Annotated in this window: 78 protein-coding genes and 1 tRNA gene; 35 read left to right on the plus strand and 44 right to left on the minus strand. The window is 49.6% G+C overall.

What is annotated here, in order from left to right:
• Positions 1-30 precede the first annotated feature (30 nt).
• Genes HUU10_03235 through HUU10_03260 form a run of 6 tightly spaced genes read right to left on the minus strand, consistent with a single transcriptional unit; the run spans position 31 to position 8,581 of the window.
• Positions 31-1,056, minus strand: coding sequence for a glycosyltransferase family 2 protein (locus HUU10_03235; protein ID NUQ80602.1), 1,026 nt, complete (start codon positions 1,054-1,056; stop codon positions 31-33).
• A gap of 20 nt (positions 1,057-1,076) precedes the next feature.
• Positions 1,077-3,704, minus strand: a complete 2,628-nt coding sequence (locus HUU10_03240) for a DUF2723 domain-containing protein (protein NUQ80603.1) — start codon at positions 3,702-3,704, stop codon at positions 1,077-1,079.
• Between the two features lie 15 nt (positions 3,705-3,719).
• On the minus strand, positions 3,720-4,892 hold the full coding sequence (gene hemW, locus HUU10_03245; GenBank protein NUQ80604.1) for a radical SAM family heme chaperone HemW: 1,173 nt from the start codon (positions 4,890-4,892) through the stop codon (positions 3,720-3,722).
• On the minus strand, positions 4,873-5,712 hold the full coding sequence (gene lepB / locus HUU10_03250; GenBank protein ID NUQ80605.1) for a signal peptidase I: 840 nt from the start codon (positions 5,710-5,712) through the stop codon (positions 4,873-4,875). Before lepB ends, hemW begins: the two co-directional genes overlap by 20 nt.
• 26 nt (positions 5,713-5,738) lie before the next feature.
• Positions 5,739-7,538, minus strand: a complete 1,800-nt coding sequence (gene lepA, locus HUU10_03255; GenBank protein ID NUQ80606.1) for an elongation factor 4 — start codon at positions 7,536-7,538, stop codon at positions 5,739-5,741.
• Positions 7,539-7,588: 50 nt separating this feature from the next.
• Positions 7,589-8,581 carry a hypothetical protein gene (locus tag HUU10_03260; protein ID NUQ80607.1) on the minus strand — a complete coding sequence of 331 codons (993 nt, stop codon included), beginning with the start codon at positions 8,579-8,581 and terminating at the stop codon, positions 7,589-7,591.
• Between the two features lie 103 nt (positions 8,582-8,684).
• On the opposite strand from HUU10_03260, the gene smpB reads away from it, so the two are divergent.
• Both smpB and HUU10_03270 read left to right on the plus strand, forming a co-directional pair.
• Positions 8,685-9,152 (plus strand): SsrA-binding protein SmpB, encoded by a 468-nt coding sequence (gene smpB / locus HUU10_03265; GenBank protein NUQ80608.1) that lies wholly within the window; start codon positions 8,685-8,687, stop codon positions 9,150-9,152.
• Between the two features lie 2 nt (positions 9,153-9,154).
• Positions 9,155-10,363, plus strand: a complete 1,209-nt coding sequence (locus tag HUU10_03270) for a tyrosine--tRNA ligase (GenBank protein NUQ80609.1) — start codon at positions 9,155-9,157, stop codon at positions 10,361-10,363.
• Between the two features lie 17 nt (positions 10,364-10,380).
• On the opposite strand, the gene HUU10_03275 is transcribed toward HUU10_03270, so the two are convergent.
• On the minus strand, positions 10,381-11,421 hold the full coding sequence (locus tag HUU10_03275) for a Gfo/Idh/MocA family oxidoreductase (protein NUQ80610.1): 1,041 nt from the start codon (positions 11,419-11,421) through the stop codon (positions 10,381-10,383).
• Between the two features lie 207 nt (positions 11,422-11,628).
• Here HUU10_03275 and HUU10_03280 point away from each other — a divergent pair, with 207 nt between their 5' ends.
• Positions 11,629-12,363 (plus strand): hypothetical protein, encoded by a 735-nt coding sequence (locus HUU10_03280; GenBank protein ID NUQ80611.1) that lies wholly within the window; start codon positions 11,629-11,631, stop codon positions 12,361-12,363.
• Between the two features lie 11 nt (positions 12,364-12,374).
• Here HUU10_03280 and HUU10_03285 read toward each other — a convergent pair whose 3' ends face one another.
• From HUU10_03285 to uvrA, 4 genes are all read right to left on the minus strand, one after another.
• Entirely contained in the window at positions 12,375-13,907 is a 1,533-nt protein-coding gene (locus tag HUU10_03285) for a glutamine synthetase (GenBank protein NUQ80612.1), read from the minus strand.
• Positions 13,908-13,975: 68 nt separating this feature from the next.
• The gene (locus tag HUU10_03290; protein ID NUQ80613.1) at positions 13,976-16,390 is read right to left on the minus strand and encodes a sodium-translocating pyrophosphatase; all 2,415 of its coding nucleotides are present in this window, start codon (positions 16,388-16,390) and stop codon (positions 13,976-13,978) included.
• A 143-nt stretch (positions 16,391-16,533) separates the two neighbouring features.
• Complete coding sequence (locus HUU10_03295) at positions 16,534-17,166, minus strand: oxidoreductase (protein NUQ80614.1); 633 nt, start codon at positions 17,164-17,166, stop codon at positions 16,534-16,536.
• Positions 17,167-17,175: 9 nt separating this feature from the next.
• Entirely contained in the window at positions 17,176-19,992 is a 2,817-nt protein-coding gene (uvrA, locus tag HUU10_03300; protein ID NUQ80615.1) for an excinuclease ABC subunit UvrA, read from the minus strand.
• 163 nt (positions 19,993-20,155) lie between these two features.
• Between uvrA and rpsT the strand changes: the two genes are divergently transcribed.
• From rpsT to HUU10_03315, 3 genes are all read left to right on the plus strand, one after another.
• Positions 20,156-20,407 (plus strand): 30S ribosomal protein S20, encoded by a 252-nt coding sequence (rpsT, locus tag HUU10_03305; protein ID NUQ80616.1) that lies wholly within the window; start codon positions 20,156-20,158, stop codon positions 20,405-20,407.
• A 69-nt stretch (positions 20,408-20,476) separates the two neighbouring features.
• Positions 20,477-21,403, plus strand: coding sequence for an EamA family transporter (locus HUU10_03310; GenBank protein ID NUQ80617.1), 927 nt, complete (start codon positions 20,477-20,479; stop codon positions 21,401-21,403).
• 65 nt (positions 21,404-21,468) lie between these two features.
• Positions 21,469-22,950, plus strand: coding sequence for an FAD-dependent oxidoreductase (locus HUU10_03315; protein NUQ80618.1), 1,482 nt, complete (start codon positions 21,469-21,471; stop codon positions 22,948-22,950).
• A gap of 20 nt (positions 22,951-22,970) precedes the next feature.
• Here the strand turns inward: HUU10_03315 and HUU10_03320 are convergent, their stop codons facing one another.
• Positions 22,971-25,055 (minus strand): GAF domain-containing protein, encoded by a 2,085-nt coding sequence (locus HUU10_03320; protein NUQ80619.1) that lies wholly within the window; start codon positions 25,053-25,055, stop codon positions 22,971-22,973.
• Positions 25,056-25,166: 111 nt separating this feature from the next.
• On the opposite strand from HUU10_03320, the gene HUU10_03325 reads away from it, so the two are divergent.
• The 14 genes from HUU10_03325 to ettA all read left to right on the plus strand — a co-directional run bounded on the left by HUU10_03325 (position 25,167) and on the right by ettA (position 37,863).
• Positions 25,167-25,889, plus strand: a complete 723-nt coding sequence (locus tag HUU10_03325) for an SAM-dependent methyltransferase (protein NUQ80620.1) — start codon at positions 25,167-25,169, stop codon at positions 25,887-25,889.
• Positions 25,890-25,936: 47 nt separating this feature from the next.
• Positions 25,937-26,437: a flavin reductase gene (locus HUU10_03330; GenBank protein NUQ80621.1), complete on the plus strand. Its 501-nt coding sequence runs from the start codon at positions 25,937-25,939 to the stop codon at positions 26,435-26,437.
• A gap of 78 nt (positions 26,438-26,515) precedes the next feature.
• Positions 26,516-26,710 carry a CPXCG motif-containing cysteine-rich protein gene (locus HUU10_03335; protein NUQ80622.1) on the plus strand — a complete coding sequence of 65 codons (195 nt, stop codon included), beginning with the start codon at positions 26,516-26,518 and terminating at the stop codon, positions 26,708-26,710.
• Between the two features lie 67 nt (positions 26,711-26,777).
• Positions 26,778-27,590, plus strand: coding sequence for an HAD-IIA family hydrolase (locus HUU10_03340; protein ID NUQ80623.1), 813 nt, complete (start codon positions 26,778-26,780; stop codon positions 27,588-27,590).
• Between the two features lie 68 nt (positions 27,591-27,658).
• On the plus strand, positions 27,659-28,651 hold the full coding sequence (locus HUU10_03345) for an AAA family ATPase (protein ID NUQ80624.1): 993 nt from the start codon (positions 27,659-27,661) through the stop codon (positions 28,649-28,651).
• Positions 28,652-28,656: 5 nt separating this feature from the next.
• Positions 28,657-29,571, plus strand: coding sequence for a DUF58 domain-containing protein (locus HUU10_03350; GenBank protein NUQ80625.1), 915 nt, complete (start codon positions 28,657-28,659; stop codon positions 29,569-29,571).
• Positions 29,571-30,503: a hypothetical protein gene (locus HUU10_03355; protein NUQ80626.1), complete on the plus strand. Its 933-nt coding sequence runs from the start codon at positions 29,571-29,573 to the stop codon at positions 30,501-30,503. The genes HUU10_03350 and HUU10_03355 overlap by 1 nt, the downstream gene beginning before the upstream one ends.
• Entirely contained in the window at positions 30,500-31,516 is a 1,017-nt protein-coding gene (locus HUU10_03360; GenBank protein ID NUQ80627.1) for a VWA domain-containing protein, read from the plus strand. Before HUU10_03355 ends, HUU10_03360 begins: the two co-directional genes overlap by 4 nt.
• Positions 31,513-32,559, plus strand: a complete 1,047-nt coding sequence (locus tag HUU10_03365; GenBank protein NUQ80628.1) for a VWA domain-containing protein — start codon at positions 31,513-31,515, stop codon at positions 32,557-32,559. The genes HUU10_03360 and HUU10_03365 overlap by 4 nt, the downstream gene beginning before the upstream one ends.
• Positions 32,556-33,230, plus strand: a complete 675-nt coding sequence (locus tag HUU10_03370) for a tetratricopeptide repeat protein (protein ID NUQ80629.1) — start codon at positions 32,556-32,558, stop codon at positions 33,228-33,230. The genes HUU10_03365 and HUU10_03370 overlap by 4 nt, the downstream gene beginning before the upstream one ends.
• A gap of 1 nt (position 33,231) precedes the next feature.
• Positions 33,232-35,013 carry a protein BatD gene (locus tag HUU10_03375; GenBank protein NUQ80630.1) on the plus strand — a complete coding sequence of 594 codons (1,782 nt, stop codon included), beginning with the start codon at positions 33,232-33,234 and terminating at the stop codon, positions 35,011-35,013.
• Positions 34,970-35,773: a hypothetical protein gene (locus HUU10_03380; protein ID NUQ80631.1), complete on the plus strand. Its 804-nt coding sequence runs from the start codon at positions 34,970-34,972 to the stop codon at positions 35,771-35,773. The genes HUU10_03375 and HUU10_03380 overlap by 44 nt, the downstream gene beginning before the upstream one ends.
• Positions 35,774-35,870: 97 nt before the next feature.
• A tRNA-Leu gene (locus HUU10_03385) sits at positions 35,871-35,955 on the plus strand.
• A 237-nt stretch (positions 35,956-36,192) separates the two neighbouring features.
• A complete protein-coding gene (ettA, locus tag HUU10_03390) occupies positions 36,193-37,863 on the plus strand; it encodes an energy-dependent translational throttle protein EttA (protein ID NUQ80632.1) in 1,671 nt (556 codons plus the stop codon).
• 3 nt (positions 37,864-37,866) lie between these two features.
• On the opposite strand, the gene HUU10_03395 is transcribed toward ettA, so the two are convergent.
• On the minus strand, positions 37,867-42,360 hold the full coding sequence (locus HUU10_03395; protein ID NUQ80633.1) for a response regulator: 4,494 nt from the start codon (positions 42,358-42,360) through the stop codon (positions 37,867-37,869).
• 113 nt (positions 42,361-42,473) lie between these two features.
• Here HUU10_03395 and hutU point away from each other — a divergent pair, with 113 nt between their 5' ends.
• Both hutU and HUU10_03405 read left to right on the plus strand, forming a co-directional pair.
• Positions 42,474-44,120 (plus strand): urocanate hydratase, encoded by a 1,647-nt coding sequence (gene hutU, locus HUU10_03400; GenBank protein NUQ80634.1) that lies wholly within the window; start codon positions 42,474-42,476, stop codon positions 44,118-44,120.
• Between the two features lie 93 nt (positions 44,121-44,213).
• Positions 44,214-45,539, plus strand: coding sequence for an alpha-glucosidase C-terminal domain-containing protein (locus tag HUU10_03405; protein NUQ80635.1), 1,326 nt, complete (start codon positions 44,214-44,216; stop codon positions 45,537-45,539).
• A 54-nt stretch (positions 45,540-45,593) separates the two neighbouring features.
• Here HUU10_03405 and HUU10_03410 read toward each other — a convergent pair whose 3' ends face one another.
• Entirely contained in the window at positions 45,594-46,865 is a 1,272-nt protein-coding gene (locus HUU10_03410; GenBank protein NUQ80636.1) for an asparagine synthetase B, read from the minus strand.
• Positions 46,862-48,613, minus strand: coding sequence for a hypothetical protein (locus HUU10_03415; protein ID NUQ80637.1), 1,752 nt, complete (start codon positions 48,611-48,613; stop codon positions 46,862-46,864). The genes HUU10_03410 and HUU10_03415 overlap by 4 nt, the downstream gene beginning before the upstream one ends.
• 60 nt (positions 48,614-48,673) lie before the next feature.
• Between HUU10_03415 and HUU10_03420 the strand changes: the two genes are divergently transcribed.
• The 3 genes from HUU10_03420 to HUU10_03430 all read left to right on the plus strand — a co-directional run bounded on the left by HUU10_03420 (position 48,674) and on the right by HUU10_03430 (position 52,910).
• The gene (locus HUU10_03420) at positions 48,674-49,837 is read left to right on the plus strand and encodes a 1-deoxy-D-xylulose-5-phosphate reductoisomerase (protein NUQ80638.1); all 1,164 of its coding nucleotides are present in this window, start codon (positions 48,674-48,676) and stop codon (positions 49,835-49,837) included.
• Position 49,838: 1 nt separating this feature from the next.
• Positions 49,839-51,140, plus strand: coding sequence for an RIP metalloprotease RseP (rseP, locus tag HUU10_03425; GenBank protein NUQ80639.1), 1,302 nt, complete (start codon positions 49,839-49,841; stop codon positions 51,138-51,140).
• Positions 51,141-51,215: 75 nt separating this feature from the next.
• A complete protein-coding gene (locus HUU10_03430) occupies positions 51,216-52,910 on the plus strand; it encodes a hypothetical protein (protein ID NUQ80640.1) in 1,695 nt (564 codons plus the stop codon).
• On the opposite strand, the gene HUU10_03435 is transcribed toward HUU10_03430, so the two are convergent.
• The 3 genes from HUU10_03435 to HUU10_03445 all read right to left on the minus strand — a co-directional run bounded on the left by HUU10_03435 (position 52,897) and on the right by HUU10_03445 (position 58,600).
• On the minus strand, positions 52,897-54,726 hold the full coding sequence (locus HUU10_03435; protein NUQ80641.1) for a hypothetical protein: 1,830 nt from the start codon (positions 54,724-54,726) through the stop codon (positions 52,897-52,899). The two genes, HUU10_03430 and HUU10_03435, sit on opposite strands and share 14 nt — an antisense overlap.
• Positions 54,727-54,751: 25 nt before the next feature.
• Positions 54,752-56,350, minus strand: a complete 1,599-nt coding sequence (locus tag HUU10_03440) for a transporter (GenBank protein NUQ80642.1) — start codon at positions 56,348-56,350, stop codon at positions 54,752-54,754.
• Between the two features lie 117 nt (positions 56,351-56,467).
• Positions 56,468-58,600 (minus strand): S9 family peptidase, encoded by a 2,133-nt coding sequence (locus HUU10_03445; GenBank protein NUQ80643.1) that lies wholly within the window; start codon positions 58,598-58,600, stop codon positions 56,468-56,470.
• A gap of 75 nt (positions 58,601-58,675) precedes the next feature.
• On the opposite strand from HUU10_03445, the gene HUU10_03450 reads away from it, so the two are divergent.
• Complete coding sequence (locus HUU10_03450) at positions 58,676-59,074, plus strand: sulfurtransferase (GenBank protein ID NUQ80644.1); 399 nt, start codon at positions 58,676-58,678, stop codon at positions 59,072-59,074.
• Positions 59,071-59,862, plus strand: coding sequence for a sugar nucleotide-binding protein (locus HUU10_03455; GenBank protein NUQ80645.1), 792 nt, complete (start codon positions 59,071-59,073; stop codon positions 59,860-59,862). The genes HUU10_03450 and HUU10_03455 overlap by 4 nt, the downstream gene beginning before the upstream one ends.
• A gap of 76 nt (positions 59,863-59,938) precedes the next feature.
• On the opposite strand, the gene rpmA is transcribed toward HUU10_03455, so the two are convergent.
• From rpmA to HUU10_03510, 11 genes are all read right to left on the minus strand, one after another.
• Positions 59,939-60,202 (minus strand): 50S ribosomal protein L27, encoded by a 264-nt coding sequence (gene rpmA, locus HUU10_03460; GenBank protein NUQ80646.1) that lies wholly within the window; start codon positions 60,200-60,202, stop codon positions 59,939-59,941.
• Between the two features lie 19 nt (positions 60,203-60,221).
• Complete coding sequence (gene rplU, locus HUU10_03465) at positions 60,222-60,536, minus strand: 50S ribosomal protein L21 (protein NUQ80647.1); 315 nt, start codon at positions 60,534-60,536, stop codon at positions 60,222-60,224.
• Between the two features lie 121 nt (positions 60,537-60,657).
• Complete coding sequence (locus tag HUU10_03470) at positions 60,658-61,068, minus strand: hypothetical protein (protein ID NUQ80648.1); 411 nt, start codon at positions 61,066-61,068, stop codon at positions 60,658-60,660.
• Between the two features lie 2 nt (positions 61,069-61,070).
• Positions 61,071-61,712, minus strand: a complete 642-nt coding sequence (locus tag HUU10_03475; protein NUQ80649.1) for a hemolysin III family protein — start codon at positions 61,710-61,712, stop codon at positions 61,071-61,073.
• A 17-nt stretch (positions 61,713-61,729) separates the two neighbouring features.
• Positions 61,730-62,359 carry a 16S rRNA (cytosine(1402)-N(4))-methyltransferase gene (gene mraW, locus HUU10_03480; GenBank protein ID NUQ80650.1) on the minus strand — a complete coding sequence of 210 codons (630 nt, stop codon included), beginning with the start codon at positions 62,357-62,359 and terminating at the stop codon, positions 61,730-61,732.
• The gene (locus HUU10_03485; GenBank protein NUQ80651.1) at positions 62,331-63,107 is read right to left on the minus strand and encodes an SDR family oxidoreductase; all 777 of its coding nucleotides are present in this window, start codon (positions 63,105-63,107) and stop codon (positions 62,331-62,333) included. The genes mraW and HUU10_03485 overlap by 29 nt, the downstream gene beginning before the upstream one ends.
• 88 nt (positions 63,108-63,195) lie before the next feature.
• Positions 63,196-64,476 (minus strand): acetyl-CoA hydrolase/transferase family protein, encoded by a 1,281-nt coding sequence (locus HUU10_03490; GenBank protein ID NUQ80652.1) that lies wholly within the window; start codon positions 64,474-64,476, stop codon positions 63,196-63,198.
• Between the two features lie 139 nt (positions 64,477-64,615).
• Positions 64,616-66,163, minus strand: a complete 1,548-nt coding sequence (locus tag HUU10_03495) for a T9SS type A sorting domain-containing protein (GenBank protein ID NUQ80653.1) — start codon at positions 66,161-66,163, stop codon at positions 64,616-64,618.
• The gene (locus tag HUU10_03500; protein NUQ80654.1) at positions 66,117-66,881 is read right to left on the minus strand and encodes an alpha/beta hydrolase; all 765 of its coding nucleotides are present in this window, start codon (positions 66,879-66,881) and stop codon (positions 66,117-66,119) included. Before HUU10_03500 ends, HUU10_03495 begins: the two co-directional genes overlap by 47 nt.
• Positions 66,882-66,969: 88 nt before the next feature.
• Entirely contained in the window at positions 66,970-68,088 is a 1,119-nt protein-coding gene (locus HUU10_03505) for a helix-hairpin-helix domain-containing protein (GenBank protein ID NUQ80655.1), read from the minus strand.
• Positions 68,089-68,093: 5 nt separating this feature from the next.
• Complete coding sequence (locus tag HUU10_03510) at positions 68,094-68,678, minus strand: hypothetical protein (GenBank protein ID NUQ80656.1); 585 nt, start codon at positions 68,676-68,678, stop codon at positions 68,094-68,096.
• Positions 68,679-68,701: 23 nt separating this feature from the next.
• Between HUU10_03510 and HUU10_03515 the strand changes: the two genes are divergently transcribed.
• Together HUU10_03515 and HUU10_03520 are read left to right on the plus strand one after the other, a co-directional pair.
• Entirely contained in the window at positions 68,702-70,351 is a 1,650-nt protein-coding gene (locus HUU10_03515) for a M28 family peptidase (protein ID NUQ80657.1), read from the plus strand.
• Positions 70,348-71,178, plus strand: a complete 831-nt coding sequence (locus HUU10_03520; protein NUQ80658.1) for a phosphate ABC transporter substrate-binding protein — start codon at positions 70,348-70,350, stop codon at positions 71,176-71,178. Before HUU10_03515 ends, HUU10_03520 begins: the two co-directional genes overlap by 4 nt.
• Before the next feature lies 1 nt (position 71,179).
• On the opposite strand, the gene HUU10_03525 is transcribed toward HUU10_03520, so the two are convergent.
• From HUU10_03525 to mazG, 3 genes are read right to left on the minus strand one after another with little or no spacing between them, the layout of a single operon-like run.
• Positions 71,180-72,298 carry a glycosyltransferase gene (locus HUU10_03525; protein NUQ80659.1) on the minus strand — a complete coding sequence of 373 codons (1,119 nt, stop codon included), beginning with the start codon at positions 72,296-72,298 and terminating at the stop codon, positions 71,180-71,182.
• Positions 72,299-72,315: 17 nt separating this feature from the next.
• Positions 72,316-73,428 carry a glycosyltransferase family 9 protein gene (locus HUU10_03530; GenBank protein ID NUQ80660.1) on the minus strand — a complete coding sequence of 371 codons (1,113 nt, stop codon included), beginning with the start codon at positions 73,426-73,428 and terminating at the stop codon, positions 72,316-72,318.
• Positions 73,425-74,204: a nucleoside triphosphate pyrophosphohydrolase gene (gene mazG, locus HUU10_03535; protein NUQ80661.1), complete on the minus strand. Its 780-nt coding sequence runs from the start codon at positions 74,202-74,204 to the stop codon at positions 73,425-73,427. The genes HUU10_03530 and mazG overlap by 4 nt, the downstream gene beginning before the upstream one ends.
• A 27-nt stretch (positions 74,205-74,231) precedes the next feature.
• Here mazG and HUU10_03540 point away from each other — a divergent pair, with 27 nt between their 5' ends.
• From HUU10_03540 to HUU10_03555, 4 genes are all read left to right on the plus strand, one after another.
• On the plus strand, positions 74,232-75,470 hold the full coding sequence (locus tag HUU10_03540) for an aminopeptidase P N-terminal domain-containing protein (GenBank protein NUQ80662.1): 1,239 nt from the start codon (positions 74,232-74,234) through the stop codon (positions 75,468-75,470).
• A complete protein-coding gene (locus HUU10_03545) occupies positions 75,467-76,108 on the plus strand; it encodes an LON peptidase substrate-binding domain-containing protein (protein ID NUQ80663.1) in 642 nt (213 codons plus the stop codon). The genes HUU10_03540 and HUU10_03545 overlap by 4 nt, the downstream gene beginning before the upstream one ends.
• A complete protein-coding gene (locus tag HUU10_03550; protein NUQ80664.1) occupies positions 76,105-76,953 on the plus strand; it encodes an MBL fold metallo-hydrolase in 849 nt (282 codons plus the stop codon). Before HUU10_03545 ends, HUU10_03550 begins: the two co-directional genes overlap by 4 nt.
• Positions 76,954-77,284: 331 nt before the next feature.
• Positions 77,285-78,187 carry a rhodanese-related sulfurtransferase gene (locus tag HUU10_03555; protein ID NUQ80665.1) on the plus strand — a complete coding sequence of 301 codons (903 nt, stop codon included), beginning with the start codon at positions 77,285-77,287 and terminating at the stop codon, positions 78,185-78,187.
• 32 nt (positions 78,188-78,219) lie between these two features.
• Here the strand turns inward: HUU10_03555 and HUU10_03560 are convergent, their stop codons facing one another.
• From HUU10_03560 to HUU10_03590, 7 genes are all read right to left on the minus strand, one after another.
• Positions 78,220-78,858, minus strand: coding sequence for a hypothetical protein (locus tag HUU10_03560; protein ID NUQ80666.1), 639 nt, complete (start codon positions 78,856-78,858; stop codon positions 78,220-78,222).
• Between the two features lie 10 nt (positions 78,859-78,868).
• Complete coding sequence (locus HUU10_03565) at positions 78,869-85,684, minus strand: tandem-95 repeat protein (protein NUQ80667.1); 6,816 nt, start codon at positions 85,682-85,684, stop codon at positions 78,869-78,871.
• 60 nt (positions 85,685-85,744) lie between these two features.
• Complete coding sequence (locus HUU10_03570; protein NUQ80668.1) at positions 85,745-91,630, minus strand: T9SS type A sorting domain-containing protein; 5,886 nt, start codon at positions 91,628-91,630, stop codon at positions 85,745-85,747.
• 238 nt (positions 91,631-91,868) lie between these two features.
• Positions 91,869-94,310 carry a T9SS type A sorting domain-containing protein gene (locus HUU10_03575; GenBank protein NUQ80669.1) on the minus strand — a complete coding sequence of 814 codons (2,442 nt, stop codon included), beginning with the start codon at positions 94,308-94,310 and terminating at the stop codon, positions 91,869-91,871.
• Positions 94,311-94,449: 139 nt separating this feature from the next.
• Entirely contained in the window at positions 94,450-96,849 is a 2,400-nt protein-coding gene (locus HUU10_03580) for a T9SS type A sorting domain-containing protein (protein NUQ80670.1), read from the minus strand.
• A 196-nt stretch (positions 96,850-97,045) separates the two neighbouring features.
• A complete protein-coding gene (locus HUU10_03585) occupies positions 97,046-98,212 on the minus strand; it encodes a hybrid sensor histidine kinase/response regulator (protein ID NUQ80671.1) in 1,167 nt (388 codons plus the stop codon).
• Positions 98,202-100,361, minus strand: coding sequence for a PAS domain S-box protein (locus HUU10_03590; GenBank protein ID NUQ80672.1), 2,160 nt, complete (start codon positions 100,359-100,361; stop codon positions 98,202-98,204). Before HUU10_03590 ends, HUU10_03585 begins: the two co-directional genes overlap by 11 nt.
• A 294-nt stretch (positions 100,362-100,655) precedes the next feature.
• Here HUU10_03590 and gap point away from each other — a divergent pair, with 294 nt between their 5' ends.
• A complete protein-coding gene (gene gap, locus HUU10_03595; protein NUQ80673.1) occupies positions 100,656-101,726 on the plus strand; it encodes a type I glyceraldehyde-3-phosphate dehydrogenase in 1,071 nt (356 codons plus the stop codon).
• Positions 101,727-101,810: 84 nt separating this feature from the next.
• A complete protein-coding gene (locus tag HUU10_03600; GenBank protein ID NUQ80674.1) occupies positions 101,811-103,106 on the plus strand; it encodes an HlyC/CorC family transporter in 1,296 nt (431 codons plus the stop codon).
• Positions 103,107-103,498: 392 nt separating this feature from the next.
• On the opposite strand, the gene HUU10_03605 is transcribed toward HUU10_03600, so the two are convergent.
• From HUU10_03605 to HUU10_03625, 5 genes are all read right to left on the minus strand, one after another.
• A complete protein-coding gene (locus tag HUU10_03605) occupies positions 103,499-104,377 on the minus strand; it encodes a hypothetical protein (protein NUQ80675.1) in 879 nt (292 codons plus the stop codon).
• A gap of 370 nt (positions 104,378-104,747) precedes the next feature.
• Positions 104,748-105,284: a hypothetical protein gene (locus tag HUU10_03610; GenBank protein ID NUQ80676.1), complete on the minus strand. Its 537-nt coding sequence runs from the start codon at positions 105,282-105,284 to the stop codon at positions 104,748-104,750.
• A 164-nt stretch (positions 105,285-105,448) separates the two neighbouring features.
• Positions 105,449-106,318 (minus strand): RHS repeat-associated core domain-containing protein, encoded by an 870-nt coding sequence (locus HUU10_03615; protein NUQ80677.1) that lies wholly within the window; start codon positions 106,316-106,318, stop codon positions 105,449-105,451.
• A 114-nt stretch (positions 106,319-106,432) separates the two neighbouring features.
• Positions 106,433-106,918: a hypothetical protein gene (locus HUU10_03620; GenBank protein ID NUQ80678.1), complete on the minus strand. Its 486-nt coding sequence runs from the start codon at positions 106,916-106,918 to the stop codon at positions 106,433-106,435.
• A gap of 7 nt (positions 106,919-106,925) precedes the next feature.
• On the minus strand, positions 106,926-107,459 hold a 534-nt coding region (locus HUU10_03625; protein NUQ80679.1), incomplete at its 5' end, for a hypothetical protein.

The raw sequence follows: 107,459 nt of genomic DNA on the forward strand, positions 1-107,459 counted from the left end.
CTGCCTGCAAATATACTTCCGAATCACCGATTAAAAAACCTTACCTGCCTGCAACGCCCGCCGGACCACCACCGGAACGGGGTCCATTTGCTTAAAAACACGCCGGAAACCCTTCCAGCGGATGGTAGACTGGTTTTGCCTTCGCAAATCTGCCAGAACCTTCCGGTTGGTCCATAACCATTTCCATGCACGCAGAATGATCTTAAACCCTTCCCAACCCTGCTTTTTCGAATAGGACAGACCCGCCAGCAGGTCGAGCAGGATGCGGAACGGGGAAATCATGACCAGATAAGGAACAGGTGTATTCTTTATGACCATCAGCCAGTTATTCCGGTGATTCAGATACATTTTGCGCGGATGTCCCAGGGCGAGTGTCTGCCCACCAAGGTGCCAGACCACACTGGCCGGAACTGATATCACCTGACCACCGGCCGACAAAAGCCTCCAGCAGAGATCGATTTCCTCCATGTGGGCAAAAAATGCGGGGACAAAAAAGTTAAGCTGCACTGCTTCCTGCCGACGAATTACCATGGCAGTTCCGCTTGACCAGAAAAGACGCTGGGAATGGTCATACTGACCTTCATCCTTTTCTATGGAATCCATCACCCTTCCCCAGGCAAAAGGGTAACCCAGCCAGTCAAGCCGTCCGCCGGCTGCCCCGGCATAGTCAAACACCGACCTTCCGGCACGATGGGCTTGCAGTGAAAGGATTTTTGGCTGAAGGCAGGTGGCATCGGGATTATGGGAAATGGCTGTTTCAAGCTGAATCAACCACTCAGGATCGACCATGGTGTCGTTGTTCAGAAACACCAGCCAGTCACCCTTGGCAAAGGCAGCACCGGCTGTACAACCGCCAGCATACCCCAGGTTTTCACCGGGTTCGTGAATCAAGACCCGGGGGAACTTCGTACGGACGACAGACACCGAGTCATCTGCGGACCCATTATCTACCAGAATCACTTCGAACTGTCCGGATGCCCTGTAAAGGGAATCCAGACAATCCGTCAGAATGTCTATTCCGCTGAAATGGGGAATAATAATCGAAAAAAAAGCCATTCAGTACGTTTGGGTACCAATCAGGGTACCGGCGGAAGCCCGGCTTTGGTCCGATAGTCATTCATCCGGCTCTTCAGGGATGGCTGATTCGGGTACATCTGAAGCATTTGCTCAACGACCGTGGCGGCCTCACTCCAGCGTTCCTGTCCCGTATAGAGTCTTTCTAACAGAATGAGGTTGACCGGATCGGTTCCCATCGGATCACTGATTTTCTCGCGGAGAAGCTTTTCAGCCATCTGGTTGTACTCCTCAGCAATGGTCTCATGCTCGGGTCGTGTGCTCAGGACCTCTGCAGCATTGATCAGGCCGCGTGCATCTTCAAAGGGAACGTTGGTCTCACTCATTTTCTCGCGCATGGCCAGTGTAAGCTCGACGGCCGAATTGGTATCGCCTGCATCCATGTAATAGAAGGCCAGTCTCTGGAACAGGTTGCGGTAGTTCTGCACCACTTTCCTGATGTTGTCATCATATCTGACATTTTCCATATCCAGATTGGTAAACGCGTAGTTTTCCAACAGGTTCTTCTTCATTTTCTCTGCGTAAATGCGATCGAACGGATTTCCGCCTTTAGAGGGTACCACGCGGTAAACCATCCCTTCAAGTTGAAGGTAATTGTCCAGACCGATCCGATTGTCTTCGGGGACGGTGATGGCAAAATAGATGGGTCGTTCCCATTCATTGGCTTGAATGATGTCAAAAATCATAAAATCCTGTACCCTGATGAGGGGAATTCCCCGGTAACTCATGGTTGGATTGATTTTAAAACGCATCAGGGAATCAACAGCAAGACCTGGCTGGGATCCCAGATCGCTGGCTTTAACCCGACTGGAATCGACAGGAATCACCACTTCACGGCCCTCTTCAAACCAACGCATGGGCTGGATTTCCACGATGTCAGCATCGCGGTGACGGGAAGGCAGCTTCACCTTTTTGGCTCCCCTTGGTTCTTCATTCTTCAGCTGAAGGATATACCAATGGGTATTGAGCAGCGACAGATTCACCACACGGACATCGGTGCGGTATCGTTCCACTTCCTGCTGGTACCACAGCGGGAAGGTATCATTGTCTCCATTGGTAAAAATGATGGCATCTTTCTCCAATCCACCAAGGATGTTCCGTGCATAGTCACGCGGAACATACCAATGACTGCGGTCATTCACCGGGTAGTTGATGGCCAGCATCCGGCCGGGAACAAAAATCAAAACCAATCCGACCAGAACCGGGACTCCGATTTTCTGTAATTTTTCGGAGTTGAGCAGTTCTTTCCGGATGGTTTCTATAAACCCGAGAATACCGATTCCAATCCAGATGGCATAGGCAAAAAAGGCACCTGCATAGGAGTAATCCCGCTCCCGCGGCTGGGGTTGCGTCTGGTTAAGGTAGAGTATAATGGCATAACCGGTCACAAAGAATAAGGCAAGAATGGCCAGTGCCCGGTGCCTGTCCTCTTTAAAGTGATACCAGATTCCGATCATTCCGAATATGAAGGGGAGCGCCCAGAACTTGGTCCAGTCAACGCCGGAATCCTGAATATCACTTTCACGTCCAATAAAATTCCAGCCCAGGTAACGGTTAAACATGTGATGCACCTGGTAATTCCAGAAGTAATCCCAGTCACTATCGTACATGTTGTAGTATCGCTGGTGTACCGGATCGGAGCTCCAGCGACGTTCTAAAAAGGGACTGTCACCATACTGTTCACGGTTTAGATAGGACAGCATCTGTTCCGGTGTGGAAGGGTCATTTTCATTGATGGGGGGATGTGCATTCGACCGGATGTAAATCATGGCATAAGACGCATACCCCATAATGATCAGAAGCACAGACAGTAATGCAAGGTTGGCAATTTTATACCGGTTCACATGGGTCCAGTAAATACCAAAAATGAGGGCGCCCAGCGAGATGATCTTAATCAGGATATTCACTTCGAGTAATTTGGGGACTCCTTTAATGATTCCCGGGTAAATACTCAGAAAAACCAAAACTGAAATACCCACCATCTTTGCAAATCCGGAATAGCTGAAGGTGAATTTTCTGAAGTAGATAATTACAGCCACCATGAAAATGGTCAGCATGTTCAGCAGGTGAATACCGATGGCCAGTCCGATCATGTAGGCAATAATTAACAGGTAACGCTCATTATGCCCTTCATCACTGTGGTCAGCCCATTCAAGAACAAGCCAGACCACGATGGCCGTAAAGAACATGGAAAGGGCATACACTTCCGCTTCAACTGCATTGAACCAGAACGATTCACTGGCCGAGAACACCAGAGCCCCGCCGAGTGCCGATCCGTAACTGACGACTTTATCGACCCAGGACCATGAATCGGGATTGGGTTTCATATACAGGATCAGCCGTACAATAATCAGGTAGGTGAGCATAATGGTCAGGGAAGATGAAATCACACTCATGTAATTCATCCGTAAACCAATATCCTCTACGAATGGAATGGAGGTAAATAAACGACCCAGCAACAGAAAGATGGGAGATCCGGGGGGGTGCGGGACGCCGAGCGTATAGGATGTTGCAATAAATTCACCGCAATCCCAAAAGGAGACTGTGGGGCTGACCGTCAGGCCATAAAGAATGGTTGCATAAATTAAAACCAGAACAGCAAGAGTCCGGTTAATCATCTGATGAGTCATGAGTATTCCGTTGAATTAATGCTTTGTGGGTACCATCAAATCTGTTGCCAGTGAGTCACCGAAGCGCAACCCGGCCGGGGTTGCAGACAAGTCGGGTTCAAACCAGTTAATATAGCCATCTTTTTGAAGTCGATCGAATTTTTGCCTCAAAACCGACTGTTCTGAAGGGTTCAGATTCTGCCAGACCGGTAACAACGAACAGCCTTCGGTGGTTCTGACCGCCAGCATGAGTCTTTCATTCAATTCCGTTTCCGGACTGATGGTTTCCTTTTCTGCCGCCGGGAGCGTGCCTGTTTCAATCTTTTCACAATACTGGCTCAGGTTTCTGACATTTTTATACCTGAAACCGGACCAGAATCCCCATGCAGACGGACCGAATGCAAGCCATGGCTGATAGCTCCAGTAAGTGCGGTTGTGCACCGATTCGTGTCCGGACTTTGCAAAATTGCTGACTTCATAATGACCAAAACCGGCCGATCCCAATTCACTGATCGTCAGGTCATACATGTCGGCACAGTCATCCTCTTCTGCCACCCGAATGGAACCCTGCCTGACCATGTGGTATAAGGGTGTTTTCTCCTCTACAATCAGATTGTAGGCAGAGACATGCTGAATGGGAAGCGCGATGACCTGAGAAAGGTTTTTTTTCCATTTTTCAGTATCCTGTCCGGGTAAACCGAAGATGAGGTCGACTGATATGGATGAAAAGCCCACCCTTGCTGCATCTTCAACCGTCCGGATGGCCGTTTTGGCTGAATGGATCCGGCTGAGGGTTTTCAGATCCTGGTCATCGAACGATTGAACTCCCAGTGAAAGCCGGTTGATTCCCACCGAACGAAAATCCCTGAGTTTTCCCGGATCGAGTGTGCCCGGATTTGCCTCCAGGGTCACTTCACATCCGGCAGCAGGCGGCCGGTGGGCAAACAGCTTTTCAAGAAACCTGCCTATCTGGTCAGGGTCGGTCAGTGAGGGGGTCCCCCCTCCGAAGAAAACCGAGGTGAGGGGGCCTTGAGGAATCTCACTTTGTGATGAAAACCAAAGGTCGGTTTCTGCCAGCAGTGCGCTGTAAAACCGTGAAGCCTGCTCCGTATTGGTCAGGCTGAAAAAGTCACAATAAATGCATTTGGTATCGCAGAAAGGCAGATGGAAGTAAGCCCCGAAACGACCACTATTCAATCGGTCGCCCAATCCGGCTCCAGCGGATGCTCATCACAAGATCGATTGGATTGGCAAAACTGATGTTCGGATCCCAGCTCCAGTATGTAAAAAGGGGCTTTCCCCTGACGTGTGAAAAAGGTACAAACCCCCAGTAACGTGAGTCGGCCGAATTGTTCCGGTTGTCCCCCATCATGAAAAAGTAATCCTGCGTAAACGTGTAGTCTTCAATCACTTTTCCGTTCAGCCGGACAGTGTTGCCACTCAGCTGTGGCTTCATTCCGGTTTCGTAGATAATACAATCCTGGTAAAGGTGAAATGTTTCAGCATTCAGGGGAATCACATCTCCCTCTTTCGGAACATACAACGGTCCGTAATTGTCTGGATTCCAGGGACGCCGGTTCGGGAAGGTATCTCCAAAGTAACGGATACCTGCCAGCAGGGTGTCACCAGAGAACTGAGCTTTGGGTGGATTTTCAAAGGCCACCCCATTGACAAAAACCTGTTTATTGATGATCTGAATGGTATCTCCGCCAACGGCAATACAACGCTTGATATAGTCGAGCGAATTGTCCTTCGGATACATAAAAACCACAATATCACCCTGGACCGGTTTCCGCAATCCGGGCACACGCCAGTCGGTAAAGGGAATTTTGGCCCCGTAGATAAAATTGTTCACAAATAAAAAGTCACCGGCAAGCTGGGTTCCTTCCATCGACTCGGTGGGAATGCGGTAAGCCTGAAAGAAAAAGATCCTGATCAGACCTGCCACCACCACCGCAAAGATGATTGCATCTAGCCATTCTGCCAGTTTCGAATTATACTTTTTCTTCTCTTTTTTTCGTCCGAACATGAATCAGTTCCTGTAATCAGATTCCATTATTTATCATCCATTGCAAGAACGGCCAGGAAGGCCTCCTGAGGGATTTCCACCGATCCGACCTGTTTCATCCGTTTCTTTCCCTCTTTCTGCTTTTCAAGCAGTTTACGTTTCCGGGAAATATCACCGCCATAACACTTGGCCAGTACGTTTTTTCGCATGGCCTTAATGGTTTCACGGGCAATAATCTTTGCCCCGATGGCTGCCTGAACCGCAATTTCGAACATTTGACGAGGGATGAGGTCTTTTAGTTTCCCGGTCAGCTTTCTGCCCCAGTCATATGCCTTATCCTTATGCACCATCATCGACAGTGCATCCACGACTTCTCCGTTCAGCATCACATCCAGTTTGACCACCTCAGAGTGCCGGTATCCGTGAATTTCGTAGTCAAAAGAAGCATATCCGCGACTGATTGATTTCAGGCGATCATAGAAATCGAAAATCACTTCACCCAAAGGCAGGTAGAAGGTCATATCCACCCGGCTGGATCCAATGTAGGCCGTGTTCAGCCATTCACCGCGACGGTCGATACAAAGCTGCATGATGGCACCGATGTACTCTTCAGGGGTAATGATCTGGGCCTTGATGAATGGTTCTTCAATGTGGTCGATTCTGGCAACTCCCGGTAAATGGGCCGGGTTATCAATTTTCAGGACTTCACCATCGATGGTATAAACCAGATATTCCACGTTGGGTACAGTGGTGATGATATCCATGTCATACTCGCGGGTAAGCCGTTCCTGGATGATTTCCATATGAAGCAGCCCCAGAAAACCGCAACGGAAACCAAATCCGAGTGCAGCAGAGGTATCTGGTTCGAAAAACAGCGAGGCATCATTGAGACTAAGCTTATCCAGCGAGGCCCTCAAATCTTCGAAATCATCAGAGTTAGTAGGATAAACACCGGCAAAGACCATCGGTTTCACGTCTTTGTAACCAGCCACGGCTTCGGTTGCCGGACGTTCAGCATTGGTCAGGGTATCCCCGACTTTTGTATCCTTTACATCCTTCAGATTTCCGATCACATAACCAACTTCTCCTGCCCGCAGAATCTCGGTTGGCTGCCGGCGCAAACCCAGAACGCCGATTTCATCGGCAAAATAGGTTTTGCCAGTGGCGAAGGATTTAATCTTGTCGCCCCGGCGGAGAGTCCCTTCAAAAACGCGGATGTAAGAAACAGCTCCGCGGAAAGCGTCAAAAGTTGAGTCAAAGACCAAAGCCTTCAACGGTCTTTCACTGTGATCGGCAGGAGCCGGAACCTTATCGATGATTTGTTCAAGAATTTCCTCAATTCCGATACCTTCTTTGGCAGAGGCGGGAACGATATCCTCCTCTTTACAGCCAATCAGGCCGATCACTTCGGCTTTGGCGGCAGGAATATCGGCGGCCGGCAGATCGATTTTGTTGATAACCGGTACAATTTCCAGCCCGGCATCAATGGCAAGGTACAGGTTTGAAATGGTCTGAGCCTCAACTCCCTGTGAGGCATCGACGATCAGGATGGCCCCTTCACAGGCAGCAAGGGAACGGGAGACTTCATAGGTAAAATCCACGTGTCCGGGCGTATCGATCAGGTTGAGGGTGTATTCCTTCTGGTGCTTTTTGGACCAGTATTTCATCTGGATGGCGTGAGCCTTGATGGTGATTCCCTTTTCGCGTTCCAGATCCATGTCATCGAGCAGCTGTGCTTTCATTTCCCGCTGCGAAACCGCGCCGGTAAATTCGAGAAGACGGTCGGCGAGCGTGGATTTTCCATGATCGATATGGGCGACAATACAGAAATTACGGATAGTAGACATAGGTATTTTTTAAAGGGCACAAAGATATGAAACGGTGCAGGTAAACCCTATCAGGAACGCAGACGGGTCACCGGCCGTTCCATCGGATAGGAAATCATCTGACGAAGAACGCGTAACCGGACACCCCAGGCATCCAGATCGCAGACCATCCGCTGACGACTGACCGTATCGAGCGGAATCTGTCGCCGGCGGCCCTGAATGACCTGGTACTGACGCAGACAGTGAACCATCACACCGGGAAAATAGGCCAGAAGGGCCATTGTTCGTTTCTGCCGGGAAGTGGGTACTTTCACAGCTTTAACGGAAGAAACCATGGAACGAACCTGCCTGATCATCAGACCTTCAAGAGAGGCCACATCCGGCTGATGAGTGGCCATGGTCCTGAGTCCGGCATGATAGTCATCATACAGATCCAGAATATCATCCATGAGCTGGCTTGCGGCCGCCATGGACCGGAACACCCCGGCTTCTTCTTCTGTCAGGGGATCAGAAAGAAGAGACCGCGCACTCAGCAGGGTATGATAAGCTTTATCAACCGAGATCTGGTTAATTTCCAGTACCGATAACTGCCGGTTTCCCTGGGCCCTGGAGAGTTTTTCAGACCGCCAGAAATCAACAACTGCCGACCGGAAAGCGTCGGAATGATCCACCTTTTTCAGCAGATCCGACATGAGAAGCACGACCAGTTTTTCGGATACATCGGTCGGGGTCTGACTGACCGGCTGTCCCATCAGAAGGGACAGGATGGATTCATCAGACCGGGTTGTGTCATCAAACCAACTGTCGGCAATGGCGACCACCGTGCTGAACCAGGCCAGCTGTTGGATCTGGTTTTTTTTCAACGGTCTTCCGCGCAGCACAGCCACCCAGTCTGCTGCCAGGCAAGCCAGCAGAAAGTAATGTTTCAACCGAAGCTTCCATCCGGGAGCAACGGCCATTAATTCATCGGTCAGCGCCCTGATCTGCGGATTCTCTTTCAGGGCAGCTGCATAAACGCGACGGTAAACCGACACCCGCCAGCCCATCCAAAGGACCTCTTTCATTGTCTGAACTTGAACCATAACGGTAAAAATCGCTAGAAATCTGCCAGTTTCCAACCGACCGGTCATTTCAGGCCGGGCTGCAGCCGGTGTATCTTTGCAGGCTATGACCGAAAAAAAAGCCCCTCCCATTGTTGATAACCGGAGGGCCCGGCACGAGTATTCAATCATTGAAACCTTTGAAGCCGGGATCGTTTTACAGGGAACCGAAGTGAAGTCTCTGCGCGCAGGCAGAGCCAACCTGAGTGATGCCTATGCCAGAATTCTCAGTGGCGAGGTGTTTATTCTCGGTATGCACATTTCACCCTATGAGCAGGGCTCATACAACAATCATGATCCGCTCCGAAACCGGAAACTGCTGCTGAACTCGAGAGAAATCATGAAACTGAGATCGAGAATTGAGCGCGAAGGATATACCCTGGTCCCGCTGAAAGTCTATTTTAATGAACGCGGACGGGTCAAGGTTGACCTGGCAGTCTGCAAAGGGAAACAATTACACGACAAACGCGAATCCATCCGTGAACGGGAATCCAAACGTGAACTGGACCGGATGAAGAAACATAAAACAGGTTGAAAATGACATTTCCTCCAATCAATGAACAAATGGATCTGATCCGACGGGGAGTCTCCGAAATCATTCCGGAAGAGGAACTGGTCCGGAAACTGGAACGATCGCTGGCAACCGGGAAACCGATCACCGTCAAACTCGGGTGTGACCCTTCCCGCCCCGATCTGCACATTGGTCATGCGGTGATTCTCAGAAAAATGCGGCAGTTTCAGGATCTGGGACATCAGGCCATCCTGATCATCGGCGATTTTACCGGCATGATCGGCGACCCGACCGGAAAATCTAAAACCCGCCCCCCGCTGACGCTTGAGGAAACACGGGAAAACGGACGGTCCTACACCGAGCAGGCTACCCGCGTTCTGGATCCGAAACGGCTTTCCATTGTGCACAACAGCGACTGGTTGGGTAAGCTGTCCTTTGAGGAGGTGGTCAAGCTGGCCGCACGGTTTACTGTTTCACAAATGCTTGAACGCGATGACTTTCATCGTCGGTTTAACAACGAGCAGCCCATTTCTCTTCATGAATTTCTTTATCCGCTGGCCCAGGCCCAGGATTCCGTAGCCATCCGGTCGGATATTGAATTGGGAGGAACTGATCAGAAATTCAATCTGCTTATCGGACGGGAACTGATGCGGACCCTTTCAATGGAACCCCAGTGTATTCTCACCATGCCCATCCTGGAAGGGACGGATGGTGTGGAAAAAATGTCGAAATCGCTGAATAATTACATCGGCATCAGCGAAGATCCGTTCGATATGTACGGTAAAACACTGTCGATCCCCGATGCATCCATTTACAATTGGTTTGTACTCTGCACCAACTACCCCACCGACCAGCTGGCCAGCCTGAAAAAGCAAATTGCAGAGGATCCGCGCAATACCAAGCGTTTGCTGGCCAGGGAAATTGTATCCGTTTACCACCATCGGGAAGCGGCCGCTCAGGCTGAGGAAAAATTCGACACCCTCTTCATCAGAAAGGATATTCCCGACGACATTCCCGTTGTAACAGTGCAGTATGAATCGGGTGTCCTTCCGTTGTCAACGGTGGTCACCGATCAGAAAATGGCCGACTCAAAGGGTGAGTTTAAACGACTGGTGGCCGGCGGAGCTGTGTCGGTTAACGGAGAGAAAGTGGAAGATCCCGGCTATCTGATCAGACAGGGCGGTGAAAAAATCATCCGGGTCGGAAAGCGGAAATTTATCAGACTGACCGATTAACCGGATCGGATTAACCCTTACAACTTAAAGGTTTTCCAGACCCCATCCCGGGCCGATTCCAACGCCAGGTCGGTCAGATAGACCTGCAGGTGGCCATCGGCAAAGGTAGCAGCAGACCCGGGACCGTTGCCCTCGATCCAGCCAAGGAAATCCTGGAAAACCTCGAACTGACCATGGGTGTTATACCTGGAGTCTTCCAGTTCGATCACTTCGTCTTCATCATTGTAATTTTTAAACGTGAGCTGATCAGGATTTCGTTCTTCCCACCGGATTCCCCGTCGGGTACATGATATTTCGAGCCACATGTCGCTACCCACGTGTCCCGGCGCCGTCTGGCAGAAAGTAAAAACGCCATGAGCGCCTGAATCGAACCGGATGAGCAAAACGCCATAATCTTCATTCTCAATTTTCACCCACTCACCGTTGGGTTTTTTACGCTCAGGAATCAACGTCTGGCGTTCATAAAACAACGCAGCCGGTTTCAACCCGGTTACAAACAAGCTGGTATCGACTGCGTGTGAACCGATATCTGAAAGCGCACGGGACACCTCGCCGTTTGCCGGATCAACCCGCCAGTTCCAGGTTTGGGGAAACAACAACCAGTCCTGCAAATAATTTCCGCGTATCATCAGCACATCGCCCAGTTCCCCTGATTCCAGAATCTTTTTCATTTCACGAAGAGCGGGAAAACCGCGCCGGTTATAATTAATCACGTTTGGAACCGGTTTTTTCTCCAGTGCCGCAATCATCGCGGCGGTTTCCTGAACATTCCGACCCAATGGCTTTTCTGAATAGATGGGTTTGCCCAACTTCAGGCATTCCATGTTCACATCATAATGCAGATAATTAGGGGTGTTATTGATTACGATGTCAATTTCAGGAGAATGAACCAGATCCATCCAGTTTTGAAAGGGCTTCGAATCATACAACTCGGCGTACACATTGGAGGAATGCTGAGAGGACCCCGACACACCAGCCAGCTGATTTCCAGATCTGGTGATGATCTCGATATATCGTTGCCCGATTATACCCATTCCGATTAACCCAATACGGTACATAATTCCCCCTTTGTTCAGAAAATTAATTTACATGGATAATCAGATTATAGCAACCAGTCCATCCGGACAGGTAAAAAACCACTGTGGCCGGTAACTGACAGATTGGTGACAGTGGTTAATAACCACAAATTATACTCTAATCTGATTTTAACAGTACCATTTACCGTTTCATTGTATTTTATTATTGTCAATCTGAAGGAGGAAGCCATGATTACCGATGTGGAAAAATGGTACGAACAACGGATTCCCGACTATCGTGAGGTCATGACCCCGCTGAAACTCAGAAATCCCGAGATTTTTAAAAACATCATTCCCTGCCTGCCCCATATCGACCCGGCCTATCTTGAACCCGGGGTGATCAGGGTGCTGCATATCGGATTAAATTCCTATCTGAGTAAACGCGAATACCCGGCCGAATTTGTTCACTATGAGTTCATGGAACATGAAGACTGGTGGAAGGAGCACATCAACGAAAAAATCTGGATGCAGCACCATCATATGAATGAGGTACAGGCACAGGTACTGCATCACTTCCCCACAGCCGCAGAATACCGGACCAACCTGATTAAGATTTACATGGGTCAGGCCATCGGAAACAAAGACCACATCATTTCAGGACATGTGAAGGATTTATCGCGCCGGCTCACCGAAGAGGAATTACAGATGCTGGAATCCAGGAACCTGTTTCCCCATCTGATCTTCTGCTATAAACCCCTGGCGTGGGATGCCATCAGAGGATATTTCCAGCTTTTCCATCCGTATCAGACACGGGAAATTGAAAAGGGACAGATTCTGCTCACCGGAACGTTGGAAAACAAGACAGTGGTGATTCAACTGCACCGTGAGCACTCGATTTTTGGATTCAGCGATCACACCAATATCGGTCAGGTTCTCTCACACCACATGCATGATATAGAGGAGCACCTGGGCATCACCATCTGACCGGATCGGTTTCAGTGCAGATGTATATCCTTGTGAAGCGTCCGGCGGGTTTCCGTTAACCGGGCCTCCGGGGCCAATCCTGCAAGGAACCGCGCCAGATTGGCATCATTTTCCTGTTCAAGCTGCCTGATCAGGTAGTCGGTCAGCGAGAGCGGGAATACCCCGTTTGCCTCATACAAATGACGTTTCCGGGAAAATATTTTTGCCGACTCTATGCAGTGCCGCGGAAGCGGAGTCAGTTTTTCCCACACCTCCCGGTTTTCAAAAATGTTGCCTCTCACATATAATTTAGCGGCCTTCTCTTCAGATTCGGAATCCTCTGCACCGGATGTGCAGGCCAGAGCAATGCCAGCCAGCAGCAGGTAAACATAGGCACTGCCATCACCGGTTCTTAATTCAACGGTCTGCCGGCCTTCCGGATCGGTAAAGGAGACGTCCTGGGACGGATTGATTTTCCGGGATAGATCACCGGTATCTGACCAGCCCAACGGAACCCGCACCATGGCGCTCCGGTTCAGATCGCTCCAGCAGACACGGGTCGGGGCCTCCTGATCGGGAACCAGCCGCAGATATGAAGAAGCCACCGTATTGCCAACTGCGGTAATGGAATCGGCATACTCACAAAGACCTGCCACGAGTTGACGGGCCTCACGCGACAATTTTCCCGTGGAATCCAGCATGATGTTTTTTCCGTTCCGCATGCGGGCGATGTGAACATGAAGCCCGGAACCAGCCACCCCTTCCTCGAGCTTGGGAGTAAAAGTAGCCAGCATGCCATATTTGTAGGCAATGTTTCTGATCATCCATTTAGAAAGTGCCAGATAATCGCCCATATCGGCGATTGGAGCAGGAAGAAACTCAATCTCGACCTGCTCGGCCATTTTTCCGTTCAACTCAGGGTTCAGACTGACCAGTTTGTCGATGGTCCCGACTTCGTAATGACCATACTTCACCGATCCGGTGATGGAAGCAATACAGGACAGCATTTCGTTCAGTACATCGCCCGATTTGGCGTAAGGTGCAGATGAATGATATCCACGCTGCTGAACCTGAGGGTACAAAGCAGAATCGTGATCCCACAACAGATAAAATTCCAGTTCGCCCAGAGCATATAAATCATCTCCGGTCACCTGTTTAAAGCGCGATGCAGCATTGAACAGAACGGTGTCATGGGCGAAGGAAAGGCGATTCCCGTCCCTATCAAGAAACCGGCAGATAAAGTCCAGACTTTGGTCATCGAACGGATTGAAAAAGGCTGTCCGGTAATCGGGAATAATATAAAGGTCAGAGACTCCCGTATCGACAAGTCCTTTAAACAAAGAGGAGCCATCCACCCGTTCGCCTGTTGCCAGGATCCGTTCGGTCTGCAACCGGTTCTGTACCGGTATTTTCAGTTCTTTCAGCTTTCCGTCCAGTGCAGTGTAATGCAAGGTCAGACGTTCGATCTGACGGGTCTCAAGCACGGTCAGAATATCTGCTCTGGTCAGTTCATTGGGCATTTTACCGGTAATGAGAGATACCGGATTGGTCAATGCGAAGGACATTGAAGGTCTCCATGGTTATACATATAAAAAACCCGGGCTGGTCAGGCCCGGGTAACTGAGTTTTTAAATCAGGATTCAATACGCATGGCGTAGAAGGAACGCCACACGAATATTACCGAGATGGCAAAGAAAACAGCAGCAAGTATGGTTGTAAGTGTGCTGCCTCCATCTGCATTCATGCTCACTGCCAGTTCAACAGCGAGCAATCCGAACAAGGTTGTGAATTTTATAATCGGATTCATGGCCACAGAAGAGGTGTCCTTAAACGGGTCACCTACTGTATCACCGACAACGGTTGCTGCATGAAGAGCGGTTCCTTTTTCATGCAGTTCAGTTTCCACAATTTTCTTGGCGTTATCCCAGGCCCCGCCGGCATCGGCCATAAAAATGGCCTGGAACAACCCAAACAGGGCAATGGATATGAGGTACCCAATAAAGAAATAGGGTTCAATGAAGGCAAAGGCCAATGTACTGAATAAAACCACTAGGAAAATGTTAAACATACCCTTCTGTGCGTAGATGGTACAGATTTCGACCACCTTTTTGCTATCGGCGACCGAGGCTTTTTCGGTGCTTTCCAGATTCATATTCCGCTTGATAAACTCAACAGCCCGATAGGCACCGGTTGATACTGCCTGGGTGGCAGCCCCGGTGAACCAGTAAATCACAGCACCACCTGCGATCAGTCCCAGCAGGAAAGGCGCGTGAAGCACCGATAGGTTGGCCAGATTTTCGGAAAGTCCGTTGGTCAGCAGCACAATGATCGTGAAAATCATGGTGGTGGCCCCAACCACAGCGGTACCAATCAGCACGGGTTTGGCAGTGGCTTTAAAAGTGTTACCGCAACCATCATTTTCTTCGAGGTACATTTTAGATTTTTCGAAGTCGACCGTGTAACCGAAATCCTTTTTCAGTTCCTCCCTGATTCCCGGTTTTGATTCAATCATGGATAATTCGAAAATAGACTGGGCATTATCGGTAACCGGACCATAGGAGTCGACTGCAATGGTAACAGGACCCATACCAAGGAAACCGAAGGCCACCAGGCCAAAGGCAAAAACGGCCGGAGCGATCATCAGTTGGGAAAAGCCAAATCCACTAACGAAATAGGCAATTCCCATCAGCGAGATTATGGCCAGACCCAACCAGTAGGCAGAGAAGTTACCAGCCACAAAACCAGAAAGAATATCCAGTGAGGCCCCGCCTTCTTTGGCAGCCTTGACCACTTCTTTCACGTGTCCGGAATGGGTGGAAGTAAACACCTTTACCAATTCAGGAATCAGAGCGCCGGCAATGGTTCCGCAGGTAATCACGGCAGAAAGTTTCCACCACAGGGATCCATCTCCGAGATCCGGGATCAGGATTGCAGAAACCACAAAGGTCATCACGATGGACAGAATGGACGTCAGCCAGACCAGGGTAGTCAGTGGAATTTCAAAGTTGATCTTATCTTTTCCGCGATAAACCAGATTGGTGTACCAATGATTAATTCCCCAGGACAATGCAGAGGTCACGACCATCAGAACACGCATACTGAACAACCAGACCAGTAATTGAACCTGATTCACTGAATCGGGAACAGCCAGCATTATGAAAGTAATCAGTGCCACACCGGTTACCCCATAGGTTTCGAATCCATCGGCTGTTGGTCCGACCGAATCACCCGCATTGTCACCCGTGCAATCCGCAATCACACCCGGGTTCCGGGCATCATCTTCCTTGGCATTGAAGACAATTTTCATCAGGTCTGAACCGATATCGGCAATTTTGGTAAAGATGCCACCTGCGATACGAAGCGCAGCGGCTGCCAGAGATTCACCAATCGCAAATCCGATAAAACAAGGACCAGCATACTCATTGGGAATAAAAAGCAGAATTCCCAGCATAATCAGAAGTTCCACACTGATGAGCATCATACCAATACTCATCCCTGCTTTCAGCGGAATGTTGAAGACTGGCAGCGGTTCGCCCTTAAGTGAAGCAAAGGCTGTGCGTGAATTGGCATAGGTGTTCACCCTGATTCCAAACCAGGCCACTCCATAACTTCCGGCAATCCCAACCAGAGTAAAGGCCAGAATAATCAGAACGCGTTCAACAGGGAATTCCTGCAGGTAACCGAAGTAATAAATGATGACAATGGCAATAAATGCTTCGAGAATCAGAATAAACCGTCCCTGAGTAATCAGATAGGTTTTGCAGGTTTCATAAATCAGTTCGGAAACCTCGCGCATCGATTCATGAACGGGTGCATTTTTCAATTGGCGGAAAATGATAAATCCAAAGACATAGCCACCCAAACAGATCAGGATTCCCCATGCCAGAAGAGTCCAGCCATCCATCCCGAGAAATTGGACAGAGCTCAGATCTGGAATGACCAGATTGGCTTCTCCACCCCCCGGATTTGCCATGGCAACAAAAGGGATAAAAAGACCGGTAAGAGTGAAAAAGAGAAAAGAGACCAGTTTCTTGAAGTCAGGATGCATGGTGGTTTCCTTTTTTAAAGTTTACCCGGCACCGATACCGGGTCGACTTTCAAGTTACAGGATTTCACCGGTCCGGGTGATTAGGATTGAATTAAACTTTTAGCGAAGACCCGAAAAATAACAAAACGACCTGATTGGCTGGTTTACTTTCTGACTTTAAATTTTTGAATATCTGCTGATTCCAGGATGGTTACTTTTTCAGAAACCTGCAGTACCGATTTGACCATTGCACGGGCGACTGTGGAGGCAGGGACGGTTCGCCATTTATCTGGAAGGAGATTCATAACAGGCATAGCCATCATCTCACCGAGACGGAATTCGTTCCGGTCACCCGAGAGCAGAGATGGTCGCAGAATGATCAGGGAAGGAAATTCAAGGTCAATCAGTGCGGATTCCATCTCACCTTTTACCTGATTGTAAAACACCCGGGAGTTTTTGTCTGCACCAATGGAACTGATGACTGCAAAACTTTTCACACCAGATTCGCGTGCAGCCTTGGCCATCCGGACAACCAGATCAAAATCCACGGCCCGGAACGCTTCACGGGAACCGGCCTTTCTGATTGTGGTACCCAAACAGCAAAAACCGCAATCAAACTGGACAGGTCCGAAGGTGGTCTCATCAAATGTGCTGATGCGGTAATCAACCGACGGAACCGGGGCAACCGGATTATGTCGGACGGGTGCGAAAATGTGAGAAAATCCCCGGTGAGTAGTCATTTCAAGTGCAACAGCCTGACCAACCAGGCCGGTACTGCCAAACAACAAGGCTTTCATAATCCCCTTTCAGAGAAACCGGGGTTCACGGTTCAGATATTTCCCCAGAAATCGTCCGGTATGACTTTCAGGATGAGTGGCCACAGTTTCAGGAGTTCCTGCAATGACCAGGTTGCCACCTTCGTCTCCGCCCTCGGGACCCAGATCGATAATCCAGTCGGCACATTTAATGACTTCCAGATTATGTTCAATAACCACCAGACCATGGCCGCGGTCAATCAGTCGCTGAAAACAGTCAATCAGCTTTCTGATGTCGTCAAAATGAAGGCCTGTGGTCGGTTCATCAAAGAAAAACAAGGTGTATTCCTGTTTTTCATCGGCCAGATGGGAGGCCAGTTTCAATCGCTGTGCTTCACCGCCCGACAAGGTGGTGGCACTTTGTCCGAGTCGCAGATAACCCAGTCCCACATCATCCAGTACCTGAAGACGGTTTTTAATCTTTCGGTATTTTCCAAAGAAACGAATGGCTTCTGAAACCGTCAGTTTAAGGATATCCGAGATGGATTTCCCGCCAAGTTTCACTTCGAGCACTTCCTTTTTAAACCGGCTGCCGCCACAGGCTTCACAAACCAGCTGTATATCGGCCAGAAACTGCATTTCGATGGTCACCACGCCATCGCCCTGGCAGGCTTCGCACCGACCGCCAGGTACGTTGAAGCTGAACGTTCCCGGTGTGTAATTTCTCAATTCTGATTGCGGCAATCCGGCAAAGAGCTGACGGATGTCATCATAAATTTTCAGGTACGTAACGGGATTGGAACGTGGTGTTTTTCCAATCGGAGACTGATCCACCATTTCGACATGCCGGATCAGTTCTGACCCGGTCATGGTCTGGAACCGACCCACCTTTTCATTGTATCCGCCGCGTTCTTTTTTGAGGGCCGCATAGATCACCGAATGAACCAGTGTCGATTTACCCGAGCCGCTCACCCCGGTCACACACACAAAATTGTGAAGCGGAATTTCAACGGTCAGACGTTTCAGATTGTGGTGCATGGCACCTTTCACCACCAGTTTCTCTGCAGAAGCGGGACGCCGGTTTGCCGGAAGCGGAATCGATTTTTTGCCCGACAGGTAATCACCGGTCAGGGTGCCCTGGGCTACCATCAGATCACTGAGCGGACCGGAAAACACCACTTCACCACCGAGTTCTCCTGCCTGAGGTCCCATGTCGACCACATAATCGGCAGCCAGAATGATATCCGGATCATGTTCAACAACAAGAACGGTGTTGCCCAATGATTGCAAAGCCCTCAGAATCCTGATCAGACGTTCACTGTCTCTCTGATGCAGGCCGATGGAGGGCTCATCGAGCACATATAAGGACCCCACCAATGAGCTGCCCAGACTGGTTGCCAGATTGATCCGCTGACTTTCCCCGCCGGAAAGGGTATTGCTCAGTCGGTTCAAAGTGAGATAATGAAGTCCGACATCATTCAGATACCTGAGCCGTTTTCGCAATTCGAACAGGATGGTTTTGGCAATTTCCTGTTCATGGTCCGGAAGCACCAGGTCATGAATCCAGCGGTTGCCATCGCGGATGGTAAATCGGCAGATGTCATCAATCGTTTTTCCATCCACACGGATATTCAATGCATCGGGGCGGATCCGGCTGCCGTTGCACGTGGGACAGGTTGTGTATCCCCGGTACCGTGCAAGCATAACGCGATAGTGAATTTTATAGGTCTTTTCCTTCAGTTCCTCAAAGAAACCATCAATACCAAGAAAACCTTTACCGCCTTTTCTGATTTTTTGCCGGTGACTTTCTTCCAGCATGAACCACGGCACATTCACCGGAATCTGTTCGGACCGGCAAAAGGACAACATCAGAGTCTGATAGTGAGCATGAACCGGTGTTGAAAATGGATGAATCGCTCCGTCGGACAGTGTCCGGGTGGTATCGGGAATCACCAGATCCATGTCAATTCCCATGGTGTTTCCGAATCCCTGACAGGTGGGACAGGCACCAAAAGGGTTATTAAAACTGAACAACTGAGGTTCAGGAACAGGATACATGATCCTGCAATGAGCACAATCGAAGGCATCGGAAAAATGGTGCCAGTCACCGTTTCCCGTCAGGACGGAACATCTTCCCATCCCTTCCCGGAAGGCTGTTTCGGCTGAATCGGAAAGACGGTTATCGGCCAGAATCCCGGGCGAGGCTTTCAACCGGTCCACCAGCACGTAAACATCTTCTTTCTTAGCTCTGACCTTCGGCTGTTCCTCCAGGTCGACCACTTCTTCCTTCACCAGCAACCGGGTAAAGCCACGGTCCTTCAGAACAGCCAGTTCTGCATCCAGAGTCTTACCCTTATGACCATGAAGCGGAAATACAATCCGGATGGGAGTTCCTGCCTTCAGTCCGGCGACCAGTTGTTGCACATCCCGTGCGGAATGGCGGCTGACTTCCCTGCCGCAGGATGAGCAGAACGTATGTCCGATGCGGGCAAACAGCAGTCGCAGATAGTCATAAATCTCGGTGGTTGTCCCTACCGTGGAGCGTGGGTTCCTGGTGTTGGTTTTCTGCTGAATGGCCATGGCGGGCGAAATACCCTGGATGAAATCCACATCGGGTTTTTCCATCCGGGACAAAAATTGTCTTGCATAGGCACTCAGGCTTTCCACATAGCGTCGGTGCCCTTCTGCATAAATGGTATCAAAGGCCAGGGAGGACTTTCCGGAACCGGAAACCCCTGTGATCACAATAAACCGGTTACGTGGTAACTCAAGGCTTACATTTTTTAAGTTATGGACCCGGGCACCACGGATTAAAATGGAAGATTTCCTGGTCTGAGGGGACGTCGGTTTTTTTGCCGTTGTTTTCATGGTTCGAAACGGTGAAGATACCGAGTAAAGCTGGTTTTTTGAAATAAATCTCACCAGCCCGGATCGGTTCATTCCCAGTTCTGTTAATTTTTACCCGGTTCCGGCATTGCGTTCTTTAAACCCATCCTCTATATTTGCACCTCTTTTATTTCAAGGAAATCGTATGCCCAGTCACAAATCTGCCAAAAAGCGGATGCGCCAGAGTGCAAAACGGAATGAAGCCAATCGCGCTGCACTTGGTAAAATGCGGACTCTTATCAAAAAAGTGTTAAGTACCAAAGAGAAGCCAGAAGCAGAATCGTTGTTGAGTGATACTTACTCTGTCATTGACAAGGCCAGCAAAAACGGCCTGATTCACCACAACAATGCTGCACGTAAGAAAGCCAGCATTGCCGGCTATATTAAAAGCCTCTGAGCCCTTTTCCCTTTTCCATTTACCCGACGGGTTGTCGGGTAAATGGTCTTCCTCCTACCTGCTGATCTAATGTTCCGGGCTTCTGGTTCATCCGTCCGGGGACTGATCTTTGTTTTACTCGCCGCCTTTTTCTGGGGGATCTCAGGAACGGCTGCCCAGTTTCTCTTCAGCCATCAGATTGAAGTCATGCAGGTTGTCCAGACCCGGTCCAGCTTTGCTTTTGTTCTTTTTGCAGCCTCCATCCTTCTTTTCAGACGGGAAAGCCTCCGGGTCACCCCGCCACGACTTGGTTTGCTTGCCCTGGCCGGTATCATTGGTATTGGCTTTTCCAACTACACTTACTATGCCACCATCTCGGTCTCAACCGTATCCACCGCCATTATTCTTCAATACACTGCCCCTGTGCTGGTGATGGTTTATGGTATCCTGACCCGAACCGAATCGGCAGGATTGACCAAATGGCTGGCACTCAGCATCAGCCTTTCCGGCTGTCTGCTTGCGGTGGGAACCGGTGGTGCCGACCTCTTCTCTGCAGGACCTGCTGCCATCGCCATCGGTACGGCCTCGGCCTTTTGCTTTGCATTCATGAGCATCATCGGAAGACGGCTGAATGCTGACCCCACGTCTGATCTGTGGGGGAATCTGGTTTATACCATCGGATTCGCTGCTCTTTTCTGGGCGGTTTTTCAGCCTCCCTGGCAATGGTCAGACTGGAATCTGGATACAACAGCCTGGCTGATGCTGATCGGGTTCAGCCTGATTTCTGTTCTGCTTCCCTATCTCTTTTTCTACCTCGGACTTACCTTTCTGCCTCCCACAACCGTGCTGATTATTTCTACTGCCGAACCCGTAACGGCTATGATCAGTTCCTGGCTGATTCTTGGTGAATCCATGTCTGCATTTCAGATTACCGGTGCCAGTCTGGTTCTGCTGGCCATTCTGATCCTTGGATTGGATTACCGGCGTCGCCCCCCTTCTCAAGCAAGCCAGACCTGACTCTTTTTCATCCGATCGGGGACCAAAACGGAACAGGACCACTACGATCTGACGTTTCATCAGTCATGAAATCAACTCCCCATCAGGACATTGTAATTATTGGAAGCGGCATCGGCGGACTGACCGCCGGAGCACTGCTGGCACGATCGGGCAGACGGGTGCTGATTCTCGAAAAAAATCACCTTCCCGGTGGCTGTTGCTCCACCTTCACCAGACAGGAATTCCGGTTCGAAGCCGGTGCCACCACCCTGATGGGATTTGATCAGTTCCAGCCGCTGGGTCGCCTGGAGCGGGAAATCGGTCTTCAACTGGATAAAATCCGGCTGACGCCCCCCATGACGGTCTGGCTGGATGATCAACCCATCGTCCGCCACGAAAACCTGACCGACTGGATCTCAGAGGCCAGCTCGGTATTCGGCCCTGAAGGTCAGGATGCTTTCTGGCAGCTTTGTTACCAGGTGGCTCAGGATGCCTGGGAAATCTCTTACTCGATGCCCTACTTTCCCCCGGGGAACCTTCATGACTGGCTGATGCTCTCAAAACCTGACAACTGGAGGTTTCTGAAGTCTTTCCCCTGGGTCATGAGATCCACCGCACAGGTTATCAGAAATCTGGGACTGGCAGACAATGAGAAGTTCATGCGGTTTATCAATCAGCAAATGCTCATTGCCTCACAAGCCTATTCGGCGGATACCCAGTTTCTGGTCGGTGCCCCGGTTCTGACTTACACCAATTCCCCAAATTACTACCTTTCAGGCGGTCTCATTCAGTTACCCGATCAGCTGATATCCATCATCCGTGAAAATGGAGGTGCCATTCACTACCGTAAAGAGGTCAGCAAGGTGAAACGAACCACTTCCGGCTTTGAACTGACCTGCACGGACGGATCGCTTTACCAGACCAGGAAACTGATTTCTAATACCACCATCTGGAACATGCAGGACCTGATGAAAGGAACGCAAACGGACTATTTCAAAGATCTGAGTGATCGTTTTTCATTCGGATGGGGAGCCTTTATTCTTAATCTGGGAATCAGAGATCGTTTTCCGGTACTGGATTCACTCCATCACCAACTCATTTTCAAGACACCGCTTCCCTGGCTGGAAAGCACCTCGGTTTTTCTTTCTGCCAGTCATCCTGCCGATGAATCAAGGGCCCCGGACGGGTACCGGGCTATCAGCATATCAACTCATGATCCGCATCCCGAGGTGTGGTTTTCGCTCAACCCTGCAGAGTATCAACGGCGCAAAACCGATATCATTTCAGCCATCAGGGACAGACTCAGCCAGGTACTGCCACTCGGTCCGGATGACATCCGGGTGGAGTTCTCGAGTACTGCAAAAACTTTTGAAGAATGGATCGGGAGAAAATACGGACGGGTTGGAGGCATTCCGGCAGCCGGTCTGAAAACCATTTTCAGAATGGCCAGCCCCAGAACACCCGATGATCATTTGTATCTGGTTGGTGACACCACATTTCCCGGCCAGGGAATTTCAGCCGTGGCACAAAGCGGAATCAACACTTTTCTGAGGGTCATCTCGGACTGAGAAGCCCTACCCGTTCCTGATCAGGAAGCGGGCTTTTCTTCAATGACCGAATACACCTTTGCTTCGACAAACAGGTTGAAAAGCGTTTCATCCACTTTTTTCGCCTTGACTTCATAACCCAGAATATCCAACGCTTTCTCAACCGGAACCGCCCGTTTATAAGGACGGTCATTGGCGGTCAGCGCATCAAAAATATCCGAGATGGTCATGATTTTTGACTGAATGGGGATCTGGTCAGAAACCGCCTTTTGCGGATAACCGGAGCCATCGAGTTTTTCATGGTGCATGTAGGCAATCTTCGGAACATGCCTCAGATCATTGGTCCACGGTATCTGTTTAAGGAAATTAAACGTGTGGGTCACGTGGCTTTCAATTTCAAGTCGCTCATCTTCTCCTAAAGAGCCCTTTTTGATGGACAGTCGTCTGACTTCATGTTCGGTCAGGAAGGGAAGCTCACCCACACCTTCCACATCGAGGCGCCGTGTTTTGATTTCCTGTAGCAGATCGAAACCAGCCGATTCCAGTACGGTGGGTTCATTTGTTTTTATAATGAACTCGAGGTAATCATCCAGTTCCTTCAGACGCGAGGCGGCTTCGGCATCAACCTGCTGAATCAGCGGTAACGCCTTGTCCCTCGACTGGTCGAGCAAATACCGGACCTTCTGTTCACAATAAGCCAGTTTCATGGATTGACGGAGTATGAGGTACCGGCTTTTCAGTAACTCCAGCTCTCCTTCATATAATTTCTTTGCTTTGACCAGAACGGGTTCCCTGACACCAATTTTCCCGAAATCGTGCAACAGGGAGGCATATTTGATTTCCTGAAGATCTTTCCAGTTAAACTGGATACCGCTGAACAGCGATGTTTTTGCTTTATTCACGGCTTCAGCAATACCAACCGACAACGTTGCCACCCGCTCGGAGTGACCCGAAGTGGTTGGATCCCGGGCCTCGATGGCAGTCACGCTGGCTTTAATGAATCCTTCGAACAGAATTTTGATAGATTCATACAAGCTCCGGTTTTCATAAGCCACAGCAGCCTGAGAGGCAAATGACAGAGTCAGTTCTTCATCCTTTTGCGTAAAGGGAATGACCTGATCGGTGATATTTTGTTCACTGTCCAGTTTGACTGCCTTGTCCCGCTTCTTATTGATCAGCTGAATAACACCGATCGTTTGTTTCTCGCGGTTAAGCATCGGGACCACCAGCATCGATTTGGTCCGGTACTTGATGAAATCATCGAAGCTTTTGTTAAAGTGGTATGGAGTGCCTTCCGGAATAAAATACACATCCTCCAGGTTCAGAATGTTGCCGGTCAGGGCGGTGTATCCCGACAAGCTCTTGTCGGAGATTTCCATTGTGAACTCTTTGAAGGGAATCGACTTGGTATAATTATAGGTATGCTTAAAGCATAAAACCTTATTTTTCAGATAGTTATGTTTATCATATTCCACATCCGGCTTATCCTGAAGGATGTAGAGTGACCCTGAATCGCAACCGGTGATGTCAATGGAAATGGTCAGAATCAGATCGAGGAGCTTGTGAATATCGGTTTCAGAGGACAAGGCAATCCCGATATCATTCAATTTCTTGAGCGCAGAAGCCTGCGCATCCAGATCGTCGTGCAGTTTTCTGATTTCGATCCGGTTAATCACTTCGGTCTGGACTTTACGGAGGGATAAAATCAGGCTGGCCGGTGTAACGGGATCCTCGATGATATCGACCACTGCTTTTGCCGAAATCAGTTTCTCAAGACCAAACTGGTCGTGCAATTCAGCAGCATTTCCGACAGCGATCACCGACACTTTATCGAGCATGGAAGGAGAAATTCTGGCCCGGACCGTTTCAAGGACGGATAAATCGACCAGAATGACCGAGGAGAACAACTGGCTGATCGTGGCATCATCCGATACAGTGTTGATTTTTCTGAAATCCAGTTTTTTAATCTGTGTGACGGAGAGGTCCTGACCAAAAGCGGCTTGCAACTTTGCGAGTAACGACTCATCAAGCCCAACTCCATCAAAAAGGTGAAGATGTGGCTTGAACCCATTGTGGAACCCCGTGGTGGAACCGGCTTTTTTAGCTGGTGCCAAGGTGTTTTTCATGAACGTTACTCCGTTTTTTACCGATGGGAATGGTAGTGAAAAAATTGTTTAGATTCAATTTACACAGTTTTTTTCATTAAAATTGTGACCTGGCTTATTGGAAATTAAAAAATGGAAACCGCTCTCTATCTGCTCCCAAACCGCCTGTCGGAAAGCGGGCAATCTCCGTGGCTCGACCACCAGGGACTCCGTGAACTGGTCACCGGCCTGGACGGACTGTTTATAGAGTCTGAACGGGGTGCCGGTCGGTTTTTGCATGCATTGGGCGTGTCGCGTCATATCAGGAACTACCCGGTCTGGTTCCTGCCTGATCTTTTAAAACCAGATCGGCTGCAACAGGCGATTGCCTCGGTAAAACAAGGCGAACGATGGGGCGTGGTGTCCGATGCCGGGTATCCGGGAGTGGCTGACCCCGGCGCAGAAATTGTCAGAATGGCGCATATTCAGAGTTGGAAAGTGGTTCCCTTTCCGGGTCCATCTTCTATCATTCTGTCACTGGCTGCCACCGGATTAAATGGTCAGCGATTTCTCTTTCAGGGATACCTGACCCGCAAGAGCACGGACCGGATTCCGGTCTTGCAGGCACTGGAACGCGAATCGGCTGCAAGAAACCTGACCCAGATTTTTATCGAAGCTCCTCATCGGAACCAGGATATGCTGTCCGACTGCCTCAGAGGCTTGCAGCCAGAGACCTGGCTGGGCATTGCAACCGATCTGACCGGACAGAACGAATCGATCCGGAGCAGGCAGATCCATGACTGGAAAAAGGCCCAATGGAAAGCAGATGACAGTCTTCCTGCGATTTTCCTGATACAGGCACGGCCGGAATCATAATCCGCCGCCGTTTGTTATGATGCCTGTTCATCAATAAAGACAACTACATGCCACATCCACACGAGACACCCACCCTGGCTGACCTGAAGGAATCGGTCTACTCACTTTCCTACGGAGTCTATCTGATCACCGTGGGCAACGGACCCATCCGATCGGGAATGACCGTCGTTTGGGCGTGCCAGCTTTCCAAAGATCCGATCCGCATCGGAATCGGAATCACCCCCGATTCTGTCACGGCCGGGCAACTAACCGCTGTCAGACAATTCTGCATTCAGGTTCTCACGGCCGGACAGGAACCGATTGCCTACCGGTTCGGGTCCTCTTCCCTTTCTCAGGATGAAAAATTCGGCACGGACCAATGGGAGGTCACCCCTGCCGGTCATCCTCTCCTGCCTGGCACCCTCGCCTGGATGGATGCCGAGGTGGAAACCATCACCGACCTGGGTACACATCTCTGGGTGACCGCCAGTGTGGTGAATGGAAAAAAGCGCAATGGATCCCCCCTGATTTATCACAATGGACAGATTAAGACCTTTCCGGGTCTCTAATCTTCTTCTAATCTGATTTAATTGAATATAGGCAGGGTAACTCCTAAATTTCTTTCGGGAAACGACCGGGAGGTTGCCATGTTCGAAGAATCACTAACCTACGTTTGCCAGTTTTGCGGCAGTGTCAATAACATTGACATCGACGAGCTGGATGCCTACCATCAGGAGTTTTATGAAGGTTGCGAAATTTGCGACCACATGAACCTGATCATCATCGACAAAGATGACTATACAAAAACGTATCACCTGGCAGTTTATGGTGATTACGACTGAAAAGAACCTCATTTAACACCCCCTCTTCTTTTCAGTTTAGTCCCCCCGGTTTTATCTTTACTTTTCTATGCCAAAACTTTCCTGGATTGCCGATATCCGTCATTTCATTTTTGATCTGGATGGAACCCTGATTCTTGGGAATCAGGTTCTTCCCTTCGCCCGGGAATGTCTGACAAGAATCCGTCAGACCGGCCGTCAGTTTACCATCGTCACCAATAATTCCTCCCGGTCCATCGACAATTATTACCGGTTCCTGAATCACCTCGGGTTTCCGGTGCAGCCGGGTGAAATACACACCTCGGGTAAGGCCACCGCCCATTACCTGAGCCAGGTAAAACCAGAAGCATCGGTTTATCTGATGGGGACACGGGCGCTGGTTGAAGATTTCAGCCAGTTTGGAATCGTCTGTGTGAATGAACTGGATGCCGAACCCATTGATTTTGTGGTACTGGCTTTTGATCAGGAACTGTCTTACCGGCGTATTGTGGAAGCCAGTCAGCTGATCCGGCAGGGAATACCGTTCATCGCCACCCATGCCGATATCAACATTCCGACCGACCGGGGTTTGCTGCCCGATTGCGGTGCCATGATCTCCCTGTTCGAAACCGCCACCGGGGTCAGTCCCAAGGTGATCGGAAAACCCAATCCCGAAATGATCAGGCCAATCCTTCAGGAGTATCAGCTGAACCCCGATCAGGTGGTGATCATCGGCGACCGGCTATACACCGATATCGAGATGGGCACCCGCAGCGGAATCAGAACCATCTGGGTGCAAACCGGCGATACCAAGCCAAGTCAGAATCCGAAAGTGACAGGTACTCCCACCGTTACCCTTCCGAATCTGGGTCCGTTGTGGAATCAGCTCAGCCAGATTGGTTAATCCGGAACCCAAGACCTGCATCATCGTCAGATACGAAGCCTAATTAAACCAGAAAACGGACAAAGAGTATGAGTGTAGACATCGCTGCATTGAATGAGCAGATACGAATCGAATCGGCCTTTATCGATCAGGTTCACCGGGAGTTTCAGAAAGTCATTGTGGGGCAATCCTACATGATCGACCGGCTGATGATTGGTTTGCTCTGCAACGGACACATCCTGCTGGAAGGAGTTCCCGGTCTGGCGAAAACCCTCACAGTCTCGACACTGGCAAAAATTATTGACGCCCGGTTTCACCGGATTCAGTTTACTCCCGATCTGTTACCAGCCGATCTGACCGGAACCCTGATGTATAATCAGAAGGAATCGACCTTTTTTGTAAGGAAGGGACCGGTCTTTGCAAACATCATCCTGGCTGATGAAATCAACCGGTCACCGGCAAAGGTTCAGTCAGCCTTGCTGGAGGCCATGCAGGAAAAGCAGGTTACCATTGGCGAGGAAACCTTCAGGCTGGAAGAACCCTTTCTGGTTCTTGCCACACAGAATCCGGTTGAGCAGGAAGGAACCTATCCACTTCCCGAGGCACAGGTGGATCGTTTCATGCTGAAAATTCTGGTCGGTTATCCGAGCCGGGAGGAAGAATTGACGATCATGCGTCAGAATGCAGTCACCACCTCCCGGCCAGAGGTTCAGACCATAATCAAGCCGGCACAGGTAATGAAGGCACGACAGGTTATCAACCAGATTTACATGGATGAACGGATCGAGAAGTACATCATTGACATCATTTTTGCGTCGAGGAATCCGGAAATAGTCGGCCTGAAATCCCTGAAACCTCTGATTCAGTATGGCGCTTCACCCCGTGCCAGCATTTACCTGAATCTGGCGGCGCGGGCGCATGCATTTCTCAAACATCGCGGGTATGTAACCCCCGAGGATATTAAGGCGGTTGCATGGGATGTTCTCAGGCACCGGATCATTCTTTCCTATGAAGCCGAGGCTGAGGAAAAGACCGCTGATAACATCATAACCGACCTTCTTTCTAAAATTGAAGTACCCTGATTTTCATGGTTGCTGACCATCAGAATTCCGGTCCGGCCGGCACCGGTGTTCCGCCCGCCGTTTATAAAAAGATACGGCAGCTCGAAATACGCACCCGCGGCATCGTTACGAACCTGTTCGCCGGGGAGTACCGGTCGAACTTCAAAGGCTCCGGAATGGAATTTTCCGAGGTCCGGGAATATCAGTTCGGTGATGACATCAGGAGTATTGACTGGAATGTGAGTGCCCGCCAGGGAAAACCCTTTATCAAGGTTTTTCAGGAGGAGCGCGAACAGACCCTTATGCTGATGATTGATGCCTCGGGGTCCTTGTGGTTCGGATCGAAATATCCCATCAAGTATGATTATGCCATTGAACTGTCGGCAGTGCTGGCTTTTTCGGCCATTAAAAACAATGACAAAGTCGGCCTTTGCATTTTTTCAGACCGGATCGAACGTCTGATACCACCAAGGAAAGGCCGCACGCACGTGCTGCGGGTCCTCAGAGAACTGTTTGCTCATCAGCCTTCTGAACGCCCGACCAATCTGGCTATGGCCATTGATTATGTGAACCGCCTGCTCAGACGCCGGAGCATCGTTTTCCTGATTTCTGATCTGGAAGCTACCGGATTTGATAAATCGATACGGATTCTCAACAGTAAACATGACCTGATCACCCTTTTACTGCGTGACATGGGTGAACTTGTTCCTCCACCGATCGGACTCACTCATCTGCGGGATCCTGAAACTGGTACCACTCAACTGGTGGATCTCAGTTCCGAAAAAGTCCGGGACCGGATCAGAGAACATTATATCAGGCAACATGCAGATACCCGTGACCTTCTGAAAAAACTGCAGGTGGATAGTGTCGAATTGTTCACCAACCAGGATTATGTGGATAAACTGATGACCTTTTTCAGAAAAAGAGGAAAACGCTACTGATGACCCGCTGGATTGTTTTTCTCGGTTTGTGGATGCCTGTTTCAGCGTTAGCCCAACATCCGGCCGACTGGAAGGTGGTTTTCCTTCCGCCCGATTCCATGATGATCGGAGATACCCTGTCCCTGTCGGTTGAACGCACACTCTCCCCTGGTTACCAGTGGAGTTTCAAACCAGACAGTGCCCGGATGAAGAACTGGGAACTGCTTCCTCCCGAGGTCCGGACCGATTCGGCGGGATGGTACAGCTGGAGGCAGCAGCTGGTGTTCTGGGGAATCAAACCAGATACACTGACCCGATTAAAATTCACCCTGAAAAAGGACACCGATTCGGTATGGTTTGAACTGCCAACCACCCTCATTTTCCCTGATCTGATCACCACACCAGCTGATACCACTCCGCGACCCGAGAAGGATATTTATCTGACTTACCGTCCATGGTGGCACTGGGCACTGATGATTCTGGCCGGTCTGATCCTGGTTGGATTGATCACTGGTGCCATCATCTGGTACAAAAACCGGAAAAAGGCACCAGCAGAATCCTTGCTGCAACCCGTAGCTATTCCAGATCCCTATCAGCAGTTTCTTGAAGGAATGGCTGCGCTTAAGTCACGCGGTCCGGAATGGATGACCGACATCAAGGGTTTTTATACCGATCTCATTGACCTGCTCAAATCCTATCTCGAGTCAGTAACCGGGAAGCCAGTCAGAGAAATGACCAGTGATGAACTGCTGAACTGGCTGTCAGGTGAACCGGATCTGCAGGGAAAACTGCCCGACATGCTTCTGCTGCTGGGAAGGGCTGATCTGATCAAGTTCGCCAGACAATCGGCTGCGAATGAGCAGATGCTGGCCGATTTTGATGCAGTCGGAAATTCGGCTTCACTCATTGAAACATCCAGAACATCCGGTGAAACGGGAGGACCTGTTTCGTGAACCTGCAATTCGAAAATCCGGTCTGGTTCTGGCTGCTGCTTTTTCTTCCCGCCTGGATCACGGTTCACTTATTCTACCTGAGGAACCGTCGGCCCGCCCTGATTTACGGTTCTCTGGCTCCTGTAAAAAGCCAGCGGAGAACCCTGTGGGTCTGGATCGCACACAGTCTTCCATGGCTGGTGATGGTGGCCTTCGTTTTACTGGTAACCGCTCTGGCCAGACCGCAGTTGGTAAACACTGAGCGAGTGATCAGCTCGGAGGGAGTCGACATTGTTCTGACTCTGGATATTTCGGGGTCCATGCGTGCCACCGATCTGAACCCGAACCGGCTGGCGGCTGCACGTGAAGTGGCGCGGGACTTTGTTGCCGGTCGCGAAGCAGACCGGATCGGGCTGGTGGTCTTTGCCGGTGAGGCCTACACCCAGGTGCCGCTGACCCTTGACTACCAAATGCTTAAGGATATGATCAGAACCACCACATTTGATGATCAGAATCCCGGAACCGCCATTGGAATGGCCCTTGCCGCCAGCATAAACCGTTTACGCGATTCGGAAGCCAAAACCAGAATCATCATTCTTCTGACCGACGGACGGAACAATCAGGGATCGATTGACCCCATTACCGCAGCCGACCTGGCACTGAGTCTGGGAATCCGTGTTTACACGGTTGGAGTCGGTCGGCTGGGTCAGGCCGAGATTCCGGTCACCGACCAGTTCGGGAGGACGGTAATGGTGCGGCAGGAAGTGGATGTTGATGATGAAACCCTTACAAAAGTAGCCACCCTGACCGGAGGCAAGTATTACCGTGCAACAGACAATACGTCGCTCCGGAACATTTATACAGAAATCGGTCAGCTGGAAAAAACCAGAATTGAAGTAAAGACCTTTAATCAGTACGAGGATGTGTACTGGTGGTTTATGATTCCTGCACTTGCCTTGCTGTTTCTCGAATGGGTGCTGATCAATACCCGCCTCAGACAGGTAACCATCGTAAAAAAATGGAGAACCGGATGAAATTTGCCTGGCCGGACTACGCACTCCTTTTTCCGATTTTGCTGATTGCCGGGGTCCTCGTATGGATCTATCAGCGATATCAGAACCGGCAATTACTGAACTATTTTTCCACCTCGAATCTCGAAAAGCTGGCAGACAGACCCTCGCACCATTTACCGGTTCTGACCTTAATCCTCTGGTCTTTCATGTGGATTTTCCTGGTGGTAAGTCTGATGGGGCCTCTGCTTGGTGAACGGATACGGGAAGTGAAATCGAAGGGAACCGACATCATCATTGCCCTTGATGTCTCCAATTCCATGCTTGCGCAGGATATACAGCCCAGCCGGCTGGAAAAAACCAAACTGGAAATCAGAAATTTCGTCAGTCAGCTGAAAGGCGATCGGGTCGGATTAATTGTTTTCGAAAACGATGCCTTCCTTCAATGTCCGCTGACCACCGATTACTCAGCCATATACATGTACCTGGATGCCATCACCACCGGCTACCTTCCCAATCCGGGCACCAACCTGGCCGGACCGGTTTATCAATCCGCAGAAGCCTTTAAGCGAACACTTTCCATTGGGGAAACAGCCGAAGACAAGGAACGAACCCGCATTCTGGTGGTTTTATCGGATGGAGAGGACCACGAAGGAGGCCTGAACGAAGCCATTGCCTTCGCGAAGGAAGAACGGATCCGTGTTTACACAGTTGGGGTGGGTACTGCTGCTGGCGGTCCGATTCCGGTAACCGACCGGTTTGGAAAAGTCACCGATTTCAGGCGTGACCGGTCGGGCAATGTGGTCACCACACAGCTTAAGGAACAGAATATGGCAGAACTCGCCAGTGGAACCGGCGGAGAGTATTTCAGAATCGGGTCGGCCTTCTCTGATTTTTATAAACTGAGCGATGTGGTCAGTTCCCTGAAAAAGGAGGATTACAAAGCTGAGGAAGTGCTCGATCTGGATAATAAATTCCAGTATCCGCTTGCGGCCGGATTGGTTTTATTCATGTGCCTGACCGGCTTAACTCTTTTCACCACCCGTAAAAAGGAACCCCTGTCATGATCTGGTTGATTCTGGCGTTTCTTTCCCTGGATATCGGGAATCTTCAGAAGGCCGATCTTCTTTATAAGAAGGGCCAATATGCAGAGGCACTTCAACTGTATCAGAACGAGCAAAAGGAAAGACCGGATGACCCTCTGCTTGCATTCAACATTGGTAATACCCTGATGAAACTTGGCAGGCAGGATGAAGCGGTCCGCCAGTATCAGTTATCTGAATCCCTCACAAGATCGGCCCCGGTGGCCGGCAAGTCGGCCTATAACCGGGCGCTTGCCAATATGAAGCAACAGGAAATGGAAAAAGCACTGCTGGACGCACGCCAGGCTGTGAAATTAAATCCGGCCGATCCTGATGCCCGTGCCAATGCCGAGGTGATTTCCCGTCTGATTGACCTCAGGCAGCAACAACAGAAACAGCAACAGAACAAAGACGATAAAAAAGACCAGAACAAACAGGATCAGCAAAAACAGGAACAACAAAAGCAGGACCAGCAGAAAAACGATCAGAAGAAACAAGATCAGCAAAAGCCAGATCAGCAGCAGCAACAAGCCACCATGCCAAAAGAGCAGGCTCAGCGTTTACTGGATGCTTTGAAAAAAAATGAACAGGAAGCACTTCTGAAAAAGAAAGAAATGCAAACCCGTCAGCGACGGAAAACCGACAAGGACTGGTAACATGCGATTGATTCTGTTTCTTCTTGTCAGCAGTCTGTTCACCGGTCTCCGTGCACAGGAAATTGAGCTGGCCATTTCAACCGATCGGACCACCTACCGGGTGAATGATATTGTCACGGTAACGCTGGAAGTGGCCACATCGGGGAATGTCAACCTTCCGGAACCCACTCTTTCTCCTGTACAAGGGCTTAAAAGACTTCCCGGTCAATCTTCGAGCGGACAAAGCATTTCCATTGTCAACGGGTCCTATCGGGTGAGTACCACGCAAACCCACACCTACCTTGCTACCGAAACCGGAACTTTGAAAGTGGGACCAGCCACCGTTGTGTTCAAAGGAAAGACCGTTCAGAGTAACCTTCTGACACTAAAAATCGTGGCAGCCGATGCGAAGCTGGGCTCTGAAACCGGACAGGAACAGGATGAACTGGTTTTTATAAAAGCAACCGCAAATAAGACCAATCCGGTGGTGGGTGAACCCGTTTACATCAAATACCGGTTGTATTTCAGGACGCGCATCAACAATCCGCGTCAGGTTCAGGATTTTACCATTTCAGGGGCCCTTACCGATGATGTGAATACTGGTGTTCCCAACCAGCGGCCACAGAATGAAGTGGTGGGAGGCATCACATACAGCGCTGTAAACATCAGGGAATTGGTCATATACCCGCAGCAACCGGGACTGCTCGAAATCAAACCACTGGTTTTGACAGTTCAGGCAGCCAGACCGCGGAAAAATAACCGTTCCAGTGTTTTTGATGACTTTCTGATGGATCCGTTTCAGGAGTACACTCAGATCTCGGTTAGCAGCAACTCCCTCAAGCTGACGGTCAGACCAACAGGTCCGCTTCCCGCTGATTATACCGGGTTTGTCGGGGATATAACCGGCAAGCGGACGGTTTCCCGGCAAACAGCTGAAGTGAATCAGCCAGTCTCGGTATTCATGACCTTTGAGGGAACCGGAAATTTCAAAAACTTCTTACCCCCAAAATTGTCGTTCGGATCCCAGGTTGAAGCCTACCCTCCCAAAGAAACCACCAAAATGAATGCAGGTGTTCGCGGCGGAACCGGGACCTGGTCCATCGAATACATTATCATTCCCCGATATTCTGGAGATATCAACCTGCCGGCTGTCAGCTGGTCCTGGTGGGATTCCGGTTCAGATAAGGTGAAAACACAGACTTTTCCAGCCATCACCATTCCGGTTACCGGGGGAGCAGCTGCCAACGGTCTGCCAACGGGAGAGAGCATCGATTTCAGAACCATTGGGAAAGACATTTCCTTCATCAGAACCGAGTCAGACTGGTCAGAAGCATCCGGATTCAGAAAATCCCCGCATCAGTGGGCCATTCCAGCTTTTCTGATGATGTGGGCAATATTCGGGATGGCCTTTGTCTGGTTACGACGGTCCGACCGACTGCGTGCTGACTACAAATCATTTGCCCATCGTCATGCCGAGAAATTTGCCAGAAAAAGCCTGGAAAAAGCACGGAAACTGGCAGAAACCACCGATACCCGTGAAGTACTTGGTGAAATTCACCGGGTGATCAGTCAATTCATTGCCCATAAGCTGAAAATCGGCGAGACAGCCTGGACTGCGAGTGAGGTCATCCAATTGTTATCCAGTCAGAACATGCCACCTGAACAGCTTTCGCGTGTTTCTGCCTATCTTCACAAGCTGAACGAGTACCGGTTCGCACCCGTTCAGGCCATCACAGAATCGAAAGAGGAATTAATCAAACATGCAGAAATTATTCTTGCTGATCTGTCTGCTTTCTGGTCTTAATCTGCAGACAGCTTCGGCTCAGTCAGCAGCACCGGACAGCATGTTTCTCTGGGGAAACCAGGATTATTCTGCCGGCAGATACAGCGAAGCTGTGAACCGGTATCTGAGTTTACTGAATGAAGGATTTGAATCATCAGCCATGTATCTAAATCTGGGCAATTCCTGGTTCCGGTTGCAGCAATATGGTCTGGCAAGATGGGCCTATGAAAAAGCAGCACAATCCGACCCGTGGTCTGCCGATATTCAACAAAACCTTAACCTCGTCCGTCTGATTCAAACTGACAAAATCACCAAACTGCCTCAGGTCACTCTTCGCGATCAGGCCTTGTCTGCCTTGTCTTTTTTCAGATACCCGATGGTTGCCATTCCGGTCATTCTGCTATCAATTCTCGCACTCATTTTATTTTTTCTGCGTTTTCATCAACGATGGAGCGGTTGGAAACAGAACGCGGTTCTGGTTCTTGTCTGGGTGACCATTTTTATTCAGCTGGCCGCAACCAGTTATCTCTATCTCGAAAACCTCGAAGACCATGGTTTTATCACGGCTGCACAATCTGATATCAAATCGGAACCCAATACACGCTCTGCCACCCTGTTTCAATTGCACCATATCACCCGTGTCTTTATGATTTCCCGCTTTGGTGAATGGGTTCATATTCGTCTGGAAAATGGCAATACCGGCTGGATTCCCCTGAAAGAGGTGGCTTTTCTTTCAGATACTCTGCCCCCACAGGTTGCAATAAACGAGGGTTCGGAATAACTTTGCAGTCCGTTTGAGGTTCTGATGCGGATAATGCCGTATTGGTTCACTCAAAAACAACTTGATTTTTACAAAGGAATCCGTTTCCTGAGTAAATGCCGGGGTGGTGAAACTGGTAGACGCGCTGGACTCAAAATCCAGTGGGCTCAAAACCCGTGTCGGTTCGAGTCCGACCCTCGGCACAACCATTAAGCGACTGTTGAAGAAGTCGGACGAGAAGTTTACCCCGATAGGAACGTATCGGGGAGTCCGACCCTCGGCACAATCAGTCTGAGCTGGGACTGGTGAAAGTTTCACCGTTTCAACAAATGATCATCCGGATCGGATCCAACCCGATCGGAGTGGTAATCCCCTTTTGAAGTAAAGTCCATCTCTGATGGGCTTTTTTATTTTAATCTATCTGAATAGCGGAGACACACATGGCAGGTAATGAAATTATTTTTTCGATGATCGGTGTCAGTAAGGTTTACAAACCAAACCGGACGGTCCTGAAAGATATTTACCTTTCCTTTTTTTACGGAGCAAAAATCGGCGTTCTCGGACTCAACGGCGCTGGAAAAAGTTCACTTCTTAAGGTAATTGCGGGTGAGGATCATGATTATCTTGGTCAGATCACCCGTCAGAAGGGAGTGACCTTCGGACTGCTGCATCAGGATCCGGTACTGGACCCATCAAAAACCGTCAGAGAAATCGTTGAAGAAGGCGCGAAGGAAACCATTCAGCTGCTTCGGGATTACAATTCCATCAGCGAACAATTTGCCGATCCGGATGCAGACTATGAGAAGCTGATGGATAAGCAGGCAGCTCTGCAGGAAAAAATTGATGCCATGAATGCCTGGGACATTGATGCCCGCCTTGAAATGGCCATGGATGCTTTACGGTGTCCACCGGGAGATACCCCGATCAATGTGCTCTCGGGTGGGGAACGCCGCCGTGTGGCGCTTTGCCGGCTGTTGCTTCAGAAACCCGATGTGCTTTTGCTGGATGAGCCAACGAACCATCTTGATGCTGAATCGGTCAGCTGGCTGGAGCATCATCTCGGTACCTATGAAGGAACCGTCATTGCGGTAACACACGACCGGTATTTCCTCGATAACGTCGCCGGCTGGATTCTGGAACTGGACCGTGGTGAAGGAATTCCCTTTCAGGGCAATTACTCCTCCTGGCTGGAACAGAAACAAAAACGTCTTGAACAGGAAGAGCGGCAGGAAAGCAAACGCTCCAAGGCACTTGCCATGGAATTGGAGTGGATCCGGATGAATCCTAAGGGCCGTCATGCAAAATCCAAAGCCCGTATCTCTGCCTATGAAAAAATGCTTGAGGAACAAACCGAGAAACGCAGCGAAGATATTGATATCTACATTCCACCCGGACCGCGTCTTGGTGATGTGGTGATTGAATCGAAATCAGTTGCAAAAGCCTACGGTGACAATCTTCTCTACGATGACATGACGTTTGCCCTTCCGCCGGGAGGCATTGTCGGGGTCATCGGTCCGAACGGTGCTGGAAAAACCACCTTGTTCAGAATGATTACCGGGCAGGAAAAACCCGACACAGGAACCATCAGGATCGGTGACACTGTCAAACTGGCCTATGTTGATCAATCGCGTCCGCTCGATGGGGAAAAAACCATCTGGGAAGAAATTTCAGGGGGAGATGATACCATCCTTCTCGGAAAACGGGAAGTCAATTCACGTGCTTATGTGGCACGATTCAATTTCTCGGGAAGTGATCAGCAGAAAAAGGTAAAGGAACTATCAGGTGGAGAGAAAAACCGTGTCCACCTGGCCAAGGTACTGCGTCAGGGAGCCAATGTTCTGCTGTTGGATGAACCCACCAATGACCTGGATGTGAATACGTTGCGGGCATTGGAAGAAGCCCTGCAGAATTTTGCCGGTTGTGCAGTGGTTATTTCACACGACCGCTGGTTCCTGGACCGGATTGCCACGCATATTCTGGCCTTTGAAGGAGACAGCACGGTGGTTTACTTCGATGGAAATTACACAGAATATGAAGAAAACAGGAAGAAACGGCTGGGTATTGATGCTGAGCAGCCTCATCGGATCAAGTATAAAAAACTGACCCGCTAAGTTTTAACCCCGGGGCAATTCGACGATAAATGTTGAACCTGCCCCGGGAATACTTTCCAAAGACAGAGTTCCGTGATGCAAGTCGGTAAATTCCTTTACGATGGAAAGACCGAGTCCTGTTGAGAGCTCTCCTCCAGTTGGCTGAGCCGACAAGCGCTGATACCGCTGATACAGCCGCTGCTGATCTTCCTGCGTAAATCCCGGCCCTTCATCCTCAACCTCCACCCGGATACCCTCGGGTTTCTCATAGGCCCGTACTGAAATGGTTTTTCCGGCAGGAGAGTATTTGACTGCATTTGAAACCAGGTTATCAAAAATGTTCCTGATTTTGTCCTCATCACCTTTGATGGTGAATTTTTCGGGAAGATGGTTATCGAACTGAATTCGCTGATTTTTCCGATGAGACAATGGTTCATTCTGAATAACCACGGTATTCAGAACCGCATTCATATCCACTGGTTTCAGGTTCAGTGAAAGCGAGGCCAGATCAATGTAGGACGAATCAAGCAATTCCCTGATAGATCCCACCATCCGTGCAGCCGATTTGTGGATTTTCTGTAGCCTGGGCGCAATATCCGAATCGGTTGGAAGCTGACTTTCAATCAGTTCAACATATCCGATGATGCTGTTCAGCGGATTTCTGAGATCATGAGCTGCAATACTCAGCAGTTTTGATTTCAGACTATCTGCCTTTTTCATGGCATCCACCATGGATTCCAGTTCGCGGTTCATCCGCTTTAACTGGCTTTCCTGCTGACGCAGCTGAATCAGGTTTTTCACACGAGCCAATAATTCCTTTGTATAGAATGGCTTGTACATGTAATCATCGGCACCGATTTCGAGACCTTCGGCCTTCATTTCTCCAGATGCCTTTGCCGTCAGTAAAATAATAGGCACATGGCTAAGCAGATCGTTTGAACGGACCCGTCTGCAGAATTCATAGCCATCCATCACCGGCATCATGATGTCCGTCAGAATTAACGTGGGAATCTGTTCTTCGGCAGCTTCCAGGGCTTCCTTTCCGTTTTCTGCTTCGATGATATCGTATTTATCCTCGAGAATGGCTCTGATATATGTCCGGATGTCTTTGTTATCATCAACCACGAGTACGACAGGCTTTTCACCCGATTCATCGCGGTCGAAATTGATATCATCCAGATTGATTCCGGTGCTGAACTCGGCCAGTTCCGATTTGGCCCGCTCGATAAAGCCATGGATCGGGTCGGCAGAATCCTGAGCGATTTCCTCATCGGACCATGTATCCCGTGAGATCGGTATTCTGAAATAAAATGTACTTCCCTTTCCGGGTTGGCTTTCTACGGTGATGATGCCTTTATGCAGGGCCACCAGATCGCGCGCCAGCGAAAGACCGATACCGGTTCCCTCCTGAAGGGATGAGTCAAGATGGTCTCCATGGAAAAACCGGTCAAAAATGAAAGGTAGCTCTTCCTCCTTAAATCCCCGTCCTGAATCGGTTATGCGGAACTCGAAGGCGGTCAGATCCGAGTTCACTTCTGTTTCAATCCGGATCGATCCCCCATCCGGGGTGAATTTGATTGCATTGGTAACCAGGTTAAAAATGATCTTTTCAACCTTATCAACATCGAACCAGCAGAAGGCCGAGCCTGTGTTTGAATCGGTGATGTATTGAATCCGGCGTTCTGCACACAATTGACCAAAAAGTTGGGTGATTTCCCGGTTTACCGTTACGATATCCTGGCGGCTGACCCTAAGCTGACTCTGCCCGGCATCAACCTTCGAAATTTCGAGCAGCTGATTAATCAGCCTCAGCAACCGTCTTGAATTACGGAGAGCGATGGTGAGTTGGTTTTTCAGTTTGGGTGTGACCTTGCCAAATGAACCTTCGATGGCGTTTTCCAAGGGTCCGATGGTCAGAGTCAGCGGTGTTCTGAATTCATGGGAAATATTGGCAAAAAAACGTGATTTGATGCGGTCCGCTTCAATCAGCTTCTGCTCATGGTTTTTAATGGTTTCCATGGCCTGTTCGGCAATAATCCGCTGACTTTCTGCTTCATTTCTTGCCTTCTCGGTATCTTCGAGCGCTTTTTCCGTCCGTTCCTTTTCGGCGACCAGTGTCAGGGTACGCTCATTAACCAGATGCTGTAATTCCTGTTGCCGTTCACGCATTCGCTGAAACCGTCGTTTCTGCATGACCAGCGACACCATAAAGAATCCAAAGCCAATCACCAGAAAACCAATGATCTGGATGTACCAGGTCGAATACCAATGCGGCGTGATGACAAACCGGTACTCGGCTGGCTCACTCCAGAAATGACCCGATTTGATGGCTCGGACCTGAAAGATAAAGTTGCCGGAAGGAAGCGAGGGGTAATAAATGATTTTCTGACTGGAGGGGGTTGTCCAGTTTTCCTGATGACCGACCAGACGACATTGAAACTGAATGTATTCGGCCGGGTAAGTAACCGCATAGAATCCGGCGGTAAAGGAACTTTCTTCCAATACTGAGACCGAATCGGATCGTCCCAGTTCCACCGGCTGATCGTTAAAACTGATGGTGCTGAACTTGGGAAGCGGGGTAATCCGGACTGGCTGAACCCGTTTTTGCCAATAGCCAAGTCCTTTAGCTGTTCCTGTCCAGATTCGTCCCTCGGGGTCCACGGTCATGGCATGGTGCGTGATGGTGGTATTTGACAAACCATCCTGCTTCCCGAAAAAGGCTGCCATCAGATTGTGGTACACAATGATTCCGGTTTCGGTGCCAATCCATAACTGGCCGTAATTGTCGATTACCAGAGATTTGACAGAAGGAACACCAAACTGGTTGACGGTGGTAATCTGACTCACAATCCCGTTGTAATACCGGAACAGGCCATTGGCTGCACCCAGCCACCATTCCCCCGAAACGGAACCCGGATACAGGGTACGGATAAGTTCCGGAGTCGGACTGCCAGCAGCCACAGTAAAAGTCCACTGAGAAAACCGATCTGATTCCTGATCATACTTGTGAATTGTTGAAATTCCCTTTCCGGCAATTCCGAACACAGATCCGTCCGGAGTCACCACCAGGGACCCGAAACGGAAATCGGCACCTGAAGCGGACTGGTAAAAGCGCGGAACCAGTGTTGAATCGACACACACCACTTTTCCATCGCCTTCCGAAAAGGCCCAGAGCCGGTTCTCGGGATCCATGGTCAGATGATTCAGACGGAAGGCCGAAACCGGAAGTGGAACCGGTTGGCGGTTCATCGTTTTTCGGTTCAGCCTCGTCAGCTGGCCATCACGGGTCGAAATCCACAGATACCGTTCGTTAAATGCAAAATCGTAGAGGAAGGATTCCCGTTTTTCGAGGACCACGGTCTGCTTGACTTTTGAATCCGAAAAGAGAACCTGAACGATCCGTTCCTGATCACTGGCAAGGACCGACCCATCGGCTGATGTTTTTACGCCTCTGACATATAAAACCTGGTTCTGAATTCCAACTGTATTAAAGAGCGTTTCGGTCGCCATTACCACCCCATCATCGGTGGCCGCCCACACAATTCCCTCATCGTCGATGGTTATTGAATTCACGACTTCAAACGGAAAATTTGCAATGGGCCTTGGTTTATTGCCTTTACCCGGATAGAGAATAAACAGGCCATCGGTAAAGGAACCGATCAGAACGGAGCGATCTTCTGTTTCGGCCAGCGAGGATACCATGGGAAGATCAGATACTTTTTCTGCACGTGCCCCGGTTATATTGGCCTGTGGGACGAATCGGTAAATGCCCCTGTTGGTTCCGATCCAGATGCTCGAATCGCTCATGACCTTTAGAACATTCACCTGCAGACCCGACTGACCGCTGAGCAGCGGCAGTTCAATAAATGAATCCGATTGCGGATCGAATAAAAAGACCATCCCCTTCCAGGAAGTCATGAGCAAACGGCCGAACTGGTCTTCGGCAAAAAGGAAGGACCGGTTGTAACTGTCGGTCTGGTACCTGAGCGGGAACCGGTATTTTTTTAATTTCTGGCCATCCAGACGACTGACGCCGGTGGCCTCGCTGATCCACATGCGGCCGAACCGGTCGGAATACACGGTTTTTGGATAAACAATACTGGTATCTGAATCAATTTCGGTTCCGGGGATCAGACGGTGGTAGCCGGTTCCGGCGGTAATTTTTCCAATGCCCATGTCAGAAATCACCAGCATATCTCCGGTTGGGGTGATCACTATATCTTTGATGTACTGGCTGGGAAGTCCGCTGGTGATCGTCCGGAACTGAATGCCATCAAAATAGACCACGCCTCCATCGGTGGCCACCCAGATCAGGCCATCTTTGTCCTTTACAACCCGCTTGGTCAGATTCGAGGAGAGGCCTTTTTCGCTGTCATAAATATTGAAGTTATAATTCTGTCCATGCACATGGGCGGGCAGAAGAAACCAGACAACAGCCAGACACAACCAGAAAAGGTGGGAGTTGCAGCAGTATTTTATTGGCATTTTTATGATTTTCGTCACATCGGCTAAATACATCGAAAAATCCTTATCTGCAACTTTAACAGGCCAAGTTACTGCGATTTAAGTCGCATCAAGTTGATTTGAAGAACAGCGGTGGTTATATAAGCCAATCATGAAGGAGACCAACCATGAAAATTCAGGCCCCCCGAGGTAGCCGGTTGTCCTGTAAAGGCTGGCAACAGGAAGCCGTCCTCAGAATGTTGATGAATAATCTGGATCCGGAAGTTGCCGAACATCCCGAAGAACTCGTTGTTTACGGCGGAACGGGAAAGGCAGCCAGGAACTGGCCGGCTTACCATGCCATTGTGCATTCTTTGCGCGAACTAGAGAACGATGAAACCCTGCTGATTCAATCGGGGAAACCGGTAGGTGTATTCAAAACCCATCCCCACAGTCCGCGGGTTCTCATTGCCAATTCAAATCTGGTCGGAAAGTGGGCCGACTGGGAACACTTTCATGAACTCGAAAGGCAGGGTCTGATCATGTACGGTCAGATGACGGCCGGATCCTGGATCTATATCGGGACACAGGGCATTCTGCAGGGTACCTATGAAACCTTTTCAGCCATGGCCAACCGGCATTTTGGCGGAAGTCTCTCGGGACGGTGGGTATTGACCGCCGGATTGGGCGGCATGGGTGGTGCACAGCCTCTGGCAGCCACCATGAATGGGGCCGCTTTTCTCGGTATCGATGTGGATGAAAGCAGAATACAGAAGCGGCTTGAAACCGGCTATATAGATGAAATCAGTCACAGCCTTCCGGAAGCTCTTCAGAAAATCGATGAGTGGGTCCGTACCCGGCAGGCCCGTTCGGTTGGACTGGTCGGCAATGCAGCCGATATTCTTCCCGAATTGGTTCGCATGGGGCAGATTCCCGATATCGTGACCGACCAGACCAGTGCACACGATGAATTAAATGGATATGTGCCTAACGGCCTTCCATTGAAGGAAGCACTAGAACTAAGGAAAAAAGATCCGGAAGGTTATAAACTGGCTTCCATCCGATCTATGGGGATTCATGTTTCTGCCATGCTGGATATGCAGCAGGCTGGAGCCAAAGCTGTGGATTACGGAAACAATATCAGGGCTCAGGCGGTTAAGGCAGGTGTTAAAGAAGCGTTCCGGATTCCGGGATTTGTCCCAGAGTACATCCGTCCGCTTTTCTGTGAAGGAAAAGGTCCGTTCCGCTGGGTGGTTTTGTCGGGTGATCCGGCCGATCTGGCTGTCACCGATCAGGCAGTTCTGGATGCATTTCCGAATGACAAGTCTCTGCACCGTTGGATCGGTCTGGCTCAAAAAAAGGTTCATTTTCAGGGATTGCCAGCCCGGATTTGCTGGCTTGGCTACGGTGAACGGGAAAAAATGGGTCTGATTTTTAATGAACTGGTCCGGACCGGGAAAGTCAGTGCACCGATAGTAATCGGGCGTGACCATCTCGATTGCGGATCGGTGGCCTCACCCAATCGTGAAACAGAATCCATGCGTGACGGGTCTGATGCCATTGCCGACTGGGCCATTCTGAATGCATTGGTTAATACCGCGGCAGGTGCTTCCTGGGTCAGCTTCCATCACGGAGGAGGGGTTGGCATGGGATATTCCCTGCACGCCGGAATGGTGGTGGTCGCCGATGGAACTCCGGAAATGGAGACACGCCTGAAAAGGGTACTCACCACAGACCCCGGAATGGGGGTTATCCGTCATGCCGATGCAGGCTATGAGGAGGCCATCCGGACCGCCAAAGACCGGGGTGTCCGGGTTCCGATGTGGGAAATCTGATAGATGGTAACAAGGTTTTACTGAATGGAACCGCTTCTTACAGATAAAGTGATTTTTTTGTCTTAAACTTGTTTTTTCAAATCTGGAGGTCCGATGAAAACTGTTTCTTCCCTGTTTCTCCTTCTGTTCGGTTGGCTGCCACTGGTTGCTCAGCAGGCCCCGACTTTTACAACCGTAGAATGGTCAGGATCGATGACCATTTATGAAGTAAATGTCCGGCAATTTTCTGAGCAGGGGACTTTTAAGGCTGTTGAAGCCCGTCTCCCCGAGCTGAAGGCACTTGGTGTCGGGATTTTATGGCTGATGCCCATTAACCCCATCGGCGAACAGAACCGGAAAGGACCACTTGGTAGTTATTATGCCGTCCGGAATTACACCGGAATTAATCCGGAATTCGGGACTGAGGCTCATTTTCACGATCTGGTAAAAGCTGCTCATCAACTTGAAATGAAGGTGATTATTGACTGGGTAGCCAATCATACATCCTGGGACCATCCCTGGGTGAAAACCAATCCAGACTATTTCACTAAAAATGATAAAGGGGAAATGGTACCACCGGTTGCCGACTGGCAGGATGTGGTTGATCTGAATTATGATAACAAAGACCTGCGGAAAGATATGATAGAAGCCATGAAATACTGGGTCAGTGAATTCAATATTGACGGATTCAGGTGCGATGTGGCTGGTATGGTTCCGGTCGATTTCTGGGATGCTGCCCGTCGTGAACTCGATGCCATCAAACCGGTATTTATGCTGGCTGAAGCCCATGAAGCGGCCCTTCATGTGAATGCCTTCGACATGACCTACGGTTGGCAGCAAAAGGACTATTTCAATAAACTGGCAGCAGGAACTCTTAAAGCCACCGATCTGATCAACTACTACACCAATGAGGAACAGAAACACTACCATCCTTCCAATTACCGGATGCTGTTTATCACCAACCATGATGAGAATTCCTGGAATGGCAATGAATACAAACGGTTGGGCGATGCCTATCAGGTCATGTCGGTTCTCACCTTCACGCTGCCCGGAATGCCGCTGATTTATAATGGTCAGGAAGCAGGAATGACTCAGGAACTCAAGTTTTTCGAACGGGACCCCATTCAATGGAAAGACCATCCCAACCGGGCCTTCTTCACCAACCTTACCTGGCTAAGGAAGGATAACAAGGCTCTGTGGAGCGGCAGTTACGGTGGTTCTCTGACTTGGCTTGAAGCAGGAAACAAGGAAACGATTCTTTCCTTCAAACGCGAAAAAGAAGGAAACACGGTTGTGGTCGTTGCCAATCTGTCAAAAGATCCCGGCTCCTTCGAGCTGAAGGGAATGGGACCGATGAACGACTACTTTACCGGGAAAACCGAAAAAAACCTTAAGGGAAAACTGAAACCCTGGGAATTCAGAGTTTACGTCAGCGAGTAAGCCACCTTTCCTGCACGTTTTAAAACATAAAAAGTCCGGTACATCCCGGACTTTTTATGTTTTATGGGGTTTCTTTCTTGCAGCAGGAAACAGAACATTGTTCAGAATCAGCCGATACCCCGGTGAGTTTTTATGCAAAGCCAGGTCGGTGGGAGGATCGCCAACCGCATGCTGAAAATCTTCCGGGTCATGCCCACCAAAGAAAGTAAAGGACCCTTTCCCGAAATTTCCGGTCAGGTATTTCACTTCATCCCGCCCTTCATATTCTCCCAAAACCACCACTGAGGATTTCACAAACTGTTTTTTGTACAGTGTGGTCTGTCCCAGAAATCCTTTCAGAATTTTACGGTGATTCTGGGTCAGCATGGTCGGGACAGGATCCCACTTGGCTGAAAACTGAAAAAGGGTGAAAAAATCGGTGGCCTGATTGGCCAGACGCTGAGGAACTTCCTCTGGTTGAATATCGATGGAGGAGTATTCATACTCGAGCGGATTGAGGCTGATCATGAATTTCTGAAAGGCGAATGTTCTGGTAAAATCGAGTCGTTCCTGAGCACCCGCCTCGGCCGGGGTGCCATCAAATTCTGGGGCCGCTATATCGATACCCCTGGCAGCCAGCGCAATGTCATAGGTATCAGTGGCAGAGCACATCGCAAACATGAAGCCACCTGCCCCGACGTATTCCCTGATTTTTTCTGCAACGGCTTTCTTTTCCTCATGTACAGACCGGAAACCCATTTCGCGGGCAAAGGCCTCATACTCAGCCTGTTGCCTGATGTACCACGGGGCTGTGGAAAAAGCCTGGTAGAATTTTCCGTACTGACCGGTAAAGTCTTCATGATGAAGGTGCAGCCAATCATAATCTGAGAGTTTTCCTTCCAGAACTTCCCGATCCCAGATTTTGTCATATTTGATTTCTGCATAAGTCAGCGCAAGCGTGACTGCATCATCCCATGGCAGCGAATTGGGTGGCGTGTAAACCGCAATTTTGGGTGCCTTTTCCAGTCTGATCACATCTGAATTCACATCATCACGTGAAATATCTGCCTTAATTGCCGCAGCATCGGCAACCGATAAAGGTTCAACCGATACTTCCCTGACCAGACATTCCTGACGGCTGACTGGTGAATCAGCCAACAGAAAACTTCCTCCACGGTAGTTCAGTAACCATTCCACTGTCTGGCCCTGAGCAAGTTGCCAGTAAGCCACTCCATAGGCTTTCAGGTGATTGCTTTGGGTATCATCCATGGGCACCAGCAGATATTGCGCAGATGAAAGGGCCGGAAGGATCAGTCCGGTCAGCAAGGAGAGAAAACGGGTTGTCATGATACGCGGCCCTTCCTGATTTCATCGAGAAGGGTGCGTGCCTGCGGAATCCGGGAAGAACCGGGCACATTCGCAATCATCCAGGTCAGGATGGAAACGGCTTCATCAATCCGTCCCGTCTGACTGTACCAGACTGCCGTTTGAAACAACGGATCATCAACAAAGGGAGGTATCTCCTTCATTTCCTGAAGGGTTCTCAGGTGAGTGTCAACCTGACTTGCATCCTTCAGTGCCAGATCGGTATTCCACAGCTCTTTCCAGGCAATCGCTTTCACCTGAGGATCCGTTGCCAGTTCCCGGCTGCGGATAAACTGAAGTCTTGCCTCCTCCTTCTGGAAGACGTCGTTCATTATCAATCCTTTGGCCACCCCACCAAACTGAGCCATGTCAATTACGGGAACTGGAACCGTCTGAACCAGTAAATACAGGTACTGCTGCGTATCCGGATTTTTCAGATCACGCGCCCAGGCAAACAACAAGGTTTTTAAAGTATCGGCCGGTACCCCGACCGAGAGGGAGTTCATGACATATTCCCAACGGAACTGGTTACGAAAAACCGGATTGGCAAATATCTGCAAAGCACCCGGCCAGTCATCTCTCAGGACCCGCCGGACCCAATCCCAGTAAAACCGGTCCCGGGATTTATTGGCAGCAAGCAAAGAGTCGAGTACATCAGCCTTCCTTTTCACGGACCAGGAGGTTCTCAAAACGGCCTGAAGCCAGATTTCCAGAAATTTCCCGGTATCACCAGCCGACTGTGATTTATACAGCACCTCGATCCGCTTCAGGATTTCAGGGGTGACCGGCCCCGATTCCAGCCAGGAACCCGCCAATTTCAGATCGACCTGTTGCCGGAATGGACTATCGGGAAAATCAGTCCGGAAATTTTCAGAGAGCTGAATGATGATTGCCAGATCTTCTGCCGATCTCAGCTGACTGATGAGGGACCAGGACAATTGACCTTTGCTCATCATTTTTCGATCTGCCGTTGCCATACAGGTGTAAGCTTCTTTATACCGGCCAGCCAGCCGGTTCCAGTTTCCTGCCAACCGCCACCAGGCCGGAGTCTGGTGAACCGGACTTTCTGTCAGCCAAACTTTTATGACTGGTTCTATGGCTGCGCTGTCACCAAATACCGTGCTCAGACGGCTCTCAATCATCGATTCGGTCTCGGGACGGTGACGAAGCAGTAACAACCCCTCTTTTGCTGCATCTTCTGCACGCCAGGCCAGAACAGCAAAATTGAACAATTCAACTGCATACGCGGCCGGATCCTCTCGGGTCCGGTAAGCCTGAAACAAACGCTTGGCCAGGTCATACCGCTTTAATCCCGACAGGACCGAACCAACCGAGCGGATGACCGACGGATCTTCCTGATAGGCTTTGATCAATTGCTGCCATTCATTCCAGGCTCTTTCCTGTTTTCCCAGCAGCATGGAAAGCCGGCCCATGTCTTCGAGGTAATCGGGATTTCCCGTTCGGCGAAACCGGCCATCCAGCGCAGACCAGGCCCTGTTGTAATCACCCAGTTCGGTCAGACACATCCAGTATCGGTCAAAATAGTAATCGTTATCGGGTGAACGTGATGTCAGCTGACGGTAGAGTTCAAGTGCATCGGTGAAATTTTTTTGCGAATAATAGTGTTCTGCCATTGCAGAAAGCTGGGTCTCAGGAATGTCCTGAGCCTGAAGGAGCGCGGCAACCGCCATCAGCACACTTAAAAACAAGACTCGAAATTTCGAAACCACAATCTGATCCGTACTTTTAAAGTTTATATTCAAAATACAGGTATTGGCAGTTAAGTTCCAATGAGGAAAAAAGTCGTCATTCTCGGTTCCACAGGCAGCATCGGGGTTTCTACTCTGACGGTTCTGCGTCATCTTGCTCAGGATTTCGAGGTAACGGGTCTGATCACCTATTCCAATCATAAACTACTCAATGAACAGATCAGTGAGTTTAAACCTGCTTTTGCCTGCCTGATCGATTCCACCCACCATCATCATCTGAAAAACCATCCCGGAACCACCATTTACAGCGGACGGGAAGCCGCACTGAAATTGTGCGGAGAGGAACCTTACGACATTCTCGTGAGTTCGCTGGTAGGCTTTGCAGGGTTTGAACCGACCGTTGCAGCCATCCGTTCCGGTAAGACCATCGCACTTGCCAACAAGGAAACCCTGATTGTTGCCGGACACCTGATCACAGACGAATGCCGGAAATTCAACGTTCCTCTGGTTCCCATCGATTCTGAACATTCGGCCATTTTCCAGTGTCTGGTCGGCGAACCCCATCATTCCATCGAGTCGGTGATTTTAACAGCCAGCGGGGGGCCTTTTCTCAACCTTCCTGTCGAAGAATTTCAGGATATTACCGTTGAGAGGGCCCTGAAACACCCCAATTGGACCATGGGAAAGAAAATCACCATCGATTCCGCAAGTCTGATGAATAAGGGCCTGGAAGTCATTGAGGCCCGCTGGCTTTTTAATATCCGTCCGGATCAGATTCAGGTGGTGGTGCATCCTCAGAGCATCATTCACAGCATGGTTCAGTTTACCGATGGAAGCGTGAAGGCCCAGCTGGGTGTGCCCGATATGAAAATACCCATCCAGTATGCCCTCACCTATCCGGACCGAAAACCCGCTCCCTGGAACCGGCCGCTTTTTTCTGAAATGAAGGCCCTGACCTTTTTCGATCCGGATACCAACCGGTTTCCATGCCTGCGAATCGCTTTTGAATCGATGACCGCCGGCGGCAACCGGCCCTGTGTGATGAACGCAGCCAATGAAGTGGCTGTCGCCGCTTTTCTGGATGGACAGATCGGATTCACCCAGATTCCAGAGATTATACAGGAAGCCATCGATCGGGTACCGTTTAACGGATTCCCCGATTTTGATGCGATATTTGATGCCGATCATGAAGCCCGGCGTTGGGCGGAACAGTGTGTAGATAAAAAGAAACGGGTGCTGATCTGATATGTTAGAGTCTCTATTTTATTTCATTATCGTAATCGGAGTTCTGGTTTTTTTCCATGAGCTCGGTCATTTTATGGCGGCCAAGGCCTTCGGAATGCGGGTCGACGTGTTCAGTCTTGGAATGGGTCCCCGTGCCATCGGATTTCAGCGGGGGGATACGGACTACCGTCTCAGCTGGTTTCCTCTGGGAGGTTACGTCAAAATTGCCGGAATGATCGATGAAAGCCTCGATACCGAATTTGTGGCCAGTGAACCACAACACTGGGAATACCGTTCCAAACCACGCTGGCAACGGATGATTGTGATCTCGGCTGGTGTGATCATGAATGTGATCATTGCCGGAATCATCTTTTCCTTCCTCAATTTCTCAAACGGAAAACAACTGATTCCGTTCGATGCCAACCGGTCGGTTTTCGTCGAAGAGAATTCTCTGGCCTGGGAAGTCGGCATCAGAACCGGAGACCGGCTTGTACGGATCAATGAGCAGGAAATCCGTTACTGGAACGATCTGCTTTCGCTTGAAGAGATCAGCGCAGTCGATCTGAACTTCACCGTCGTCAGGGATGGCCGTTCGCTCACACTCCACGCTCCGGATAATTTCCAGACCAACCTGGGTAAAAAGGATTTCGGAATCACCTACCCCTATGAGCCGGTCATCGGAACCATTGCCCCGGGATCTGCCGCCGAGAAATCGGACCTTCAGCCGGGTGACCGCATCCTGAAAATCAATGACCGTGTGATTGAACGGTTCGAGGACATTCCTGACTATCTGGGTACCCTCACCGATCCAAATGTGACACTGACCCTCGAACGGAACCGGCGTGAATGGGTTCAGCCTGTTACCCTTCAGGGCGGAAAAATCGGAATCACCCCACAACCCCCGGTATTCGAAAAAGTCGAGTATTCATCCGGCGAAGCCATTACCAGCGGATTTGCGCAAACCATCACCGGCATGGGTGCCATGATCAATTCCTTCACACGCATTTTCCAGGGCAAGGAAGATGCACGTGAAGCCATCGGCGGACCCATTCAGATTTTCAGAATGTCCGGGCAGATGGGTTCCATGGGGATTGATACCTTCCTCAATTTTATTGCCATGCTGTCGCTTTCACTGGCGCTTCTGAATATTCTGCCCATACCAGCTCTGGATGGCGGACACCTGGTTATTCTGATGCTCGAAAGTGTCGTCCGGCGAGATATTCCCAATAAAATCAAAATCGGAATCCAGCAAACCGGACTTTATCTGCTCATCGGTCTGCTGGCTTTTACAATCGTCAACGACATTACCCGCATTTTCCTCTGATTGATTCTGCCCTGCTTTGCCGGAATCCACCGGCCGGGCAGGGCAACTTTTTTCCCGCCGGCTTATCTTTACCGGATGATCAGACTGTTTCTTCTCCGCCCTATTCTATCCTTTCTGTTTTTCCTTCTGGCCTCCTTGCCGGTGAGTGCTCAATACGAAAACATCCCGCTGTCATCCGATGTTTATGGTTTCCTGAAGGATTTATCCGTTGCCCGTGTCATTACCGGGTACCAGGAGGCCGATCCGAACAAAACCCTGCTCGAAATTCAGCGCTGGCTCGAGGAAGCCGACCGGAACCGGCACCGGTTGTCGCCTGTCGCCACCGATCGGCTCGATGGCTACCTTGATGATTTCTTTCCCGGCCGGTTCTTCCCTGCAGTCACCATCTTTTCCCCAGATGGAAGCCTCTCTCTGGCCGATTCAGTCTGGTTTCCGTCCAGACGAAATTATCTCTGGATGGTAAATGACTCACTGGCTACTTTGTACGCTGAAGCGCTGATTCACTCAACCGGTCTTCATGAAACCGCCATTCCACGTCCATCGGGTGCGGCCACCCTCGATGTCGGATTCCGGATCAATGGTACGTTTCTTCAACATCTGGGTTATGAACTGGGATTGCTAAAAGGAATGGGTTGGGGCCCCTCTTCTACCCTGAAGACCTGGGATCCGAGACTGAACTACAATTACAAATTTCTGGAAAAGCACGAATACATGATTGTGAAGAACTATGACTTTACTTCAGGGTATTTGCAATGGGGCTGGTCGCCGGCCGACCATGTTCTTCTGGCGGTTCAGGTCGGACGTGAACCCACTTCCTTCGGGCTGGGGTACGGCAGTAAACTTGTCCTGAGCGGAACCCATCCCGATCTGGATTTTGTGAAGTTCAGGGTACGGTATAAGCAATTTTCCTACCATTCAATTCACGCCTCCACAGTAGGAGATTTTCTGCCTGACCGACGGTCCCGGTATACCAAGTACATTGTTCATCACCGGTTTCAATGGGCCATTCCCAATGTGATGACCATCGGGGGCGGCGAGTCTGTGGTGTACCACCGGAGCCTGGATCTGGGTTACCTGTCTCCGCTTTCCATCCTGAAATTCACCGAATTGTCGTTGCAGGATCGTGATAACAACTTCTTTTTTGCCGACATCCAGACCAATGCATGGGACGGATTCCAATTGCAGGGCACCTTGCTGATGGATGAAAGTCTTTTTTTCAATCTTCCCTTTCCGGACCGTTACTCGAACAAAATTGCTGCTCAGATCGGGTTTTGGTGGTATGAACCGGCCGGCATGCAGGATCTGGCGGTCATTTCGGAATATTCCTGGATCAGGCCATTTGTGTACTCACACTGGGACCGTGAATCGAATTATCTGGCCTGGGGCTGGCCGTTGGGTCACCGGATAGGGCCCAATGCCGATGAATGGATGTTGCGCCTGACGTATGATTTCTCGGCCCTTTACCGTCTCGAGACCGAATACCGCCTCACGCGCAAGGGGCAGAATGTGTATTCGGCTGGTGGAGATACCCTGTTTAATGCAGGTGCCGATCCATCATTCACTTACCGGGAGGAGAAGGATGATGAGTTCGTTGGTTTTCTCGATGGAGACCTGAACCTGTCTCATGAATTCCTGGTCAAATTCCGGGCCGAAATCGTGGCGGATCAGAACCTGGAAGCCGGTATCAGTCTTCATCTGAGCAAAGCCGAATCAGAGCCGGAATCGAAAGCCCATGGCTTCGGATTCATCCGTTATGTTATTGACTGGTAATCCGGATTTGCTGTTCAGTCCGACCAGGAAGAATCCTGATTTCTGTTGTCTTCTCACCAACCACCACTTTCAGCAGAAAAGCCTCTTTCGACTCAATGCTGATTTTCCAATGGTCAGAGGCCGGTACCGCAATCAACGAGACCTTCGAGTGTCTGAAAGCCAGGTTTTCAATCCCCTGACGACCTTTTCCGTTTAATTCCCAGACAATCTCAGAATGCAGGCTGTTGACCGAAATCCCGAGAATAGTCTCAATCAGCATGGCAATCGGTCCTAATCCGGTCCAGCCCACAAAATCCTGACGGCCTCTGAACGTCCGGTCCCATCGGGTACCTGGCTGCAAAGAATCAGGGGAATAACATTCCCACAAGGTCCGGTACCCATCCTGAAAACGGTCCTCCCACGTAATAGCAGAATCCGTAATTCCCGGATTGGCATACACTTTACTCAAGGCCGTCAGATGACTGACAGCCACCTCCCTTGCAAGTGTCCTTTCACCGGCTGTCTGCAATCCCTGAACCGTTGCGTAAGTCGTGGGTGCCCAGACCCCACCGCGCCAGTAATGTCCAAGCGGGTCATAAAGTGGATCGCTTGCTGCAAGCGATGGGACCCGGTGGGGCCGGTTAAATGTAGTCGGGTCATTCAGCATGGCTGCCATCCGCCTGGTCTGATCGCCGGTTGGTATACCAGCCAGCCAGGTCCAGACCGCCCCGATGTGTAACACCGGACTCTGACTGCCATCGGGTCGGACATCATGAAACCAGCCGGTTTTTTCATTCCAGCACCGGTCCTGTATCAGGGTGGAATCGCGGGAAACTTTTTGGGACCATCCGGCGCGTTCATCGGGAAAACCAGCCAGTACTGCCAGTTTCTGCATCATACGGGCAAACAATACCATCTGTGCCGACTGATCAATCCAACCGCCAAGTCCCACTCCCGGCCGTGGAATATTATCCATTCCGCTGCCGAGATCGGTCTGGTAATACAGTCCCTTGCCATCGGGATGGCGAAGGTTTTGTTCCAGCCACTGGAAATAGTTTTTTAAGACCGGATAAACACGCACCAGGCGTGTGGTGTCACCAGACAACACCGCATAGCGCCATTCCATCCAGGCAAACAACGGCGGATTGACCATGGGCTCTTCCATGGTAGGCAATGTGGCCAGACTTCCATCCGACTCCCAATAAACCCGCTGTATGTATCCATCCTGCCGCTGTCTGGCGTAAAAATTATCCAGACTTTGCATCGCCGGAAAGGCAGGCCGGGCATAAACGGCAAAGGCTGTCATGAAACTGGTATCCCACTGATAGATCAGTTCATTAAACGCTTCATCCATGTAAGTTTCGGCAAATCCATTCCGGTCGGTCCCCTTCTGAACATGATTCCATGCCATCCGCCAGGCTTCATGATACAGGTGGATCCAATCAGGCCGGTCATCGAATACCGGACGGGGAATGGATGCAGCCGGCAACGGATCCGGATTGAATTTCCGTTTCGGAACAGGCGGATGACCGGCTTTCAGAATGGAGTTTCTTCCCTGGCCCCCATCATTGATCGACCAGGAATTGGCAGGATCGGTGATCCATTGACCGTTAACGACCAGTTTGTAATAGTAATATCCGGCCGGAACCTTCAGGCTGGTTTCCCAGACCGACCCAGTTTGTTTCAGGGGATGGGTCTCTGCATTCCAGTTGTTAAAACTGCCGGCCACCGAGGCAGACCGGATGGTGTCACCCGTAACGGTGAATCTGATGGTAACCGAATCCTGGTCGGATCCGGAGCCCAGCAGCACAAACATTAACCACGCAGAAAGTATCATTGATCCCCCCTGGATTCACACTGAATCAGCCAAGGACCCAAACGAGCACTTTGCAATAGATGATCATACCGATCAGGGCCACCGGGTAAACGGTGGCATAGGCAGTGGCTGCAAAAGAAGTGGCCGAGATTGAAGTGGTGGTTGCCAGTCCGGGAGTACTGGTCATTCCCCCGGTGATGACTCCGAGGATTCTGAGAAACTGGATTTTCAGAACGGTTTTACAGAAAATATATGCCACAATCATCGGAATGGTGGTGATGACAATACCTGCTAACAGTAAGGTGATCCCTTCTGAAGCAATGGTCGCCATGATGGTGGCCCCCGCACTGGTCCCTACGGTAGCAAGGAATAACAATAAGCCCAGTTCCCTGATAAAACCATTTCCGGTTTCCGGAATTGCCCAGATCACGGGTCCAGTCTGATAAATGGCGGACAGAATCAATCCCGACAACAAGACGCCCCCGGTTGTTCCCAGAGTGATTTCACCCACCAAAGGCAGATATACCGGAATTTTACCAATCAGATATCCGATAAAAATACCTGCCAGAACCGAGAACACACTGGTGGTGTAGACCACCCTGGCATCGTTTCCAAGCAATTTTTTCATGTTTTCCAGAGACTGTTCCATACCGACAAGGTGAATCACATCACCCATTTGCAGACGGGTGGTCGGGTCAGCCGGAATGTCGATGGAATTACGCGTTAAACGAGAGACCTGAACGTTAAACACCTCGGCAAAATTGATTGAGCCTATGGTTCGGCCAACAAAGGCCTTTTTGGAAACGATGATTTTCTTTTTCATCAGTTTCGAATTGAATTCCATTTTGGCCGATACCGGATGTCCGAGAACCAGACTGATCTGTTTCAGATCCTGTTCGGTCCCCACAACCCTGATCTGATCCCCTTCCTGCAGGATGGTCTCGGCATTAACCAGCTCCGGCTCGGTGGAACCTTTTCTGAGCAAGCGGGTGATGGCAATGGGGGCAATCGAAGTCAGGGAAAGATCCTTAACGGGCTTCCCAACCACATTCGGGTTCGAAATTTCCAGATGGATAAAGGTGACCGGTGGATTTTCCCGGAGCAGTTCGGTTTTTAAGCGTTCTTCTTCTTCGGGAATCCGGGTTTTGGTGAACCGGGGAATCAGTTTTACAAACAGGATCACCCCGATCACCCCATAGGAATAGGTTAATCCATAGGCGGCGGGTGCCATGGCACTTTTGGTCATTTCAACAGCCACCGCCAGACCAGGGGTGCTGGTCAAAGCGCCCGAGAATGCGCCAGCGGCTGTGTCACCGCCGAACCCGAGAATCAGCGCCGAAACCAGGGTGGTGATAAATCCGACAGTGACCACCACAATGGCACCCAATGTCAGTTTCAGACCATGACTTTTAAACGAGTTCAGGAATCCCGGACCGGCCTGCAACCCGATTGAATAAATAAACAGAACCAATCCCAGTTCAAGAAATTCTTTTGGAAGACTGAATCCGTTATGCCCAAAGACCAGTGCAACAAAAATGATGGCCGAGGAGCCGAAGGAGAACGCTTTAAATTCGACTTTCCCGATGGCCTCACCCAGGATGATAATAACGAGGAGTAAAAAGATTGGTTGATGCAGGATTTCCATAATAATTGTCCGTTTTTACACCGTAAAGGTAGTCTTCCTGTGTGAGATTAGCGAGGTAAAAGCGCTTTCACTCTAATCTTGTAATTATAACCTAATTCTGCCGGATCTGATGGTGACTTACAGGTTTTCCAGAAAATGCCGGCTGATTTTTTCGAACAGGTGCACACGGTCTTTTCCTGCCACCCCATGTAAATGTCCGGGGTAGACGAAGTAATCCATCTGAACCGAGTTTCTGATGGCTTCGCTGACGAGAAGCAATGAGTGCTGCCACATGACCACGTTGTCATGGGTACCATGAATCATCAGAAGCCGGCCTTTCAGGTTTCCGATGGAATTCAAAACCGAGGAGGTTTTATATCCTTCCGGATTGGCAACGGGGGTATCCATATACCGCTCGGTATAAACCGTTTCGTAGTAGCTCCAATCAATCACTGGTGCCCCGGAAACACCAGCCTTGAACCGGTCGGGCGCTTTGGTCATCAGCGTGGCGGTCATAAATCCACCGTAACTCCAGCCAAAGACACCCACACGGCTCATATCGGCCCAGGAAAACTGACTCAGCCAATCCAGTCCGGCAAGCTGATCCTCCATTTCAACCGTTCCTGCCCGACGGAAAATGGCCTGTTCAAAAGCCTTTCCGCGGTTGGGCGTCCCGCGGTTATCAAGTTGAATCACGATAAATCCACGCTGAGCCATATACTGGAACCACAAATGATAAACACCCTGGGGCCAGGAATTGGTCACCAGCTGATTATGCGGTCCGCCATAGACATACAATATCACCGGATATTTTCTGGCTGGATCAAATCCGATCGGTTTGTAAAGCTGCCCATAAAGGGAATCACCTGAAACGGACCGGATGCTGAAAAATTCCGGCTTGCTGAAATGAATGGTTTTATACGGATCGGGAGACTGGTGCAAAAGGAGGGGTTTTGAATTTCCACCTTTATACAAGACCAATTGACCGGGTTGAACGGGTGACTGGGTGAAAACAACAGCTTGTTTTGCATCGGGAGAGGGAGTGACCCAATTCATCTGGTCACCTGAACCGATCGGTGTGATTTTTCCTGATCCGGTACTCACCTGAAGAATCTGACGCCCCAATGGTGACTTCCGGGTGGTGGTCAGAACCAGTTGGCTGCCATCCGGACTGACTTTATCAACCGATAGCACATTCCACTTGCCGCTGGTTACCTGTTTTTTCAGCCGGCCGGTTTTATCATATCGATACAAATGATCCCAGCCATCCCGGCGGCTCAGCCACAGCCAATCCCCATCAGAGCCGGGCAGAAAAACGGGACCATGCTCCGGCTCAATCCAGACCTGATCGGTTTCTGTCAGCATGGTTGCCGGCGACCCCTGTCCAATGGGATAACGGACAATCCGGCTTGAATCCTGCCCGCGGTTCACATGAACCACCCACAGAGCCGACTCATCGGGCTGCCAGGTGAGGTTGGTCAGATATTGATCGGCTGGTTCACCAGTCGGAAGCCAGGTGGTTTTCCCTGTTTTGGTATCGAATACTCCGACGGTCACCAGATGATTGGCTTCCCCAGCCATTGGATACATAAACGGCTTCACCTCGGCCGGTCTGGAGGTGATATCTACCAACGGGTAACGGGTTACCGGACGGTCATCCGACCGGTAAAAGGCCAGAAAACGACCGGATGGTGACCAGAAAGTGCCTTTTGTAATTCCGAACTCTCGCTGATGCGGGGCTTTACCATACACCTCCCCTTCGAAGGATGGCTCTCCAACCGGAATCGCCACCGAATCACGCAAACTGACTTTCAAAGCATTTCCAACAGTAAAAGCCACTTTCAGGTCTGCAGACACATCGATGTTTTCGGCACTGGCAGGCAGGCGTGACCAGATGCGGATGGTCTCATCGGCCCGGTTCAGAACAGCCAGTTTGCCCCCGGTCAGAAACCAGCCAGAGTCTGCCGACAGCCATTTCAGTTGGGGAAATCGCTTTACATCAGGAATACCGCTCATCCGGGCCAGGGAGGCAAAACGGTCCAGGTACAGGGTATCCTGCTTTCCGCTTTTCGGCTGATACCGTACCAGATGCTGCAATCCGGAAGACATCCATGTAAAAAAAGATCCGCCGGGTTCCCATTCCACGCTTCGGGGAGAATCGGGGCGTAACCGTGCCAGTCCGACATCTTCAATGGTCAGAAGGCTATCCAATTGGGCATGGAGTATGAAGGGAGTACAAAGCAGGAACAGGATCAGAAGGCGGACTTGCATGAGGGTCACTTTCACGTATTGGGTTTCCGGAAAATAAAAAAAATATCTATTTTAACCGACAAGACCAATTCATCCATGAAACACCACGCTCCCCGATTTCTCAAACTGGTAAACGACACGCGGCAACACGTCAGGGAAACCACTGTCGAAGCCATCTATCAACGCCTGGCATCGGGCGAACGCCTGACACTCATCGATGTCCGCGAGGATCATGAATGGAACGAATCACGGATTCCCGGTTCCCTTCACCTTTCAAAAGGCATTGCGGAACGGGATATCGAAAGCAGGTTTCCCGATACCGGTGAAGAACTGATACTCTATTGCGGCGGCGGGTTCCGGTCGGTCCTGACTGCCTGGACTCTGGGTCAGATGGGCTATACTGCGGTGATTTCGATGGATGGTGGATTCCGTGGCTGGAAAGAAGCAGGATATCCTCTCGACACCCAACCACCGGCCGGAAAGGACTCAAAATGAAAGTACTGGTAACCGGACTGCATGGAACCCTTGGCAGGCAATTAAAAATTTATCTTGAATCCAAAGGTGATACCGTGATCGGGTGGAACCGGAATGTGGTTCCCATCGACCAGTATTACCCCATGGAAGATTACATCAGGATGGAAAAGCCCGACATGCTGATTCACCTGGCCGTGAACAGCAAACCCACCGGGCGCGAAAACGAAAACTGGATTGTGAATTATCAATGGCCGAGCGAACTGGCCTGGATTACCCGAAACCTGAACATCCGGTTTGTATATACCAGCACAGTCATGGTTTTCTCTGATTATGCAGTAGGCCCCTTCACCATCGACTCTCTTCCCGATAATAACAAGGGATACGGTTTCGAGAAAAGAATTGCAGAAGGACGCATTCAGTATCAGAATCCCGATTCAATCACCCTCCGGTTGGGCTGGCAGATAATCAATGAGATGGGCAGCAACAACATGATCGACTATCTGGAAAATCAGCAGTCCACACAGGGGTCGGTACGTTGCAGCACGCGCTGGTTACCGGCCTGTTCCTTTGCAGAAGACACGGCTGCGGTTCTGAGGGAGTCGCTGACGATGAAACCCGGTCTTTACCAGGTGGATTCCAACAAAGGGTGGAATTTCTTTGAAATTGCCACCGCCTTACGAGATAAATTCGGGAAGAACTGGGATCTGGAACCAACCGGCGATTTTGTCTTTGATCAGCGGATGATTGATGACCGGCTTAAAGTAACACCGCTTTCCAAACGGTTACCCGGTCTGCGCAAACTGAAATAAAAAAAGGGACCGGTCTTTCAACACGATCCCTTTATACAGACTTACTCCCGTTTAACCGGGAATGATCAGACCAGTCTCAGTTGACTGAAACCGGCGTAACCGAAACATATTGCCGTTTGTTGGCTTTCACACGGAATTCGACCTTTCCGTCTACCAGAGCAAACAGGGTGTCATCTCCGCCTTTTCCAACGTTGATACCGGGATGAAAACGGGTACCCCGCTGACGGACGAGAATGCTTCCGGCTGTGACAACTTCACCACCAAATGCTTTCACTCCCAACCGCTGGGCATTACTATCGCGTCCATTCCGCGTCGATCCGGCTCCTTTTTTATGTGCCATGACTTTGCTTACCTCCCTGTTATGCCTTAATCGAGTTGATTAAAACCTGTGTGTATTGCTGACGGTGACCTTGCGTCCGGCGAAATCCTTTTCTTCTCTTGTATTTGAAGATACGGATTTTATCGGCCTTGACGTGGGCAAGTACAGTAGCTTCTACTGAAGCATTTTTGACAGTTGGGGTCCCTACCGTGGTTTTGCTCTGGTCGTCAGCAACCAAAAGCACCTGGTCGAAAGTTACCGTGGTACCCACTTCTTTATCGAGAAGCGGAACGTAAACCTTCTTCTGACCCTCAACCTTGAACTGCTTGCCAGCTATATCGACGATGGCGTACATCGGATTCTCCTTATGCGCAAAAAATTCAGTTAAGGCCTCTTTTTAAAAGAGAACCACAAATATCAGCTAATGATGGTTTTATGTCAACAGAAGAGGTGAAAAATCGTAGGTATTCAGGTGATTAATGAAAGGGGCCAGCTGCATGTACCTGACGCCAGTCGGACCAGATCAGTGCCCAGAACGGAATGAAGAGAAGCGCCATGACACCGGCCAGCACCAAAGCAGCCCCAAGAGCAGGAAAATGTGCCAGTTCATAGGCCTTGGCCATGGCCCGGAAATCGATAAGTAAATCCACCGTTTGCCAGAATTGAACAGCCAGTCCCAAACCCACCCACAGAACAAGCAGGTAGTACATCCAGCGGCCGGCTTTGTTAAAGATGGCAAGAACAAACAATGATACGGCCCAGATCAGTCCGGCCATCAGGCTGTCCGGTGCATACTCCCACGCCAGCAGAGCAACAACCGAATGAATCAGAAACATGACACCAGCCAATCCCTGCAGAAACCATCTCTGTTTCCGTTGCCAATCCATATTCACCTCCCCGGGAGTAAATAGAAATATACCATCCAAAAATGGCTGAAGCTTCCTCCGATCACAAACAGGTGCCAGATTCCATGGTGAAATGGAAGGCGGGTCCAACTGAAGAAAATCAGACCTGAAGAGTAAAAGATTCCACCCAGAATCAACCAGAATACACCTGAAGGGGTCATGCTGTTCCACAACTGGTCAAAAACCAGAACAGCCAGCCAGCCCATTGCCAGGTAAATAAGGGATGAAAGGGTTATCCACCGGTCAGAAAAAAGAGCCTTCCAGGTCCAGCCAAGGATGGTAAGACCCCATAAAACTCCAATCAAACTCCAGGCCCAGCCAGATGTCAACCCAAGAAGACATATTGGAGTATATGAACCAGCGATGAGCAGGAAGATGGACTGATGATCAAAAATCTGAAATAACCGACTCACTTTCCGTCCCTGAAAAGAGTGGTAAAGGGTAGACATCAGATACATCAGAGTCATAGATGCACCAAAAACAGACACGCTAACAACGGCTATCGCGGTTCCTGTCGTGGATGCCTTCCAGATCATCAGTACCAAACCGGCAACGGAAAGAAGAAATCCAATTCCGTGAGAGATCGAGTTCACCAATATTTCTGCCAAAAAACCGGGTTTGTACATTACAAATACATTTCCATTCAGTGTACTTTTTGCCTGATCAGTGCAAACGGGGCCGGTTTCAGTGTTTTTCCCACTCCAAAAACCCAGGTTTGCCAGTTTTCCTCCATTGTCTGAATCAGGTCAGCCACCGCCAGAGCTTCCCGGCTGCCTTCCTCATGTCCGGGGTAGAACATGACACTCAGCAGGCCTCCCTGTCTTAATCCTTCATGTGCCTGCAGAATCGCTTCACAGGTCGATGAGGTCTGGGTGGTAAGGTGATGATCACCACCAGGCAGATAGCCCAGGTTAAACATGATGACCGAAACTGAACCCCAATCGGATCCCACGTGGCCTTTCATGGCCTGATGACTGTCGTGAATCAAGCGAACGTTGGATGGCGACCCGTAAGTTTCAAGACGTTTCCTGGTTGAATCCAACGCCGCCTGCTGGATATCAAAAGCATATACCCTTCCAGTTTCACCAGCAAGTGAGGAAAGGAAAAGGGTATCATTTCCATTTCCGGCAGTGGCATCAATCAGGATATCCCCCGGTCTGATCGCCTCACGGAGATGGTTCTGAACAGTACTGATCAGGTGACCTGCGCGGATGGGTTGAACGGACAACCGGTCTGCAAACCACTCAAAATCCATAAGCCATGAACCCGCCATCGACCACCAGACAGTGACCGGTCATGTAAGATGAAGCTGGCATAAGGCAAAAGACCACCGCACGGGCCACTTCAACGGGCTCGGCTATCCGCTTCATGGGTGTTCGGGAAAGAATGTCGGCCAGCACCTCGGGCTGTTCCAGAACCGGTGAGGCAAGTGGTGTACGTGTATACCATGGAGCCACCGAGTTAACCCGGATCTGGTCGGAGGCCCATTCCACCGCCAGATTGCGGGTCATCTGAATCATAGCCGCCTTGGTCATGGCATAGGGAGCACCGCTTCTCAGGGCCCTGAGTCCGCCAACCGAGGCCACATTTACAACCGACCCCGAACCGGAGGCCCTCAGGTTCGGAACCAATTGCCTGATCAGATGAAAACCGGACAGCAGATTGGTTCGGAGCAGGTACTCCACTTCGTCTTCCGTATAATCTACCGATTTTTTACGGATGTTGGTTCCCACATTATTCACCACACCATGCAGAACCGGTGCCTCTTTTCTGATCCAGTCCAGAGCCTGTTCCACTCCTGAACGACCGGACAAATCAATTGAAAGCCCTTTTACCGGGAATCCTGAACCACGCCAGGCTTCCAGTTTTTCAGCAAGCCGGTTCTGATTTCTGGCAAGTACCAAAACGGTGGCTCCCAACCGGGCTGCTTCCTGAACCACGGCTTCACCAATACCCATGGTTCCACCCGTGACCAGGATGGTTTGACCGTTCAGTGACCAGGGAGCATTTGTTGACAACATGGGTTAAATGTCGTGAAAACCCGTAAAAATAAAAACGGACTGAAACCAGTCGGCGGCTTCAGTCCGTTCAGTGAGAATAGAACCAGAATCAGAACAAGGATTTTCCGAACCGTTCAAAAGCCGCTTTATCAAGACCTTCACGGTGGTCGGGATGGGCAATTTTGATCAGTTCCTGAGCACGAAGGCGATTGTTTTTCCCGAAGAGCTCTGCAATTCCATACTCGGTGGCGATGTAATGAGCCTGGGCACGGTTGGTTACCACACCAGCCCCCACCTTGAGTGTATTGACAATTTTGCTGTCTCCCCTCGAGGTGGTGGAAGGCAGCGCAATGATGGGTTTTCCACCTTCAGAAAGTGAGGCTCCACGGATAAAATCGACCTGTCCGCCGACACCTGAGTACATACGGGTTCCAATGGAATCAGAGCAGACCTGACCGGTGAGATCCACTTCAATGGCACTGTTAATGGCGGTGACCTTCGGATTTTTTCTGATGACGGCTGTGTCATTCACATAAGCAATATCACACATGGCAATCAGCGGATTGTCATCCATAAAGTCATAAAGACGGCGGGTTCCCATGGCAAATCCAGCCACAATTTTACCCGGATGGGTTTTCTTTCTCATGTTGGTCACGATTCCCTTTTCAACCAGCGGAACCATTCCATCAGAAAACATTTCTGTATGAATTCCAAGGTCCTTGTGGTTCATCAGTTTTCCCAGAACGGCATCTGGAATGGCACCAATTCCCATCTGAAGGGTGGCTCCATCCTCAACAATACCGGCGATATGGGCGCCAATCAGATCGGTCACATCTGATTTTTCGTCATTGTGATGTTCATGAATCGGATCATTGACCAGGACCAGAGCGTCAAACTTTGAGTAATGAATAAAGCCATCACCGTGGGTTCTGGGCATGTTCGGATTTACCTGAGCAATCACTTTACGGGCGGTCTGAACGGCAGCGCGAGCCACATCAACCGAGACACCGAGGGTCACATAACCGTGTTTATCGGGAGGGGATACATGCACCATGGCCACATCGAGCGGAAGAATACCACGACGGAACAGCGTGGGACAATCCACCAGAAAGATGGACATGTTATCGGCCCGTCCTTCATTTACTGCCTTGCGTACATTTCCGGCCATGAACATGCTGTTATCGCGGAAAAAGGGCTCCATTCCAGGTTCTGCAAAGGGTGCAGGACCTTCGGTATGAAGGTGAATGGTTTCAATTTCACGGATTTCGCCAGCGCGGGCTGTCATGGCTTTAATCAGGGTGGTTGGAGTGGCAGCTCCCCCGTGAATGAACACACGGTCGCCCGATTCAATCACTTTTACTGCTTCTTCGGCAGAGACATACTTAATCATAAAACTTCCTCATGGTCAGAAATGTTGGTATTCAGAACAGTTAAAGGTACGACTGTCTGTTTTTCTGATCAATTTGACCCGGTAAGTGGTCAATTAGAAATCTGTTGGAGTTTAATTAGGGTTCGCTTACAGGCAGGCGTCAGCGAAGCAGAGTCATCCGGCCGGTCATAGAAACCTCACCAGCCAGCAGGCGATACGGATAGATTCCGGAAGCAAATCCTCCGAGCATGACCGGTACCGACTGCTGACCAGCGGACATCAGTCCGTATTGCTCAGTAATGACTTCCCTTCCGGTGCTGTCATAAACCCTCAGTGAGACGGCAGATGGCTGGCTCAGGTAAAAACCTATGCGGGTGGATGGATTAAACGGATTCGGATAGTTAAAGACACCACCGGTCTTAACCGGTTTTTCACTTTCAGGAACCGAGACCGGCTTGCTGGGCGGAAACAGATATATCAGGACGTCATCGTTCAGGGCACGCCAGTTTCCCCAGGAATGTCCCTCATTGACCGCCTTATACACGTGCTCATAATCCTTTGGAATCAGATAGGTATTCAGAAGGGTTTCAGCCTGATTCTGTGTGTCTCCGATGAGACCGGTGCTCAGAAAAATTTTCAGGGGCATCCGATCGGTAGCATACAGACTGTAAATAGTGGAGTTTGCCTGAAAAGCCGGCGACTGAATAGCAATCCGCCTGAACACATCATGACGTTTGGCCCCGAAATAGGCCGAATTCAATCCACCCATCGAGGTGCCGAGAATTCCGCGGGTATCTGCGGTGGCAGCCGTCCGGTAGGCCGCATCGATCACCGGAACCAGTTCATCACACACATAATCGAGAAAGGCCTTGTTGAGATTATACTCGTTCATCCGGCGGTTCTGACTGGTATTATCCGGATTTCTGGGATCGAGGAAAACCACAATCAATGGTTCAATCAGGCGGGCAGCAATCAGATTGTCCAGAATGATGATCAGACTTCCGGTTGCATCCGCTGAATACTCGTGTCCATCGGTCACATACAGCACAGACAGGGTTTGAAGGGTATCATAACCGGCTGGCGTATAGACACGGTATTGGGAGACGTATCCCAGTTTCTGACTGGTAAACCGGATGTTGGCCGACAGCTTACCGGTTGCAATGCCTGGTGTCCTTACCAGCCAGGGAGATACATTCCAATTGGGCATTCTGAGTTCTGAATTATCTCCGAAACCACTCATCTGAGTGAAAGGATTCGCCGGATCCAGAATCCAGTTGGAGCCACCAATCACCCATTTATAATCCAATCGGGCATCGGGAGGAAAGGTTGTTTCGACCAGGTGCAAATCGAGATTGGTCACCTTTTTCCCCTGCCATGCTGTCCCGGAAGGGGACCATCCGTTAAAATCACCGGCAATGGCTGTGGACGATGAGCCTGCCCCTTTGTACATGAAGGCAACCTGATTTCCGACGGCAAAGGGGATTCGGTTTGCTGCCTTCAGGCGGTTCCAGAAAGCATTCAACCGGGTTGTCCGTTCGGTCGGACTGGTCAAGCCGCTGAACAAGGTCAGGGAGTCTTTGAATGCCTGATAAGATTCAGGAATCTGGGCACCGGCCGGCCATGCGGTCAGCAGCAGTCCCAGAATCAGAATCCGGACTGGTTTACTGGATAGTCGACAGGAAATCTTGCAGGGCAGAGTTGAATTCATTCGGGTGTTCCATCATTGGCATGTGACCGCTTTCCGGAAGAACCATCAGCCGGGCTGCGGAATTCAGTGCTGAGATATCGTTCTGTACCGTTTGGATGATTGATACATCTTTTGCGCCAAAAAACAATCCGACCGGAATTTTCATTTTAACCAGAAGGAAGGATCGGTCAGGACGGGCCGACATGGCTTCCTGAGAATTGATGATGGCCTCTGGTCTGGCACTTTTCATTATGGACCGCGCAGTTGAGATCAGGGCAGGATTGGAGGCAATCGTCTGTGGTGCAAAAATCTTCTGAATCATGACATCACCGACAAAATCAGAGCCCTCACGGCGGATCCGTTCAATCATCTGTAACCGGCCGGATTTGGCCTCGGAACTATCTGCGTAAGGATGACTGGCGACTAATCCGAACCCTGAAAGCATGCCAGCATGACGTGCAGCAAAGGACAGCGCAATATAACCACCCATGGAGTGGCCAAGCATGATTACCCGGCTGATTCCCATATCGGTCAGGGCTGAGGCAATTGAATCTGCAAGGGAATCAATGGTAAATGGTTCCCAGTCCGATCCACCCATGCCCGGAAGGGTTGGCAGAAGCAGTTTGTAAGTGGCTGAAAGGTCACGCTGGCTGTCCCAGATGGCAGGTGACAGCGGAAAACCATGTATCAGAACCACCGGTTTACCGGAACCGACTGCCTCGATGGTGATTGGAGTCATCAGGTGTACCTCTGTTTTATCCGGATGAAAAGATACGGACACTTTTCTGCTAAATAAACCGGAACGTAAACATTACCAGACTTCCCGGTCAGTCCGGTTGAGCAGGTGCAGGATCTGCAGCGGGGGCAGGTTCCCTGACCACCACATAAGGTCGTATCCGTTCCAATTGGTCTGGTGTCATGCCAGGAACCCCAAGTAATTCATCCACCGACACAAATCCGTTTCGTCTGGTTCTCCATTCCACAATGTTCTTTGCCAGTCGGTCTGTAATTCCGGGCAATTGGGTCCATTGATCAACCGTTGCGAGATTCAGATCAACCAAAGGAATCACCCTTTCTCTCTTTTTAGTCGCAGTGGAGGGCGAGGGTTCCGGAAAAAGCATGTGCGGATTCTTGATTTCAATCCGGCCGACCAGAACCGACACCTGATGCGTCAGCCCCAGATGCGGATGAACCAGAACCTGGTATCGGGTGGTAACCACCGGCAGGATACCGGAAACTCCTGCAGACCATTGATGAGTGGACTCCTGCCAGTTCAGCTCAAGACGGAAACTTTCATGGGGACGCAAAACCAATCCTGTAACCAGATCGACCGGCCAATGAGGTTCTGCCACCAGATCGGCTCCTGCCTCGAGCCAGGTAGTGAGGGAGGCCCACATTCCTCCGCGTAGCATGAAGGGCAACGGTTCCCTGCTTCGTCCGATGGTTTGCTGAAACAGATTGTCTGCCTGAATGCCAAGTCTCAGTCCGGGAACGGCCTCTATCTGTACTCCCACATCGGCCGACCAGGAAAAGGCCTGTCCGCCGCGATCAATACGCAGGTGATGCATATTCAGAGAGAGTCCTGCCGACAGAGAACCGGTTAAACGGGTTGCAAGCCACGCACTCGCAGTCAGTTCCCTGTAAAGATCCGAGCCCATCTGGTGAACCGAGAAACCTGGAATCAGTGCACCGGAAGGCCAGACACCCAGTGCATACAGACTGGTCAGTTCAGTCAGTCCGTACGGTCTCGTTGCCGTCACCATCAGTACAGGATCTGAAAGCCCGGCGAGCCCGGCCGGATTGCCCCACAGGGCTTCATAACTGGCAAAACGGGCTGAAACCGCCCCGCTTCCGGCAGGTTTTCTTGATTCGAACCCGGCCAGAACAGACCCTGCAGGCAGCAGACTCAGAATGGGGATAAAAAGGAGTAGAAACCAGATTTTCATTGCATTCACCAGACAAACGGTTCTTCCGACCACACTCCGAATCTGGATCGGGTCCGGACCATTCCAAACCTGGAAGCCTGCCAGTTCATTTCATAGATCAGCAGCCTTCCATCCATCAGGACCACGCGGCCAGATCCGTCCGGAAAAAATTCACAACGACTGGTTTGTGAGGTTTCAGGTAAAAGTCTGGTCAGAAACAGACCGGCTGAATCCTGCCGGCTGGTCAGGACCTTAACCGGATCGGTCTGCTCCCTGCTGAAGAAATACCGCAGCCTTCTCGAACCTTCCAGTGAATCCTGCCGGACCAATCCCGGACCACTGTTCTGAGCAACCTTAACCTCTCCCAGTGAATCAACAAAGGCGTTGCAGAGCAAATGAGCACCCGACCCTTCAGGCCTGAGATACTGAATTGACCAGTAATAGTCGGTCAGGGCCTGTCTGGCCTCGGAAATACCCCGGCGCACTGCTGGCAATGGATGACCAGACATACCAGAAAGGTCCACACCCGTTTCCTTTTTCAGGAATGAAACCGTTTGGCCCCAAACCGGGTTGACGAGAAAAATGAAAATCAGACAGATAACCGGGATCATGGTTATGTTATTAACATACCAGTTTGTCTGCTGAAATTCAATTTCTGGTTGAAAAACCCCTTTCACTGGCGTACATTCTTTACATGTTCTCCGGAATGCTCCTCTTATTCAGTCTGATCACTGGAACCCCAGACACGGTGGCCATTTCGCGTCATTGGCATTTTCTTTCATCCGATCAGCTGGAAGGACGCGGCACCGGGACGCGTGGTGAACGGATTGCCGGAGACTATCTGATCAGTCAGTTAAAGGCAGCAGGATTAAAACCGGTCCCCGGTCTGGGATATGAACAAAAGATTCCCATGCACGGAGGGATTGCCATGCCCAACTCCGTTCTGACCTTTCATTCCGGCGATTCGGTTTTTCAGCCGGTTCTTCATAAGGATTACGGAACGCTGACCACGGGCGCCAGCACTTTTCTTCCCGAGCCAACAGGTCTCGTCTTTGTGGGTTATGGCATCATTGCTCCCGAATACGACTATAACGACTATCAGGCCGTTGATGTCACCGGAAAAGTGGTGATTTACCTGAGCGGAGAGCCTCCCTCATCCACAGCAGAATTTTTCCAGGGTCCCCGGTCCACCATCTATTCTCTGCCGGCGATTAAACATCGGACCGCGATTGGCCAGGGGGCCGCCGGAACCATACAGATTTATGATCCGGACAGAGATTCCCGAAGCTGGACGGCCTGGATCCGTGAATTGTCCTTCGAAGACGTGATACAATCCTACTCCATTACCAGCGGGTTTTCGATCCTGCTGCACAAGGATCAGACCGGATGGCTGTTCCGGGATTCCAACCGTACCTACCTGGAATTACTTGAGCAGGAAAAACGGTACAATCTGACCAGTTTTGAACTAAAAACCCGCCTCTCTTTTCATGGCAGTTTCCGTTCACGGGACTTTCTTTCACGGAACATTCTGGCGGTAGCAGGAGACACAACCGATTGGAAAAACACCCGGCTGGTACTGGTCTCCTCGCATTATGATCACCTTGGCATCGGTCCTGCTGCAAACAGGGACAGTATTTATAACGGTGCAATGGATAATGCCATTGGTGTGGCTGTAACTCTGGAACTGGCCGGAATTCTTGCCAGGAACCCACCACCTGTTCCAGTCCTGTTTGTTTTTACAACCGGTGAGGAAAAGGGTCTTCTTGGAAGTATTTATTACACCAATTTTCCGGTACGTCCGCTGTCTTCCACAGTGGCCTGCATTAACATAGACGGAATCAATTTTCTGGATCCGGCCACCGGATACCTTGCCATCGGAGGGATCTATTCAACGCTCGGGGATCTTGCCTCAGAAGCGTTGGATTCCCATGATCTGACCCGACTGACTCCTCCATCAATTTCAGACGATGATTCATTTCTCCGGTCAGACCATTATGCATTTGCACAGGCCGGCATTCCGTCGGTTTCTCTGATCGAAGGCCCGGGGCACGTTAACGTGTCCGAAGAATCTGCACAGACTTTTAAACACCTGTGGGATCAGACCGTTTATCATTCACCGTTTGACGATTCCCGACAGTATATCAACTGGAAGGCGGTTCACCAGCATGCCAGTGTTTACCTGTCCCTGCTGAACCAGGTTACCGGCAATCCGGACGATGTCCGCTGGTACCGTTCCAGTCCCTTCCGTCAGATCCGACTTCAGACCCAGGCCGAAAACCGATGAAATTACCACTGTCCCTTCTTTTATTCTCCTTCCCTTTGTTCCTGTCCTGTCAGCAGGGCAAAGAAACGACCGGAACCGGTAATCAGGTCATCCGGATTGCAGGATCTGAAACCCTTCATCCACTTCTGGACCGTTGGTCCGAAGAATACATGATTAAGAATCCGGGAATCAGTATAAGGGTAACCGGTGGGGGATCCAGATACGGTTTAAAAGCCTTGATTGATGGAAAGACCGACATTGCAGCCACCTCGCGCCCGCTTAAACCCGACGAGGTCAAACGTCTGGCCGATTCTCATCAGGGAGTGGGTGTCTCGTTTTTGGTTGCCAAGGATGCCATTACCATCTATGTGAATGAACAGAACCCGGTCAGAAACCTGAGTCTTGAAGCCATCCGGCACATTTTCACAGGAACCATCACCAACTGGAAAGAAGTGGGTGGGGCCGATACCGCCATTCAGGTATTTATCCGGCCTCCGAATTCGGGGACCTATCAGTACTTCCTTGAACACGTATTGCTGAATAAAAATTATTCACCCGGGGCAGCTGCCATTCCCACTGCCGAACTGGTGGCCGAAGTGGTTTCAAAAAGCAGACATGGAATCGGTTATGGAACAATTTCTCACCGGTTTCCCTCGAGGAATATTCCCGTGAACGGCATTGAACCCACCGAACAAACCGTCCGGTCGGAAAGCTATCCGCTTACCCGGTATCTCTACCTGGTGGTCCCGAATACGCCTGACCCATCTGTCATGAATTTTATCGGATGGGTTCAGGGAGAACAGGGACAGGCAATCGTCAGAGAATTGGGGTATGTTCCTCTCTGGTAAGTCAGGAACGGGCCAGCGCGAGCAGTTCTCCGGCAAAACCTGACCAGGAAAAGTCGGGCGCCCTTGCGGCAATTTCCCGTTCCATCTGTCCATCTGAATGGTTTTCGAAAAACCGGCGGATGGCATCGGCCACCGCCCCGGGGTTTCCGGGAGGAATCACCAGTCCGGTAACTCCGTCAGTCACCATCTCGGTCAGGCCGCCCACTGCCGTTACAATCACAGGAAGCTGGTAATGATAGGCGATTTGCACAATTCCACTTTGTGTCGCAGACCGGTAAGGCAGAACAACCACATCTGCAGCTGAGAAATAGACGGCCACTTCCGTATCGGGTATGTAGTGGTGATACAGGTAAATCCTGGAACCAAGCTGCAACCGGTCGATCTGCTCCTGATAAGCCTCAAAGGACCCATAAACTTCACCAGCAACCATGAGCCCGATGCGGGAATCGGTTTCGGGCAGGGCCTCAATTAACACATCGAGTCCCTTGTAACCTCTGATGAATCCGAAAAAGAGCAGCATGGGTGAATCCGGATCGAGTCCCAATTGCCTGCGTGCCTCTGCACGACCCATGCGGGCCGGGAAGTGATCGTAAACAGGATGGGCTTTTACCACATGCCGGGCGTCTGGTTTCAACCGCAATAAATCATCACGAACTGTTGCTGTCATGGCAATAAATGCAGAACTGCGGTTCAGGAAATACCTTATAAGGGTAAGATCACCTGGCCGGCGTTCATGCGGAATCACGTTATCGAGGATGGTCACCACCCGAACGCCCCTTTTTTTCAGATAGCCAGCGACAAAACCAAGCGAGGGTCCGAAAAAGGGCATCCAGAATTTCATAACGAGCACGTCGGGTTTCCAGGAGGCAATCAGTCGGGCTGTCCGGTACCAGGAAACGGGATTGATGGTATCCAGACACCGGTCAGCCTGAATGGGGTCGGCAGGGTCTCCCTTCTGAATCAGCTGAGTCTGACCTGGAAACAGCAAATCGGGATACTGTCTGGTAAAAGTGAAAGCACGGATTTCAGCGTGCTTTTCCAATTCACGGTACAAGGAGGCATTGAACTGGGCAATCCCGCCCCTGTAGGGATAAAAGGTTGAGAGATAGGCAATTTTCACCGGCTGAACCTGCTCACTCAACCCTTTTTAACGGCAAGCATCTGATGAACAGCCTGATACACCTTCTCAACCGGCAGATCATTCATACAATGCTGGTCACGTTTACAGGTATTGCCAAAATAGCAGTCACAACCGGAATCGGGCTGAACAATCACACCCCGGTCATACAACTCGAATTCGTACGGATTGAAAATGTTTACAAACAACACCTGCGGAATTCTGAGTGCAATAGCAATATGCATCATCATGGAAACCGCGGTCACAATCACATCGCACTGGTTCGTCAGCGAGAAAAACTGCGGTAGCGTAAAGGTACCGGGGTAGTAAGCGCCGGTGAGCGATTGCAATTCACGGTTTCCGGCATCTTCAGCCGGACCGCCCAGCAGAACCGGGAAAAATCCGTCGTTCGTCAGCCGGGTAATCAAATCCACCCAGTACGGAGTGGGCCATAGACGGGTCAGCCAGCGGTCGCCGCATCCGGTATTCAGCCCGATGATTTTTCTGCCATTCGCACGGGCACGCAAGTCATCCCACATGGCATCGAGGGAAGGGTTTAGCTCGAGTACATAGGGTTCTTTGTTGAAGGAGAAACCACAGATTTCAAAAATTTCTTCCAGATAATTTTTCCGGTTCACTTTTGACAGATTGTCGAACATACCGGTCAGGAATTTATGGTCAGCCAGATGGTTAGCCACATCCACATGACCATCACGCAGGATGTAGCCATACTTTTCCACTGCCCAGACATCGGCAAGCAGGGCACAGGCTTCCACATCTTTATCGAGGTTAATGGCAATGTCGAATTTCAGATGGCTCAGATTGTAAACCGATTTAAAATCGAGTTTGTAAATCTTATCCACACGACTCGCCGGAACGGCTTCGGGAGTAAGAGTCAGCCAGGTGATATGACATCCGGGATGAACTTCACGGAATTTCTGAATCAGCGGGGTGGTCCGGATCACGTCACCGATTGCACCGAGTTTGATCATCAGAATCCGTTTGCTGATGGGCTCGTAAGCGGTGCAGGTGGGGCAGACCTGATCATTGGTTTTGTTGGGTTTGCAGGGAATATCTCCGCGGAAATGCCGGCAATCGAACCGAACCTGATTCATGCTTACCTGAACGCTCATGACTTTAAACGACTTTCTGATTTTTTTGCTTCATTCCAGAATTGATCCATGACATCGAGAGGTGTGGTTTTCCAGGGAAGATTTTCTTCCCGCATCCTGTTTTCGACGTGACGGAATCTTGATTTGAATTTTCGGTTGGTTCTGGCCAACGCCGTTTCGGGATTCAATCCGATAAACCGGGCATAATTGGTCAGACTGAAAAGCAGGTCACCCAATTCCTCTTCAGCACGATCAGGAGACTGCCCCTCTGCCTCGCGGAATTCGGCCAGTTCCTCCTCAATTTTCGCCCAGACCTCGCGTCGGTCCGCCCAATCAAAACCAAGCGAGGAAACCTTATCCTGAATCCGGTAGGCCTGCAGCAAGGCGGGCATCGAGTCAGGAACCCCTTCAAGAACCGAGGAACGTCCTTCCTTCATCTTGATCAGTTCCCAGTTTTGCTTAACTTCATCAACCGAGGATACATCGGTGGCTGCAAAAATGTGCGGGTGACGCCTGATCAGTTTAGCCGTGATGGAGGAAAGAACTTCGGAGAGCGAAAAACGGTTATCTTCTTTGGCAATGATGGCATGAAGGACCACATGAAGCAAAAGATCGCCCAATTCTTTTTTTAACTCATCAAAATTCTGATTTTCGATGGAATCGGTGGTTTCGTAGGCTTCTTCGATCAGCAGGTGGGCAAGACTCTGGTGGGTTTGGGTGGAATCCCACGGGCAGTCTTTCCGCAGCCGTCTGACCACGGTTACGAATTCATCAAACAGGTCTGATTCAGATTTCATTCACTACTTAAACTACTGTAAAAAACCATGAAAATGCCGGTTGAATTTCATCAACGCAAACGACGTTCACTTTTGCAGGCCTTGCCGCCCGGAACCATTGCAATCATTACCTCGTCCTTCCCCGCCTGGAAAAGTCATGACCAGTTTTTTCCTTTCCGTCAGGACAGCAATTTCTACTACCTGACTGGATTGCAGGCTGTAACTCCTGCCATGCTCATTCTGACCACCGATGCTTTTCTTGGATCTCATGAATGGCTGTTGTTTCCCCGCCCCGACAGCCACAAGGCCCGCTGGGAAGGCGGAGTTGAAACGGACGAACGGATCAAGGCCGCAACCGGGGTTGAAACACTTGCCTATTGGGATGAATTTGAACTCAGGTTCGGAAGGTTGTTCTCTTCTTCTAAAACGGTATTGCTGAACACTCCCGAACTCGATTTCAGTCCGCTGATTCACCCGACCCACCACATCCGGGAAAAACTGACCAGGTCCTTTCCCCATATACAGCCCGGTTCTGTGAATTCTTACGTTCACCGATTGAGGCAATTCAAAGACAATGAGGAACTGGATCAGCTGCGGTCGGCCATTTCGGTCACCGCCTCGGGGATCAGACACATGGTGGAACTGGCACCGATCGTTGATTATGAATATGAACTGGAGGCAGGTTTTCTCCATGAAATTCACCGGCATGGAATCCGGAATCTTGGCTATGAGCCCATCATTGCCGCCGGAAATAATGCCAACATTCTTCATTACACCGCTAACAATTCACTGATCGGTGAAAATGATTGCATTCTGGCCGATGTGGGGGCCGAGGTTGGTGGCTATTCGGCCGATGTGACCCGGGTATTTCCGAAAAACCACTTTACCGACCGCCAGGCGGCCATTTATGAGGCGGTCCTGCGTGTAAATGAAGCGGTCATCCGTGCCGTCCGCCCGGGAATTATTTACCAGAGTCTGAATGATCTTGCCAAAGATCTGCTGACGGAAGAAGCCCTGAAACTGAACATCATTGGTAAACCGTCGGAAATTACCAACGTCTATATGCACCGGGTAACCCATTTTCTCGGTCTGGATGTGCATGACATGGGCAACTACCAGCAAACCCTCGAACCCGGAATGGTGATCACCATTGAACCGGGCCTGTATGTGGATTCTGAACATACGGGCGTGCGGATTGAAGACGACGTGCTGGTCACCGCATCGGGATGTGAGGTTCTGACAAGCTCCATTCCGAAATCTTCTGATCATTTCAGGCGGCACCGATGATTCCGCTGTTTCCGCTGAATGTGGTGGTTTGTCCCGGCGAAGAACTGGCTTTGCACATCTTTGAAGACCGCTACCGGGAAATGATCCGGCTTTGCATCAGCGAAACCCGTCCCTTTGGCATTATTCTGGTACATGACTCCGCCATGATGACTGTTGGCTGCACAGTGAAAATCAGCCAGGTTCTGAAGGTTTTTGATGATGGACGGATGGATATTCTGACGGAAGGCCAGCAACGATTCACCCTGCTTTCCACCGACCGCCGGAAAAGTTACCTGCAGGCAACAGTCGATTACTTCTCTGATGAACCGGGTGAACCGGACTCATTTGTCACCGAAGAAGCCATCAGGCTTCACAAACAATTGCTATCTCTTGCTGGTGCGCCGGCCGATGAGAAAACCTATGAAAAAAGACCTCTTTCCTTCTCTTTGGCCCACAGTGCCGGACTTGATCTTGAAGACAAACAAAAGCTGCTCGAGGACCGGTCAGAACCCTCCCGTCTGTTGTTCCTGATCGGGCATCTTACCGCACTGATCGATAAAATCCGTTACTATGAAGAAGTAAAAAAGATGGTCCGGGCAAACGGACATGCCCGTTTTTTTCCACCCATCGACCTGACCAATCTGGGAACCCGATCATGAAAACCATTGGTGATTATACGCTGCAAACCATTGAAACAGGCCGCTTCCGACTGGATGGCGGGGCCATGTTCGGGACGGTACCCAAAGTACTCTGGGATCAGCAACTCCCGTCGGACCCCCAGAACCGGATTGATATGGCACTGCGCACACTTCTGATCAGGGGCCATGGCCGAACCATTCTCATCGACACAGGAATGGGCCATAAATGGGATGAACGACAGCAGTCCATGTATGCGCTCGATTACTCACATACCACTTTGACGCAATCACTCAATGCAGCAGGAATCGGACTTTCAGACATTACTGATGTGATTCTGACTCACCTGCACTTCGATCATGCCGGCGGTGCCACCATGTTAAGGGATGGAGAACCCGCACCTGCCTTCCCGAATGCCACTTACTACATCCAGAAATCCAATCTGGAATGGGCACGAAATGCACATGAACGCGAACGGGCCAGTTATCTACCCCAGAATTTCGAACCATTGGCCCTTGCCGGTTGTCTTGAATCCATCGATGGCCCAACCACCTTGTTTCCCGGATTGTCCGTTTTTGTTTCGGATGGCCATACAATCGGCTTGCAGGGGGTGAGAATAGAGGGATCGGGCGAGTCGGTGGTTTACTGTTCTGACCTGATTCCAACCAGCGCCCATATTCCCGTTCCATGGATCATGGGCTATGACATTCAGCCGCTCATTCTTCTGAATGAAAAGAAAAACCTGCTCAGCCAGGCCCTCGATCAGAACTGGATTCTGTTCTTCGAACATGACCCGGTTACAGAAGCATGCAGACTTAAACCCGGAAAGAAATATGTCGAAAAAGGCGACCCGGTTGTCTTTAGCTGAAATTTTTTAAAATCAAAGCCCTCGAACCTTACTTATTAAACCAGAGTGACCTTTAAATTGCGCCACTTCGGGTGAATTTCAGAGTCAATGTAAAATTTTAAGTGGAAACGTTTCCAAACTATTGACATTTAAGTGAGGGGCCCGTATGTTTGCTCCTGACGGTACTGGTCATACTGTCAAAGAAAGCTCAGCATGACCGCAAGGAAGTGCTGAATCCTTTTCTGTATCTTCATGGTTTACCCCGGTTTGGTCACCGGGGTTTTTTTTTGCTGTTACCTGACCATGCACATGCTTTCCCCGTTGTCCTGCCTGTTCTTATCTTTGCACCCCAATGGAAACTTATCATATCCTTTTATATTACAAATACGCTCCGATTCCGGATCCGGTTGCCTTTATTGCTGAACACCGGCAGTTGTGTTCCTCCCTGGACCTGAAGGGCCGGATTTATGTTGCTGGTGAAGGCATTAACGGAACGGTTTCAGGGTTACCGCACCAGACCGATGCCTACCAGGAAGCGGTCCGGAACCTTCCGGGTTTTGAGACAATCGAATTTAAAACAGAAACCTGGCATCAGCATGCCTTTCCAAGGCTAACCATCAAGGTCCGTCCCGAAATTGTGGCACTGAAAGCAGGTACCGACCTCGATCCCAATCAGGAAACCGGCACGTATCTGGAGCCCGGAGAGTTTGACCAAATGCTTGAATCAGATCCGGATGTTCTGGTTCTCGATACACGGAATGACTATGAATATGCCATCGGGCATTTTAAAGGGGCTGTTGAATCCCCCATCCGGAACTTCAGGGATTTCCCCGACATGATCGAGAAACTGGAACCCTACCGTGATAAGAAAATCCTTGCATATTGCACGGGTGGAATCCGGTGTGAAAAGGCAACAGCTTTATTAAAACGGGCCGGATTTAAACAGGTTTTTCAGTTGCATGGCGGAATCATCCGGTATGGGCAGATCACTGGTGGCAAAAATTGGGTGGGCAAATGTTACGTGTTCGACAAACGGATTGCTGTTCCGGTCAATCAGACAGATAACACGGTTATTTCGACCTGCCGAATCTGTCAGCAACCTTCCGACAGGTATATTAACTGCAGCAATGCGGCATGCAATCAACAAATACTGGTTTGTGAATCCTGTGAACCAGCCATCAAAGGGGCCTGTTCCGAGGCCTGCACCAACTCACCTCTGAGCAGATGGGGTCAAAAACAGGAAAGTCCGGCCTGACCGGACTTTCCTGAACAAACGTGCAAATCTGATTAACTATTTCCTGCCACCAAACCTTCCAGCATGGCCAGGATCCGGTCGATATAATCGGCAGCATTGGGGTCGGGATTAAAATCGGCCTGAACCAATTGAATATATACCACTGCATCGGCGTAGTTTTTCTGAAGTACCCTGATCTGAGCACCCATCAAAGCCCCATCCTTATAATTGATGGTCTGATCGTACTGAAACTGATACAATGGCCTGTCCACAGTCAGGAAGGTTTTTAACCTCGACAGGACCTCATCGGTGGCAATTGATGCATGTGATTTATTCCGGTTCAGATCGTAATATTTGATCATGCTGTACGGAATAATTGCTTCCCTCTGATCATTCAGACACCGTTCAAGATACAAGGCCGATGAATCGGCATTTCCTAACCGGTAAAATGCCCATCCCAATCCCAGTTCCACTTCAGGCACACGCCTCAATTCCTCAGACATGAGCCGGTAGGCGGTCCGGAAATCCTCAAGAGCCAATGAATAGTTTGAGCTCTGATAGGCCTTCCAGGCCGATTCCACCTTTTCTTCAATGGTTGGTGAGGTATCCTCACTGCAGGAAAAAAAGGTCACAGCCAGAGAAAAGGATATCAGTCTGATGAATAAGGCAACAGGTAATTGAATCGTTTTCATGGTTTTCTCCTTATTTCATCAACACCAGTTTACGAGTCAGGCGCTGACCATCCACCGTCAGCCGGACAAAATAGACCCCTGAAGCCTGCATCCCCTGCGATCCGACCGCACGCCATTTAACCGAGTGATGGCCGGCTGGCAACTCCTCTGCATCCAGCAAAGTGGTCACCTGCTGACCCAGCAGATTAAACACCTGAATGGTCACGGTGGCATCGGCCGGCAGGTTGAACGGTATGGTGGTTTCCGGATTAAACGGGTTTGGATAGTTCTGGTCCAGACTGAGTTTATCGGGAAGCAACGGCTGCTCTTCATTGTAGAACAAGGACATGGTCTCAAGTTTCCGTAATTGGATCGTCACCTGTCCGTTACGGCCCTCACCTCCCAACCACTTCCATTCTGAGTCAGCTTCATCCCAGCGATAAACCGAAACATGCCGTTCCGATTTCCATCCCTGTGCCGGTTCATATCCGAGTGTCAGTTCCGCTTTCGATTGCAGAGACGGATTCCCGTTCCAGACAAGAACCGGTGAAACCATCGTCCATCCATCAGGAACCGGGTAATCTGTTCCCGGGTCGTTTGTTTCAAGCGCAACCCATGCTTCCTGACTCATTCCCTTCTCAGGAATGGTGATGGAGCCGATCAGTTTCTCCAATGCAAGCCGGTTTCTGACTCCTGGTGCAAATCTGAGAATCCGTGCCTGCTTAATCAGCGAACCGGTGTTACCGACGGCATCAATCCCCGTAATGGTAATTCTCAGGAGTCCGGTATCGAGATCATGCAGATAAATCACTCTCAGATTCCGTTGACTGTCGAGAACCCAGACAGAATCCTTCAGACTGCTTCCATTCATAACGGAAGAAACTGACGGTGAAGAAGCAAAGGTTTCGGCAGACCGGAACAACACACTCAGATTATTTCCCAAACCATTATCGGTTGCTTTCATCACCCATGCACCAATCACGGGCGCCTGAGTGTCGGCAGTGATCACCCGCCGGGTCGGAGAAGAAACAGTGGTTACCCCCGATTTGTCCGATGCCAGCACACGCCAGTTCCAGACACCATTGGGTAACCGGTCAGGGAAAGTATATCCGAGTAGCCGGGTATTGGCTGTCAGAACCGGTGCGGTGAACAACGTATCAGCAGCAAGCTGAATCCGGTAAGTCACCGTATCTCCTTCTCCTTCATCAGGATCGGTTGAAGCGGTCCATGAAAAGGCCACCTGATTGCCATTGGTTAATAAACCGGAGTCAGGTGAGAGGAGTGAGAACAATCCGGGTGCATCATTTACGGGACGGATGGTAACCAGAAATGTATCTGTCACCGATATCTGAAGTGGATCCGTAGCAGTCACCACCACACGCGCAATGCCGTTCTGGTTCGGAACCGTCGTTCCGGTAACTTCGTTTTCCATCAGACTGACCGTGAGTAATCCGGGATCAAGACTTGAAACCGTCAACGTAAGCAGGTCACCATCCACATCAGAAAAAACGTCCTTCAGACCTGCAATCACCTTGTCCGATTCATCCTCACTGACAGATGCATCTTGTATCAGATTTCTTAATACCGGTTTGTCATTGACCGGATTGATCAGGATGACCAGAGTGTCGGTGGCTGTAAACTGTCCATCAGAGGCCGTTAAAACCACCTCGAAACGACCGTTGGCATCCGCACCAGACTCTGACAGTACAGTGGCACCATCTACCTGAACCATTAATCCCGGTTGAAGGGATACTGCCGAATAACTCAGCTCAGAATTGTCTGGATCAGAGAATACCAGATCCAGATCATTCACGGTAATCTGCGGACCCGAATCTTCATCAAACACCCGATCGGATGCGGGATTTAATACAAACGGCGCATCATTAACGGGAAGAATTGTCACAATCAGCGTATCGGTCACAAAGGAGCCAGACGGATCGGTGGCTCTTACAATAACCGACACTGGTCCGGTCTGGTTACTGAGCGGTGTGACAGAAAGCTTTCCATCTGTCACTGATGCAATCAACCTTGCAGTTGCCTGACTCAATGCAGAATAACTCAGTGGATCCCCATCCACATCGGTAAAATAGGAGGTAATATCAGCCAGTTGGGTGGTGGATTGATCTTCGGTCACCTCTCCATCCGGTATGTGACCAACCAGCCCAGGCTGATCATTAACGGGCAGAACCGTAACCAGGAAAGTATCTGAAACCGAATACTGGTCATCCGATGCAACCAATTCTACCTGAAAAACCCCATTAATGTTAAGAGCAGGGGTCACCTTCAGTCCACCCGACTGTAACTCAACAATCAGCCCTTCTTTCAGAGATGATGCCTCATAGGTAAGGTTGGGTGAATCAGAATCATCGAAAAACAAGCTTACATCGGTCAGAAGCATTTGTGTACCACTGTCTTCTGCAATGGTCTTATCACCAATCGGATTCTGTAAGAAGGGTGGGTCATTAACCGGATCAATGGTCACCACAAAGGTATCGGTGGCTGTTTCGAAAGATGGATCCGAGGCATAGACCACGACGGATACCGATCCGTTTGCTTCACCAACTGTGCTCACAAACAGACTGTTATCAGAAAGGGTGGCGGTCAGTTTTCCCGGATCAGCACTGATAACCTGATAACTGAGAATATCTCCATCAGGATCAGAAAACACGCCTTCCGGTAATCCGGCCAGGATCGATTGATCCCCTTCACTGATCCGGATGTCGGAAAGTGGATTCTGCCGGACCGGTTTATCATTTACCGGTGTGACCACCACTTTAAAGGTATCGATGACCGTATACTGTCCATCCGAGGCAGACAAGGTGACCAGAAAATCGCCATTCACATTCTGATCGGGCGTAACCAGTACCGTATTTGCGCTCAGGATAGCAGATAAACCAGGTGTCAGGGATTGAACAATGTAAGAAAGCTGAGGTCCATCGATGTCTGAGAAAACTGCCGAAACAGATGGAACCACCAATTGATTCATTGAATCTTCATTTATCACCTTATCGGTGACCGGGGAAGAAACCACAGGGGGATCATTCACCGGCCGGATGGTTACCAGAAAGGTATCGGTTACCGACACCAATGAAGGATCGGTCGCCCGGACAACAACCGACACCGTGCCGTTCTGATTTGGCTGAGCCGTACCGGTAATCTGGTTGGTATTCAGAGAAACGGTCAGCCGGGTCAGATTCAGACTCGTCACGGCATAAGTCAGCAAATCACCATCGGGGTCAGAAAACAGCCCGGTTACCGAACCCAACGGAGCATTAATGGCCTCCTCATCAATCGACACATCGGTCAGCTGAAGGTTTCGTACCGGAGCATCATTCACCGGGGTCACCGTCACTTTGAACGTATCAGCCACGGTAAACTGGCCATCCGAGCCCGCCAACCGGACCAGGAATTCGCCATTGAGATTGGACGACGGAGTTACCAAAACGGTATTTCCGCTGATCACAGCCGACAAACCCGGGGTCAGGGACTGAACATCATAGCTAAGACCCGGACCATCGATATCGGAAAAGACTGCGGAAACAGAAGAGACCACCAACTGATTGGCTGAGTCTTCTGCAATCGTTTTATCGGAAACAGGATTTTGCACCACAGGTGCATCATTCACCGGGGTCACCGTCACTTTAAACGTATCAGCCACGGTAAACTGGCCATCCGAGCCCGCCAACCGGACAAGGAATTCACCATTGAGATTGGATGACGGGGTTACCAAAACGGTATTTCCGCTGATCACGGCCGACAAACCCGGGGTCAGCGACTGAGCATCATAGCTAAGACCCGGACCATCGATATCGGCAAAGACTGCGGATACAGAAGAGACCACCAACTGATTGGCTGAGTCTTCTGCAATCGTTTTATCGGAAACGGGATTTTGCACCACCGGCGCATCATTCACGGGAGTAACGGTTACCAGGAACGTATCGGCCACAGAGAACTCATTATCAATCATTTCCATGACCACACGAAAAACTCCGCTGGTATCCGGGACGGGTTGCACCAGAACTTCTTCTCCGTTCAGCCAGGCAGTTAATCCCGGATCAAGCGAGATCACTGAAATCGTGTTCGCGGTTTCATCGGGATCGGTTATGACGGATTTCCAGGAATCTACCACCCGGTAGGCGGCGTCGTCTTCTGAAATTATCACATCCTTCACAGGACCGATCAGAACCGGTGGTTGATTGCCTTTTCTGATTTCCACAAGAAATGTATCGGAGACAGAGGCTTCGGTCGGATCATAAGCAGTTACCACCACCCGGGCCCAGCCCGTATCGGCTGCCTCTGAGAAGGCCATAATATCCGATTCTGACAGACGCACGGAAAGAAGGTCCGGATCCAGTGAGTAAGTATCGTAAAAAAGGGTATCTCCGTCCACATCAGAAAAGACACCATTCAAAGAAGCAACCATCCGTTCCGGTTTTCCTGACAGCACATAGGAATCGGAAACCGGTTGGATGACAACCGGTGCATCGTTAACCGGGGTCACGGTCACCACCAGCGTATCCGCTGCAGAATAGTCTCCATCAGACGCCGATAATCTGATCCTGACCTGACCATTAAAATCGGACTGCGGAGTAAACAATACCTGATTTGCCAACAGTTTTACCGTTCCGCCTGCATCCAGTGCCGAAACACCCATCATCAGGGAAGGGGTATCAACATCGTAGAACACGCTTGCAACATTGCTGACCAGCACCGACTCGGGGGCATCCTCATCGATGGTTTTATCCGCAGCCGGATTCTCCACAATAACAGCATCATTCACCGGCGAAACGGTTACAAGCAGGGTGTCAGAAACCGTTTGGATTCCATCGGTGGCAGTCAGAACAAAGCGGACCGTTCCGTTAAAATTGGATTCAGGAGTGAGATACAAGGCCTGGTCTTCGGTTCTGAAATTGATACCTGAATCCAGCCGGTCCACGGTGACCGTCAGGTCATCCCCATCCGGATCCGAAAAGCCACTCCGGATGTCACTGATAATAACCGCTTCATCGGCATCCTCTGCAATGGTCTCGTCTGATACCGGCTGGCTTACAACCGGCGAATCATTAACAGGATCGATGGTGACAGAGACCGTATCGGTTGCAGAAAGTCCGGTTGTATCCGTTGCGGTGACCATGATCAGGGCCACCCCATGCTGATTGGGCTGAAGAGTAACCTCAATCTGACTTCCGTCCAGAGCAGGTGTCAGTAAATCGGGCCTGTTGGTGGAAACAGATATTTCCTTCAGGTCCTGATCAAAAAAGACAGTGCTCAGATCGGCAAGAATGAAAGGATCGTCATCCTCTGATACCCTGGCATCTGCAATGGGATTTTCAATGACGGGCGGAAGTGCCGCACCAAAGTCCCAGTGACGGTAGCGGGCAGGATCAATGGATCCGAAGGCCACCTGCCTGATGACTTCCAGACTGTCTGTTGTCAGGTAGATTTTGTGCTCCGTTCCGGTCACGCCTTCATTGTCATATCCTCCCAGGCTCAGTTTAAAGGTGGTCGAATCGAGGACATCGACCTGCCGAACATATTCAATGGCCCATCTGGTTGGATCCACCGGTCCGTTCGGACTGGTTTCCATCATGGACATCATTCTCATTTCACCCAGTGAGGAGGGCGTCCAGGGTTCCGCATAACCACCGGTTACCGGACCGTTGATAAACAGGACCTGTTCCTGGATGTTGTTTTTATCCACCACAAAGCCAGACCCGCCAAAATCTTCCAGTTTTTTTCCGTATTCATTCACCTCGCGGAGAGCCGGGTTGATATCGGCCACAATTTTCAATTTAACCGGAATCATTCCAGTCGAATGAAACAGGCGTATCTCCTGTGATTTGGTCTCCCCGGAGGATGGAATAAACCTCGGGAATGAAATCAGAAGCTGTCCATCAAGCAAAAAGAGGTAAAAATCACCATCATTCCCACCTTCATCGACGGGGGTTTCCGGATCATCACGGTAAACCGGAATGATGCCGAACTTTCCATCCTCTTTCGTAACGCCAGTTCCGCACAGATTCCAGTCAGAATCGAGTACTTCAACGGTCAACCCACCCGGGACCGGACTTCCGTACCCATCCAGGATGGTACCGTAAAAGTTTTGCCAGACGGTTGTTGGCAGCACCCCGGCACTGATATCCAGATTGATGACATCACCATTTCCCGTCCATACCGGTTCGGTCTGATTCAAAGAACGTGCACGTTTCCCGTTCACAAAAAACTGCAGGGGCTCACCAGGTCCGGCGCCTTCATCGAGCAGTGTGGAAGGATCATCGCGGTAAACCGAAACCAGTCCATATTTTCCGGCTTGCTTCACTTCCGTGCGTCCGCACAGATTTCCATCCGCATCAAGCACATCCACCAGACTGCCCACTTCGGCAGGGACTCCGTTAACAAGAAGGTTGGTTCCGTAGAAGGATACCCATTCGGTCGTGGGGATGACACCACTCATCATCCGGTATTCAAACGTTTCACCGTTCTTGGTCCAGACCAGCGTCTGACCGTTTTCAGTTCTGGCCCGCTCATAAGCAACCCACACAGTCAGCACATCACCAGGTTCTGCACCTTCATCCAGCTCAGGTGTGGTAAAATCATCCCGGTAAACAGGGATAAGTCCGAATGTGCCGGGGGTTTTCACAGCACCGTATCCGCACACCACTCCCTGAGGATCTGTCACCCAGATCGGGGTACCCGGATTGGCCGGACGCCCGTTCACCAAAACGCCCTTGCCCCAGATGCTGATCCATTCTGTGGTTGGTATAACAGGTCCATATCCCGGGGAGGAGTCTGCAATCAGCGGAAGTGCTACCAGTCCGGTAAGAATGCTGGCAATTAACTGTTTCATTTAAATCTCCATATTCTCCAATGAATCCCCCCGTTTTTTATCACGGGGGGTAACGTTACATCACTTCAGAAGAATCATTTTCATCGTTCTGGTAAATGAACCAGCTTGTATCCGGTAGAAATACATGCCGCTTGCCACACGACTGCCACCCGAAGTCTGGCCATTCCATGTCACTGTCTGATAGCCAGCCGGTACCACCTGATCCACGAGTGTGGCAACTTCTTCACCGGTCAGGGAATAGACTTTGATGGTCACATGGCTTTCTGCAGGTAACTCATACCGGATTACCGTCGAAGGATTAAACGGATTCGGATAGTTTTGCTTCAGAGCAAACGTGGTTGGCAATCCGGATCCTTCCCCGGCCGATGTAACCACATTGGAAATGTCCACGATGGCGCCCATTCCCTTCCACTCAAGACCTGACACCAGCAACTGATCACCGGCGAATAGCTGAATGGGTGAGCCCGGTGTGGCACCTTCATCTTCCGGAGTGGCCGGATCATCCCTGTAAATGGCCATCAGACCAAACTGTCCATCTGCTTTGGCCACTGTATAGCCGCAGAGAATTCCTGATTCGTCACGTGCCGTCACAACCGTTCCTTGTTTAAGCAGCAGGTTATCTGCTTTAACCGAACTGGCGTACACCGACATCCATTCAGAAGTAGGCACTAAACCTTCCGGACTGTCAACTGCCACATGTTTGGCTGGTTTCTTTTTCAGATTGGCAAGAACAGATTCCTTCCCGCCATCAATCACCCCATAGCCCCGGTAAACCAGGTTGGTTGCTTCCCTCACCTTAATCCAGTAACCGTGATTTTCCTTCATGGTGAGCAGGGTATTGAATTCCATTGGAATGGTTGGATCGTAGGTAAGTCCGCCGTATTCAAATCCCAGTACCAGTTCGAGATTGTCACCCAGATCCTGAAGCGTCCAGTTAAGCGGTATATCATTCGGGCCCAGGAAACTGACCAGATTCCATCCGGCATTCAGCGGAATGGGAGTGTTTGGTGCAAACGGATAGCCAGTCACATCCAGATTGGCAAAATCTTTCATTTTCATCCAGTATCCACTGTAGCCGTCCATGGTCTGAAGGGTGTTCATTTCAGGCGGAACCTGTGGTGACCAGGTCAATCCTTCATTTTCGAAACCAAGTGCCACCCGCAGTTTATTCATGACAGATGATAAGGCCACCTGGGTGGAATCATTATATAACGTTCCACCGAATCCGATCAGATTCCAGCCGGGTGACAGAGCGATGTTTTTATAGTAGGGTCGGGATGCCTCATAGGAATAATAGGCCGACCAGGCAGCATCACGCAATTCCTGAAGCGAAGGAGCTGCAAGCACCGCATAGATGACCTTCACGTTCTGCTGACTTTCTAACCAGAAAGGCCCGGCAGAAACCATGGTTCTCACATCGGCGGGTGTTGATTCCTGAATGGAATATTGCGTCAGCAAGTTATAAAGTACCGAATCTTGCTCCTGATGGGGCAAAAACGAATTCCAGGTTGCCGCACCCGAGGTTTCCCAATTCAGGATAACCATCCCGTAATAATTGTTGTTGTTTTTTGGAGCCGGTGCATAGACATAACTCAATTGGATATCCGTTTCGAATCCCGACAGATTAGCGGCAGCCGAATCCACATCCCAATCCATGGCCAGACCGACATACAGATTGGATAGCGGATACCCATTGGTGTTCCTGATTTCATAATCATAAATACCAAACCGCGGACCCATCTCGGCATCATCCATGGTAGCAACCAGTTTCACATCGAGACCAATCGGATTGCTGTAGATTCTTGAATCACTGAACCGGGCTTCCACTGCATTTTCAAAACCCCGGTAAGTCGATTTGATCCGGCGGATCGGAGCAAGCGGTCCCCATTCATATTTACCTGTAGAGACGGCACCAGAAACCTGATTTCCAGACACACCTACAATCAGCTGGCCTTCATACAAACCATTTGCTCCCAGTAACCGGAAACCTTCACCCACACCCAATGTCCCGTCGGATTGCACCGAGGTGGAAAGGATATCATTGGTCAGAATTTCATTGCTCAGCGGGTACTTGTAGATGTAAACCGGGATATCGGTAAAGTAGAAACTTCCGACTCCATTATTGGCTGATACGGAGAACGTGTAAAAACCAGACATACCTTCCGGCGGGGCCCAGGAAAGATACTCACCATCAAAAGTGGCACCAGCAGGCATGTTGTGGAAGGTGATATCGCCTCTTTCTGGCCATCCGTCAGTGGTGACTCTGATAACCCCCGGCGAACCGGCAATCAAATCGGTTCTGTCAAAGTGGATATAACTGACCGGCAACAGAACTTCATGCAGGAACGGAGCCCCGATCATACTGTTGTAGTCTTTTACCACCAGATGATTCTGGTTAGAAGTTACATCCGGAGTAAACCATTTGCCCATCTGACTGTATTGGAGTGTTTCCATCGGCCAATAGCCAATCAGGCCCGGTGTATGAGGGTCAAGGGTTACCATCATAGACTGGTTGATCTGAGACCAGTGATGGTAGTCATCCCACAGACGAACTTCATCAAGCAGACCAAAGAAAGGATTATTGCTCGAACTGGTACCTGTATAGAAGCCACCGGTTCCCGGTGCCACTGTTCCTGTTCCTGTAACCAATCCGTCCTCATTTCCATTGATGTAAAGTCTGAGCTCGCTTCCGTTATAGGCACCGGCCAGATGATACCATACACCTGTTTCCGGAATCATGTTTGATTTCACCTGCATCCGTTGCCCATCCTGATTGAATACCACAAAAGCAAAGGCATAACGGGTGGTATCGTGATAAACCTGAAGGTTAAAGCTTCCCGGCCGGCTTAACAGAACCGAACGGTTTTTCACGGGCGGACCTTCCGGATCAACTGCATCAGGCAGATTGGTCAAAAACACCCACGCTTCAACCGTGAGATCAGTACCCAATTGCTGAAAGACTGACGGATTGGCTCCCGGCTCTGGGTTGGAATCATTGGCGAATGCTGCCGGAACTGACATTGAGCTGGCAAAGGAATTCTGGCTGGGTGCCGTCGGACGTTTGTTATTCCAGTATTTCCAGGCAAGGGTGGTATCTCCATTCAGGAAAAACTTCCGGTTACCATTGTTGGCAAGATCCGGCTCACCCATGTAGTGGATATTTTCTTCCCAGGTAATCAATTCGCCGTTTTTTTGAACAAACTTGTATTCATACTGGCCCCTGAAGGCAGGATCGATCAGTACAATGCGCGAATAAAAGTGCTGATCGGCCGGGTAAATGCCATTGCCGCAGCACAGGTCATCATGCCTGACCTCGGGATACAATTTTCCTCTTTGGGTCATGCTCCATGATTCATCAATCATATTCCCTCTGACGAACAGTTCCCCCGTCTCACGTGGGAAAAATCGCTGATCTTCCATGTTCACCCGGAAATGAACAGCGATACTATCCGACCCGCCCTTTGCGATTTTCAGCGGATTCCATGATTGATCCCGCATGATCTGTTGTCCCGTGATGGGGTCTTCATACACCTCGGGAAGACCTGTTGATACAATTTTAATGGTGGTATCATTGTAAACCACAAAGCCCGGATTAGCGTACCGGTCCCAACCGGTTCCGGACTGGGAAGTGGTGACAACCTTGAAAACTCCCGAAAAGTTACCGGCAGGTATGGGAATCATTCCATACCACAAATCACCCCTCACATTGGTGAGCGGTGGCATGGTCTGGTAATTGGCCCAGTCACCGAACATGCCACTGCCTGCGATTTTCACCTGGGTTCCGTTACCGGCCCGGATGGTATCCTGAACGAAAGCTGTGTTTACTTCAAAAGACACTTTTTTGTAGGATGGATCCGGATAAATATCCGACTGGGACCGGGGCATCAGCTGATACACACCTTCGAATTGAGAGATGACCCCAGTGACATGAAAGATTCCGGATGGAATGGGCGTTCCCACCAGGTTGGTAGGTCCGGATATCCGCATAACCGATCCGGCAGTCAGGTCGCGGATCAGGTAATTGGTGTTTTCTGTAAAGGTTCCTGAACCGTTCAATCCCACATTATATATAGTAACAAGCATCCCTTCCTGGCCTTCCCCAAAGGAGGACAGTGTCATGGGCATGGCAGGTAAATATCGTTGATAAGTGTCAACCACATCCCAGACGATATTTTCACCATTGATCAGTGTCTGACCCGATCCGGGGTGCCCGCCCACCGAGCCAAACTCGGCAACCGCACCTGTCACCACCACTGAATCACCAATCGAAACAGGTGGATGCTCGGTAAAATCGTAAATCGGAATTCCACCGGTCATGTCCTGAATGTAAACAGGTCCACCGAATTCGGGACCAACTGTTACCCGACCAGTCACGGTGACTCGGGTACCCAGAGGTGCCAATTTGGCTTCGGCAATATCAGTGATGCCCGAATAGGTTTCGAGGGCAATCTGCGGACCATTGTAATAAATGGAAGCAGGGGCGGTACCAACTATCTGACTGGTTCCATCCGTTCCCACACCTGTCCACATCACGTGCAACTGGTACATTCCTTCTCCCAGACTGCTGACCCGTGGAGCCATCTGCGTAAAAAACTGCATCTGACTGTCATTGTCGTTAACGGCTAACGGCGTGGACCAGACGGAAGCATTAACTCCACGGCCCGAAACCATGATTTCACTGGTTCCATTCGGATCGAGGGGATCGATATCGAGCCATTTTACAAACAGCGCCTCACCATTGTCATCCCTGGCCGCATCGATCTCTGACCGGGTGTTAAGCGGATCGGTCCCATAGACCCAATCGGTGTGACCCAGCGGGCTGACCAGGCTGAGTGACCGGGACTGGCCGGATCCGTTATCGGTCGATTTCAGTTCATACACTCCATGGTTGCTGTTATCGAGACCATAAAGCTCAAAAAAGGCATGAAAATCACCATTGTGGTCAGTGACCATGTCGTAATTGTAGGTAATGTTGTTAACCGGAATCCCCAGATTCATGGCCATCTGGTAGATATCAACCAAATACTCTGAGATCACATTTCCATTGTCAATATGGATCAGATATGGGTAAAAGACACCATGCCCCAGCGACAAACCAGTGTTGAGTGCATAGAGAGAATCTGGCTGAACCGTTGCCACAAACCATCCTTGATTGCCATAAAAGTCACCCCGTAAATGGTTGGCTGTAATAACAACTCCTCCATTCTGAACATCGGGAATGGTATGAACCACCGACCAGCCGGCCCCTTCATCTGACCGGATCAGATACAGGCTGGAGTTATTCATCACGTTGGTTCCTGCCCACAGGTAAGAACCCTGTTCGACAGCAATTTCACCCGGGATCCCCCATTGAAGGGTATCCTGACCCAGCATAAACTCAGTGCTGTACCATTGGTCATAGATGAAGGGAAATCCGCCTTGCGAATTGATATCGGAAACCACCGATCCAAAACCTCCAAAATTTCCATTGATCAGTTCGGCCCATTGGGTAACCAGTCGAACACTTTCCCCGTCATTCCGGATGGCGAGATTGGGATGTCGGCCTAAAAAGGTTGGCATGCTGTGATTGGCATTCTGAGCCGGTAACCAGGAAGTTCCTCCATCCAGACTGGTATGATAGGCAATGCGCCCACTGCCCGCCGGAATCTGATAGTCAGAGGGTCCCCGCCGTTTTACAATGACCAGGAATCCGGAAGAAGGATCATAGGCGATCTGGTTGGTTCCGGGGGCCTGGGTGGCATAGGAATTGGCCATGTCTCCCACTAAAGTTGAGGAAACGGTGGACTTTGCCAACCGTGAAACGGCGTTCCCCTGGTCCGCAGATTCATGGTCCAGAACAGGTCTCCCTGTCATGGATTGGGCAGAAATTTGAAACACTCCGGTAACAAGCATTCCTGCGATGAGAACCAGCATCCTGTTTACTGTCAACGATACCTGTTTTTTCATGATGACCGCCTCGGCTTGATTGTAAAAATTGGTCGGTTAATGTATCGACTTGTCCGGAATCTACCAACTTAGAAATCGGATAACTAAACAGACTTTAATCATCCAGGCGGAAAGGTGACGCCCGTCAATTATCAGACGTAGACATCCTTTTTGTTTACACTTTATATAAACAAAAATGCCAGCGGGTATTAAGTCCGCTGGCATTAAAAATAAAGACAGGTAAAAGCCGGATCGTGCTTTACTTAATCAAAACCACCCGAATCGGTTTAGTTTGTTCGCCCCGGGCTTCGGCGTTGACCAGATAAACACCCGATGCCAGCTTGCTGAAATCAAGCTCAGCAATCTGCTCACCTGCCGGACGGGTCACCGGAAGTGACATCACCTGCTGACCCAGCAGATTAAATACCCGCAGATTTACCTCACCGGCATGTGACTGAACCCAGCGCAGCGTGGTCGACGGGTTAAACGGATTCGGGTACGCCGACAGGAGTTGAAAAGCAGAAGGCTGAACAACCGGTTCTGATTCGACGCCTACGCCAACATCTTCGGCAATCAGGAAATCATCTAAATAAACAAATGAGGCTGAGGATGATTTTTTGATGAAACGAAATCTGATTTCTATCGGTTCAGAAAAAGACAAAATGGATGGTAAATCATAGTTATGCCTGACAAAGTTTACATCGAACATGGTCCGAAATTCATCTACTGTAATCCAGTTCTCTGCTGACTGATTTCGGATCTGAACTCTGAAGGTGTCTGAATCACGTAATCTGGCGGAAATGGTGAACGATAGACCAGCCTGATCAAATTCCGAAAGGTCAACAGTCGTCTGAAGCGTCCATTGACCCTTGTAACTGGAACTTAGCCTTATCGTACCATTGGTTCCAGTCCAGTTTGTTTGAGATGTTGTACTCAAAGTGGTATCTCCCTTCACGCCACGTTGCCAATTGAGTATCTGTCCTGAGATCGGGTCATTTTCCCACTTTTCTTCTTTATACCCGGGTTGTTCATTAACCTTGAAATTAAGACTTGAAACAGAAGATTTGGTAATAGAAACAACCTTATCTGTTGTATCTGGTAAAATACCCCATCCCTTAGGGTTACTGATAATAGATACCCAGTAATCCCCTCCATATAAGAATAAGGTCTGCTTTTCCCTTTCTGTTTTGAACAAAAAACCATCTTCCAGATTAATCGTTGAATTAAAGGGCGTGACATTAACCCAAAATTCCTTGATAGGTTGATTAAACTGGTTCTTTACATCCAATTCAAGTGTACCAAACGCTGGTTCAGGAGTATCGACCCTTAAAAGTTTATCAATTGATGTTTTCATCACATCAATTTGGGATCTTAGTTTGAAAATGCTGTTTAAATTATCTGTACCCTTTCCAACTAAATAGGTTGCCATAATAACTTGTGTATCTCCAACAGCCATTGTGAAGGGCCTTGAACTGATCAACATACTTTTATCCTCACCCCTGCCGTCACGCCAACCAGTACCTTGCTCAGGATATCCCGGGTGGACGATTCTTGGATTGTCTGAACTGGTGCCACCTATTCCTTCGAGATATGGTATAAAGGATGTGCCATTAAACTTGTAGCCCTTCTGGTAATTGCGAGCTTCTGTCGCAGAAAAAGGATAAGGCAATGTAGGGTCCCCACGAGCAAACTTCACAAAGGAATCCATGGGTAATTCCTTAAAGCCAATCTTTGGGTGGCCAAAAACAAAGGCAGTATCCGTCGTTTGCCCTGTTTGTACCTGCGGTCCAAGTAAAAATCCTTGACCCAATGCAGGAGGCGCGGAACCATAGTCTGCGTCATTATTGGTTTCATTGTAACAATAAGCCAATGAACGAGGCTCCCCTTTTTCTTTATCAAATACTCCCTGCCTGGTTATTCTCGTCGTATCAACCCCAATCATATCATCATTTAACCGCCCCACATCCGGATCGGACCACAAGGAAAATATCATGTCATTTATCTGATGCTTTCCTTTGTTAATCAGTTTGTAAATCAGGATGACAGAATGATTGTATACCTCTGATTTGTCATCGACCCAAAAAGCAGACACCTGTGCTTCCAGTCCCATCGGTTTACTTCCCATAAGCCTACTTTGTGGTGCGACTCCATCATTGATTACAAACCAAATCATTTCAGAGCCAAAAATTTTCGGCAGATCACCTTTTTGGGGATCATATATCCCGTTGTGGTTATAATCATGAAAGTCGGCCCCCAACTCAACCGGCCAATCAGCAATGTCAGGGTTTGAGGTCAGAACATCACCATGCTTGTATTTAAAAACCCTGAATTTTTTTGTGTTTGGATCAACCGGGAATCCATCATTGCTAATGTTACCTGGTTGCCATTCTTCAATTCGTGAACTGGATGTCATCCATGCAGTGTAAAGACTATCCTCTTTGTATCCGCTTACCGCAAAACCTCCACAAAAAAGAGTGACCTTATCAGAATTTTTCGGATACTCAATTCCTCCGGTAGCCGATTGATTCTGAATATTTCCATTGTTCTCAAACCACATCCTGAAAGCAGGGGCATCCAGAAATTGAAATTGAGAATAGCCTGCTGATAATTGTGAACTACCAGCATTCTTATTTGAAGGTTGTGCCTCAACAGAGAAAAATAAAAACAGGCATGAGATTAGAAGAAAAAATCTATCATACATGATTTAACCAACGCTTTTCTTTTGAATAGCAAATTTTTTTGATCATTGAATTTGAACCTTCTGTGCGGAAATTATCATTTTAATTCAAGTGAATGACCTGTTTTAAAGTGAGAATCATACCCGTTCCTGAAAATGTTCTTTACTTAATTAAAACCACCCGAATCGGTTTAGTTTGTTCGCCCTGGGCTTCGGCGTTGACCAGATAAACACCCGATGCCAGCCTGCTGAAATCAAGCTCAACCGTCTGCTCACCTGCCGGACGGGTTACCGGAAGTGACATCACCTGCTGACCCAGCAGATTAAATACCCGCAGATTTACCTCACCGACATGTGACTGAACCCAGCGCAGCGTGGTCGACGGGTTAAACGGATTCGGGTACGCCGACAGGAGTTGAAAAGCAGAAGGCAGAACAACCGGTTCTGATTCGACGCCTACGCCAACATCTTCGGCAATCAGGAAATCATCTATTGAAATATATGAAGAAACGTTTGAACGCTTTATGAACCTGAAGCGAATTTCGATTGGCTCTGCAAATGATACCAATGATGGAAGGTAGTAATTATGACGCGTAAACGATGTATTAAGGATTGTCCGGAATTCATCCAGCAAAATCCACCCGGTCATAGAAGGATTGCGGACCTGAACACGAAAGGTGTCCGAGGCATTCAGTTTAATTGATAGCGCAAATGAAACACCAGCGTTTTCCAATGTCGACAGATCAACCTGAGTCTGAAGTGTCCATTGACCTTTTAAAGTACTTGATTGTATTCTGATTGCACCATTATTGGGTGTCCATTCATATTTTGTCGATAAACTGTAAGTGGTGTCTCCCGGAACTTTCGTCAACCAATTGTCAATTACACCGGTATACAGATCCTTTCTCCACTCCTTTTCCCAATATCCAGTCTGTTCCATTAATACAAAACTGAGTTCAGATGTTTCTGACTTTGTAATGGAAACCACTTTAGACAGGGTATCAGGAAGCTGCCCCCAAACAGATGGATTGCCAATCACGGTAACCTTATAGTCTCCTTCATACAAAATGACCGATGTGGACCCATCTGCCTCATTTACTGCCAGTCCCTGGTTCAGATCAACAGCAGAACCCAATGGTGTAACATTTACCAGGGCTTTTTGAATGGGTTGATCAAACTGGTTTTTCATGTCAATTTGCAGCGTTCCAAGAGCAGGTTGCTGCGGAACAAGCTTCAGCAGGTTATTATATGCCGACTGTGCACCATCCGAGTTCAGACGTAATTGGGCAAGACTACCCAGATTATTAAGAAAAGACCCAACCACATACCCCACCACCACAACCTGTGTATCACCCGTGGCCATATTAAACGGTTTGGTGTTGATCATCATCCGTTTATCACCTTGAAAATAATCCCGCCAACCAGTGGATTGCTCTGGCAATCCGGGGTATACAATTTTCGGATTATCCAACGATGTTCCCCCCGTTCCATCTGTTAGTGGATCGTATTGGGAACCATTGAATTTGTAGCCCATCTGATAGTTTCTGGCTTCATCAATTGTTCTTGGATCCGGAACTGTAGGATCTCCTCTGTTGTACTTGACAAATGTCTCCATACCAAGGGCCTTGTATCCAAACTGTTTCTTTCCAAGAATTTCAATGCTATCCTGAGGATTTCCCGTAAATTCTTTGGGACCGAGGAAAAAGTCATAACCGAATGCCGGCGGGAGGGATCCATAAGAGGCATCATTGGTGGTTTTATTATAGCAATAGGCAAGCGACCGGGTTGAATCCACACCCACCAGATCATCTTCTGAATCTCCGAGATCCGGATCGGACCACAGGGAAAAAACCATGTCATTGATTGGATGAATTCCCTTATTGATCAGTTTGTAAACGATAAAAACGGTGTGATCCAATTCGGATGCTCCACCATCAAAGTAAAAGGCAGAGACCTGTGCTTCAAGACCCATCGGCTTACTGCCATTCAACCGGCTTTGAGGCCCAACTCCATCATTGATCACATACCAGACCATTCCCGATCCGTATATTTTCGGTAAATCACCATTCTGCGGATCGTAAACTCCATTTTCATTGTAATCATGGTATTCCGCACCAAGATCCACCGGCCATGAGGCGATATCCGGATTGGTTACCAATACATCACCCAACTGGTATTTATAGATTTTAAACAGTGGATTATTGGGGTCCGCCGGGTTACCATCCAACCCGATGTTACCTGGCTGCCATTCTTCAATGCGGGAAGCAGAGGCCATCCAGGCAGTCCTCAGACTATCCTGAACAAAACCACTAACCGCAAACCCCGACGCAAACAAGGGGTGCTTTCCCGAATTCAGCGGATACTCAATACTCCAGCTACCAGATGGATCCTGAATATTGCCATTGTTCTCGAAATAGATCCGGTAAGCAGGGGCATCTAAAAATTCAAAGTCAACAAAGGAACTTTGCCTTTTAGGCGGGTCCGATTTTTTATCCCCCTGATTCGCATGAGAGGGTTGTGAGAAAAAAACAAATGCTAACAATAGCAGCAAAGGCTGTTGCATGGCGTGGTATCTCCGGGATTCTTCGACGGTTATTGAGAACGATCAGCCCAAAGATAAGGATATTTTTATCATCATCTGAATCAGACCGGGGATCTAATAAAATTCTAAAAAAAGGATTCGGAAGCATCAACACATGCTTATAAGGAGTCTGACGCCGGCAGATTGCCAAATGGAGAAATCAGGTTGAGTCGAACTTTCAGCTCGTTCCCGTCAGCGGTTCATCGACGGGAATGCGAACGGGAATCCAGACAGAAAAGGTGGTGCCTTTGTTGGGCTCGCTGTCACACCGGATTCGGCCACGGTGCAGATCCAGACATTGCTTTACAATGGAAAGCCCCAGTCCGGAACCGGCAATTTTGCCAACATTACCGCCCCGCTGGAAGCTTTCGAACAGTTTTTCCTGATCGGCTTTCGAAATGCCAATGCCATCATCCGACACCTGAATCATGGCTTCCTGTTCATTGATATCCACCCGGAACCGGATAGTGGTGCCCCGGGGCGAATACTTAACAGCGTTGCTGAGCAGATTCAGAACCACCCGCTGAACCAGACGGGTATCGACCACTGCCACCGGAGAGGAAGCCGACACCGTCATTTCCAACTGATGGGAATATTCATCGATCAATTGAATATCGGCGGCACATTTCCGGCAGAGATCTTCCAGATCGGCCAGTTCGGGCTCAAAGGTGAGTTTGCCGGTTTCCGATTGGGTGGCAATGAGCACATCATCGAGCAACTGCGTCATCTGGCGAACCGATTTTTGGATTTTCTGGTACGCATCACGCTGATCGTGGGTCACGGCACCGGGATCCTTGGGCAGCAGTGACTTACTATATAAAGAAAGCACCGTCAGCGGACGCCGCAGTTCATGCGAGGCCATGGAGACCATGCCGGTTTTCAGTCGGTTCAATTCCTTCTCATGATCGAGTGCCCGGTTCAGGGCATCATTTTTCTGCTGCAGTTCCCTGCGCAGATCCTGCAAAACCAGATGGGTTTCCACCCGGGCCATCACTTCTTCCTGCTGAAAGGGTTTGGTGATATAGTCCACGGCTCCCAGAGAAAATCCACGCACTTTGTCAATGGTATCAGCAAGTGCGGTCATAAAAATCACCGGAATGCCGCGCGTCTCGGGGTTTTCCTTCAGCCGGCGGCAGGTTTCAAACCCGTCAATACCCGGCATCAGCACATCGAGCAGAATCAGTTCGGGTTTGGCCAGTTCAGCCCGCTGAATGGCTTCCTCACCCGATTTGGCCACCAGAAGCCGCAACCCATCGTGCCGCAGCGCATCCCACAGAACATTCAGATTGGTCGGATTGTCATCCACCAGCAGAATCGAATACTTACGTCCGGGTTCAAGTCTCAAGAGGCCACCTCCGTTCAGTCGCCAGCTTTTCCAGCCGGACAAGATCGAAGCTTTTAACCAGCCGCTGAATTTCCCTGGCGAGCAAATCCTGACCAGGATCGGCAGAATCCATGGTGAGGGTCAGGTCAATAATGGCTTCGACATCTCCCATCCGTGCCAGATCAAGCAAGGGTCCGGCCAGGTTCTCGGGCAGGTGAATCGCCAGATGCTCTCCGCTGCTGACTTCAGAATACCCGTTCACCGTCTGATTCTCATAAATCCATTCCATCCCCAAATGATCCTGAATGACGCCAAGGATACGGCTCATCTGAAAGGGTTTGGCAACAAATTCATCACAACCAGCCATGAGGGAATCTTCGCGGTTGTGTTCAAAAACGCTGGCCGATACGGCAATGATTACCACATCCTGCATATTCCGGGTTTTTCTGATGCGGCGGGTAACCTCGAATCCGTCCATTTTCGGCATCCGAAGGTCAATAAAGATGATGTCGGGCCGGTATGAAACGCACTTGTTCAGACATTCCAGTCCGTCCTTCGCTTCCTGTATATCGAATCCGATGGGTGACAGCATGTGAACCAGCACCGACCTGTTTTCCCATTTGTCATCCACAATCAGCACCCGTTTGCGTTCACCCAGATAGCCAATAATATGGTTTTCATCCACACTGGTCCGGGCGGTGAAACCGGTTACGGGCTTCAGGTCCAGTTCCACCCAGAAAGTACTCCCCGATCCGAGCGAACTCCTCACCTGAATCTCCCCGCCCAGCATCACAGACAACCGCTGACTGATGGCCAGACCAAGACCGGTTCCTTCCACATGCCGGACTTTATCGCCCACCTGGTGAAACGGCAGAAACAGCTCGCCCATCCGGTCGGCGGGAATGCCCACGCCTGTGTCTTCGACCTGAAAACGGATTTTTCCCTCATGATACCCGACTTTAAAGGCCACGCCCCCTTCATCGGTGAATTTCACGGCATTGCTGAGCAGGTTGAATAATACCTGCCTGAGCTTTTTCTCATCGCTGTGAACGGCCTTCGGAAGATCAGAGAGTTTTTCGAAGAGAAAACTGATTCCCTTTTCGCGGCAGCGGATCCGGGCCACATCGGCCACGGCCTCAAGGAACTCACCAAAATCAAAATCGAATTCATGTAATTCCATGTAGCCAGATTCAATTTTAGAAAGATCGAGAATATCGTTGATGAGGGTCAGTAAATGCTCGCCGCTTTTACGGATAATATCAATTCCATCGCGCTGCTGTGAGTTCAGATTGCGGTCTTTCTGCAGAATCTGACTGTATCCCAGAATGGCATTCAACGGGGTCCGGAGCTCATGGCTCATATTGGCCAGAAACTCGCTTTTGGCACGGTTGGCCGATTTGGCTTCGTCCATGGCCTGATGAAGCTGAGAATCGGCTTCTTTCCGCTGACTGATGTCACGGATCGCACTGGCAATCTGCAATCCGTCATCGGTTTTAACCGGACTCAGGCTGACCTCGACCGGAATTTTTCGTCCGGACTGGTGCTGGCACCAGAGATCAAGACCAGCTCCCATGGGACGGGTTTTCGGATGGGCCACAAACTTGTCGCGCATGCCCGGATGGCTGCCACGTATCTCGGTGGGTAAGAGCATTTCCATGGTCTGACCAATCATCTGATCGGCGGTGTACCCGAATAAATGCTCGGCCTGATCATTCACAAAGGAGATTTTTCCGCCGGCATCCACAATCACAATGGCATCGGGGGTTGCCTGCAGGGTTTTTCTGAATTTTTCTTCTGATCGGCGGGAACTGGTCAGTTCCTCCTGAAACTGGTTTTCCTGGCGAAGTTCAGCCACGGTTCGCGCCAGCCGGAACCGGATTTCCTCATCGGGACAATCGGGGCGGATCCAGTCATAAATCAGTTTATCACCACTGTTGACCTGCAAGGGAGGATTGGCCGACACAATCAGAATACGTACCGGTGCTTTCACCGGACTGTCGGGATAATAGCCGGGCTGATCGGAAAGAATCAGCCGTGAAGCGAGCAGATTGACGCCCGGCTGCAGCACCGGAAGCCCCAATCCGACCGTCAAACGGTTCATCCGTTCCGACAGAACCGGATCCTGTATCAGAATCTGCAGGTGTACCGGCAGGTGAATATCTGTAACCATGGTCCCCGAATTTACACAGAGAATTGCATTTTCACACCTCAATTTTAATGAAATTATAATAGCACGATTTATCAGTTTTTACTACACAAACGGCTTTCTCTGCCCTTTTCAGGCCCATCGGGTCCTTTTCCCGGGAATTTCTGATCTTCGGGACGCCTTAAATCTTGGTTAAATGTGAACCGATTCCACTGATGGATTAACGGATCGTTTGAACCTTAATCGGCGGTTTTTTACCTTTGCTGTGCTGTTTAATACAGATTGAGCATTTTCTTAAACAATCAGGAGTACGTTACCATGGCTGTAAAAGTCGGTATTAATGGTTTTGGACGGATTGGCCGGATGGTTTTCCAGGCCCTTTGCGATCAGGACCTGTTGGGTAAAGAATTCGATGTGGTCGCTGTTGTCGATGTGGCAACCGACGCCGATTACTTCGCCTATCAGATCAAGTATGATTCGGTACACGGCCGGTTCAAACACAATGTTTCCACGAAAAAGAGCGATTCTTCCAGGGAAGAAGCCGATATCCTCGTGGTGAACGGACATGAAATCCGTTGCGTGGCTGCCACCAAAACCCCTGCTGAACTGCCCTGGAAAGCCCTCGGCGTTGAGTATGTGATCGAATCAACCGGTCTTTTCACCGACTCCGAGAAGGCCAAAGGTCACCTCGATGCCGGCGCTAAGAAGGTGATTATTTCCGCTCCCGGTAAAGGCGAAGTGAAGACCATCGTCATGGGCGTGAACGAGCAGGAATATGATGCAAAACTGCACAACATCGTTTCCAATGCCAGCTGCACCACCAACTGTCTGGCTCCCGTGGTTCACGTGATCCTGAAAGAAGGCATCGGAATCGAAACCGGTCTGATGACCACCATTCACTCCTACACCGCCACCCAGAAAACCGTTGACGGTCCCTCGAAGAAGGACTGGCGCGGAGGCCGTGCGGCTGCCATTAACATCATTCCTTCCAGCACCGGTGCTGCCAAGGCAGTTGGCGAAGTATTGCCGGCTACCAAGGGTAAACTGACTGGTATGTCCTTCCGGGTTCCAACCCCCGATGTATCGGTGGTTGACCTGACCTTCCGCTCAACAAAGGATACCTCGATCGAAGAAATCGATTCTCTGCTGAAGAAGGCTTCCGAAACCTACATGAAGGGCATTCTGGGCTATACCAATGAAGAACTGGTTTCCACCGACTTCATTCATGACCAGCGGTCCTCTATCTACGACAGCAAAGCCACCCTGGAAAACAACCTGAAGGGCGAAAAACGCTTCTTCAAAGTGGTTTCCTGGTATGACAACGAGTGGGGCTATTCCAACCGTTGCGTTGATCTGCTGAAACACATGGTGAAAGCCGATAAGAAATAAGGTTCACCAGTCTGATTCTGTTAAAAACCCGGTCCCTACGACCGGGTTTTTTTTATTCTCATCCCGAACTTCTACCTTGAATCCATGATAACCGATATTTTGCTTCTGACCGTTCTTATTTTGCTGAATGGTCTGCTTTCCATGTCAGAAATGGCGGTGGTTTCATCCAAAAAGGCCCGTCTGGCCGGACAGGCTTCCAAAGGCAACCGCCGGGCCCGGCAGGTGATTCAAACCCTTGACGACCCGACCTCCTTTCTTTCCACCATTCAGATAGGCATCACCCTTATCGGAATCCTGACCGGGGCTTACGGAGGAACCGCCTTCTCCCACCTGATTCAGCCCTGGGTCGAACAGGTCCCTGCCCTTGTTCCCTACGCCGATGAAATCAGTTTCGGATTCATTGTGGCGGTCATTACCTACTTTTCCCTTCTGTTTGGTGAATTGCTTCCCAAACGAACCGCCATCCGGAATCCGGAGGCCATTGCAAAAGCGGTCATCGGTCCCCTCAGGATTATGGAGAGCATCTTTAAACCCTTCGTCTGGTTTCTGTCTGCCTCCACCCGTTTTTTCATGTTCCTCGCCGGAAAACCACCCGGTGATCAGCAGAACATGATTGATGAGGAAATCAGGCAAATGGCCAATGAAGCCGAACGAAGCGGACAGATGGATGATGTGGAAGCACACATCGTCCGGCAGGCACTTAATCTGAATGATCTGACCGTACGGGATATTATGATTCCACGTACGCTTATCAGCTGGATTGATGAAAACGACTCGCTTCAGGATATCCGTGACCTCATTCAGCGGACGGCCCATCAGCATTACCCTGTGGCTGATCAGGATCTCGATCACCTGAAAGGCATTCTCTCCACACGGGATTTATGGCTTCAGACGGTGTCGGGCGCTCCTCTGCAGCTCGCCTCGCTGTTAAAAGAACCGCTCTTTGTCCCCGAAACCGTTTCGGTGACCCGGCTGGTCGATTTATTCAAATCGGAAGATCGGTATTACGCCGTGGTGGTCGATGAATATGGCTCGGTACAGGGTTGGGTGACCTCGGCCGAGATTCTGTCGGTGCTGGTTGGTGATCCCGACGGGGACGGACTTCCCGGTTCGGATGGATCGGCGTTTGCCGATGGCAGCCGGATTCTGCCGGGCATGATGCCGTTTTATGAGTTCGAAGAACTGATCGATCACGACTTTAAACTGGAAGATGAACCCGCACCCTTCAGCACGCTGGCCGGCTACCTCCTCTCCCTGACGGGCAATTTCCCTGTGGTCGGATCTGTCATTGAATCGGAAGGATTCCGGTTCGAAGTGCTGACGATGAAAGGTCGCCTGATCGAGTCCGTGCGGGTGACGGTGACCGAAGCCGGGGAGTGAGGGAAAAACCCCGGTGGTTTCGATTCCGCTCAACAACCGGGGTTTTTCAGTTAAAAGTGAAAAGTTAAGAGTTAAAAGAAATCAGAACTCAGTAAATACAATAACTGATGATTGAAATTCCCTGGACCCCACCGTTTCCCCAATCATACCTTCGTAGAATCCCAAACGCAGAACAAAGCCAAATAGGGGCGTAGCCCTGACATCTTCGTAAAATTCCAAACGCAGAACAAAGTCAAAATAAGGGGCGTAGCCCTGACATCTTCGTAAAATTCCAAACGCAGAACAAAGTCAAAATAAGGGGCGTAGCCCTGACATCTACGTAGAATCCAAACGCAGTACAAAGCCAAAAAGGGGCGTAGCCCTGACCTCTCAGACCTGCATGGGAAAATTGGTTACAACCGATACTGCAAAGAAACCACCGGTAATATAATCACTTCCATCGTTTCATCTTCCCGTTTTTCTCTGCTTTCCTCAAATGAAACAGAATGGCTGAAAACAGGGTTGGAGTAATAGAGAAATCCGCTAATCGCAAAATGGGATCCTGCATACAGAGAAAAGCCGGCCCTTGCTCCGAACGAGAAATCGGAGGACGCATCATAGTAAACATTGCTATAATCAGGGAAATATCTGCGCTCGGTTCTTTCCGGACGCGAAACCCAAACGAATCCAGCCTTTGCTTCCACTTCAATTCCCATCCACCAACCAACGGTTTGCCGTAGTCTGGGACCTGCCATCACCCAAACAAAATGCCAGGGATCACCTGACTGAAAGGAACTCTTTCCCCACTCCTGGTATTGTGAAAAATGATACATGTACACCAGATTGAGCTCAATTAATTGTGAGGGGAGAAAATCATATCCCACAGAAGCACCTGCGTTAAATCCCAGTTTCAAATTTTGAAACTCTTCATTATAACCCGGCGTGCCCTCATTTTCATAATAAGGATGCCCAACACCTACCTCGATGGTGTACCAGATGGTTCCCGATGTCAACCGCGACCACGGTATTATTCCTGATTTCCTGGTCACAACCGGTTCCGGACTTTTTTCCGGAATGGCTACCTGCCTCTGCCTGATCCTGACAATGAGCGTACTATCTGTTTCGAAAACACTTCCATCCCGTTTCTGGATAAACCAGTTGGTGGAATTTCCTTTTATGCGGATGCCTTCAACAGAATCGCCGTTACTGAGATAAAACACCTGCGATGCCTTTTGAGCAAACAGGGATGAAAAAGCCAGAATGAAGATCAGAGTGTAAAAAAGTCTGTACATGGACGGAAAACCCTTTAAGTTGAAACGAGGAAGAATAACTTAACTGTTTTGAACGAATAAAAAACCGGTTGGTCTTTCTATGGAACTAAGCCTTTTCCAATAATTTGCTATTTTATAACTGAATTTTCATCTAAATCATCATGCGACTTGTGTAAATCGATCTGTTTATAATTCTACTTGCATAAAAAGGCCCTAATTTCATCACATCGACTTAAGTGAAATCGTTTGAATTCCGATCGAGTCAGGTATCCGAATCCATGGATATTTCTAATCGATTTTATTCCAGGAAAATTCTGAATGGCCTGACAAAATCGTCTTCAAAAGAATGAATATACTTCACCCCCACCTTTGATCAACAATCGGAATTTTGTTACTGTTTTTTTCGACTTAATAGGAATTGAACAAATTCTTCAGGTGATAATTTTACAATTGCAGAATCAATTTCTACGCCAGAATAGTAATTATATATGGATTGATGATTCGGATCATAGTTATCTAATATCTTCTTACTCATTATTTCATTATCTATTTGAATTTGAAGATAATACAAATTATTTACCTTATTATGGCTGTATTCCCTTGAAACGCAACTCTTAGGTATCTTTTTGCTTATGAAATAAGTCTTACTCTTATTAAGTATCATTATTGTATCGTTGCTACTTGAATATTCCATTTCATAACTTAGTCCTTTAAAAGCGTCACCATCTTTTATCAGAATATCACTCTTAAAAAACACAAACCTCCTCTTAATGACCACAAAATGCTCCAATATTATTTTGTTTTCATCACAATATTTTATGCATAATATATTTTTGACATAAGCCTCATTGAAGTCGTAGACATCCCATGAATGAGTTAATTCTACTTGTGTTAGCAAAAATAAAAGTAATTCTAAAAGAAGGAACATTTTCATCTCCTATACATAAATTGAGAGGCAGTTATTCCGATATTCCTAATTTCCATTTGAAAGTTTAGTAAAAGGGGATGAAACATTGGAATATTTGGAACACCAACACGCCAGAGGGCCATCGAAGCACTGTTTGCGCAGTTTGAATATAATGGCCCCCATTTTTAATTCCCCCAAAACATTCCCTGTCCATTTTGTGTCTTCTTAGTAATTTCCTTTAAAATACTCTTGTTGATATTGTTCAATTTTGTAGACCATGTACCTGGTTCACCATAATAATTATTATTATTCCCTTGACCATCAATAACATCAAAATACCTAATAAAGGTTGGTTTAGTCACAGGTATTGAGCCATCACCACCATTCGGGCCAATAGAAATATTCACCTGTTCATCTGGTGATGTAATTGAAGAATGGCTCCACCAGTCATACTTCGAAGCTTCAGCTGCGTTTACATCAATCATACCTCCGTCAAATCCAGCAATATAATCAGATAAATTTTGCATGCCACCAAACAAGAATCCAAAATTTTCCGAGGTAGAATTTCCTTCCTTACCAAGATAATCAAACCGCCCCTTAGACCAGTTCATTGCACCAAAACCAATAGAACTTGAAATATCATTTTTACCACCAGAAAGAACATTCATTCCAAGTGAATTCATTGTTGACCCTGTTGCCAGACCTAGTGTACCGGCAAATGGTATCTCTGATGCTGCAATTGAGGCACCTGCCAGTGCACTATATCCTCCAATTAACCCGCCTCCAATTGAATACGCCAATAATCCCCATCCATCAGCACCTGCTTCCTTACCAATTTGGTAACCAGTATATACGCCAATCCAATGTCCGATGAAATAAGCAACAGCAAGATCATCAAAACCAAATATCTCCCCACTCGGATCAGTAAAACTAATCGGGTTATTGCCGCAATAGTTATAGAACGACGGCGTTTGCCCCATAGGGTCCATGGCATAGAACCGCCCGATTGCCGGATCGTACATCCGTGCCTTGTAGTTCATCAACCCGGTTCTGATGTTTCATGCGAACGGGCGACTTTCCCGAATTGGGTATCGTCAAAATAAGAAAGCACAGCCCCGGTGGTTCCGTTAAAGGCAACACTGGTTACCGTTTCCAATATTATCTAAAAACTAGTTTCTCGAATTTATGTATTCCCGAAAAGGACCAATTAGCTTTTTTTCAAATAGCATTAACACGAATTCATTTCTTTCTTCGACCGACATTTTAATAGACCATTCGGGCTTCTTCAAATATCCATTTAATCTGATTACAGAAGGTGAAAATGCACCAATACCAGTCCTGACCGTACAAAGATAAGTGTCTACAGAATCCAGTTTAATTCTAAATTCCTTTTCTGGAAAGCCATTATTATATGTAAAAACATACGAATACGTTTTGTACTCACTGATTCTGTCATCATTAACATAAATGGAATCACGAATTGAATCGGCTATTGGTTGAAGACCAGGATTCAAATTGATAAACATATCTAGCTCTCTGTTGAGATTTTCTTTGGGTATTTCGAAATCATAATCCTTCATTCCTGAAACAATCAAATCATATTGACCAGAACAGTTTATCAATAAGAATGAAAACACCACAACAATTTTTTTCATTTAAGTCCTATAATCTATTTTCTGCGTTACGACCAATTAAAACTGACTTTGGATAAATGATAGCCGCAAAGCCTATCCCGATCGAATAGGCTTTCATAGATAAAAGGGGTGATGACCTTACATGTTTTGTGGCCAGGTAGAGATTTTGGCCAACAAACCGCCAATCGGCCAGATAGGAAGTTGTTGTAGTGGCCAATGTGATCCCATACTTATCCGCGTGTAATCCCATTCGCGTCCAAGCAGCATCATGCAATTGCGCGGGCAAATCCACAAAGGTATCCCCCTTAATTCGACCCCACCAATCATGGCCCTCAATTGATTTCGGGTTATCTCCACCAGGATAATTTTCATTAAGGATATTCTGTTTTAAGGTAGTGGGGTTAACAGAATCACCAGGTTTGTTATTTTTCGCAAGCTCATCAACTTCATCCCACCAGGTACTTTCCCATCCTGTTTTAGAGTCGATGTATTGTATCCCCTCGCTTAAATTGGTCATTCCACCAAAAAAATAACCAATATCATCGAGGACCGTGTTGTTACC

The sequence above is a fragment of the Bacteroidota bacterium genome (genome assembly GCA_013360915.1).
GTDB lineage: Bacteria > Bacteroidota > JABWAT01 > JABWAT01 > JABWAT01 > JABWAT01.

Excerpts from the sequence above, each read along its gene's own strand:
- HUU10_03285 (NUQ80612.1), bottom strand. The coding sequence starts at position 13,907 with ATGTCCTTCGCATTGACCAATCCGGTATCTCTCATTACCGGTAAAATG.
- HUU10_03540 (NUQ80662.1), top strand. The coding sequence starts at position 74,232 with ATGAAAATGCCGGTTGAATTTCATCAACGCAAACGACGTTCACTTTTG.
- smpB (NUQ80608.1), top strand. The coding sequence starts at position 8,685 with ATGACCGAAAAAAAAGCCCCTCCCATTGTTGATAACCGGAGGGCCCGG.
- HUU10_03275 (NUQ80610.1), bottom strand. The coding sequence starts at position 11,421 with ATGTACCGTATTGGGTTAATCGGAATGGGTATAATCGGGCAACGATAT.
- HUU10_03290 (NUQ80613.1), bottom strand. The coding sequence starts at position 16,390 with ATGCATCCTGACTTCAAGAAACTGGTCTCTTTTCTCTTTTTCACTCTT.
- HUU10_03430 (NUQ80640.1), top strand. The coding sequence starts at position 51,216 with ATGATCAGACTGTTTCTTCTCCGCCCTATTCTATCCTTTCTGTTTTTC.
- HUU10_03565 (NUQ80667.1), bottom strand. The coding sequence starts at position 85,684 with ATGAAACAGTTAATTGCCAGCATTCTTACCGGACTGGTAGCACTTCCG.
- HUU10_03610 (NUQ80676.1), bottom strand. The coding sequence starts at position 105,284 with ATGTTCCTTCTTTTAGAATTACTTTTATTTTTGCTAACACAAGTAGAA.
- HUU10_03605 (NUQ80675.1), bottom strand. The coding sequence starts at position 104,377 with ATGTACAGACTTTTTTACACTCTGATCTTCATTCTGGCTTTTTCATCC.
- uvrA (NUQ80615.1), bottom strand. The coding sequence starts at position 19,992 with ATGAAAACAACGGCAAAAAAACCGACGTCCCCTCAGACCAGGAAATCT.
- HUU10_03440 (NUQ80642.1), bottom strand. The coding sequence starts at position 56,350 with ATGGAAATCCTGCATCAACCAATCTTTTTACTCCTCGTTATTATCATC.
- HUU10_03295 (NUQ80614.1), bottom strand. The coding sequence starts at position 17,166 with ATGAAAGCCTTGTTGTTTGGCAGTACCGGCCTGGTTGGTCAGGCTGTT.
- rpmA (NUQ80646.1), bottom strand. The coding sequence starts at position 60,202 with ATGGCACATAAAAAAGGAGCCGGATCGACGCGGAATGGACGCGATAGT.
- HUU10_03365 (NUQ80628.1), top strand. The coding sequence starts at position 31,513 with ATGAAATTTGCCTGGCCGGACTACGCACTCCTTTTTCCGATTTTGCTG.
- mraW (NUQ80650.1), bottom strand. The coding sequence starts at position 62,359 with ATGGCGGGTTCATGGCTTATGGATTTTGAGTGGTTTGCAGACCGGTTG.
- HUU10_03235 (NUQ80602.1), bottom strand. The coding sequence starts at position 1,056 with ATGGCTTTTTTTTCGATTATTATTCCCCATTTCAGCGGAATAGACATT.
- gap (NUQ80673.1), top strand. The coding sequence starts at position 100,656 with ATGGCTGTAAAAGTCGGTATTAATGGTTTTGGACGGATTGGCCGGATG.
- HUU10_03505 (NUQ80655.1), bottom strand. The coding sequence starts at position 68,088 with ATGAAAATCTGGTTTCTACTCCTTTTTATCCCCATTCTGAGTCTGCTG.
- HUU10_03620 (NUQ80678.1), bottom strand. The coding sequence starts at position 106,918 with ATGAAAAAAATTGTTGTGGTGTTTTCATTCTTATTGATAAACTGTTCT.
- HUU10_03520 (NUQ80658.1), top strand. The coding sequence starts at position 70,348 with ATGAAATTACCACTGTCCCTTCTTTTATTCTCCTTCCCTTTGTTCCTG.
- HUU10_03455 (NUQ80645.1), top strand. The coding sequence starts at position 59,071 with ATGAAAGTACTGGTAACCGGACTGCATGGAACCCTTGGCAGGCAATTA.
- HUU10_03590 (NUQ80672.1), bottom strand. The coding sequence starts at position 100,361 with ATGGTTACAGATATTCACCTGCCGGTACACCTGCAGATTCTGATACAG.
- HUU10_03345 (NUQ80624.1), top strand. The coding sequence starts at position 27,659 with ATGAGTGTAGACATCGCTGCATTGAATGAGCAGATACGAATCGAATCG.
- HUU10_03445 (NUQ80643.1), bottom strand. The coding sequence starts at position 58,600 with ATGCAAGTCCGCCTTCTGATCCTGTTCCTGCTTTGTACTCCCTTCATA.
- rpsT (NUQ80616.1), top strand. The coding sequence starts at position 20,156 with ATGCCCAGTCACAAATCTGCCAAAAAGCGGATGCGCCAGAGTGCAAAA.
- HUU10_03380 (NUQ80631.1), top strand. The coding sequence starts at position 34,970 with ATGCAGAAATTATTCTTGCTGATCTGTCTGCTTTCTGGTCTTAATCTG.
- lepA (NUQ80606.1), bottom strand. The coding sequence starts at position 7,538 with ATGTCTACTATCCGTAATTTCTGTATTGTCGCCCATATCGATCATGGA.
- HUU10_03470 (NUQ80648.1), bottom strand. The coding sequence starts at position 61,068 with ATGGATTGGCAACGGAAACAGAGATGGTTTCTGCAGGGATTGGCTGGT.
- HUU10_03450 (NUQ80644.1), top strand. The coding sequence starts at position 58,676 with ATGAAACACCACGCTCCCCGATTTCTCAAACTGGTAAACGACACGCGG.
- HUU10_03315 (NUQ80618.1), top strand. The coding sequence starts at position 21,469 with ATGAAATCAACTCCCCATCAGGACATTGTAATTATTGGAAGCGGCATC.
- HUU10_03600 (NUQ80674.1), top strand. The coding sequence starts at position 101,811 with ATGATAACCGATATTTTGCTTCTGACCGTTCTTATTTTGCTGAATGGT.
- HUU10_03375 (NUQ80630.1), top strand. The coding sequence starts at position 33,232 with ATGCGATTGATTCTGTTTCTTCTTGTCAGCAGTCTGTTCACCGGTCTC.
- HUU10_03405 (NUQ80635.1), top strand. The coding sequence starts at position 44,214 with ATGAAAACTGTTTCTTCCCTGTTTCTCCTTCTGTTCGGTTGGCTGCCA.
- HUU10_03420 (NUQ80638.1), top strand. The coding sequence starts at position 48,674 with ATGAGGAAAAAAGTCGTCATTCTCGGTTCCACAGGCAGCATCGGGGTT.
- HUU10_03570 (NUQ80668.1), bottom strand. The coding sequence starts at position 91,630 with ATGAAAAAACAGGTATCGTTGACAGTAAACAGGATGCTGGTTCTCATC.
- HUU10_03555 (NUQ80665.1), top strand. The coding sequence starts at position 77,285 with ATGGAAACTTATCATATCCTTTTATATTACAAATACGCTCCGATTCCG.
- HUU10_03475 (NUQ80649.1), bottom strand. The coding sequence starts at position 61,712 with ATGTACAAACCCGGTTTTTTGGCAGAAATATTGGTGAACTCGATCTCT.
- HUU10_03485 (NUQ80651.1), bottom strand. The coding sequence starts at position 63,107 with ATGTTGTCAACAAATGCTCCCTGGTCACTGAACGGTCAAACCATCCTG.
- HUU10_03575 (NUQ80669.1), bottom strand. The coding sequence starts at position 94,310 with ATGTATGATAGATTTTTTCTTCTAATCTCATGCCTGTTTTTATTTTTC.
- hutU (NUQ80634.1), top strand. The coding sequence starts at position 42,474 with ATGAAAATTCAGGCCCCCCGAGGTAGCCGGTTGTCCTGTAAAGGCTGG.
- HUU10_03500 (NUQ80654.1), bottom strand. The coding sequence starts at position 66,881 with ATGACTCCAATCACCATCGAGGCAGTCGGTTCCGGTAAACCGGTGGTT.
- HUU10_03550 (NUQ80664.1), top strand. The coding sequence starts at position 76,105 with ATGAAAACCATTGGTGATTATACGCTGCAAACCATTGAAACAGGCCGC.
- HUU10_03355 (NUQ80626.1), top strand. The coding sequence starts at position 29,571 with ATGACCCGCTGGATTGTTTTTCTCGGTTTGTGGATGCCTGTTTCAGCG.
- HUU10_03335 (NUQ80622.1), top strand. The coding sequence starts at position 26,516 with ATGTTCGAAGAATCACTAACCTACGTTTGCCAGTTTTGCGGCAGTGTC.
- HUU10_03410 (NUQ80636.1), bottom strand. The coding sequence starts at position 46,865 with ATGACAACCCGTTTTCTCTCCTTGCTGACCGGACTGATCCTTCCGGCC.
- HUU10_03330 (NUQ80621.1), top strand. The coding sequence starts at position 25,937 with ATGCCACATCCACACGAGACACCCACCCTGGCTGACCTGAAGGAATCG.
- HUU10_03530 (NUQ80660.1), bottom strand. The coding sequence starts at position 73,428 with ATGAGCGTTCAGGTAAGCATGAATCAGGTTCGGTTCGATTGCCGGCAT.
- HUU10_03270 (NUQ80609.1), top strand. The coding sequence starts at position 9,155 with ATGACATTTCCTCCAATCAATGAACAAATGGATCTGATCCGACGGGGA.
- HUU10_03370 (NUQ80629.1), top strand. The coding sequence starts at position 32,556 with ATGATCTGGTTGATTCTGGCGTTTCTTTCCCTGGATATCGGGAATCTT.
- HUU10_03495 (NUQ80653.1), bottom strand. The coding sequence starts at position 66,163 with ATGAATTCAACTCTGCCCTGCAAGATTTCCTGTCGACTATCCAGTAAA.
- HUU10_03580 (NUQ80670.1), bottom strand. The coding sequence starts at position 96,849 with ATGCAACAGCCTTTGCTGCTATTGTTAGCATTTGTTTTTTTCTCACAA.
- HUU10_03340 (NUQ80623.1), top strand. The coding sequence starts at position 26,778 with ATGCCAAAACTTTCCTGGATTGCCGATATCCGTCATTTCATTTTTGAT.
- HUU10_03560 (NUQ80666.1), bottom strand. The coding sequence starts at position 78,858 with ATGAAAACGATTCAATTACCTGTTGCCTTATTCATCAGACTGATATCC.
- mazG (NUQ80661.1), bottom strand. The coding sequence starts at position 74,204 with ATGAAATCTGAATCAGACCTGTTTGATGAATTCGTAACCGTGGTCAGA.
- rseP (NUQ80639.1), top strand. The coding sequence starts at position 49,839 with ATGTTAGAGTCTCTATTTTATTTCATTATCGTAATCGGAGTTCTGGTT.
- HUU10_03325 (NUQ80620.1), top strand. The coding sequence starts at position 25,167 with ATGGAAACCGCTCTCTATCTGCTCCCAAACCGCCTGTCGGAAAGCGGG.
- HUU10_03240 (NUQ80603.1), bottom strand. The coding sequence starts at position 3,704 with ATGACTCATCAGATGATTAACCGGACTCTTGCTGTTCTGGTTTTAATT.
- HUU10_03435 (NUQ80641.1), bottom strand. The coding sequence starts at position 54,726 with ATGATACTTTCTGCGTGGTTAATGTTTGTGCTGCTGGGCTCCGGATCC.
- HUU10_03395 (NUQ80633.1), bottom strand. The coding sequence starts at position 42,360 with ATGTATTTAGCCGATGTGACGAAAATCATAAAAATGCCAATAAAATAC.
- HUU10_03545 (NUQ80663.1), top strand. The coding sequence starts at position 75,467 with ATGATTCCGCTGTTTCCGCTGAATGTGGTGGTTTGTCCCGGCGAAGAA.
- HUU10_03310 (NUQ80617.1), top strand. The coding sequence starts at position 20,477 with ATGTTCCGGGCTTCTGGTTCATCCGTCCGGGGACTGATCTTTGTTTTA.
- HUU10_03510 (NUQ80656.1), bottom strand. The coding sequence starts at position 68,678 with ATGATCCCGGTTATCTGTCTGATTTTCATTTTTCTCGTCAACCCGGTT.
- ettA (NUQ80632.1), top strand. The coding sequence starts at position 36,193 with ATGGCAGGTAATGAAATTATTTTTTCGATGATCGGTGTCAGTAAGGTT.
- rplU (NUQ80647.1), bottom strand. The coding sequence starts at position 60,536 with ATGTACGCCATCGTCGATATAGCTGGCAAGCAGTTCAAGGTTGAGGGT.
- HUU10_03490 (NUQ80652.1), bottom strand. The coding sequence starts at position 64,476 with ATGATTAAGTATGTCTCTGCCGAAGAAGCAGTAAAAGTGATTGAATCG.
- HUU10_03280 (NUQ80611.1), top strand. The coding sequence starts at position 11,629 with ATGATTACCGATGTGGAAAAATGGTACGAACAACGGATTCCCGACTAT.
- HUU10_03260 (NUQ80607.1), bottom strand. The coding sequence starts at position 8,581 with ATGAAAGAGGTCCTTTGGATGGGCTGGCGGGTGTCGGTTTACCGTCGC.
- HUU10_03350 (NUQ80625.1), top strand. The coding sequence starts at position 28,657 with ATGGTTGCTGACCATCAGAATTCCGGTCCGGCCGGCACCGGTGTTCCG.
- HUU10_03320 (NUQ80619.1), bottom strand. The coding sequence starts at position 25,055 with ATGAAAAACACCTTGGCACCAGCTAAAAAAGCCGGTTCCACCACGGGG.
- lepB (NUQ80605.1), bottom strand. The coding sequence starts at position 5,712 with ATGTTCGGACGAAAAAAAGAGAAGAAAAAGTATAATTCGAAACTGGCA.